We start from the raw sequence: 115343 nt of genomic DNA, 5'->3' as shown, positions 1-115343 counted from the left end.
ATAAATTGTAAAGTAAGCAGAAACAATTGACAAGGTTGAGTTTTCCTCGACCTTGGCTTTCAAAAAATCGCCCACAGTTCCGCGGTGGCGGTTGTCTCTAATTGCCGACTTTGGGAAAGAAGCATCATCCTGTGACATAGCCTACCTTTATGCGGTTGTTGCACTAGGCTACATTCTACATCTTCCACCATTCTCAAGAACAGGCAAGATGCCTGTTCCACAACATATACCGATATTGTACAATCAACTCCGCAAACGACCGGATCGCAGAATGCTAATAATTAACCAAAAACCCAAAAAACTCGCCGCCCCAAACAAACCGTTGCTCAGAAAAGATAGCTGAGCAGTTTGCGCGTTAGAAGAAATAATTGCCGCCCCCACAATCAGCGAACCCACGACAATACTAAAAGAAAGTCGGTTGGCAGAATCCCCCAGAGTGCGGCGCAGCGGATCGAGTTCTTTTAGTGTCAAGTTCCACTTCAAAGTTTCCGAAGTAACCCGGTCTAAAAGCACTTCCACCTGTCGCGGAGATTGCAAAGATAAGCTTTTCAGATCCAAGGCAGTTCTCAGCAGAGCTTGCACCGGGTCATCTCCTAATAACTGACGCCGAAACATATCGGTCATCAGCGGTTTCACCTGCTCTACAATATTAAAGCGGGGATTAAAAGATCGCGCCAGTCCTTCCAAATTCGCTAGAGTTTTTGCATACAAACCGAGATTGCTGGGCAGCCGAATTTTATTTTTGCGGGTGATTTCCAGCACCTCATAAAAAATTTCCGACAAGTTCATTTGCGACAAGCTCACATTGTAATACTTTCGCAGCATTCGAGCCAAATCGTTTTCGAGATTTGCTAAACTTTTCGGCTGAGCAAATTCGGCCATTTCCAAGGTTAATTGAGTGCATCGCTGAGCGTCTAAATCGACAATTGCCAGCAACATCTCTGTCAAATTCTGCTGAGTGCGCGGGTCTAACCTGCCAACCATGCCGCAGTCTAGCAGGGCTATCCGGCCGTCTTTGAGATAAAATAAATTGCCGGGATGCGGGTCTGCGTGAAAGAATCCGTCGATGTACAACTGCTGGAAGAAAACGCGGCAAAGCAGGGTTGTAATTTCTTCGCGTTCGGCATTTATATCTCCTTTGTGGCGAATTCCTTGCAAATCGCCTAACAAAATCGGGACTCCGTTCAGCCACTCCATTACTAAGAGTTTTTTTGTAGTCAACTCCCAGTTAATTTCTGGTAGGACAACTTGTTTGGGGTCAAACCAGCGGCTTTTAGATAAATTGCGGCGCAGTTCGTCTGTGTAGCTGGCTTCTTGAATGAAGTCTAGTTCTGCACGCAGGGCGATCGCAAATTCTTCTGCTAAGGCGACAATATCGTATTGTTGACCGAAGTCTGTGAGCATGACAAGTTCTGCCAAACCTCGGAGCACGGCGATGTCTTGTTCGATGACAATATCAATACCGGGGCGCTGAACTTTGAGGGCGACTTCGCGGCCGTCTTTTAAAGTAGCTTTGTGGGTTTGGGCGATCGAACCTGCGGCGACGGCTTCAGTGTTAAATTTAGCGAAGGTATCTTCGAGAGATTGTGTGAGTTCCTTGCGGACGATTGCTTCTACTTGCGACCACGGTACGGGCGGTACTTCCGCTTGTAGGGTGGAGAGGGTTTCGATGTAGGTGGCGGGTAAAAGGTCGGGACGGGTGCTCAGCAATTGCCCCAATTTGACAAATACTGGGCCTAATTCGACGAGGATGTTGCGGAGAACTGCTGGAGTTGGGAGACTGGGCGCGTCGGTTTTGCGGCCGGTTAGGAGGCTTTTCATGTAGTCCCAACCGTTGCGGAAGACGACCTCTAGAATTTCTCCTTTGCGAGAAGTGTTTTGAACTAGGCTGAACAAGGGGCCTCCGGGTCGATCGGGTTTAAGGGCAATATAACTACTAGGATAGCGCTGTTAACCAAGCTGACCAGTGTCTTGAGGAATAACTTCGAGGGAAGAGAGGGGGATAGGGGAAAAGGGCGATCGGGATGAAGCCATTAATTCTGATGCTACCATAGACTCTATTCAGCCCGCTCGATGATTTAAAATCTAACATCTAAAATCGATTATGATTGCAATCAAATTTCCTCCAACTTCGATCGAATTATCCATAGACTTAACTGACGAGCAATTTTTTCAGCTTTGTCAGAACAACCGCGATTATCAATTTGAACGTACAGTATCAGGGGCGTTAATTATTATGCCACCAACTGGCAGCGAAACTAGCAAGCGCAATATGGATCTATCGTATCAACTTCAAGCCTGGAGCAGGCAAAATAATCTAGGAGTTGCCTTTGACTCTTCTGGAGGTTTCACCCTCCGTAATGGTGCGGATCGCTCTCCCGATGCCTCTTGGGTCAAAAAAGAACGGTGGGATGCTTTAACACCCGAACAAAAAGAAAGTTTTGCTCCTTTATGTCCCGATTTTGTGGTTGAGTTGCGATCGCGCACAGATTCCTTAAAAAAACTGCGAGAAAAAATGCAGGAATACATAGATGATGGTGCTAAATTAGGTTGGTTAATTGACAGGCAAAATCGGCGGGTTGAAATATATCGCCCCGATCGCGAAGTAGAAATAATCCAAAATCCTGCTACACTCTCGGGGGAAGATGTATTGCCTGGTTTTGTATTGGATTTAGCAGAAATTATGTAATATTCCGGGGCGCAAAAACTGAAGAGTAAAACTATTGGTGGTCGTAAGGTGCGCACTGCGCACCTTACAGAATGAGTTACAATAAATCTTTCAACTTCTCATCTTCTCCCAACACCTTGATTACCTGTTTGATCTCCTGCGTCCTATCTTTTTTCACAATTAAAGTCACATTCCCATCTCTGACAACTACCACATCTTCTAAACCTATGGTGACGATGACCTCATTCTCATCGGCTGCATAAAAAATGCCGCCCTTGGTGTCAATTCCGACGTGTTTTGCTAACTCGACATTCGGCTTGTCTCCTTGCAGCAAACGGGCGATCGCATTCCAATCTCCCAAATCGTCCCAACTAAAGCCTACAGGCAAAACACAGGCTTTTTGCGTCTTCTCCATCAGCGCGTAATCGATGCTAATTTTGGGTAATTCCGAGTAAGCCTGCGCGCCTTTTGCTTCTAAAGCTGCCATCATTTCCGGTACATGATTTCGCAATTCTGTCAAGACTGTTCCGACGCGAAATACAAAAATTCCCCCGTTCCAACTAAACTTGCCGCTGGCTACAAATTCCTCGGCCGTGGTACGATCGGGCTTTTCCGTAAACCTAGCCACCCGATAGGCCGGAAAACCGCCAAAATTGCCGATTTCCTCCCCTTGTTCGATGTAGCCGTAACCGGTAGAAGCATAACTCGGCTTGACTCCCAAAGTGGCGATCGCATCCTGATTTCTCGCCAACTCAGCCGCCGCCTCCAAAGTCTTCTCAAACTCCTCCGGTTCCCCAATCCAGTGATCCGCCGGGAAAAAACCAACCACCGCATCCTCACCGTAACGCTTCGCAGTTTCTATAGCAGTCCAGGCCACCGCCGGCGCCGTATCCCGACCCTCCGGTTCCGCCAGCAAATTCTCCGGCGGTAACAGTGGCAACTGTTCGCGGACTCCCGCAGCCAACATTTCCGACGTTACCACCCACAAATCGTCCCAACCGTTACCTAATGTTAATAGTCGATCGGCAGTTGCTTGCAGCAAACTCTTGCCGCTACCGTCGAGACTCAAAAACTGCTTGGGCCGCTGCTTGCGACTCAGCGGCCAGAAACGTTCGCCTTTACCGCCGGCGAGAATTACGGGAATTAAGGTTTTGGTCATGATTTGAAGTTAAACGGTTCTGATCTATTTTGCCTGACACTTGAGGGATTGAAACGATCGTGATATAATCGATCGAACTAATTAATTGTTGGCAGCGTGGCGTTAACGCGCTACGTTTTTTATTTAGTAGGGATTTGAAAAATGCCTAGGAGAGATTTTTGGTCATCTTGTCAATCCAATTAGCATAAAACGATACCCGCGTGTCGCCGGAAATTTCCCCGAAACTGCCATTGTCGTCAATTTTATCAATATCGGCGATGTTTGTTTTGAAAAATCCCCGATCGCTATAACCCCAAGAACTAATCCCCGCAATCTTCCCGCCGACAAACGAAGGTCCGCCGGAATCTCCGCTAGCCGTAGCTATCTCATTTTTCCCCAAACCTCGATCGCGCAACTTCGGAAAATGCCTCCCCAAAGTATCGCGTTCCGCACTTCCATCGTCAAAATCAAAGATTAATTGACTTCCCAAAACCAAATCGGACATATCTGATTCTGTAGAATCTTTCAAAACATCAATTAAGGCATCATAGCGATTCTGTCCGCTATATCTTTTTGCCTCAGAATTAGAATTTTCATCTTGTCCCTTTGCACCTAAACCTATATATCCGTATCCCACCTTTGTCAATACTTTGCCGACTTCATTCTTGTTTCTATTTATATCGTACTGTTGAATACTTTTTGGTGCGACCCTTTTCAGTTTTAAAATAGCAATATCGTTGCCAACTTCTGACTCATAACCATTCCAACTCGGATGAATATAATAATTGCTAACAGAGATCCTAACTTCACCGCTAGGCAATTTAAAATTTGCTTTGATTGCCGTTTCTGCAGGAACCTTGACTCCGCCTCCGTTCAGACAGTGGGCGGCCGTGAGAACGTACAATCCTCCTGTTAGCAGCGAACCCGTACATTGAGTTGGTTCGAGATAGGCGACGCCTGTATATTGATTGAAAGCTAAAGGTTTGCGGGAACTGCTGTTAGCAAAAGCACTAATTATTGCTCGCCCGATTTCTGCTGTTTCTAAAACTAACAGTACAGTCAAAACTATCATTAATAAAACTTTGATTGCTGACTTCATTTTTGATGTTGAACTGATTGAATAACTGTTATATCAAATTCGGTACTATTGGAATTAATGTTACCCGCAATCAGGAGACTGCAGCGCAGTTTTTATACAATTAATCCGGTTAGGAACACGGCACTGCCGTGTCCTCTTATTTGCAATATTTTACTTCGACAATTCGACGTTAAGTTCGTTCACGACACGGCGTTTGCGTGGGAGTGATTTTTCTCTGGGCAGCAAGTCAAATACTTTCCGAAAAGCATCATCTACCTGTTCAAAGGGTATTTGTCCTTTCTCGTTAAAAACTACTTTTCCCGATTTGTCGAGAATGACAGTTTGAGGTACGAAACCTTCGTAATAATGGCTCGGTTCGGTGAGTTTCGGTGACGGTTGCGGAGGCAAAGAGTCAACTGTTATAGGCATAAAATCGGCTTCGCGGCCGTAAAATTCTTGGAGTTGAGAGACGACGATCGCGTATTGCTTGGAGTCGCTGCTGTCGTCAGTGTAAAACACTAACAATACTGGTTTATTGCGTTTGAAAGAATCGGTTAGCTTGACTTTAGGAGGAACTAGGGAACCGTTGCCGGCGTAGAGGGCAAAGATTGTACCGTCATAGCGATCGTCGGTGAGAGTTGCGAAGGCTGGTGGCGTGCCGGTTAGCAGTATCAAGCTAAGTGCGATCGCCACCGTTAAAAGACTGGCTGACAAGATTCGCCGCCACAAGCGTCCGCCTGAAGCAGCAGCAGTAATAATGGAATTTCGGTACTCAGAAAATATCATAGGTTGTTGGCAGTTGCTGTAAGGAAAGCGAAAAAGCGTGCAAAAACTTTCCTAAGTTTATCAGCAAAATGTATGCAAATGTTGTTGAGTAGGTTAAAGTAGTCTCGGATCGATTATGATAATTTGCTTTTAGCGGCGATCGACAGTAAGCACTATGGGTAGGGACACGGCAGTGCCGTGTCCCTACAGATATCCCGTACAATCCACCGGATTTGATATCAACCGATCGCTGGTGACTGACAGCTAGAAACTGACAACTAGGAACTGACAACAAATGATATTTTTGCTTGACGGACTCCTCGCCCAAACGCCCGCTGCTGATGTTTCCGGGCCCGCTCAAATCAATCTGGTGCAGGCGATTGTTTTAGGAATTGTACAAGGATTAACAGAGTTTTTGCCCATCAGCAGCAGCGCTCATTTGAAGGTAGTGCCGATCGCCCTGGGATGGGGCGATCCGGGGGTTGCCTATACTGCTGTAATTCAGTTGGGCAGTATTGTGGCAGTGCTTTGGTATTTCTGGAAAGACTTGACAACTATAACTTTTGGTGCTGTAGATGCCGTGGTGCGGCGCGACTACGAATCGCAAGAGTTTCAAATAGCGCTGGGAATTGTTTTGGGAACAATACCTATAGTCTTTTTTGGGCTGCTAATCAAGGCATTGGTTCCAGATTTTGACAAGTCGCCGCTGAGAAGTTTGGGTGCGATCGCCATTGCTTCGATCGTCATGTCGCTGCTGTTAGCAATAGCAGAAAAAATTGGCAAGCGCAATCGCACTTATGAAAAGTTAACTGTTCAAGACGGTATTTTGATGGGATTAGCTCAAGCAATTGCATTGATTCCGGGGTGTTCGCGATCGGGTTCTACCCTAACAGCAGGATTGTTTATGGGATTGGAAAGACCCGCCGCCGCGCGGTTTTCTTTTTTATTGGGAATTCCGGCAATTACTCTGGCTGGATTAGTGGAATTAAAGGGTGCTTTGGGAGAAGGAATGGGCGAGGGTGGAGTGGCAGCTTTGATAGTGGGAACGATTTCGGCATTTGTGTTTTCTTATTTGTCGATCGCGTGGCTGATGAAGTTCCTGCAAACTCAAAATACGTGGGTGTTTGTGTGGTATCGGCTGGCTTTTGGCGTGGCGATTTTAACTGCTCTCGCAGGTGGGGCAATGAAAAATGCGTAGGTTGTTCTAATTACAAGAACAGGCTCTCCGGCCTGTTCCACAAAACAAGAACAGGCTCTCCGGCCTGTTCCACAAAGAGTAAATTTTATTGTGGGACGGGCCGGAGAACCCGTTCATAAAATGCTTATTAAGAGTTAACAAAATGTTAGCTTGTAACTCAAAGTGAGTGAAGTAATATCAATTCCGGCTGCGCCGGAATGATAAGCGAGGACACGGCAGTAGGGAAACGGCACTGCCGTGTCCTGATTTCGGGTAATATTAATTCCGATGCAACCGGAATTGATATAAAATGCTCGAAGATAGCGATCGCCAAAATGCACTATTAGCGCTAATTATGCTGGTTCCTGCTGCTAGCATTGGTGTAGCAATTTCCTTATTTATCGCCCCGGAATTGTGGGAACAATAGTATCAGATTTAAAACTGGTTATCCGTTCAGAATCCCAGTGCTAATATATGGAAGAGTATCGCAAAAAAAGCGATTATTTCCCGCACGGCTGGGTTGACAAAAGAGCGCTGTTGTGCAGGCAGAAACAACTAACCTTGTCAGGAGCCCAGTCAAAATTTTGAGTTTCATAAATACATATTTTTGATACATCCTCTCACAGCCAAGCTAAATTCACAACCCAGAACTTATCCTGATTCTAAAGGCGATCGAGCTTAGCAAACTATGTCAATACCGAAAAAAGGAACAAGAAAAATAATAGTTGATGGGCAGCCTTTCATCTGGCTAATCCGAAGACAAGCTACTTATACGCAATCATGCTACACTGGCGGAAATATTCATGTTGGTGTCGAACACGCTGAAAAACAGGGTTCGGTGTTAGTTATCCTCACCGATCGACCTCATCCTCAATGTTTGGCGGATATTAACGAAGGGAAACCAGTAACACCCTCTGATGTAGCACAATGGATACGGCAAGCGGTGCAACTTGGATGGCAGCCTCAGCTACCCGGAATAACTTTTGAGGTGCGGATTGCAGGACTGTTTATGGAAAAAATATAATGCTGTTTATTCAGTAACCACACAAGTCAATTCTGTTAAAGACAATTCACTCGCCTAGGATGAATTTAGCGATCGCCCGATCGCCAAATTCATCCTAGACAAGTTAAACTGTAAACATTCTCCGCTAGCCACATCCTAAACTATGACCGCACATCAGGAATCCATCATCGACCAGTTCACTCGTCAGGCAATTCCATTCTCTAAATTGTACGCTCACACAAATCAAGAGTCTATGTACCTGCTCATAGAAATGGCGAGTGTTTCTGACAAAGACACAGTTCTAGATGTTGCTTGCGGCCCGGGTATTGTTGCTTGTGCTTTTGCTGCGGTTTCCAGTCGCGTTACTGGCATTGATTTAACACCAGCAATGATCGCACAAGCCCAGATTTTGGCACAGCAAAAAAACTTGACTAATCTCTCATGGCAGGAAGGCGATATCGAGATGCTACCATTTGCCGATGATAGTTTTTCCATTGTTCTGAGTCGTTACGCTTTCCATCATTTTTTGCGGCCAGATGTTGTGTTGTCGGAGATGGTTCGCGTATGTCGTCCGGGCGGTCGAATTCTGATTGCTGATGTTGCGATGCCGCCGGACAAAGTTGATGCTTATGACCGGATTGAGAAGTTGCGCGATCCATCTCATACTCGCGCCTTGACTCTGGAAGAGTTGCCCCAATTAGTCGCGGATGCCAATCTTCAAAATATCAAGTTGGCATTTTACAAGGTAGAATTAGAGCTTGAACAGCAGTTAGCTGCTTCTTTCCCAAATCCCGGCGATGACAATAAGGTGCGACAAATTTTTAGAGAGGATATTGGTGTTGACAATCTGGGGGTTGGCGCACATGAACGAGGAAATGAAATTCATTATGCGGTTCCGATCGCTGTGATTGTTGGCGAGAAAGCAAAGCTATAGTTAGCTGGAAATAGGAATTAGGTAATGCCGATCGCAATTCAAGTGCTGCTCCTAATTCCTACAATGTGCGTCAAGCCAAGCTCCCGATCGCGATCGGCGGCTAAAGTTTCCTTCATTCTTATGGCAAGTTAAAAGTGTATAATTAACTCTACTATGACAGGGAACTGCCATGACTATTCTTAAACCCCGTTATAAGCTGTTCAGCATTTAAATTAAGTTCGCAAAATAATCAAAAGTGAGTAACAATTAAAAATCGAAAATTTTAAATGGAGGATTCACTATGACTGCACAAATTCAACAAGCTATCGATATTGGGCGTTGCTTAATCAGGGTATGAAAAAAATAACTTGAAAATCCCGAAATTTTGTGGATACTGGTTTCTCTGACTTGCATATTTAGCCCTTCATACCTTAAATCAGCAACGCCGACATTTACTCAAAATCCGATCGCGAAGAGATTGAGATAGACGAGATTCGTCAAATTATGAAAGGGTTTAGCAAAACTTCTCAATAAACAAATGCTTGAGTCTTTTCGTTATAATCCCATGATTAGGCTGGGTTAAAGCAAACTATGTCAATACCGAAAAAAGGAACAAGAAAAATAATTGTTGATGGGCAGCCTTTCATCTGGCTAATCCGAAGACAAGCTACCAATACTCAAGCAGACTACGGTTGGGGAAATCTTCATGTTGCTGTCGAACACGCTGAAAAAGCGGGCTCGGTATTAGTTATCCTCACCGATCGACCTCATCCTCAAGGTTTTACTCCAACTAACGCAGTGAAACCAGTAACAACCTCTGATGTAGCACAATGGATACGGCAAGCAGTGCAACTCGGATGGCAGCCTCAGCGATCGGGAATCACTTTTAATGTGCAGATTGCAGGAGGACGTGCAGAAAAAATATGTTATAGCGGGGAGTGTCGATCGGCTATGCTGAAGACAGAAAATTAACACCGCACTCAAACTCAAAATGCTAGTCGTTCCCAGCAGTTAATATTGATGTAGCACAAAAATATATATCCTACACCAACTACCACGATTCGGCTTTCGCCGACGCTAAGCGATGTCTACCGAAACATTAGTTAACTGGCTTGCAAAAAGTACCGAATTAGGCATATTATCCCGCGAGATTTTACAGGCGATCGCGGATGAAATGGAGATGACAACTTTTCCCCCTGGATTTCGAGTGGTAATAGAAGATACGCCCGTCACTAATCTCTATATTTTAGAACGGGGACAAGCCGATCGATACCGCCGCAAACAACCGGGTTTAATGTGGGGGAGTAGTTTATTACCGGGGGCGATCGTCAATTTATCGGCCCTTCAACGATCGCAACCTGCCGATAGTCGAATTATTGCTCGGACAGAGTGTCAATTTTGGGTAATTAGTGCCGATCGCTGGCGTGGTTTGCTAGAAAGATATCCACGGATCGCCGAAGCCTACGCTCAACGTTTGGCGGCGAAATTAGAGCAGCTAGAAGCAGAAATTGCCTACGAACGAGAGCGTCAAAATGCCCTCCGCAGCTATCTAGTACCTAGGGCGAAACGAGGAGTCATTGGCAATAGTCGTTATGCAGTGAAATTGCGCCAACAAATTCGCACGGCATCGAGTGACAGCCGATCGGTATTAATCTCTGGCGAACCTGGTTTAGAAAAAGATAATTTAGCTGCTTTAATTCATTTCGGTTCCCATCGCCGCAACGAGCCAATTATTCAGATTAAAAGTGCTTTACTTCAGAGCAATGGAGCGGAATTATTCGGGCGGTTGGGCGGCAAACCGGGGCTGTTGGAATGGTTGGGAGAAGGGACGTTAATTTTAAATGACGTGCAAGAATTACCCGCTCAATTATGCCCCCAAATTCAGCAATTATTAACCGAGGGAACCTATACGCCAGTTGTCAAAGAAGGACAAATACCGCGACCACCGCGTCCTAGTAAGGCCCGGATAATTTTAATCTCAGAAATTGTGCAGCCCAAGCTAGATAAGCTGACACAACACAAGATTAAAGTCCCATCCTTGCGGGTGCGAAAAACAGATTTAGAGGCACAAGTCAACTATTATCTCAATATCATTGGTCGCCAAAAGAAATTAGTCAAGCCCCAAGTTACACCGGAAGCAATTCGCCGCTTACAAGCCTACGATTTTCCAGGTAATTTGCAGGAATTGCAGGGAATGGTCGATCGCGCCTTAGTTCAAGCACAGGGGAGTAAGGTATTAACGGAAGAAGTGTTTTGGGCCCAGGCAGCGAAGAAACAAAAGTTTCGGGTGAATTTATTAAATATTTATCCAAAATTTCGGCAATTTTTACGGAGCGATTGGTATCCCGATCGCGTGAATTATTGGTTTACCACCTGGGTGTTTGCATTGGTGGTAATTATCCTGTTTGTTGCTCCCCAAGATCGACAACATAATTTTGCCCTAAATATCTTTTGGGCGTGGTGGTGGCCGTTAATTTTATTATTATTCCCCATCATCGGGCGATTGTGGTGTGCTTTTTGCCCTTTTATGATTTATGGGGAAATCGTCCAAAAACTATCGCTAAAAATTTTCCCTCGAACTCTCAATAAATGGCCGCGCCAACAAGCCGAAAAATGGGGTGGCTGGCTTCTATTTGGACTATTTACTCTGATATTTCTGTGGGAAGAGTTGTGGAATTTAGAAAATACCGCCTATTTATCCAGTTGTTTGTTGTTGCTCATCACCGCCGGAGCGGTAATTTTTTCCCTAATCTTCGAGAGGCGATTTTGGTGTCGTTATTTATGCCCGATCGGGGGAATGAATGGATTATTTGCTAAACTCTCAATTATCGAACTGCGCGCCCAACAAGGAACCTGCGCGGCGGAATGCAGCACCTACCAATGTTACAAAGGCGGCCCCGGTTTGGGGGAAGGATTAACTACTAATGGCTGTCCGATTTATTCCCATCCCGCCCAATTAACCGATAATAAAGATTGCGTATTGTGCATGACTTGCTTGAAAGCTTGTCCGCATCGATCGGTAGAATTAAATCTGCGCCCTCCCGGCATCGAATTATGGACGACCCACGTTCCTCACAGTTATGAAGTTGCCCTGTTATTTCTATTATTAGGCGGTATTTATCTGCATCGCTTGCCGGAGATAAATAGTTGGTTGGGGCTGGGCATCAATTTAGAGCAATTTTTACCTCATTTAGGACTGTCGATCGCAGTGTTAATTATCCCGCCGATGATTCCCCTAATTGCCTACGCAATCATGCAGGCAATTTATCGATTGGGACAAGCAGAAACCATGCCATTTACAACCTACAAACCCCTCTCATTTGTCTCTCTCGCCTACGGTTATTTACCCTTAGTCTGGGGCGGTAGTTTGGCTCACTATTGGCGATTGGGTTTGCAGGAAGGCGGTCGAGTGATTCCTGTAGCTTTTGCCACTTTCGGACAAATTAGAGACGATTTACCGAGTTTTATTGGCGATCCAGCGGTGATTAGTTTCTTGCAAGGTTTAACTTTGATTGTATCATTATTAGTTACAATATTTGTGACTCAAAAAATTGCCAAGCGCTCAATTAAATCTTTGATTCCACAACATTTAGCGAGTTTGTGCCTGATGCTGAGTTTGTGGTATGCGATCGTAGGAACCTGAGAGTGAGTAGGCGCGATATATTATTATTCCCGTGCAAAGCAGGACGATAATCAGCACAGATAGAGGACACGGCAGTGCCGTGTCCCTACCTCGCTCCATCATTCTTAGGGTGTACTTCATCAACATGGAATCTGCTGTATGTTACGCTCCTCTACTTTTAGTTTTGAGTTTTTTCTGACAATTTAAGATCGGACTTCGTGCTGACAGGTACAGGAAAACACCATTACAAAGATGCCAGAGGAAATGAGTACCAGTTGAAAAGAAAGGGCAAATTGCCCGATCGAGAGTACGGAATGCAAGGGCTAATAGGAATAAACCTGTTGCTGCTAATAGAATGAATGGTTCGCGCTTTTGCTGTGGATAGTGATACAGTCCTAGTCCGAGCAAAACCAAAAATGCAGGCGCATACTAAAGAGAACTATTGAGAAGATTTGTAAATTGCTTGCTAAAATCGCTAACAAAAAAGAATGCTGCAAGTAATACTCCTGCATATCCTTAATTCATGCTAACTACCCGATGATTGTAAAGCCAGATAAAACAAAGCTGAAAGAGCAGAATAGGAATCACCTCTAGTAAATTTGCCCCTCGCGTTGCAAATGTATGAAACAGGAAACTTGCGATACCAATACTGGTGGCTAAAGCAATCAGTATCCAAATACCAGGCGATCTTTTGTGGTGTGGCCGAGCTAATTGCCAAATAGCCCATGCTGCAATAATGAAAAACACATTGGAAATAGCATTCAGTGGCTCGTTCCATAAACCAGGAACGAGCCGCTCACAGTAAAGGTCGATATAATCATTCATAGCTCTACCATTTATTTTTTCAAGCTAACTTATAATTGTGTCGCAGATGCTGTACAATACACTATCTAATCTAGAATACCGCAAGTCGCTGATGTATGTAAACCCCTTCTTACTCGCATTCAGCTTTTTAAACTAAACTAAACCTGTATAATTGAGACAGGTGAATGGAAGATAGTACGAGGGTTATATTTACACATTAAAACCTCAAAAAACTCTGTAACAAACTCAATTTAACCCAATAATTAATCCCGAACTTATGAGCGACTTATCAATCCGGCCCGCCCTGATCACCAAAGTTATCCCCGACAGCATCTGCGCCGAAATGGGATTTGAACCCGGAGACTCAATCGTCGCCGTCAACGGTCAAAAACCCCGCGATTTAATTGACTATCAATTCCTGTGCGCCGATGAATTTCTCGAACTAGAAGTTTTAGATGCCAAAGGCAAAAGTCACAAGCTAGAAATAGAAAAAGATTATGACGAAGACTTGGGAGTGGAATTTGAAACTGCTCTTTTTGACGGACTAATTCAGTGCAACAATCGCTGCCCTTTTTGCTTCATTGACCAACAACCACCGGGAAAGCGCGAAACTTTGTATCTCAAAGATGATGACTACCGCCTCAGCTTTCTTTATGGCAGCTATCTCACTCTCACAAATTTGACTCAAAAAGAGTGGGAGAGAATTGAACAAATGCGGCTTTCTCCTCTCTATGTTTCCGTGCACGCTACCGAACCGGAAGTGCGAATTAGGCTGTTAAAAAATCTCCGCGCTGGCAAGATTTTAGAACAAATCAAATGGTTTCAAGAACGCCGCTTGCAAATTCACGCTCAAGTAGTTGTTTGTCCCGGTATTAATGATGGCGAACATTTAGAACGCACTTTGTTAGATTTGGCAAAGTTTCATACCGGAAATCTTCCCGCTGTAGCATCGGTGGCTGTAGTGCCGGTGGGTTTAACTCGCTTTCGCCCAGCCGAAGATGAATTAATTGCAGTAACTGCGGAAAAAGCGCGAGAAGTAATCGAGCAAGTGCAGAAAATTCAAGTGCTTTTGAGTAAAGGAAAGGGCGGCCCAAAGGCGAAAAAGCAGAATTCAAAATCGCGCTGTATTTGGCTGGCTGACGAGTGGTTTTTAATAGCTGGTTTAGATTTGCCGTCGGCTGCTGATTACGAAGATTATCCCCAAATTGGTAACGGTGTGGGTTCTATCCGCCAGTTTATCCAGCAGTTTGAAACGGCTTTTGAGAAGCTGCAACCGATGCCAGTTAATCCGCCGCGAAAGTTGGTTTGGGTGGTGGGGAATGCTGTAGAAAAAGCTTTTGAGCCGATCGTACAACAACTAAACCAAATTCCCGGCTTGTCCGTCAACATGGCAGCACTGTGCAGCCGCTACTGGGGACAAACTATCACTGTCACTGGTTTGCTCACCGGGCAAGATTTGCTCGAAGCTTTGCAGGGGCGAGACTTGGGAGATGGCATCCTGCTGCCGTCGGTGATGCTAAAACAGGGGGAACCGCGTTTTCTCGACGACATGACCCTCGAACAGCTCGCCAGCTCGCTGAAAACCCGGATTTTGCCGGTTAGCGGAGTAGAGGAACTAATCTTAGGGGCGATCGGTCGAGCAACTGCTGAAGTTGAATTGTAAATTTTGAATGCAACATTGAAAAGTAACATGAGTACGGTAATTCTGACTTGTAACTGGCGAGTTCAGGCTACAAACTAGAAACTTGATCCCAAATCTTGCTCTAAAATGATCTCTAGAATTGCAGATTAATTAAAAAATTATGCGTGTTTTTCGTCAAATCGCGATCGTCGGAGTGGGCGCTGCAATTACTTTCAGCAACCCCGGACAGAGTGCTTCAGCACAGCCTCCGGCTCAGTCCCAGGACAGCTTGGCCCCTAGCAATCAGCTTCAATTAGGGCAGAATGTTCGATCGACCTCGAACACAGCGCCAGAATCAGCCTCAGAGCCCGAACAGCCGATCGCCCCGGGCCCGCCAACCTCCGAGTCTCAGCAGCAAGGGGAAGCGAAGATCGCATCAACTCCCCCAACCGGGCCCGAGCAAGCATCAAAGCCTCAACAGGCTGCTCCGGCTTCCCCATCAACTCTGTCTCAGGGCGGTTCAACGCCTCTAAGAGGTTTGGGACCGACAGGCGCCGGGCAGCAACCTTCCCCGATCCGCCCCAACAATGGTCCTGTGCCGAGTTCCCCGGTGCCGAGTTCCCCGGTGCCGATTTCCCCGATACCAATTATCCAGGGCACTCCGAACGAAAGTTTCCCCCCTCTCACCCCGAGGGGCATTTTAGACACTAAGCCTCCGGCTTCCCTGGAACCCAACCCGAATCCGCTGCTGTTTCCGACCTCGCCCGAGGATGTGAGGATCGAGCAAACAGAGGCAATTACTTTGCAGCAGGCGATCGACCTCGCCCGCCGCAACAGCCAAACTTTGCAAATCGCCGGACAGCAAGTGGAACAAAGCAGATCCGCTGTGCGCGAACAGCAAGCTGCTCTTTATCCCGACCTGACTTTTCAAATGGACGCCAGCCGTTCTGTGAGTGCCGGCGGAGAACTCGGAATCCGGGCTGGGCAGCGCCGCCTCAACGCTCTGGCTAACCGAACCGGGCAGCCCGCCCAGCAAGCCGGCACAAATTTCGGCAGTAACAGTCTCAACAGCACTTTGCAGTTGAGCTACAACATCGATTTGTTCGGAGGCCGGCGCGCTAACATCCGCGTGGCTGAGGAACAGTTGCGGATTCGGGAACTGGATGTAGAACGCCAAGCCGAGCAACTGCGCTTCGACACTGCTGAGGCTTACTACAACTTGCAAAACTCGGACGGACAAGTTGCCATCCGCCAAGCTTCGGTGAGAAATGCCCAGCAAAGTTTGCGGGATGCCGAAGCCTTGGAACGGGCAGGGGTGGGAACCCGGTTTGCTGTGTTGCAGGCTCAGTCAAATTTGGCTAACGAACAGCAGCAACTGTCAGTGGCCCGTCGCGACCAGCGAGTTGCCCAGCGGCGGCTGGCTGAGATTTTGAATATCAGCCAGTCGGCGAACTTGACGGCGGCTGACCCGGTAGAGCAAGCGGGCTCCTGGAGGCTGTCTTTGGAAGAGAGTATCGTCCAAGCTTTTAAGAATCGCCCCGAGTTGGAACAGCAGTTGGTGCAGAGGGATGTCAGCAAGCAGCAGAGGCGATCGATTCAGGCGGGGCGTTTGCCTCAACTGAGCGTTGGGGGTAGTTACAACGTACTGGGACAAGACCCTGATAACCCCGATCCGTATGCTACTCGCGGCTGGGCCGACGGGTATTCGATCCGGGCGAGTCTGACTTGGAGTATCTTCGACGGGGGCGCGGCGAACGCGAGGGTGAGACAGCGGAATGCTGATATTGCGATCGCCGAAACTCGATTCGACCAACTCCGCAATCAGGTGCGCCGGGAAGTGGAACAAGCTTATTTTGGCTTGGAGTCGAGTTTTGAGAATATCGAAACTTCTGAAGCGGGGGTTTTGCAGTCGAGGGAAGCTCTGCGTTTGGCGAGACTGCGGTTTCAAGCTGGCGTGGGTACTCAGACGGATGTGATTCAGGCGGAAACTGATTTGACTAGGGCTGAGAGAAACCGATTGTCGGCAATTGTCACCTACAACCTCGGGCTTTCGTCTCTCCAGCGGGCTGTGAGCAATCTTCCGACTAATAACCTCTCGGATGCTCCTTGAGATTGGGTTGGGACGATTCACGCTCGGGATAGCTACGCACGCGCGTCCTTTCACCGCCAGCGGCATTGGGCATCGGGTATGGGGCAACTCAAATACGACTGAGACTCAGAAACCCGGTTTTTGGGCCAAATATTGGTTTGGCGACCAGAAATCTAGGAATCTACCGGGTTTCTGACCGAAAGTAATTAGGTCCGGGGCCCCCGGATTCATCCGTGGGGTCGATTCTAAAATCTAAAATCTAAAATCTAAAATCGATTGACCCCGCGCGCCCGGAGCGTCCTGTCAAAATCACAAATTCAAAAATCAGGAATGCCATTTTTGTATTTTGAGTTGCCCCGCGACCAATTTCCACTTTCTGCCCCGTAAATATTTTTAATAACCGAAACATTAGTTAATATTTTTTAATAAAGACTCGTGTTTACCGCCCTAGGGAATCAGCAATGGCTAATATCATGTTTGTGAAGGAAAATCGGGAAGTCATCGCAGCAGACGGAGCCAATTTGAGGCTTAAAGCTCTAGAAAACCGCATCGACTTGTACACATTTTCGGGAAAGATGATGAATTGCGGGGGCATCGGTCAATGCGGCACCTGCATTGTGGAAATTGTCGAGGGAAGTGAAAATCTCTCGCCCCGCACTGACTTTGAGAACCGCAAGCTCAAAAAAAAGCCCGAAAATTATCGGTTGGCTTGTCAAGCTACGGTCAACGGCCCGGTGAGTGTGAAGACTAAGCCGTGACTCTCAGAAGGTATGCGGCAGAAGGCTAGAGATGCTCTCTTATGCAGAAGGAAAGAAAAATTCAGAATGCAAGAATTTTGTTTTTTTTTCCTATTTCACTGTATAATTACGCCTCTTGCCGACCTAGGAAAAGAAAGTTGGTTTCTACGACAAATAAGAGGTTGGGCTGCGAGGCATCCACGCAGAAACTGGGTTTCGACGCTTGTCCGCAAGTCCTTCTTCTGTCTTCGAGTTTGCCTTTTGCCTTTGAGTGATATCCTAGTTGTGTGTGTTTTCCTATTTTCCGATAGAGGCGGGCGTCTTCATGGAAGTTAACGAATTAGGGTTTGTGGCAACCATTCTGTTTGTATTGGTTCCCAGCGTTTTTCTAATCATTTTGTACATTCAAACCGCTAGCCGTCAAGGCAGAAAAGATTAGCAACTGCTGCTATTTCTGTCTGGCGCAAGCTGGTTGCAAAAAAAAGCGCCAACAGATTTTTGCTGAGGCGCTTTTTTTGTTACGTGCTGAGTGTTGGCGGCTAACTGTTAACGTTGAGAGTTTAGCCGATCGTCCGGGCTAACAATACGGGACAATTGGCATAGACTCGCACGTAGTCTGATAGGGAATTTCCCAGGAGTCGATCGAGATCCACAAAGTTTTTGGCAACGTTGGGCCGCCGATCGGGGGAACCGATTACCAACAAGTCGGCATTCAGGTCGTCTGCAATCTTACAAATTGCTTCCCCTGGCTTGCCTGTGGCACTCACGCAGCGGTAGCTAACTCCCATTTGTTTCGCGAGTGCTACTGCGGGGGCTAATACGGGGTCTTTTTCAGCATTTGCTGTTAAATCTTCGGTGGATTTTCCAGTCAAATCTTTGGTGACGTGTACTAGAATTATCTCTCCGCCGCTGACTTCTTTGACAAAAGATAGGGCGAGTTCTAAGGATTGTTTGGCGGATTCGGATTTATCGAGGGCCACCATGACGCGCTTGATTCTTTTGACGTAAATGTCGTCTTTTACTAACAGCATCGGTCGGGATGTTAGCTGGAAAACGTACTGGCTGACTGAGTTTTCCAAAATCGATTGCAGCCGTCCGAGTCCCCGAGAACCCATAATTACTAAGTCGGATTGTTCTTCTTCTGCGACTTGGCAAACTGTTGTTTTCGGGTCTCCCTGTTTGAGCCGGGGATTGACTTTGCTGGGATCTATTTTTAAAGACTGGACTGCTTGTGCTAAAATCTTGCCTCCTTCTTCCAACTTGGCGGCCATGCCATCGGAGGTTACTTGGGGTGGCACGACGTGCAAGACGGTGACAGAGGTTTGTTGCAAGGAAGGGATGTCCATCAACATATTAAACATCTCTTCGCACAAGCCGCGACCGGCGACGGCTACTAAAATTTTTTCTATCATGGTTTTGGGCGTAAAAACAGTTGAGTTTTCTTGTGCGGCGTTAAACTAGGGCGTTGGTACTCTAGTTGCTTACTGTCAAGCATAAGCCTGAAGTTTGTCTTATGATTTGTAGAAATGTAGCGTTTTGGAACAATTTGTAAAGTGTTAGAGAACGATCGAACTCAACCAAAACTGACATCGGCTGGCGCCATTCAAAACCGGCCCGGGATGGACTCTGAGGGCTGGTTTGAATATTTGGTGCGAGTGTACCCCCACCATACTGACTACAGCGGTGCGGTTTGGCACGGTACTTATATGGCTTGGATGGAGGAAGCGCGGGTGGAAAGTTTGCGCTCTCTTGGCATTGAGTATGCTGATTGGGTGGCTCAGGGTTTGGAATTGCCCGTGGTGGAACTTTCGCTGCGCTACCACCGGGCTGTACAGATGGGGCAAGCTGTGGCAGTCAGAACGCGGATGACTGCTGGTGATGGTGTGCGGCTGGTTTGGGATTACGAAATTCGATCGCCCGATGCTCAAGAGTTATATGTGACGGCGCAGGTGACTTTGGTTGGTGTCGATCGGGAAAAGGGCAAGATTATCCGCCAATTGCCGCCGGCGCTGAAGGAGGCTTTGACCAGGCTTTCTGTTAAACCCTCAACCTAAGCTGCTGTTAACTAAAAAAAATAGTTTGTGCAGCGACAGTCAGGAGAGTTCGTAACTTTTGGTATCAATTCCAGTTATATCGGAATTAATATTACCCGAAATCAGGACACGGCTTTTGGAGTGTCCCTACAATCGATCGCGGTAGGGAAACGGCACTGCCGTGTCCTCATAATTCCGGCGCAGCCGGAATTGATATGAATCAATCCATTCGCCGCCCAAATTTTCTTTCGTCACGTACCCAACAAAACTGCATTCAGCCTTCGCGGGAACTTTTAATAATGTCAAAAAACCTGGGATTGCCCGATCAAAATATTGAAATACAGCGCAATATTTGGCAAAATAATGAGTTAAACTCTGCCTTGACAACTGAAGAGAAAACTATTGTTTCGGGAAACCCGGACAGTTTAAAAAACGGTGAATTAGCTGACAGTCAAGGTAAAATTTGGGCGATCGTATCGCTGTCGGCGGCGCTGCTAGCGGTGTCGCTGGCTGCGATTTTTATTCGGTTGAGCGAACGGGAAATCGGCCCGAATGCTACTGTTTTCAACCGTTTGTGGATAGCAACTGCAGTATTTGGACTGTGGAATGGTGCGGATGCTGTGCGCCGCCGAATGTCTGGGGATGAAGTTGAAGAGCGATCGAGCTACACTCTGCGCGATTTGATACTGTTAACAGCGGTAGGCGTCGTTTCTTCTGCTTCTTTGGGTTTCTGGGCTTGGTCGCTGACTCAGACTAATGTCGCTAATTCTACGGTACTGCGAAACTTAACTCCTTTATTTACTACTTTGGGGGGATGGCTGCTGTTGGGGCGGCGTTTTGACAGCAGGTTTTTGCTGGGACTGGCGGTAGCTTTGTCCGGCGCAATTGCGATCGGAATGGACGATTTGCAAGCTGCGAGAGAAAACTTTTCCGGCGACATTGCTGCTCTTTTATCGGCGATGTTTTATGCAGGAAATCTGCTAATTGCAGAACATTTGCGAACCAAGTTTCCGGCGACAACAATATTGATGTGGCGCTGTTTTATTGGCAGTATATTGATTTTACCGCTCGTGCTGCTTGCGGGCGATCGAGTTTTCCCGTATTCTTGGCAGGGATGGCTGGCTGTAATTGCTTTGGCCGTGATTTGCCAAGCTTTCGGTCAGGGACTTCTCATCCACAGTCTCGGTCGTTTGTCATCGGGCTTTGTAGCTCTTTTCCTGCTGCTCGAACCCGCGATCGCCGCTATTATTGCCTGGGTGCTGTTTTCGGAAAGTTTGAGCTTGTTTAATTGGTTGGCTTTCTCCGTGGTTTTGGCTGGAATATATTTGGCAAAATCTAGCATTTCTGCCGATAAAAAATGAAACCCAAAGGAAAAAAATAAATGGTTGCAAAATCAATTGGCATGAATTCCTGGCATTACGAGTTTAGTTTGCTGCCTCAATATTTAGAGGTGCTATTTGCTAAATTGCGGATTGCTGTCGTGTTCGGTGGCGACTGCGATCGCCCAGAATCTGTGATTTACAAAACTCACAATCCCCGCTCTTGGAAGAGTTACGAAGTCGTCGCCCGCGAGATTGCTAAAGCATTAGCAGAAATTGGCTTTAAGCACGTCTTTGTCATGCCTGACGACATGAACTTACCAGAACAACTCAAACAAAAAAACATCCATTTAGTGTGGCTGAATACTGGCGGAGTCCAGGGCTACAATCCTGTTTGTCACACTCCCGCTTTGTTGGAAATGTTGGGAATGCCTTATGTCGGTCACAATCCTTTAAACAGTTCAACTTTAGATAACAAACACGCTTTTAAACGGGAACTGCAATCCGTCGGAATAAAAACCGCTCCTTTTATGACTTGGCATCCTTCTCAAGGGATTTTGCAGCCTAATTTGCACGAGCGTTTTGCAATTGCTTTCGGCGAGTATCAAGGGCCTTTTGTTGTTAAACCAGTATCCGGCCGCGCTTCGCTGCACGTTCATTTTGTAGACAAGATTGAAGGCTTGTCTCAGGCAGTTTTGGAAGTTCACCGAGCAACTCACAATACTGCTTTAATTGAAAAGTATTTGCCTGGTCGAGAATTTTGTGTAGCGGTTTGTGGGTATATTACTTATGCTAAAGGCGGTTTTTATAAAAATCCGAAACCCTTTGCTTTTTCGACGATTGAACGAGTTCTGGAGTCGGAGGAGCGCATCTTTACTTCAATGGATAAAAAGGCGATTACAGCCGATCGAGGACGGTTGATAGGCGCTGAGGAACCTGAACTAAAACAAAAGTTAATTGAGTTAGCTCGGAAAATTTATTGGGAGTTTAGTTTGAACAGTTTGGTGCGAATTGATGTCCGAAGTGATGCTGATGGCTCGCTTTATGTTTTGGAAGCAAATCCGAAACCGGATCTGAAACATCCAGGGGAAAATGTGACGAGTTTGGTGGCTTTAGGTTTGGCGGAATACGGGATGAGTTATAACGATTTAATTTTTAGTTTACTGGCGGATAGGTTGGATTATTTGCTGACTCAGCATATCGAGATTATTCCTCATATTGTGGATTTGCTTCGCTAATCGGACTTGCCCAGAATATCTGAATGTAGAGTGGGCAGTGCGCACCTTACCTATGCGATTTTTGTAAACAAATATAAATTGTCGAGCCAAGTGAACACAGGCGCGCAACTTGTGATAGCTTTGAGTAACATAGCGATTTCTGGATCTCCCTTTTTTGGGACAAGCATCAAGGTAACTTAATTTATATCAATTAGATAAAACAAATGGAAGCATTACTTTTATTAATAGGATTTGGAGGCGGGGCATTAGTCTGCTGGCTAATTTTGAATAAGCGAAACTCTCGCAATTTGGTGCGGATGCAGGGTTCGCATGAGGCTATATCAAAATTGGCGTCGCAGTTGGATGCCAGAAATTCGGAATTGCGGCAAAAGGTTCAGAGTGAAAATCACCTAAATTCTGAACTGTCCCAGTTGCAAAGTCGGTTGGCAAATGTGACTGACGAGCAAGCTTTTTTAAATAATCAAGTGTCGGAATTGGAAGAAATATTGGCAGGAATTGCCCAGGAGCGATCGCAAGTTAATTCTCTGATTGCTGATTTGCAGTTTCAGCTAGAAAATGCTCAACAAGCTGAGTCGCAGTTAGCGAAAGTGGCAGAACTTCAATCTCAGTTGGAAGTTGCGGATCGGGAGCGATCGCAACTTAACGCTCAAATACTGGAAATGCAAGCAGAGTTAGAGACATTTGATGCAGAACGTTCTCAATTTCACGATCTGCTGTCTGAATTTGACAGTCAGTTGGAAACTGTCAGTCAAAGCAGATTGCAGGTACAGTACCAGTTGTCGGAAATTCAAATTAAGTTCGATCGCTCGATAATTGAGCGGGAGCAGCTTCAGTCTCAACTTTCTGGTTTGCAAGCTCAACTGGAATTAGTCGAAGGAGAGCGATCGCAATTTACCGATCGATTGTCGCAGTCCCAAACTAAAATTGAAAATGCCAATGCAGAACGAGAACTGCTCAACTCTCAATTGCAAACCGCTCGCGAACAACTAGAGCAACCTCAACCTGAATTATTAGAACTGGAAAGACAGTTAGAAGCTGCTAATCGGGAGAAAATGCAGTTACACTCTCAATTTTCGGAGCTGCAAAGTCAATCAGAAATGGTTGTTCGAGAGCGAGAACAACTGCTGTCTCAGTTGTCTGAATTGCAGGCTCAGATAAATCGCAGCGAGGGAGAGAGATCGCTGCTTCAGTCTCAGTTATCGGAACTGCAAGCTCAATTAGCAACTGCTAACACAGAACGATCGCAGCTTTATGCTCAACTCTCGGAATTCCCTGCTCAAATCGAAACAGCTAATCAAAATCAAACTCAACTTCAATCTCAAGTATCCGAATTAGAAAAACAGTTAGAAAGTGTAGGTCAAACTCGCTCCGAATTAGAATCTCAGCTAGAAACTGCTAACACAGAACGATCGCACCTTTACTCTCAAGTGTCAGAAATTCAAAGTCAAACCGAGACAGCAACTCAAAATCAAGCTCAACTTCAATCTCAAATATGCGAGTTAGAACATCAGCTAGAAACTGTGCGTCAAAGTCGCTCTGAATTGGAATTTCAGCTCACTTCTCAACTCTCGGAATTCCAAGCTCAAATCGAGACAGCCAATCAAAATCAAAATCAACTTCAATCTCAAGTATCCGACTTAGAAAATCAGCTAGAAAGTGTAGGTCAAACTCGCTCCGAATTAGAATTTCAGCTCACTTCTCAACTGTCGGAATTCCAGACTCAAACCGAGACAGCAAACCAGAATCAAAATCAACTTCAATCTCAAATATCCGAATTAGAAAATCAGTTAGAAAGTGTGCGTCAAAGTCGCTCACAATTGGAATCTCAGCTAGAAACTGCTAACACAGAACGATCGCACCTTTACTCTCAAGTGTCAGAACTTCAAAGTCAAACCGAGACAGCAAATCAAAATCAAGCTCAACTTCAATCTCAAGTATCCGAATTAGAAAATCAGTTAGAAAGTGTGCGTCAAAGTCGCTCTGAATTGGAATCTCAGCTAGAAACTGCTAACATAGAACGATCGCACCTTCATTCTGAGCTCTCGGAAACTCAAAGTCAAATCGAGACAGCCAACCAGAATCAAGCTCAACTTCAATCTCAAATATCCGAGTTAGAACATCAGCTAGAAACTGTGGGTCAAACTAATTCACAATTGGAATCTCAGCTCACTTCTCAACTTTCGGAATTCCAAAGTCAAATCGAGACCGCAAACCAGAATAAAGCTCAACTTCAATCTCAAGTATCCGACTTAGAAAATCAGTTAGAAACTGTAGGTCAAACTCGCTCAGAATTAGAATTTCAGCTCACTTCTCAACTGTCGGAAATTCAATGTCAAATCGAGGCAGCAAACCAGAATCAAAATCAACTTGAATCTCAAATATCCGAATTAGAAAATCAGTTAGAAAGTGTGCGTCAAAGTCGCTCACAATTGGAATCTCAGCTAGAAACTGCTAACACAGAACGATCGCACCTTTATGCTCAACTCTCGGAAATTCAATGTCAAATCGAGGCAGCCAACCAGAATCAAACTCAACTGCAATCTCAAGTATCCGAGTTAGAACATCAGCTAGAAACAGTTTATCAAGAACGCTTGCAGCTAACATCGCAACTTGTCGAAACGGGCGATCGACAATCTGAGCATTTTGACTCGGAATCAGGGCAAATTGAAGCATCTACATCAGATACCCAAGTTTTGAATAGTAAAAAATTTGTTGTTTCTCAGCAGGGTCAAGGCGATTATACTACTATTAGCGAAGCGGTGACAAATGCAGCACCTGGCACGCGTATTTACGTGCATCCAGGCGTTTATCGCGAAAGTCTCATTCTCGACAAAGCGGTAGAAATTATCGGCTGCGGAGAGGTCGATCGCATTGTTGTTGAAAGTATCAACTCAAACTGCATTAAAATGCAAACAGACAGTGCTTTAGTGCGGGGTTTAATGCTGAGGGCGACGGGGAAATATTACGCTGTAGATATTCGCAAAGGTGAGTTGATAGTAGAAGACAGCGATATCACTTCTGCGGACTATTCTGTTATAGGAATTTGCGGCCATGATGCAAATTCTACCATCCGCCGCAGTCAAATTCATGATGGGGTATGGAACGGAATTTTTCTATCGGATAATGGGAAAGCAACGGTGGAAGATTGCAGTATTTTTGACAACGGCTGTTTGGGAATAGGTGTCGGATTGGGAGGAAAATTGATCGTGCGCCGGTGTCGGATTAAGGGTAATGAAGGTGAGGCGATCGCCGTTTACAGAGATGGCATCGCTACCGTGGAAGATTGCGATTTAACAGGGAATTCTGGGGGTGCTTGGCGCATTGCAGATAACGGATACGTGCGCGGCCAAGGCAATCGAGAATAGAAGAAGTTCGGCAACGGATTCTGTAACGGATTTAAGTAATATCAATTCCGGCGCAGCCGGAATGATATAGAGGACACGGCAGTGCCGTTTCCCTACGCCAGATTTATTGTAGGGACACGGCACTGCCGTGTCCTGATTTCGGGTGATATTAATTCCGGTGCAGCCGGAATTGATATTACTTCGGAATTCCTAATAATCTAGCCGGATTTTCTTTGGTCATTAAATCAATTTCCGGCTGAGAAATGCCTTCATTCATCAATTTTTTGACAAATAACTCGTAACCTTCGGCTGGTAAAGGATCGGGTTTTCTGCCCAAATCTGTACTCAGAACAAAATGCTCGGCTCCTATTAATTTGATAGCAGCCGCCATGCGCTCCATCGAAACATGATGCCAGTTTCTATGTCCTTCGTCAGCAGCATTTTCTCCCATCAAATCGTTGACAAATGCTAATTCTAGAAAAGCTCCCATTGCGGCGGCTGTTTGCATATTTTTTAAAGACAAACCGGGTACATCGGCCATTGCGTGGGTGATCAGGATGTTTTTAATGTTGAGAAGGTTGGCTTGTCGGACAACGGCCATAACTTCTTCTGAGGAAATATGCCCGGTTTCCAGCACCAAATTTTCTCTAGCTACCATCTTGAGTACCGCTTCAGTTTCCGGTAGAATCTTGCCATTTTCCGCGACTTTAATCCCAATTCCCGACTTGTGAAAAACCTTTAAATGATGCTCGGAATCAACTGTTGGCAGCCACACTACTTTACCGTATTTGCCGCCGATGCGGTGCATTGCTTCTACAGCGTCGGGATTAAGACCGCCTACAGAATGATTGAGAACAATTCCTCCGAAAACTTCGATTTCTGGTACTATTTTATTAACTAGAACTGCCCGTGCTGCTGTACTCGCAAAGTGATTTTTTAAGACAACAGCCTTCATGTGCGATCGCGCCGCTGACTTAGCTACCTCAAAATCATCCAACCTGCGGGGAATTACATCAGGAGAAGAATGGATGTGAAAGTCGATCGCACCTTCAATAATACTCTCTTGTGAGTTAGCAAACGGTGGCTCTCCCAAAGCATACACTGGTAAAGAAAAGGAAGAGAAAACTAGCCAAAATACCGCTGTTATTCTGATGATGTAAACCGCCGAATAGTAAATTGCCGAATAGTAAGCCGCCGAATAGAATTCGGGGCTACACAAACAAAGTCCGCCTGCGCGGACTGGAGAAGTGGAAATTTTAAGCAATTTATAAAAAAGATTTAACCGCATTTGCTAAAGCTTCTGCATTCTCTTCGTGCATACCCAATGAACCAGGAATAACTCGCGATTCAACACCCGGTAATTCCGTTAATGCTTCCATTTCAGCCTTTGATTTTGGCGGCGCATTTTCAGCAATTACAACCATCACCGGTACTGCTAGTTGTTGGAATTTTGCTACAAATTCTTCTCGCGTTTTTGCCGGATCTAAACCACCAGTCACAAAAGCCGCCGAACCGTACCTCGCCCCTGCTTTTTGCGTAACTTGCCATTTGCTTTGGATGAAATCGGGCGTGACTTTTGCAGCATCGGCGTAGACGTGGCGACGGTACATCAAACTGAGGAATGACGGCACAGTATTCAGTTTGTAAAGGAATTGACCTAAAAAGGGCGATCGCACTAATTCTCTCACCATTCCGTGCCACCCGCTTTGCTGTTTGCTCATCGTCGGCAAAGGCCCGCGCCAAGTCGGCGCAGCTAACACAATCTTTGACCAAACATTGGGCTTTGACTGCGCTAATTGCATCGCATAACCCGCCGCGTGACCGGCCGCAACTACAGCAACAGGACTATTAAAAATTGACTCAACAAAATCCTTGAGAAATTGATGGTATAATTGCGGTTGGTAGTCGGTGCGCGGGCGATCCGATTCGCCGAAACCCGGCCAATCTAAGCTCACAACTTGAAATTGGGGAGCTAACAATTCTGCTAAAGGACGCATTTCTTCTCGCGTGGAAACCGTACTGAATGCCGGCAGCAGCAATACAGAATTTCCCTGTCCTCTGGTTTCGTAAATAACTTTGATTTGCGTGGCTTTCCAGTTCCAGAGATATTCCTGAACTGCGGCGGGATAGTTGCTAGAATTGGTTTTTGTTAAATCTGTAGTTTGAGTCACGGCTGGTTATCCTGTTAATTTGCTTCGGCTTGCTCGCTCAATTCGCAAGCAAGTGCCTTGTTTCTCATCATTTGAAAGATGTTGTAAAATCCGTTAGCGCGGGAGGGTGTCAGGCTCACATTCAATCCCGTATCTTGAATGAAATCTGGGGTGACGCTAACAATTTCGGCTGGCGTCAATCCGCTCAAACCTTCCACGAGCAAGCCAACTAATCCTTTGACTAACTGAGCGTCTGAATCGCCTTGAAACGAAACTTTTCCGTCGGCTAAATTGGCAGTAATATAAACTTGCGACACGCAGCCCGAAACTTTGTTTTCCGGCAATTTATCGCTTTCGGGAAATGCTGGGAGTCGCTTAGCGTACCACAGCAGTTGTTCGTAGCGCTGTTTCGGGTCGGAGTGTCGCTGAAAGCGCTGGACGATTTTAGCTAGGGCTGCGGGTAGCGCGGTGTTTGCGGACATGATTTCGAGTAGCGGTTTACTTCGTTAATATTATACATTTAATTTTGCCGGCGGGTGCGATCGACTGCTCATCTGTTGGGAGTGAAGCCGTCTTAAGGTTAATAGGTTATTGTGGTAAACAAGTGCGATCGTTCCGCAAAAAAGGAGAATATATGGTATTTAGTGCTATTAACGAAGATTGGTGTCGAGTCGTAATGAACCGCGAAACGCGCAGAATCGTTAAAAGCTTGCAGCCCAGTCAATTGAAAGCCTTAGAAATCTCTGGCGACAGTTGGGGGAATTGGGAGTCTTTCAAAAGCTATAAATCGCTGAAATATCCAGATTTTGATATTTGCGAGTATTGCCTCGACGAAACCTTTGATTTGATAATTGCAGAGCAGATATTTGAACACCTGCTTTGGCCTTACCGCGCTGGAAAAAATATATATAAAATGCTGGATAGCGACGGTTATTTTTTAATAACCACACCATTTTTAATTCGCATTCACAATTATCCTACAGACTGCTCTCGCTGGACAGAAACTGGCATCAAATACTTGCTTGCTGAATGCGGTTTTAATTTGGAACGCATTCAAACAGGAGCGTGGGGAAACCGAGCTTGTGTAATGGCAAACTTTGCAAGGTGGGAGATTTACAGCCCCTCGATTCATTCGCTAGCAAACGAGCCGGATTTTCCCTTGGTAGTTTGGGCGATCGCGCAAAAATAGCTCCGGGCGATCGCGTTTAACTCGCTAGCGGCGGCAAACCGCGCAACTGTCGCAGGGAATTGATACACAACGGGCAGTCGCAGCCAAACAACGCCACGGCAGCATCGCTTTCTTCTTCCGAAAAATCCAGCATCGCCACCGGCTGGCCATCCGGCGACTGCCAACTGATTCTCGGTTTAGAATTAGCAGCGGCAGCTTTGGCAGGAAGCCGAACGCAAGTCAGACGCTGAGTGTGGGGCGATCGCACGCAGTTGGGCGAATCAGCCGGTTGGCCTGGTGTTTCGCCAATTTGAGCGGGATTTGCGATCGCGCTCAAAGACATCACAGATCCAAACAGCGTCGGACTTACCAGTAGTGTGAGGAGCAATTTATTCATTTGTCCTCCTTAAAAACTTCAACGTATACAGTAGCGGATTATCTGTGGAAATTCCACAAAGTTTTCGTCCCACCTCAGTACGATTTGCCGTTATATCAATTCCGGCTGCACCGGAATGATATAGAGGACACGGCAGTGCCGTGTCCCTACAATAGATCGTGGTAGGGACACGGCACTGCCGCGTCCTCCGTTTATATCATTCCGATGCTAACGGAATTGATATTATTAAGGCTTAAAAGCCGAATATTTGCCACCCAAACATCGAATAATTGTCCGCGTATTAGCAACCAGCATTTTCTGATAAGTATCGCCTTCGCTCGCCAGTTTAAGATTTGTTGCAATTTTAGTAAATTTAGCTCGCGAGTGATAACAAATTCATCCAATGCGGGTAAACTGATTTCAGCAAGGGCAACTCGAAGCAGCGAACAAGTTTACCTCAGAAACCAGGTGGGGAGTGATGAGTACAGTTTTAGTGGTGGAAGATTCCCGCAGCCAGCGGGAGTGCATTTCACATCAGTTGAGATGCAGCGGATTGAATGTAATTCAGGCATCTGACGGTGTGGAAGCACTGGCTAAAATTGAGAAAAATTACCCGGATTTAGTATTATTAGATATCATAATGCCCCGTCTAGACGGCTACGGTGTTTGCCGTTTAATTAAAGCTAATCCCCAAACTCGAAATATACCAGTCGTATTTTTAACAGGAAAGGGACAGCAGTTAGGTTTATTGTCTAGGGCGATCGATCGCGCTGAGGCTTATGTTAGCAAACCTTGGCAGCCAAGGGAACTCTTAACAACGATCCAAAAAGTTTTGCTCAATGCCAATATTAAGTTCGATCGAGCTTCCGCCGACGCTTGGACAGAATACGGTATCTTAAACTTAAGTACAGTCGAACTGTATCAAAGCCGTGCCGATGCTTGGACAAAATACAGCGCCCAAATTATTAAATTATACGATTCCAGCTTAGCAGCTTTCAAGCAAGCTTTGGCAATTGAACCGAGTCACTCCAATGCAAACAAGTACCGAAACCGAGTCGAGACAATCCGGGCAATTTTGATGAAAAAATTAGAGCAAACTCAACCTTGCAAAGTCTGCGATTATTATTACGGCAAGGACGGCATCAATTGTGCGGTGCATCCGGCTGGCCGCCCTCAAGAACTGTGTCGCGATTGGGAATTTAATTAAACTAAAATGAAAACAAATAACCGCGCTTACTTGGAAAAGTTGCTGCAAGAAAGAAACGAACATCCCGAAAGAATGGCGGAAATTGATGAGAAGATAGATGCAACTTTTCGCCAAAATTACGCAATTTTAGTAATGGATATGTCGGGATTTTCGCGCACGACTCTCCGCTACGGAATCATTCATTTTTTGGCAATGATTCACCGGATGCACGGAATTGTCAAACCGATAATTTCAGAATGCGGCGGCACTTTAGTTAAGGAAGAAGCAGACAATATTTTTGCAGTTTTTCCAGATGTTAAATCAACTGTGGAAGCTGCGATCGACTCTTTGAAGCAAACGGCGGCTGTCAACACGACACTGCCGCCGGAAATGGATATTCACCTCTGTATTGGTATTGGCTGCGGCGATGTTTTGATGCTGGAAGGAGAGGATATGTACGGATCGGAATTTAATCTGGCATCCAAGCTGGGAGAAGATTTGGCGGAACGGGGAGAAATTTTGCTCACCTCAGCAGCATTTGAAAAGTTGGAAGGTGACAAGCAAGATTGGAAAAAAGTGGAACTTTCGATTTCAGGTTTGGAATTGGTGGCGTACAAGCGGCTGTAATCAACTTAATTTCTCTAGTTATATCTTTAGCCATTGGCGATTGAAATCTCTACTACACAAACGAAGTCCACTCCTAGCGCGGACTAAGAAATAAGCCGGATTTGGTATCACATGATTGACGATTACAAAAATTGGCAAGCTATTAATCTCGGCGCAATTGGGCAGCGGCTTGCTTGGCTGCAACAACAGCCGGATGGAATCATTTTTTGCAAAGATTCGGGAGTTCACTATGTTGCAGTCAAAAAAGACAAACACCAAATTAAGCTATCTTTAGTAGAAAAAGTTAATTTGCATACAGATTTACTGCAATCTGTTTGCGATTTCAAAAATCCTTTACATCTAGTGTCTGAATATACTCAGGCAATGATGTTAGGTTTAGTGTGGCAAAGCCAACCTCAAAGAATCTACATTGCTGGTTTTGGCGGCGGCAGAATTCCCTTAGTTTTGCACCACTATTTGCCGGAAACTGTTATAGAATGTGCGGATGTCGATCCGATCGCGATCGAAGCAGCTACACAGTGTTTTGGAGTGTTGTTCGACGGCAGAATCACAGTTGCAATCCAAGATGGGAGAGAATATCTAGAACAGCAAAATCCCGATATTAAGTACGATATCATCATGACGGACGTATTTTTTGGCAACGGCTACTTTCCCCACCGGTTGGCCACCAAAGAATTTTATGAAATTTGTGAAAAACGCTTGTCAAGCGAGGGAGTTGTGCTTGTGAATCTGCTGCAAAGAGATGAGTTTTATGCGGAAAAAATCAAGACTTTTCAAAGCGTGTTTTCTCAGGTTTGCCTGTGTCCGTGGAAGGACATTAACAGCGTTTTGATTGGTAGCAACAGCGCTATTTTAGATAAAAATGAGATTGTTTCCAGAGCAAAATATTTGCAAGATGGCCATCAATTTTCATTTCCCTTAACAGACATATCGCAGGAAGTAAAATTAGGTACAGAATTGGCGGAAGCTATACCTAATTTAGAAAAAGCTCAAATTTTGCATGACGATTCGCCGCCCGCTGGTTATTTTGATTGCTGGTTATTCTGATATTGATAACAAGTCCGGTTTTACTCTTTGTGGAACAGGCCGGAAAGCCTGTTGGTGATGCGGCTTTCACGAAGTTGAGATCCCGGCGATTGGAAAGAGACTGTTAGCGAATTAAAAAAGGGTGAAACCAAACATCCCATAATCAGGACAAAAGAACTATGATGAGCCAGAGATAAAAAGAGCAGAAAAACTAGAGACACGACTCAAGCCAATCGGAATGTTGCGCCCTCTTGCCCGCATTCTCGACAGATTCATCGCCGCAGCAGTCACAATATGTTGTAGGCGAGTTTTGGCAAGATTCATGTAACGAGTGTAACGCAAACCAAAAACACGAGTTCTTTGAGAAAGCTAGGTTTCAACACTAGCCCGTAGAGAATAACGCTGCTTAAACTCATGGCGGATTTTATCTGGGGCAACTTTGCGGAGTTTCAATCTCTGATAGGGATTTAGGTTAATTGCGGCTGCGGCTAGACTTTAATACCGCAGCCCATATGCAATGAGCTTGTTTCAATCCCTGATAGGGATTTAGGTTAATTGCGGCAAAAGATGTAGATGACCTAATGAAAGATTATAGAGAAGCTCAGTTTCAATCCCTGATAGGGATTTAGGTTAATTGCGGCGACGGTGGTAAAGCAGGGCACATATAAATGGTTTGTTTCAATCCCTGATAGGGATTTAGGTTAATTGCGGCGGCGGGGTGCGACCGCCGGGCCCGCGAACCAACTACGGTTTCAATCCCTGATAGGGATTTAGGTTAATTGCGGCTGGGTACTTGAAAGTGTGCGACATCACTGTAGAAGTTTCAATCCCTGATAGGGATTTAGGTTAATTGCGGCGCAAGGCTGACCCGATGTTCCTGATTCATCAGGAGAATCTATGTTTGTTTCAATCCCTGATAGGGATTTAGGTTAATTGCGGCGTCTTTTCATATTAATCAATAAATCGTTTACACAAGTTTCAATCCCTGATAGGGATTTAGGTTAATTGCGGCCCTATCCCCATTGAGGATGAGCTTGACGAGCCGGGCCCCGGGGAGCATAACAGTTATGCGATCAGTATAAATACTGATGATAATTTAAGCTGCTGCTTTGAGATTGACACCAATCATTCCATTTAAGTAAGCTACTCGATGAGCCAAGACTTGCGGGACATTTTGCTCATTCCATTGTGCACCAGAAATTTTTATGCGACGACCAATCTGTTTGATTGCTGATTCCACAGCACCCGAGCCAATCGAACAAATCTTATTTGACTGATAATAGTGGTAATTAACGATGCGTGTTCGGTGTTTGTTGAGATATACGCAGAAATTCTGTGCGGCTTTTTTTGTCAGATTTGCAAAAAGTTGTTTCGCTTTTTCTACCTGTCCCATCCATAAATAAGCTTGGGCTTCATTGATTCTTCGTTGTGAACCGCCAACCTTATTCAGATTTTCAATCAGATGATACCAGTCAAGGATTTCTCGCCGCTGTCCATTGGGGGCGACTAAAGCGATAATATTCCAAATTCCATCATGTCCATCTCCCAGACAGGTTACAATCTTAGCGATGGGTTGACTGTTGACCCAATTAATCAGCCCAATGTTATCTTGATAAACCGCGATTAATCCGCTGTTGGTGTGCATTGCTTTATAGTCTTTGTAGATACATTCTAGTCCCTGTGCAGTTCTTAATCTAACTTTTCCTCCATCTACACATAATTCTTCAATTAGTTCTGTGACTATCGGCAACTGAAACTCTTGCCGATGGACTAATCGGGCGTTGTGACATGGCATTGGTTTGGACACCGGTGATGTATTCTAAATCTACTGCCGTTTGCTCGTATGACATATTGGCACTTAATCTCAGACAACATTGTTCCAAATGTGGACTGATTCTTGTGCAGGGCTTAACTCCGAGTATTTTAGCTTGTTTTTCACTGATTTTGAGTATTCCTAATGTACTGGTAAGTTTTCTAGTTCTACCGGCAGTTGTTCCTGTTGATTGCTTAAAAAAAAAGCAGCAATTTCGGGACTCACATACTGCTGAAGCTGTGTCTGAATAGTTTTTTCTATACTTTCGAGCGTGAACTGTTGTTCAGATTCAGCTTCTGTATATAAAATCTCCGCAATTGCTCTGGTATATTCTTGCAGCTTTCTTTGTTTCTCTGGATTCATAATTTTTCGAGAGTGGTAAACATATTTAATTATGGACTAATGAGGGGCATGGTCTTTCTGAGTATTTGTACTCATCGCATAAGTGTTATGCTCCCCGGGCCCCGTTTCAATCCCTGATAGGGATTTAGGTTAATTGCGGCTGCTTTAAGATAAGCCTCGGATTGCCTATGATGCGTTTCAATCCCTGATAGGGATTTAGGTTAATTGCGGCTGGAGAGAATAGCTCACCATGACTGCATTAGAGTGCAGTTTCAATCCCTGATAGGGATTTAGGTTAATTGCGGCGATTTCGCATAAGCACCCTTGATGTCGATTTCTGTTTCAATCCCTGATAGGGATTTAGGTTAATTGCGGCGCTACGATTATCGCCACAACCTGCAATACGGCCAGAATGTTTCAATCCCTGATAGGGATTTAGGTTAATTGCGGCTTGGTCTATTTTCGGGTAGGGATTTATTTCAGGATTGTTTCAATCCCTGATAGGGATTTAGGTTAATTGCGGCTGATGTTCATTGTTTTTGCTCTTTGTTGTTTCCGTGTTTCAATCCCTGATAGGGATTTAGGTTAATTGCGGCAATTGGAGGGCGGGTATGTTATGTATTGTACTGAGTTTCAATCCCTGATAGGGATTTAGGTTAATTGCGGCAGGGCTTTCTCAATCGCGTCTTTCTCATCCTGCTGGTTTCAATCCCTGATAGGGATTTAGGTTAATTGCGGCATTGTTTTGACTAGGGCAAAGCGAGCGGAATTAGAGTTTCAATCCCTGATAGGGATTTAGGTTAATTGCGGCATGCCTATATTGGCGATAAAAAGCCTACTGAGATGTTTCAATCCCTGATAGGGATTTAGGTTAATTGCGGCGTGAACCTTTATTCGTTTACGTTGCATATGTGAAAGACGGTTTCAATCCCTGATAGGGATTTAGGTTAATTGCGGCAATCTTTTTATACAAGAGATATTCGCGCTGAAGATAAGGTTTCAATCCCTGATAGGGATTTAGGTTAATTGCGGCTGTTGGGTGTAGGTATGATCCCGATATTGACTTGTTTCAATCCCTGATAGGGATTTAGGTTAATTGCGGCCGCAATCTTAAGCCCTCAAAGCTGCTTCGGCCTCGTTTCAATCCCTGATAGGGATTTAGGTTAATTGCGGCTGTAGGTACTCATTTAATTAAATCCTTGAAAATGGTGTTTCAATCCCTGATAGGGATTTAGGTTAATTGCGGCCACACTGCGAGAGATGCTCTATGGCCCCTATATCGGAGGTTTCAATCCCTGATAGGGATTTAGGTTAATTGCGGCTCTTCATTAGGAATCGGAACGCGGTTGGCATATAAGTTTCAATCCCTGATAGGGATTTAGGTTAATTGCGGCAAGCATCAAGGATTGCCAGTTTTTCGTCAGTGGAGGTTTCAATCCCTGATAGGGATTTAGGTTAATTGCGGCTTTGGTAATATTCCGAAAGGTTCCGATCGCAGGATTGGTTTCAATCCCTGATAGGGATTTAGGTTAATTGCGGCACATCACCCCCAACCCGATCGTCGCTGCGGCAAGTTTCAATCCCTGATAGGGATTTAGGTTAATTGCGGCCCAGTTGAGAATTTCTCTCGCAATATCCCGCCACGTTTCAATCCCTGATAGGGATTTAGGTTAATTGCGGCTAGTGATCCTGATTGGAAAAACTTTGCTGCGTAAAGGTTGCGTTTCAATCCCTGATAGGGATTTAGGTTAATTGCGGCTTTTTAAGAAGAAAGTACCAAGCAAATCAGCCTTGTTTCAATCCCTGATAGGGATTTAGGTTAATTGCGGCCAGCGCGACAGATCCGCACCCCGTGTATTTAACCCAGTTTCAATCCCTGATAGGGATTTAGGTTAATTGCGGCTTTTTCTCGCCCCATGCGAGTTTGAATCCTCAAGTTTCAATCCCTGATAGGGATTTAGGTTAATTGCGGCTAAATCCGCCACGATTCTATTAATCTTTTCGTCTATCTCGTTTCAATCCCTGATAGGGATTTAGGTTAATTGCGGCTGAAGGTTTCACCGGAACCTCGACTTAAGCCAATTGGTTTCAATCCCTGATAGGGATTTAGGTTAATTGCGGCTCTGTTCTGCCTTCCAATAACCTTTATCCCAACCTGAGTTTCAATCCCTGATAGGGATTTAGGTTAATTGCGGCCGGCCCGATCGTCCGTGGAAATTCAAACCAGAAGTTTCAATCCCTGATAGGGATTTAGGTTAATTGCGGCGCTAGCATCTGTCGGGGCGCTCAGCTTTTCGTTCTGTTTCAATCCCTGATAGGGATTTAGGTTAATTGCGGCTCAAGCGTGGTGCGGTTTGTTCGACCACTTATAAGTTTCAATCCCTGATAGGGATTTAGGTTAATTGCGGCTACAGATGGTTCCAGGCCGATGATGACCCGATTATCGTTTCAATCCCTGATAGGGATTTAGGTTAATTGCGGCGGATGAAATCTATCCAGAATTCTAGGTCGCACTCTAGTTTCAATCCCTGATAGGGATTTAGGTTAATTGCGGCCCACACAATTAGCCCCGCGAGATGCGGGAAGAATCATGTTTCAATCCCTGATAGGGATTTAGGTTAATTGCGGCGCCGTTGAAAGACTCCAACAAGTTCTCGGAGATCCCGCGTTTCAATCCCTGATAGGGATTTAGGTTAATTGCGGCCTTGGTTGCTTTATAGTCGATGCCCTCAGCAAGCAACAACGGCAACCGGTTTCAATCCCTGATAGGGATTTAGGTTAATTGCGGCATTGGCTGGCGGACGAGCTTGCGGAGGATTACTTGAGTTTCAATCCCTGATAGGGATTTAGGTTAATTGCGGCTTGTTCGGCACACTCTGTTCCGATGTAACGAACTCGAAGTTTCAATCCCTGATAGGGATTTAGGTTAATTGCGGCTCTGCATCCTCCTGATTTCCTCCAAAGTCATCAGTCTCGTTTCAATCCCTGATAGGGATTTAGGTTAATTGCGGCATTCCAGAATAACGAATTACATCGCTAGTTACAGTTTCAATCCCTGATAGGGATTTAGGTTAATTGCGGCGTACAGTTGCATTTTAAATACCTACTAGGGATTGAGTTTCAATCCCTGATAGGGATTTAGGTTAATTGCGGCACATTAATCGATCGTTGCGTAATTTATCACACCAGTTTCAATCCCTGATAGGGATTTAGGTTAATTGCGGCGCGAATCGAATCAGGAGAACTTGGCATTAAATCTAAGTTTCAATCCCTGATAGGGATTTAGGTTAATTGCGGCAGGATACTCGGGCAACCGAGCAACAGATTTATAAAAAATGTTTCAATCCCTGATAGGGATTTAGGTTAATTGCGGCGGGGGGGGGGTGATAAGATATTCAAATATATGAAGTTTCAATCCCTGATAGGGATTTAGGTTAATTGCGGCCTATTATAAATACTAGCAGAAGTACATATTTCAGTTTCAATCCCTGATAGGGATTTAGGTTAATTGCGGCATTGGTCGATAGGCATTGCCTCAGTAGTGGGGAATCTGCGTTTCAATCCCTGATAGGGATTTAGGTTAATTGCGGCTTGATTGGAAGTGGATTCGGAATCCCCCGGAGCGCTGTTTCAATCCCTGATAGGGATTTAGGTTAATTGCGGCACCCGTATTCAATTCTTGGGTTTTCTTCATATGGCGTTTCAATCCCTGATAGGGATTTAGGTTAATTGCGGCCGGCAAAGGCTCAGACCTTGGATCGACTTGTGCCAGCTGTTTCAATCCCTGATAGGGATTTAGGTTAATTGCGGCCGGCCGGACACTCAAGGTTGTCTGAAACTTTCAGCTCAGTTTCAATCCCTGATAGGGATTTAGGTTAATTGCGGCCGGCTCAATCCAAATTTCTTAGAGGGCGCTTTTCTGAGTTTCAATCCCTGATAGGGATTTAGGTTAATTGCGGCCGGCCGCCCGTGTCAGAAGCCTTACTGTATTTAGTTTTCAAGGTACTGTTCCGTGAACCATTTATAAAATATCATTTCAGCCACCGACCTGTCAAGAGGCAAAATTTTCAACAACTATCAAAGCTATACACAGCAATGATTTCAGCGTTTCCGCGAACCGATTTTTTCAGCAGAGAGGCTCAAACCCTTGCCACACCAGCCATACAGCCGAAAGATTTGACCCCCTCAAAAAAACACCTACCCATTCACGGAAATTCCACGAACCGGTAAGCGATTAAACACTCGCGACTGCTAACAGTTCCTCAGCCTCTTTCTCGTTCATCTCGTCGAGTTTTTGCCAAACTTGCTGCATCAATTCATCCAACCCAACTCGACTCACAGCCGAAATCAACAAAATTGGAGCGCCACTGATTTCTCTGAGTCGGCTGGTTAAATTACCGATTTCTTCGCTTTCGAGGTCGATCGCATCTACCTTATTAAAAGCCAAAATCTGCGGTTTATCGGCTAAACCACGCCTGTAAGCCTTCAATTCTTCCTGAATTGTGACGTAATTGGCGATCGGATCTTCATCCGTAACATCGATCAAATGCAGCAGCAACCGAGTTCGTTCGATGTGCCGCAAAAACTCGTAACCCAAACCAGCGCCTTCGTGAGCCCCCTCAATCAATCCCGGAATATCAGCAAAAACAGTACCGTCGCCGCTCGGTTTTCTGACTACGCCCAAATTCGGGATTAAGGTTGTAAACGGATAATCTGCTATCTTGGGACGAGCAGCAGATAAAGCTGAAATTAACGTCGATTTGCCCGCATTCGGCAACCCAATAATTCCCACTTCAGCTAACAGCTTCAATTCCAGCCGCAAAAATTTGTGTTCTCCTTCTTTTCCCGGCATGGCATAATCTGGAGCGCGGTTGGAATTGGTCAGAAAACACTTATTTCCCAAACCGCCTTTACCGCCTTTGGCAACGCAAAAAGTCTGTCCGGGCGTCACCAAATCTGCTAAGATTGCCTGAGTTTCCGCGTCGTAAACTACTGTGCCGCAGGGAACTTCGATCGTGCGATCTTCCCCGGAAGCCCCCGTCATATTCTTCGGCGCGCCGCGCTTCCCGTCTTCGCCTTTAAAAATCCGGTTGTACTGAAAATCTAGCAGTGTTTGCAGGCTTTCCACCGCCACCATAAACACAGAACCGCCCCGCCCGCCGGTGCCGCCGCTCGGCCCGCCCGCCGGTACATACTTTTCTCTGCGAAAAGCTACCATGCCGTCGCCGCCTTTGCCTGCTGCGACTTGAATATCTGCTCGATCGATAAATTGCATAATTTAGTCAGTAGTCAATAGTCAGAAGTCATTAGTCATTAGTCAGTAGTCATTAGCTATGATACCAGATCCAAGTACAATATTCCTCTTTTCCTTGAGTGTGCAGAGGCGGACTCCAAGCAAGTGCAGTCGCGACTTATAGTCGCCGGAAAAATATAGTTATACCAATTCTGAAAAGTAGTGCATACCGAGAGATTTTACCCGAGCATCTGTAGGGAAACGGCACTGCCGTGTCCGGCTCTTGGGTCTGCGACTTTTAATAATTTGTATAAGATTGAGGATTGTAGCAAAACTTTTTTTGAATTGGTATTATCAAAGCGGATTTAATATTAGCAGGACTTACCAACAAAAACTGAATAGGGAGCATCCCATTTTTGCTTTCAGATCGTGGACGGTTGCATCAGAATAATATATTTGGATCGTATTGAGTGCGAGCGTCCATAGCGAACGATCCCTACCGTTCGCTATGGACGCTCGCACTCCTAAAAAACGCTTTTTACTAAATTGGGATGCTTCCAACTGAATAAACCTGGTTTTTCTACTGGGGCGGAGCGCTGTAACGATGTTTTTTTGTAGAAAAACCAGGTTTTTGCGTGTTGGACTAATTAGTAGTCATTGGTTAATAGTTACAGTCATTAATCCAAGATTTCACAAGAATGGCTAATGACTAATGACTAATGACTACTGACTACTGACTGCTAACAATATGACGATACATCTTCCTTACATTCATCTGCCAAATAGCAGAGAGCTCGAAAGCGCATCCCCACCAACTGTTCGTAAAGCGGGTTAATTTTGCACATCGCCGGAATGTGCACGATTTTGCGTCCGAATAACATGACATCTCGCTCAAACGGACACTGCGGCGGAATCATTTTGCAGACAAAGTGTGCCACTCTGGGGTCGTGAACTTCCCAGCCGTCAAGCCAGTCTTTGACTGGTTGCAGGACATTTTTGTGGTGAGGTTTAGGTAGCCGAGATGAAAGGGGTGTTCCGGCGACGGGGGCGACATTCGCATCAAAGACTATTTGGGTGCTGGGCCCCTGCGGATCGCACTTGCTGTCTTCGATGGTGTGTCGCAGAGATTCGATCGCATCGACCTTGTGACCCAAAGCTGTGCAAAACTTGTACAGTACCTCGTCTTCCGATAGCGAGTAGGTACCGTCTGCCAAGGCTACCATTACTGCTGTCCTCAAAAAATTCTCTCCGTTGGCAGTGCCTTTCCCTAACACAGCGGCTAGTTCCTCTGGGGCAATGGGTTCAAAACTGGTTTCAAAAGATACTGGATGTAGTTCATCTTGAGTTAGATTCGCAATCATTTTTTGCTCGTTTTCGTCAAAGTTGCCGTCTGCCCAAGCAATTGTCAGCAATCCGCGCAGCCAAGCGGTAATCTCTTCATTGGTGCAGGAAGATTTCGCGTTACTCATTAGCATTTCCAGTTGGATATACCAGTCAATTTGTTCGTTTACAGCGGGATAAATATTCCCCTCCCAATAATTTTTACTGCTTTTTTGTTCGATCGATGTATTTGTGGAAGGTTTGTGCTCGAAGATTGCTCCAAACGCTTGTAGTGGACGTGTTAAAAGCATATTTTTGTTTCAGGAGCGTCGCTGATTAGCGAGCTAATTTATTGGAGCATCCGATTCCTCTACAATGTCATCTGTCTGGAGGAATAGGTTTGTCTGATTCATCTTAACTCTAGTTGCACCGATCGAGATGGCGATCGAATTTTACTCAGACCCGATTGCCGTGAGCAAACCAATTTTTCGCAAGAAATAAAAGGTTTGCAAGCGTTGGATCTAATCAGACACGGGGTTTCTCACCCAGGGGCGATCGAACTTCGCTATGTTTATATCTTAATATATATTTTTGTAAATTTTTGTGTGCAGGCTGGGCAATATTAACAGCGAGCCGGCTTTAAGCTGTTGAAATAAAAATATCTGAGGAAACTATTACTGACTGTTAACGATTGTGATTGCTGTGTCCGTATCGAAAAAACTGATTTTTTTTTAACTGCGGCGGCACAAAATCCAGCGCAATTCCATTGGCGGGCGTCCGTTTGCCATAGGGAAGACATCTCGACCGGTTGCCCAACTGGGAAACCAGGGCGTCGGCGGCCAGGCTCCTTCCGGCAGGTGATGGCGTTCGTACTCAAACACCAATTCGTCGGATATTTGGACTAAGGGCAACCCTTCCATTGCAGTGGCGAGTTCTTGGGGGGTAAATAAAGTAGACCAGGAGAGTTGGGCAACTTGTCGCACGAGGGCATCTGGCTGGTAGTCGCCGACTGTTAAAAAGGTGCTGAACAGCAACAAACCTCCGGGACAGAGGGAATCGCACATTTTAGCTAAGAAAAGCCGTACTTGATCGCTGTCTCGAAAATGTGAGATGACTTCGGCGGCAACTGCCAACTGGTAGCGCGCCGGTTTCATCCGCATTAAGGGGTCGAGGACATCGCCTTCGGTAACTGTCACGGGAAGGTTTTCGGCTGTTGCAGCAGTTTTCAATTGTTCTGCAAAAGCTGGGGTTAGCTCGATCGCATCTACAGAATAGCCCAATCTCGCCAGCGGCAAGGTATTGCGGCCGGTACCAGCCCCCACGTCCAAAATCCGCACTCGATCGGGTGTGCCCAATTTAGCAGCCGTTGCCATCAATTTTGCGTCTGGATGAGAGCCGAAAAGCGGAGGTTCTCTGGTGTCTACCCAGCTTTTGTACTGTTCTCCCATTGTTGAGGTAGTAACAATCACTTTGCAGGCTAAACCGGTTTGCGGCGGCTGTACTGATTCGTATTGCAGGATCAGCATCGATGCTGTGGAGGTGCGGTAGCCTTGTTCTAACTTGGTGGCTAAAAGCTTGCTGAGTTCGTCTCTGCGTTCTTCTGGCAGGGGTCTGTCGAGAGTGCTAAATAGCTGTTCTATCGCCTTGAGATAGTGGCTTAGCATTCCCGGGACGCAGGGGAAAACTAATTCTCCGCGAGCGATTACGCGAGTATTAATTTTGTAGAGGATAGCTTGCTGGAGAATGTCGGGATTTACTACCAGCGGTAGCTGTTCGGTTTGGTCGATCGTACTTTCGGCGCCCATAGATTCCGCGAAGAGGTGATTAGTTGTTAGTTGTTAGTTGTTAGCTGTTAGTTGTTAGTTGTTAGTTGTTAGTTATTTGTTATTTGTTATTTGTTATTTGTTATAACTCACATCTTGCACCCTTTTCAAGAACAGGCAAGATGCCTGTTCCACAAAGAGGGAATTTTCTTGTGGAACAGGCATCTTGCCTGTTCATAAAAAGCTATAAGCAGCGCGTCAAACCACTTTTCGCGTAAGTATTAATTATCAAAAAAAAGCCGATTTTATAGATTTATTTTCGATAAGCCTCAAATCGACTAAGCCCAAAACCCGAGTCTGTCTAAAAATCGGAGTTCGTATTTCGATAAGCTGTAGCACATTTAAATTGTATGTTTCGCGGCGAGGTGGAAAAAGCGTCAAATCCTCTCGCCTTCTCCCCCTCTCTCCTTCCCCCCGTCAGCCATAACAGGCAATTTATATGGGTAGCAACTTAAAGCTGGGCTTAGTTGCTGCCGGTAAAAGTCACTTCGGGGAACTTTGACTGAGCTTCAGTCATCGGGCGCCGTCTGCCTTCCTCTTGCCAGTAGTTGATTACTTCTGTAGCTTGGTTGAGGACTTCGACGCGATCGTTGTCAGCAATCCAGTGTTTGGCTTCGAGTTCGTTTTTGAGTTCTTCCCACGCATCCTTGCGGGGCCAGAAAAAATAAGCTGTCAGCGGGCTAGTTCCTTTACCGACAACTTGGTCAACGGCGAGGGCAACATTCTCTTCTAGCCAGAGAACTTTTAAGATGAACTTGGACAAGCAAACCTCCAGGGTTCCGATCGAACTTGTTAAAAATTTCTACAATCGCTAAGCGTAGCACATTCTGTTCAATAATGAGTCATCAGTGATTAAAAGTTTTGTCGCGCGGCTGGGTTTCGCGCCAGAAATTGGCTTGAAATCGATAAAATTGGGGTGCTAACCGGCCCTAGCTACAAGGATGGTTAAGTTGTGAACAGAGTTATTTTAGTCTTCGACATTGACGGCGTGGTGCGGGATGTCTCCGGTTCCTACAGGCGGGCGATCGCGGATGCGGTGGAGCATTTCACGGCGGGTGCTTTTCGCCCGAATTCTCTCGATATCGACTCTCTGAAGTCTGAGGGAGTGTGGAATAATGACTGGCAAGCGTCTTTCGAGTTAGTTTGCCGTTATTTTGAGGGGATTGGGCGATCGAGAAACCAACTGGCGATCGACTATGACGAATTAGTAGCTTTTTTCCAAAGTCGCTATCGCGGGCCCGACGAGCAAAATTGGACTGGTTACATTTGTGACGAACCGCTGCTGTTAAGTCCGGCTTACCTGGAAAATTTAACAGTTGGAGGGATTGTGTGGGGCTTTTTTAGCGGCGCGATGCGGGATGAAGCTGCTTATGTTTTGTCAGGGAAACTGAGTTTAAATTCCCCCGTGTTAGTGGCGATGGAAGATGCACCGGGAAAACCCGATCCGACTGGACTTTTCTCCGCAATTGAACAGTTAGAAAACCTGCACGGTTTAGAAAAGAATTTGCCTGTAATTTACGCGGGAGATACTGTTGCCGATATTTACACGGTTGTGAAGGCGCGGGAAGTGCAACCAAACCGGATTTGGCTGGGGATGGGAATTTTGCCGCCTCACGTTTTGGATGATGCTGTGCGCTGCGAGGCTTATGCTGCGGCGCTGAAAACTGCCGGTGCTGTATGTGTTTTGAGGAATGTGGAAGAGTTGACTCCTGTACGGATTTGGGAATTAAGTAATATCAAGCCCGATTAATTGTAGCAAGGTCGGACACGGCAATGCCGTTTCCCTACCCCAAAATAATCGATCGGACTCGATGAGAGATGCAACCATCGCCCTATTAATTGTAGGGACACTCCAAAAGCCCATTGGTGTCAACTTAACGTCAAATGTAGTCAGAGACTGTTGTTTAACTATTAAATCTAGATCCCCCCTAGCCCCCCTTAAGAAGGGGGGGACAAGAGTATTTCTCAAAGTCCCCCTTCTTAAGGGGGATTTAGGGGGATATGGACTCGAATAAAAGCGATATTTCTCAAGGATTTCAGGCTTAAGTTGACACCGATGGACACTGCCGTATCCTGACTCTGGGTAATATCTTAATTATTTCAAGTTCAAGAATTTGTCTAATGCGCTGACTACAATTGGTGGCCAGCGGCGAGTTTTCGCCACCCAATCGAGGTCTTTGTAGCGGGAATCGAGGCCGACTGCGGCTACCCAATTGCTCTCAGCTTCACCGCGATTTCCGGCTTCCCAAAGACAGGCGGTGAGGGCGGCTCTCATGTCGGCAAATTGAGGGTATCTGCGGACGATGTTTTTCATGTTGCGAATTGCTTCTTTGGTTTGCCCGTTTTGATAAAGTGCGAGGGCGTGATTGGCGCGGGCAAAGGCGTATTCCGGCGCTAATTCAAAGGCTTTGCTGTAGTCGGCGATCGCTTGTTCCCATTTTCCTAAACCGGCTTTGGCGTTGCCTCGGTTGTTGTAGGCGGCTGGATCTTTGGGGTCTAATTCTAGCACGTGATTGTAGTCGGCGATCGCTTCTTCCCAGCGTCCTAAACCTTCTAATGCTGTGCCGCGATTCAAGTAGGGATCGGGGGCGATGGGAGCTAGTTCGATCGCCTTTTCGTAGTCAGCAATTGCTGGTTGTAGCTTGTTTTGGCTGACTCTAGAATTGCCTCGGTTGCTCCAAGCGGCGGCTTGTGAGGGAAATTTGTCAATGATTTGAGTCCAAAAAGTTTCAGCGGCGGGAAATTTGCCTTCGTTTGTAGCTTCAAAAGCTTTTTGAACGAGTTCTCCTAATTCCTGCTGCGGATCGGCGATATCTGTTGGTTGTACTTGTGCAGCAGCGGGCGCGATATTCCCCAACCAAACTAACCCCGTTACCATTAATACTGTAAAAAATGTGAAAAATGAGCGCATCATTGTTGTTGGCAGTTTAAACTTTACTAAACATATTATTAACCGAAATTGCGGGTGTTGGTTAGATAGTACCAGTTTCAAAAAAGGATGTGACTGCAGGCCACCTCCAAACCCTTATTTCATAAGTCATTTACTAATCTAAAATCTAAAATCTAAAATCTAAAATGGTATAAGTTAGGGGTAATTTGATGAAAAAACGCTTGCTAATTTTGGGCGGAACTGGGGATGCTGCTGAACTGGCAGCGAGAGCGTCTCAAATCGCTGAGATAGAGGTCGTATCTTCGCTAGCAGGACGCACTCAACAGCCTTTTACCCCAAAAACGGGTACGGTGCGAATAGGAGGGTTTGGTGGGGCGGCTGGGCTGGCGGCGTTTTTGCTCGATCGCCCGATCGACTTGTTAATTGATGCTACTCATCCGTTTGCGGCTCAGATTTCAGCCAATGCTGCTGTTGCTGCTGCTGAATGCAATGTGCCCTATTTGATGCTGGTGCGTCCAGCTTGGGAGATGGTGGAGGGCGATCGCTGGATTGAAGTTGCCAGCCACTCGGAGGCTGCAAGGGCTTTATTAGGGCAGTCTCAGCGGGTGTTTCTCACCATTGGCAGGCAGGAATTGGCTGCGTTTGCGGGTTTGGATGCTATTTGGTTTTTGATGCGGGCGATCGATCCTCCTGCACTAAATACTCCTGTTCCTAACGGCAAATTGTTATTAGCAAGGGGGCCTTTTACATTGGAAGACGAGCGGCAATTGCTGTTAGAATATCAGATTGATACAATTGTTAGTAAAAACAGCGGGGGCGGTGCTACTTATGCTAAAATTGCTGCCGCTAGGGAACTGGGAATTTTGGTCGTGATGGTGCAGCGGCCGCCGATTCCCGATGTCGATCGGGTTGCTGATGTGGAAGGGGCTATTTTTTGGTTGATTAAGCAGTTGAATTGAATTGAACCGCGAAGACGCGAAGGACGCGAAGGAAGAGGGAGAAGAAGATAGGTAGATAAACGCTATTTGCATGGGAATCATATTTTTCTTCGTGCAGTGCGAGCCGGACGCTCGCGAGAGATTATAATTAAGGTGCGCACTGCGCACCTTACTGAATTACTTGGATTTTTGCTGAGCATTCAAATAATTGAGATGCTTGTTCATCTGTTGTAATTGTGCTTCTAAAACAGGATACTGCGAATTGGCCAACAGCGAGTCTTTTTTATTGTTTACTGTTTGTTCTAATGGCAAAACCCGATATTTCACTTGATTGTTCAGAGTATAGCGGTGCACCCAAGTCGGAATGGTTTTGATGCTGGTAATTTCTGTAGTTTTTACTGGAAATTTCTTGCGAATATTTACTTGCAAAATTACGCCTAAGTTTGTATAATCTTTAGTCTGACCGGAAATGAAGTTTCCCATAGAATAAATTGCTACTGCTTTTCGGGTTTTTCCATGTTTCCCAGGAAACTTAAATATTTTGTAAGGTTGGACGACGTGGGGATGGCTGCCAAGAATGATGTCTGCACCCGCTTTTAATAGGTTTTCCACTAATTGTTTTTGTTGGGTGTTTGGCTGTCGCTGATATTCATCGCCAAAATGCAGGGAAATTGCGATAATATCTGCTCCTTGTTTTCTGGCTTTGGCAATATCTTTGATTATCTTTTTTTCGTTGATTAGGGAAACTAAGTAATCTTTGCCTTTGGGTATGGGAATGCCGTTTGTGCCGTAGGTGTAGGCTAGCATGGCTAGGGAAATGTTGTTTTTGGTGCTGATTAAAGTGCGTGAAGCCTCCGCGGTAGATGTGGCTGTTCCTGTGGAGGCAATTTTACGATCGCGCAAATTGGCGATCGTTCTAATTACCCCTTTTTCTCCACGGTCTAAAGCATGATTGTTCGCGGTTGTCAAGATATTAAATCCGGCTTTTTTAGCCGCATCCGCTAATTGAGCCGGTGCGTTAAATAGCGGATATCCCGTATATCCGCCCGCATCGGAGCCCGCTAAAGGTGTTTCGAGATTTCCGATGACCCAATCGCCTGTTGACAGGATACTTTTAACTGGTGCGAAGAAACTGTCAAAATTGTATGTTTTCTTTTTTGCGTCGTAGCCCGATCGCTTTTGGGTACTGTGCATCATGATGTCGCCAACAGCAATTAGTTTTGCTTCTTCGATCTCAGACTTTGGTTTGGCGGGAACAGGGGTTGCAATTGGCGATCGACTTTCTGTAGGCTGTGTGTTGGTTTGTGGCGTTTGGATGTTGCAGCCTGCGATCGAAAGCATGGCAATTACCGAAAGCAACCGACTAAAATTCATGATTTTTGAGAGTAATTTTTCGGCTTATATGGTATCATAACTAAATTAGTTACGGCTAAATAGATGAAAAAAAACTATCTAATTATTGCCTTTATTGTTTTTGTATTAATTACAAGTTTTGGTGTTTTAACTTACGCTCAAACTTCTGGCGATCGGGCTTTTGAATTTGCCTTGATTGGCGATTTGCCCTACAGTGCGGAACAGGAAGCAAAATTTCCAAGTTTGATTGCAGATATCAATAGATCGCCCGCAGCGTTTGTCGTCCACGACGGCGACATTAAAAACGGTTCCAGTGTCTGCGATGATGCAACTTTTCTCAGCCGCAAGCAGTTATTTGACAATTTTGAGATACCGTTTATTCTAGTTTATGGTGACAATGAATGGACGGATTGCCACCGTTCAAATAACGGCAGTTACGATCCAGTAGAAAGACTTGCTAAACTGCGAGAAATCTTCAGCCCGGGTAATCAAAGTTTGGGAAAGCGCACCTTAACTCTCACCCGTCAAAGCGAAAACCCGCAGTTTGCTAAATACCGCGAAAATGTCCGCTGGATTTATCATGGCATTGTATTTTTTGCGATTAATATGCCGGGAAGCAACAACAATTTGGGCCGCACTCCCGAAGCAGATGCAGAATATGCCGATCGCAATTCAGCTAACTTAGCCTGGATCGAAGAATGTTTTGCTTTAGCCAAACGCAGCAACAGCAAAGGAATTGTGTTAGTTGCACAGGCAAATCCGGGATTTGAACTCGATCCGACCGACAAAAGAAGAAGTGGCTACAACGATTTTATCGCAACTCTGGAAACAGAAACAGGCAATTTCCCAGGGCAGGTTGTATTCGTCCACGGCGATACTCACTATTTCCGCATCGATAAACCTTTACCCTATTTTACCGATGAAACTCAATTACCGAGAATGAAAAATTTTACTAGAGTTGAAACTTTTGGTTCTCCCAACGTGCATTGGTTGCGGGCTTTTTATGACCCTAAAAATCCTAATTTGTTTGAATTTAAACAGCAAATAGTTCCGCAAAATTAGGCGAGGCAACACAAATTTTATGCAAAATAGATATTTTTTGCATTACACTGAAGATAGGTAGAATTGAGGAATTTATTTATGACAATCGCAACTGAGCGCATGACCCTTGAAGAATTTCTGAAACTGCCAGAAACCAAACCTGCCAGCGAATACATTGAGGGGGAGATTATCCAAAAACCTATGCCGAAAACAAAGCACAGCCTATTGCAATTAAGAACCTGCAACGAAATTAATCAGGTGACGCAAACTCCCAAGATAGCTTATGCTTTTCCAGAGTTGCGGTGTACCTTTGGCGGTCGATCGATTGTTCCAGATATTGCGGTACTATTGTGGGAACAAATTGAATTTGATGAGAGCGGTGAACCGTTGGATGATGTGCTAATTGCACCGTATTGGGCGATCGAAATTCTCTCGCCACAACAAAGCTCAAATCGCGTAACTAAAAAAATCATTCACTGTCTGCAACATAATTGTCAGTTGGGGTGGCTAATCGATCCAGACGATCGATCAATTTTAGCGTTTTTGCCCAACCAACAACCGCAATTCTGCGAAGGTAGCGATGTCCTTCCAGTTCCCGAAATGATTCCTCTGAATATCACCGCCGAACAGGTGTTTAGCTGGTTGAGAATGCAACAATGAATCAGGGCGATCGTCTTTTTTTACATCACATCCGGTTTTAAATCTCCTTTTTTTTAAAGTCTCGCGTTGCGCGAACGCAAGGCAAGTGTAGTTGCGGTTTCAACCGCCGAACGATCGTAGGGGCGGGTTTCACCGATAATAATTGTCAATAATCGACAATATAGTAAACCCGCCCCCACCCAACGGTAAATCCCCATATAGGTTTTTCTCCTGCGATCGAAATCAAGGTTCATGTAGGTTATTGGTGGTGTGGGGGCGGGTTTATATAGATTGTTTGTACTCGTTATATATTGTCTGTAAAACCCGCCCCTACGAAATTCCCTATTGCCGCCACCTGTCAAATTGGTCTTCGGAACAGCCATTAATAAATTGATTGTTCACCCAACCGTCAAGGATTGTAAAAGTTTCATTAGGAGGATTACCCGAAAATCTGGCCGCAATTTTCACCCAATTACCTTGTCTGCTGACAGCCCTAACTCCGTCTCCCCTTTTCAATTTAGCAACAACCGGGTACTTATTGCCTGGGCCTTTGCGAATGTTAACAGCGCCGCCTTCACCTGTAATAAACGAGCATTGAGTTTGCTTTTTTAAAGCTTCTGCTTTTGCGGGAGCAAGGCTTTGCTGCTTGCCGAAAACAGGAAAGCTGTAAAGTGAGAAGCTAAAACTTGCAACGACGGCTGCAATAAAAAAGGCTTTTGATTGAGTAAAAATTAGCATTATTTCATTTCCTGGGATTGACCGAACTGAAGTCCTGACTAGGATTTTTTTGAGAAGGACTTCAGCCCTTACTACTAACTGTTATTTCACAGAGGCGAACCATTCGGTAACACCTTGGGCGATCGCCTCGGCTAATTTCTTCTGTTCTGTCGGATTCACAATCCATTCAATCTCTTCGGGATTGATCAGAAATCCCAATTCCATTAAAACAGATGGAGCAACGGCAGGACGGGTCATGGCTAAGTTGTTCCAGAATACACCATAGCTCGGACGGTTCAACTTGGCAACTAAATAATTGTGCAAAAACATTGCCAAACTGTGCGCTTGCGGGTGAAACCAGAAAGCGCCGACACCTTTAGTCTTAATGGCATCGCCGTTATCCGGCAAAGCATTGTAGTGAATTGAAATTGCGATCGCAGGTTCTTCTTTTTGAATCATTTCCACCCTCGGCGGCAAATCCAAATCGACATCTTCTACTCGCGTCATTACCACATTCGCGCCCCGATTTACCAATTCCTGTTGCACCAATTTCGACACTGTTAAAGCTACTGTTTTTTCCCTAATTCCCACTGGACTCACCGCACCTCCATCCTCCGGCCCGCCGTGTCCCGGATCGATGAGAATCTTAATTCCCGATAAGGGTTTTGCTTGCGAATTCGGCATCATGCTTGTATTCGCCGGCGGGTGTTTTAAAGACAGCACTAAAGTTGTGCCGTCGTATCTCAGCTTATAGCCCCACTGCTGGGCAGATTTGAGATTAAAAGTGTATTGTACTTGCAGCGGCGAGATTTGTTGCCATACCAAACGTGAAATTACAGGGTCATCAGAGACGCGAATAATGTCAGTTTGAGCGGTAGTATTGTACAGCGTTAAAGTGAAGGTGCGTTCTCCTTCTTGCACGGTGACTGGGACGGGTGTTTCTAAGGGGAATAAGACCTCTGTCCAGCCGGAAACTTGACGCGAGCTGGCGCTGCGAATAATCGATCGCGGAGGCACTGAATCCTGGACAATTCGGACTTCCGAGGCTTTAATCCAAGCACCGTAATCGAGTCTGAGCCATTCTCCCTCGCGCCCGATAATTGTTGCTCGCGTTCCCTTGGGCAGCGGTGTCATTCGAGAAAAATCTGTACTCGCCCCGGTTCTGGCTACACCAGGATCTGCTGTTACTTCGGCTATTTCTAAGTCGGCAGGAGAAAGAATAGAAATCTTGCCAGTACCTTGTTGGCTGATAGTTTGATCGTTCATTGTTAGCTCAAATACAGGCACTCCTAAATCAACTTTTTCAGCCTTCGGTAGGGAAGAGTTAGACTCATTGCTCCCCCTTGCCAAGGGAGCATTAGACTCATTGCCCCCCCTTAGCAAGGGGGGGTTGGGGGGGGTTTTACCGCAGCCTTGATACTGTTCGCTGCCGCCTTTTTTAATCGGGGAGTTTTCACCTAACAGTACAGATTTGTTGTCGGGTAGTTCGACTTGCGATCGCGCTTTTAAAGGAATAGTAATGCCCGCCAATTTTACCGAAACTTGAGCATTCGCAGGTGCGATCGCCCCAAAGCAAATATATTCCCCCGGCAAACTCGCCACATCGACTTTCGGCGTCAGGGAATCTTTAGCAAAAACCAATCCTACAGGGGCTTCCGGCTGATTCGACTCGCGCGTCACCTTAATTTTGACTTCCTGATTTTCGTAACGCAAGGTAAAGAGATTTTCGCCGAGTTGCAGCGGAAAAGTCGGGGCGAAATGCCCGGATGCGGTGCGCGAAATTTGGTTGCCATTTACTAACACTTGTCCCGGTGCGGGCGCTGTACCGATTAAAAAGATGCGATCTGATGTAGTTTTGTGGTTGGCGGGAGGATAAGCGAGAAACAAAGGTTGAGCGGCGACAGCTACAGAGGCGATCGCCATTATCAGCCCAAACACAACTAATCCTAAAAATTTTCTCATTCTAAATCGCAACTAATTGAGAGTCTGTTGATTATTTATACTAGAACTTACCCTAAGAAACCGGATTTCTGAGGATTAGTCGTAAGTCTTATTTACTAGACAGAGCCCATTTTATCAGGTTTGTAGTTGCAATTGAGCGATCGGCCATATAAATTCCCGCGTAAAACCATTAAGTTTTAATTAATTCAGAGGGCGTTCTCCACAGTTGCTCCAAGCGATTCGCCGGCATCGTCAAATACAAAACATCCCCCGTACTCAAAGAAAAATTCAGTAAATCCCAGCCGTGAATAGTTTGACAATTAGTTTCCACATACAGAGGCACAAAATCAGCAGACTTAGCAGCATCTTGAATGCGGTGGCCGCAGAAAGGATGTTTTGGCGTAATCAAAGTGCCCAAGCAAACCCATAGACTGTCAGCAGTCATTCCGTTGCCCAAAATTCTGCCTCCAATCGCCGCCGCCGCGAAAGCAGGAGCCGCCAATTCCGTCGGGTTCAAAACTCCTTCAAACTCAAAAACTTGCTGCACCATCAAAGCAAAATGTGGGTCTTGATTGCGGACAATAACTGATAGTTTGGGCGCTAATCCTTTAGCGCTCAAGGCAATTTCGACATTAGACATATCGCTGCTAGTTACCGCCAAAAGTGCTGCCGCTTGCTTAACATTAGCAGCTTCCAAAGTTGCGGGCAAACTGGCACTTCCCTGAATTACCGGAATTTTCATTGAGCGAGCCGTGCTCAGAAACCGGCAGTTCGGGTCTTGCTCGATCGCCACAATATCGTAACCGTTAGTGTGCAGTTCTTTAGCAATTTGGATACCGATTCCTCCGAGCCCGCAAATAATGTAATGATTGCGCTGCGGAACTCGCGCCACATCCCAATATTCGGTAAAGCGAGTTCCCAATACATAATCGTTGAGCAGTGCGTAGCAGATGCCGATGATGCCTGCTCCAACTAACATCATGACAATTGTAAATAGTTTAATGCTTTCGGGAGCTTGTTCGGCAACTTTTTCATGGCCTCCGGCTCCGGTAATCATCCCTACTGAAAAATAGAGAGAATCGACAATTGAGATATTATCGTCAACACAAATATAGGTAGCAGTAGCAACTACAATCATTGACAGCAGCGTCAGTACAACAATTACTGCTGCTTGGCTGTGCTGCTGAAATCGGCGCAGGTTAGTTAAGGTTTTGAGCAGTTTTTGAGTTAAAGTTTTTTGGGGGCTACGCACAGTTGGCTGAGTGGCAACAATTAGCCGATCGCCCTGCTGACACTGCCGATCGGCAAGCACCGCCGATACTAAATCAGTTTTGTTAGCAGCCGGGAGATAATAAATCAACATTCGCGATCGATCCTCCCACAAATCGCTCAGTTTGCGATTTTTCCAAGGATGTGTTTCATCGATATATTCTTCGTGAATCGGCCAAGTGCGATCGAACAAACGCAACTGTCCGATCGCCTGATTTCCGAGAGCCGCAAAGGCAAAAACCGGAGCCGCCAATGATGAAACGCTCATGGAAGTGTGATCGGGCAAAGTGTGGTCAATTCTGTCGCCCAAGCTAGTATTGAACAATCTGTTGATGATGCGAATCTGAGGATTGAGAATCCTCGCTTGCATCAAAATTGCCAAATTCACAGCATCATCGTCTGCTGCAATTACTAAAGTGTGAGCGTTTTGAATGCCAGCCGCCAACAAGGTAGAAGCTGCTTGCAAATTGCCGACAACCACATCAGAGGTTTCGCCGCGAATTGGGCGATCGCTAATACCAACAACAATAGCTCCTTGCTGTCTCAACAAACAAAAAATCTTGTGTCCCGTGTGCCCCAACCCGCAAACAATGATTCGAGGTTTCATAAAAAGTTATTTGCCAGCCAATTTCGGAGCTGTCCTTGTAGTTTTACTTACCATTGTTGACTCTCCTGGCTTTGCAGAATGTAGCTAAAAAGACTATCTAGGAAACTTGTGCCGCCGTGGCCTCGAAGTTTTGGAACAAGGAAAGGACAGTGCCGTGTCTCTACAGCCGCGTTCCCAAGTTTTGAAACAAGGACACAGCAGTGCGCTGTACCTACAGATATGAGGTGCAAGAACCTAATATTAATCTTTGAAAAATATCCGGGTGCGACAGCCAACCAGCAGAATCTGAATAGGTAGGGACACGACACTGCCCTGTCCCTACAACTATGACCTCCTAGATAAATTTAGCTGCCTTAGCGGCAGGAGTTATTATGAAATTGAGTGTACCCTTATTAGCATCCGCTTTAGTTTTCGCCGGTACTGTCGCCTTTGCAAGCCAAGTGCAAGCAGCTCCAGCCAACAACTCTTTGAATAACACTAAAACAACATTTCAGTGCGTTACTTCCGGTCGCAATTTTGTCACAATTGCGCGGCGCGGAAATGTCACGACAGACCCGATGATTCTGTGGAAATCTACCGAGTTCGGCCGCGAATATACACCTTGGCAGCGCTGTCAAATTGTTTCCAATAGATTGACCAAAGCTGTTGCCGAGAGTGGCGGAAGATTGAGCAACTTGCAGTTAACAACAGGAATTGTTAATAACTTGCCCGTAGTTTGTTACGTGAACGGACGGGGGCGCTGCAACTCTCAAAATCTGCTGTTCACCCTAGACAAGCGAAATGCTAAAAATCCCGGTGAAGCTTTAACGAGATTGATTAATTTTGCCCAAGACGGCAGCGGGCCAGTTACAACGTTCAGAACAGGAACTCAATCATCTGCACCGCAGTTTGTTCCCTTTGGAGATATGGTCGATCGAGCTTTTAATTCTCCAAACAATAAACCGTCAGTTCCTGTAGCAAAACCGCAGGGCGATCGGGGTATTTAATAGTCGCGCCTCTAATATCGTTCCCGGTTGCATTCAGATATAGAGGACACGGCAGTGCCGTGTCCCTACCGCGATTAATGGTAGGGACACGGCAGTGCCGTGTCCTGGCTGTGGGTAATATTAATTCCAATGCTTGCACCTGACAAATTTTGAAACTATTGTGGGGAGTAGGGGTTGGGCTTCTAGCCCGCCCCTAAATATTTATATTAAAAACACTACACTGTCACCCCTTCAATCTTCTCATCTGTTAGCTCGTACAACTCGCGCAACTGCTGCAACTTATCCGCATCCGGCAGCCAAAAACCACGCCCGTTAGCCTCCAACATTCGCCCTACAATATTGCGAAAAGCTTCAGGATTTGCCTCCCGCAACTTCTGCGCCATCTCTTCATCCAAAGCATAAGTATCAGCGGCCTGATCGTAAACCCAACCATCAGTAAAATCAGCCGTTCCGCCCCAACCAATTAACGCCGTCATCCGCTGCGAAATTTCATAAGCCCCGCCCGAACCTTGATTTGCCATCGCGTTAGCCCACTTAGGATTTAGCAACTTAGTTCGATATTCCAAGCGCAGCAAATCTTCTAAATTGCGCGGAGTTGTATCCTGAGAAAAACTTTCTACAAAACTCGTGTTAACCTTTTTGCCGCGCTGCTTTTCTGCGGCTTTCTTCAAACCGCCAGTATTCGCATAATACTCTTGAATATCAGTCAAACCGTATTCAACAGAATCAATTTCTTGAATTATGCGATCGCACCCTTGCAACAACTGAGTCAAAACCTCCGGCCTCGCCTCCCCCTTATCCTTTCTCCCGTAACTAAAAACATTGCGGCTTTCCCAAGTTTTCCCCAACTCATCCCCCGATTCCCAACTGCCATCAACAACCCTATCGTTAACCAAAGAACCAAAATCCCCAGCCGGATTAGAAAACAACCTTGCCGAATAATTCTGCACACCTTTTGCCTGCAAAATTAAAGCGTGTTTGCGAATAAAATTATCCGATTCCGGTTCATCAGCATCCGCCGCCCGCACGAACAAATCATCCAACAATTCAATAATATTCACAAAGCTATCTCGAAAAATCCCCGAAAGATTTCCCAACACATCAATCCGGGGATGACCGACATCAGCTAACGGTTTTAATTCATAGCGAACAATGCGGCCAGTCCCTTCTTTAAGAGGTTCAGCCCCCACCAATTCGAGAAGAATTCCAATAGATTCACCGCGAGTCTTAATCGCATCCAAACCCCACAGCATCACCGCCACAGTCTCAGGATAATTCCCATGTTCCTCAACGTGCTTCTCAATAATTTTCCGAGCAATTTCGCGCCCCCTTTCATAAGCAGCGGGAGAAGGCATCCGATAAGGATCTAAAGCGTGAATATTCCTGCCAGTTGGCAACACCCCAGCCCCATCCCGCAACAAATCGCCACCCGGTGCAGGCAGAATATATTCCCCATTCAAACCCCGCAAAAGATTAGTCAACTCATCCGTCGTTTGCAACAACAAATCCCGCACCAACAAACCCTCCTCAAAAACTCCACCAAACCCCTCTTTCTCTTCCTCTCTGCGCCCTCTGTGCCTCTGCGGTTCATTTTCTTCAAAAACCAGTTCTTGCACCTGTTTCTGTGATAACCTATCCCCAAAATAAGCCTCAAGATAAGAGGTCATTTCCTCAGAACTAGGCGGTTCCCCGAGAACGTGCAAACCCGAAGAAAACAAGCGACATTCCACCACCTGCAAATACTCATAAAGCTTCACCAGATAGCGATTAAAAGCATCAGGACTGAACATTCCCACAGTTTCAAAACTAAAAGCCATACCCAACTTGCGAGCCTCATCAAACGGACAATCCGCCTCCAAACCGCTATCTAAAACTTTCTTGCAAATAGCCTCTTTCAGCACATAATTTTTTGCAGTATCTTCTCGATATTCCGCAATCAAATCCCGCAAAGCCATCAATTCCTTGTACAAGCCAGCGCGGCCGTAGGGTGGCACGTTGTGAGAAATCAAAACACCGTAACCGCGCCGTTTTGCCAACATCGATTCCGAGGGATTATTGGCAGCATAGATATAAAGATTCGGCAAACTTCCCAACAGAATATCCGACCAAGAATAGCCAGTATTTCCCAGAGGAGATCCCGGCAACCATTCCACAGTGCCGTGCATTCCGAAGTGAACCACAGCATCAGCTTGATAATCATTTTGCAGCCACTTGTAAAAAGCAGCGTATTGAGGGTGAGGTGTCAAATCGCGATCGAACATTAAGCGCATCGGATCGCCAGAAATTCCCAGCGGCGGCTGCAAACCTATCCAAACATTCCCCAGTTGAATGCCACCGATTTGGAACTCGTCGCCGTCTGTCTTAATGCCCGTACCAGTTAAAGATTTCCACTGTTTTTCTATCCGACTTGTTAACAGATAGCCCAGCCATTTTTCTAAAGTTTTGACATTAACAGTCTCTTTTGTGGTACGGGCATCTTGCCCGTCAAAAGCAGTTTCATCCGCCTCTTTCACCATGCGAATTAACTCCTCACCGTCAGCCGGAATTTCTCCAAGTGTATAACCTGCTGCTTGAAGTTTGTGCAGGAAATTTAGCAGCGATTTCGGTACATTTAATAAAGCAGCCGTACCAGCCGCACCGTAACCGGGAGGAAACCCGTAGAGAATAATCGCAATTTTCCTTTCAGATGGCGGAGTTTGCCGCAGTTTCACCCAATTGTTAATTCTACTTGTCAGGCGTTTCGCGCGATCGGGCACCAGATAAATATCCTCACCCACCAAACCGCCCAGGGGAACAGGATCGATCGCGCCATCCAACTCAGGCAAAGCATACAATACCACACTTTGCAAACCCCCAATCCCCTGACGAGTCCAAGAATGGATATCCTGAATCAGCAGAGGTGCGGACACAAAATAAGGTACATTTTTAGCAGTTAAAATGCGCTTAGCAACTTCCACCTGCCTTCCACCCTCCATCGAACCAGCAGGCCCGCCAACCAAAGGAAAGCCAATAGTAGAAACAATCGCATCAACTTCCACAGCATCTTTAGAAAGCGAAAGAGTTTCAATATTGCCTTGTTTTCGCCGCGCAGTTTCATCAGCAGTCGTCATCCAATCCCGCACCGCTACATGGCCCTCAACACCATTGATAAAAATCGGCAAAGGGACAATTCCCGCAGCTTCAAAATAGCGAATTAATTGAGGAATATAAGGCTGCTTGGTGATAACGTGTTTGCGGTAAAGCAAAATTCCCACAACGGGTTTTTTATCATTTTGTCTGGAGATTCTCTGGTGCGTCGCTGGGAGATTTTCGAGTTGATTCGCAGATTCTTCATAGCGACGCACCCTACGAGATATATTTGTTGGATGACTTAAATACCAATCCCAATATTGCCGAGGCGATTCAAAATAACCGTTATAATCTGGATGCAACAAACCCATATTAGGAGTTTCCACAGGCGGCGGAATTTCTGCAACTTTCAGACCCAAATACTTTTCGGCAATAATCCAAAACATCGAGACAACATTATCCGCACCGCCCGCATTCCAGTAACCGTAAATAATCAGCCAGTTGCGTAAATCTTGCACTTTTTGCACCGGCACGTATTTCAATAACTTCGGCCCAACCTTCAAAAAACTGATATAACCAGCCAGCTTATCTTCTTCTCGCCCGTTGCTGAACTTATCCAGAATAAACTTAACAGGTTTCGGCATTCCCTTCGGCTTGTCGCCAATTTTAAAAGCGCCGATTTGAGTAAGACTCATCAATTCCAAAGCCGACTCAAAAACCAGGCGAATCGGGATATGTTGCACCCTTTCTCGCAGCCACATTACCGCATCGTAATCAAACAGCAAACTCCCGAAAAACACATCAGCATTCGAGAGGGCGGCTGCTACGGCATCGGGCTCATCTACAAGGGCGCGATCGCTAAAAACCCGCACTTCCAATCCCTGACAGCCAGAAACAGCCAACTCAGCCGCTTTGCGGTACAACTCAGCATTGAAAGATTCAAACCCTGCAATTAAGACAATGCGTTTCACAGCCCAACCTCGAAATATTTGCTTCTTTTAATGATAGACTAATTGCAGAAAATCACAGGCAAGATGCCTGTGGCACTTACAGACAGAACAAAAAAGATAATTTTCTGCTTTCTCTTACTTCGCGCCTTCGCGGTTCATTAAATATGTCTTATTAAAGTAAGAACCGATTAAAACAATCAAACCAATCCAAACACAGCAATATTTACAACAGTGAATCGAATTCCTCCCGCAATAGTTATCTTAGGTCAAAACAGCCTGCCGATCGCCAAAAAAATCTCCGCACATTTCCCCGGTTCCCAGATTTACGGTTTAATCGATCGCACTTTCGACACAGACATCAACTTTAGCAACTTCGGCGAAACATTGCGGGAATTATTTGCAACAGAAACCCCAATTATCGCCATCTGCGCCGCCGGAATAATCATCCGCACCCTCGCCCCGCTGCTGTCAAACAAACGCGCCGAACCGCCAGTTTTAGCCGTCGCAGAAGACGGAAGCGCCGTCGTACCGCTGCTGGGCGGTTTGCACGGCGTTAATGATTTGGCCAGAGAGATTGCAGCAGCCCTGGGCGTACAACCTGCAATTACCACAACCGGAGATATTCGGTTTCGCACCGCGTTGCTGAGTCCTCCCCAAGGCTATTATTTGGCGAATCCAGAGGACGCGAAAACTTTTATTTCAAATTTGCTCGCCGGGGCAAAAGTACGCCTAGAAGGTGCTGCAAGCTGGCTTTCCGAGAGCAATTTGCCGTTAGCGCAGCCCTCGGAGAGGATCGCCCCCGATGCAAAATTGACTATCCGCGTCACCGAAAAAGCAATTGTGCCAACGCCCGATTGTTTAGTTTACCATCCGCAAATTGTGGCAGTTGCACTCACAAAGCTATCGAATATTGAGCCAGAAATAGCCCTGTCTTGCGTGCAGGAATTACTGGCAAACACAAATTTAGCTGCCGCTGCAATTGCTGGATTTTTTGCCTTAAAAGATGAGATGGGAAACCCGGCAATTGAAGCAGTTTCACAATATTTTAAAGTCCCCGTCCGTTTTTTCAATCAATCGGAACTTGTCGAATTTAACTCTATTGAATTCATCGAAAATCAGGCCGCACAAATTGCCCTGACAGCAGCCGGTGCAAACAGTCAGTTAATCGAATACGATCGCCCAAACGCACTGAATTGCGCGATCGCCCTAGCCGCCGAACCTATAGATGCTAGCGCGATCGGAGTTAGCCGCGGCAAACTGGCGATCGTCGGTACCGGCCCAGGCGGCGCGTCCTGGATGTCGCCGGAAGTTAAAGAAATCCTGCGCGAAGCCACGGATTGGGTGGGTTACAAGTTCTATCTCGACTTAGCCGGAACCCTGCGGGAAGGACAACAGCGGCACGATTCCGACAACCGCGAAGAGATCGATCGCGCCCGTTTTGCCCTAGATTTAGCAGCATCCGGCAAATCTGTCGCCGTGGTTTCGTCAGGAGATCCGGGGATTTTTGCGATGGCGGCGGCGGTGTTTGAGGCGATCGACTTTGATGCCAAACCCGAATGGCAGGGCATAGATATTCGGGTAGCACCGGGCATTTCAGCCATGCAGGCAGCCGCTGCTGCGATCGGAGCACCCCTCGGACACGATTTTTGCGCGATTTCGCTTTCGGATATTCTCAAGCCTTGGGAGGTCATAGAACAGCGGATTTCCGCCGCTGCGATCGCAGATTTTGCGATCGCATTTTACAATCCAGTATCCACACAACGGAAGTGGCAATTGGGAAGGGCGATCGAGATTTTGTTGCAAAGTCGCGATGCTAAAACCCCCGTCGTACTGGGGCGAAACCTCGGCCGGCCAGGCCAATCCGTGCGCGTTTGCACCCTCGGCGAATTCCAGCCGCAAGATGCCGACATGAGAACTTTAGTGATTGTCGGTTCGAGTCAAACTCGGATTATTCCCCGCAAATATGGAGATGTTTGGGTTTACACGCCGCGCAGGTACGAAAAATAAGTAAAGCAGCAAAAACTTAGGAAACAAGATATAAACGGAGGACACGGCAGTGCCGTGTCCCTACCACGATCAATTGTAGGGACACGGCAGTGCCGTGTCCTCTATATCATTCCGGTGCAGCCGGAATTGATATGACTAATTGACTTTGACAATAAAATATTTTGAGATCTCGGCTTCCTGAAGCCGAGATTTTCTTGCTGATATCGATCGAATTTAGATATCGATTCAACCGTACTAAGGATTTCAGCTTCATTTTTGGAGATATCTAATTTACATCTCAGAAAACAAACTAAATTTATATAGCAAGAGTAAAGTCAAGGGCGATCGATGTCGGCTAAATTCCTTAATCTTGCAGTAACCTTACGGTAAAAAAAAGAGCGCCTTCACCAGGATGAGTCTTCTCTATCTGTAGATATACCGAAAAAAGATTTTTTTTGATAGCATACCTTTAAATCAAGGTTAAGGGAAGGGTTAAGAGAAGATGAAATTCCAAATTCCTCTAACTCCAGGAGCTGTAACCCAGTTTCTGCTGCGAGTGGTGACCTGTCTAGCTGTACTCTCTTTCTTAAGTCAGATGAGTCTGTACTTCTTGCCGGATTACCCGTCTAGAGACTACTTTGCAAAGGCATTCAACGTTGATGCCGAGCGGAACATTCCAACCTTATACTCATTTTTGGCATTGCTGTTTAGTTCTCTCTTGCTCGGTGCGATCGCTTATGCGAAAAATTTGGATAGTTGTCGCTACAAGCAGCACTGGAAAATTTTATCATTCATATTTTTATATCTATCTTTAGACGAAATTGGTCAATTGCACGAAAAGTTTATTGACCCGATGCGAAGCCTGCTAAATGCCACAGGATTTCTTTACTTTACTTGGATTGTGCCCTTCGGTTTTCTAGTAGCGATATTTCTATTATCCTACAGTAAGTTTCTGTTGCACCTTCCTGTATCTACAAGAAAATTGTTTGTTGCAGCAAGCGCTCTTTATATTGGAGGAGCAATCGGGATGGAAATTCCAGGGGGATACCTCGCTTCTACAACGGGGAAGGAGAATGCATCCTACGCGATCGTAACGACGATTGAAGAGTTGTTAGAAATGCTGGGTATCGTTGTATTTATCCACGCCTTGATGTCATATGTCAAGACATATTTAGGCGGGATAAGTTGGAATATTTACATACAAGGAAAAAATACACAGCCTACCGAGTATCAAAATACCGGCATAGCTGCCATTAGCGAACCAGCAAACAGAAAGCTATGAAGGTAAATCACTTGAAACCGGGTTTGATGGACGATAAAAATACTGCACTTAGGTCTTTAATCGCAATAAAAAACCCGGTTTATGTGGTTCTGCACTCTTCGGCGCACCCAATGACTAATATGTAGGCTGCTTGCTGCACTAAACGATTAATTAGGCGTGGAACAGCTTAGTTCACAGATGACATTCTCACCTTTACCAGAAAATCGCTAAGAACAACCTTTGCATTAGGATTTGATGGCAAATGACTTGTAAAACTTGCCTCTTCTAATATATTAATTAGCCGATCACGCTCTTGCTGATAAAATTCTATATCTGTATCTTCCAGCACAGATTTTTCCTCCCCAGCCAGCTTGCGATCGATCAAATCAGGAATATAAGACAATTGGAATTTCTCGTTAAGTTTCACCAAATTCGCCTCGACTTCCCCCGTTTGCATCAAGTGAATCCCAGCCAGCAACACCCGGTAAACGTACAGCAGCGGCTTAACCCGACGCGGGCGTTCTTTCTCAAACAGTTTCCATTGAGTTTTAGCAAAACCGAGATAGTGGTGGCTGTGGTGCTTGGTAATGCAGTGAGAGGCGATATTTTTTAATTCGTCGTGTTCCTTTGTAGTGTAAACTATGAGCGGCGAATACAGTTGTTCTAGCACGTAGCCGTTGCGTTTCAACAGCAACTCAAAAAATTTCTTGATGTCGTGAGTTACTAAATCTAGTTCCATTCCCTCCCGAACTTCAGAAACTTCGATTGTTTCTTCTCCAGAAATCAGTCCAATTACTTTCGGTAGCGGCAAAATGTGTACTCCCCGCAAGTCAAAGTCAGAATCTGCGGAAGGAAACCCGTATAAGTGCGAACCGCTGACAGTCGCAAACAGCAGCGGATAAGGTCGAACGGAGATAATTTGGGCTAAATCGGAAATGTATTCTGTCATTTATTCTAGTCCGTGCAGGCGGGCTTTGTTTGTATAGAAGCGATTTCAAGATCCGATTTCGATCGCACCTCTACGCGCTTCAATCAAAAACAGGTTCGCTTTCTCGTAATTAGGACGTTCTGGCAATTTAGTTGCAGCAAAAGCCCGATCGAACTCACCGTGCAAACTCAACCGCCAGCGATTCACCTCATCCCAGGATATTTCTTGGTTGCGGATAGATAAAAGTTGCGATCGATAATCCTGCACGCGAACGGGTACAAACCCCTCCTTGAGCACCGTAATTCCTGACAGCAGCAAGCGAATTAAGTGCATCGCGTGCTTCCAACGAATTTCCCCGGTATTGCGGAGGTCTTGCTCCATTTTTTTAAATTGAGACAAAACGTAGCTATTGTAAGTTTGATAAACCAATTGAGAAAGAAAGATTTCCCGAATTTCCAGCAATTCTTGTGCTACAGGAGAAACAGTTTCTACTAAAGGCGTGTACAAACATTCTAGCACATTTGGATTAGCTTTTAGTGCCAAAACTAGAAACTTTTGCAGTTCCCAATAGCATTCCTGATTTTCCTTGTTTTCCAATTGTTCTGGAATGCCGTAAAGCGACCAATGAAGTATTGCGGGCGGCAGGTAAATCCCGCGTCTGTCTGTATCAGATTGCTCGTTATCAAGACCATAAGCTCTCGAACCAACAATGCAGCGATAAATTATAGAATCATAGAGGTTATATTCTGCAAGAAAATCTCCTCCTGACTGCAATCCTTCGCTCTGAAACTGCTTGCGGATACTGAGTTCGTGCCGCCGCAGACTAACTTGTGTTCCGTCTGGGAATTTGACTAAATATGCGTGGGAATTGTCCGTAGGCGATTGAACGATGACACCTACTAATCCCGGTTTCCAAGATTGGTCGCCTGCGGGGTTTTTGACCTCTATTTTGGTGACAATTTGGGTTCCTGCGGGGATGATTAAGTTGAAATTTTGAGGAAGATTGGCATTTGCCATGAGGGAACCTCCTGCGGGGGCACGAGCTACAATGCTAGTGTAGCATATGTGTAGTATAAAAGGGGTTTTGGGCGATCGCGGATTTGGCCTTGTTGAAAATTGTCTAATTATCAAGGAGGAACACCGCCAGCGGGTTGAGGCGAAGGTGTTGGAAATTGTCGAGACTCACCCGACAATTGCAGCAATTCGCAACGGGGAAGCGGTGACGGACTTGCAACTGGTGGTGTTATAGCGTAGACTGAGGCAAGAGTTGGGTGGGTGGAACGTACAGTTAGTTGTCGGAGTTGAATATTCGCAAGGCGTTTAATTTGAAGGTAAATAGTTTATTATCGTTTCTGCGAGAGTTGTTCGAGATTGAGGCATTGCCGGATTATCAAGATGTGGTAAGGCGGAATTTTGAGGATTTTATTGCCCAACGGCAGTTTAACTCCACTCTGATTCAGTTTTTAAGGGCCGTGCAGAATGTGTTTTTGAAGAAGCGACGGTTGGAAGTTCCGGATTTGTATGAGGCACCGTTAGACAGGTTTGGGGAGGATGCTGTGGAAAGGTGGTTTACTCATAAGTGGATGAGCTGATTGAATTTGCTGAACACCTTGTGGCTTAGAAGTATAAATATCAACACCTAATTTTATAGATTGATAAGGAAAAACAGCGTTATTAATTATGGAAATGAAGGCTTTATTCCCAGGATATTACCGTTTAAGCAAAGATGAGTTTGCTGAACTTTGGCAAAAATGTGTATTTATTCTAGATACGAATTCTATTTTAAATTTATATCGTTATAATGAGGAAACTCGCACAGATTTTATTAATCTTCTCCGTAAGATAGAGAGTCGCTTGTGGATTCCTCATCAAGTTGCTCTTGAGTTCCAAGAAAATCGCACCACAGTAATCAATGAACAAAAGAATAAATTGGAAACTATAAAAACACTATTAACTAAAGAAGAATCTCAGATTAAAGGAGAACTTCGTAGATTCTCTGTAAAACATGAAGATTTTCTTTTAAAGTTAAATAAATTGTTTGATGAATTTTTAGAGGAAACCAGACTCCTTGAGAGTCAAGAATTTAAGTTAGAGGAACAAGATTATATCAGAGATATTATTGACAACCTTTTTAAAGACAAGATTGGTGAACCTCCGACTGAACAAGAGTTGAAATATATATATATAGAGGGAGAAAAAAGATACCCAATTAAATATCCTCCTGGATTCCAAGACTTAAGCAATAAGAAAAAGGAAACTGCTTATCTTTGTAATGGAATGTCTTTTAAGAGAGAATATGGGGACTTGATTCTCTGGAAAGAAATTCTCAAGGAGGTAAAGACTCGCAATTGGACACACGTTATCTTTATCACTGATGATGCGAAAGAAGACTGGTGGCGTGAGGAAAAAGGAAAAACCGTTGGTGCGCGTCCTGAATTAGTTGAAGAAATTTGTAAAGCTGGAGCATCTATCTTCTATATGTATACTCCAGATCGTTTTCTAAATTTTGCTAAAGAATATCTTGAAGTAGATATTAAAGAAGAGTCCATAAGTCAAGTTAAAAATATATCTGAATCTAAGGAAGCAGAAGAAGTAGAAAAACCATCTAATCTCACAACAGGCTCCTCGATTTTTTATCTATGCCCTAGTTGTGGCAAACAAGCTTCTTTGTTAATAACGTCTGAAAATATTGGAGGAAAATTTGCTAGTGTCTATAGGTTGAACTGTTCAAACTGTGGATATAAAAGCTTTACAGCACAACATCAATAGTCGAGAAGGAATAGCATAGTACAATTATGCTCACTGACCCAGAACTCCGATCGCCAGTTGACCCAATTTGGGATAGATTACGATCGTCTGGACTCTGGAACCCAAAGCAGGATGAGGTTTTTGATCGGCGGCGCAGGTTACAAGGGAGAGATTGCTGAAGTTAGAGCATATTAGGGGAATAAAAGTGCGGGAGTTGATGAGTTTTATAGATAAAAAATGAAAGTTATAGAAGTTATTAAAATGTTAGAAGATGATGGTTGGTCTTTAGCTAGAACAAAGGGCAGTCATCGTTAATTTAAACACCCCGAAAAGCCTGGAAGTTTCACGGTGTCAGGTAATTTAGGCGTTGAGATGCCAAGTGGTACGCTTAAAAGTGTTTGGCGACAATCTCAACTAGAGGAGGAAGATTAATGCGTTATGCTGTTGTAATTGAAAAAGGTGAAACTAGCTACGGTGCTTATGTTCCAGATTTACCGGGATGTGTAGCTGTGGCTGAAAGTTTAGAAGAGGTGAGAAATTTAATTAAAGAGGCGATCGCATTTCATATTGAAGGACTACAAGAGGATGCTTTTCCTATTCCCGAACCAGTCTCTATTTGCGAATATGTTGAAGCTTAAGAAGCTGAGGGCGGTTGAAACCGCGGCTACACAAAATTTCGTCCCAGCAGAGGGGGACTAAGAAATAAGAGGAATCAGAAAATAATTTAGATGGGCAATACTGGATTTGAACCAGTGACCCCTTCCGTGTGAAGGAAGTGCGCTACCACTGTGCTAATTGCCCGCAGATAATTAATATACCATACTAACTTCAGATTCGCAACTAAATTTTTCCTAAAAATTCAGCATCTTGTTTCCGAGTTAAACTCGACACAATGCCCATAAGACAGGCATTTGTCGAGCCTGACATCAATCAACCACCCACCAACCCGCCGAGGGGCCGACAAATCGCACTACAATCCACCAAGCCACCAAAAGGCTAATCCCCATCCAGCTTCCGCGACTTGTCCACTTCACAAAATCTTGGCTTTGGGTTTTCGTGATTGGCAGCCAGGGAAGGATGCGTTCTTCTTTACCGTATTCGTCGCCGATCGACTCTTTGCGACGCTTAGCTTCACCCATAATCTTTGTCTGCTAAATTAGATTTCAACTCAATACCTAACCAAATTATAGGCCAACAGGTGATCTCAAGCCTGCGTCAACCAAGTCGTATCCAAATAATCAATCCTCGCAAAAGGACTCAAAGCCGCTAAAACCTGCTGTCCGTAACTGCGGTGAATCACCCTGCTGTCGAAAATCGCCACTACCCCTTGACGTTCTCGCACCGGCGCGATCGCCCGCTGCAACTCATTCAGCGCCGCCGGCAGCAAATACAACCGAAACCAATCCCTGCGCTGCTCCTTATAATAAGCCACACGCGCCGTCACCAAAGGATTTTCCAAAGAAGGCAATGGCAAAGTTGCGATCGCCAGCAAGTGAGGTGCCCTCAATTCCCCCTGATGTTCCCGCCAAAACTCCCACCCAGTCACCAAAATCGCATTCTCGCCCACATCGGTTTTTTCTACCCGCACCCGAGAACCGAACTCAGAAGCCAAAATCGCCGCCAGCCGAGCCTTCAGCGGTACATCACCAACTATCAGCACCGTTAAACCCGCCACCGACGCGCTCATCAACAGCAAAGTCCGAATTTCTTCAATTAAAACACCCTGAAATTCCGGCGTATTTGGCAGCGGCAGCCAGTTGGGAATGTACAGTTGAATTAATTCGCTTTGTCGATCGGGCGAAAACTTAACGCTCGTCAACTCTGGCAGTCCCATCATTTGCCGGAAGAGCGGAGCCTTCGGTTCCACATCCACCGCCCCCCCAATCAACACCACAGGCTGACAATCCCAAATTTTGCTCAAAACCTCAGCCACCTGCACCGGCGCGCAGAACAGAGAAAATGAGCCAGCCTCCCGATTAATTTGCGCCCACCGCAGTCTGCCGTTTGCTTCCCACCGCTGCCAAAAATTCCTCCAAGCAGCCGGAATCAGCGAGTTTGGCTCGATCCTTTCAAACAGCCCCTTCAAAATATTTTGCTCTGCGGTTTCCAGCAAATAGCACTCGTCAGGCTTAGCCGGATGCTGAAAGAAAGCCCGCGTTAGCATTACCCGCCCTTGGAGGATTGCATCGGCTTCCAAAGGCTGAGATTGCATTAAATCATTCCAGTCAGCCGGTTGCAAACCCGCCGTCAATTGCTGGCGCGTCCAAACTTCCAAGTCATCCACACCGTCGATAATTGTCGGAATATTGCCCTGAAGTGGCGAATCCACCGCCAAGCGAGCCGCCAGCCAAGACTGCGGATCTGCTAGCATCAATCCTCGTCCCGTGGCACGATCGGAATAACTCTCGATCGGCCGATCAGTTTGCAGCCACTCTTGCAAGCGCGGAATTTCCACCGCCTGCAAATGTTCTAGCAGCGGTGCCGGCGCCACTACAATCACAGGCTCCGGCCACATCAAAATCGGCATCAAATAGCTGACTCGATACCGCTGTCGGTAAGCTCCAGCGGGAAGCCCCGTTTGGATCAGAGCGCTGCGCCCCAAGCGCAAAGCCCGCGCCACGAGCCGCGCCATCGTTAAATGGTGGGGCCAGTGCGGCTCGGAGTTCGATCGCAGGAAACGGAGCAGCGAATTGTGGACTTCTACCTCAATCAATCGATTGTACTGTTGACATTCCTCAATCAACATAATCAAAACTGGCGATAAAATCAACTACTTTTTGACCTACAGGCAAACTGAATTTACTCTCCTGATTATTTGCACCTCGCTTACCAAACTTCGGGTGAGACTGCACGGTCAAAATCTCCTGCCCCGAACTAATTAAAATAGTTTGGGTAGGTGACTGAAAAAACTGTGTTTGCCGATCGGCATTTAGTGCTGTTTGCAGCTTTTTTTTCACCTCATTTAAATTATCCATCGCTGCATTCAATGCTTTATACAACTGCACTATCCGTTTTTTTTCCAAATCTTGACTTTCGATAATTTTGCTGACCGTCACAATATTTTTCTGAGTTTCTAAGGCGTCATTAAAAGGAAGAATCCCTAAAAAAGCTGCTGGCAATAAATGCTCGTCGCTATCAAATCTAAAAGTGAGAGTTGTTCGGCGGTAGCCGACTTCAATATTGGGAGGACAGCTCATTGCCCCGTAATGCCGAGCTATTTCGCTGTAAGCTGTTGCTAAAGTGCTGTTTGCTGAGTAATCTAAAAGTGCGTCAACCACAATTCGCACCAACCCGGGCGTGTGATTTAAAAATCTTCTCGCTTCTGAAGGCGAATTAAATTGTTGAATCTGAGTGCCATCGCCTGCGCGGCTGATGTCAACCCACTGGCAAGTAATATCATCTGCGATGATGCCAAACCGGGGAACCAAATACAGTTTTGCCCCTGTTAAAGTTGCCCCCTTCAAATCAGCGCCCACCCAATCTGCGTTAATCAAATTGGTTTCTGTCAAATCAGCGTGAACCAAACTAGCATTTGCTAAATTAGTATTTCTTAAATCTGCTCCGTTGAGGTTAGCTCCGCTGAATTTAGCATCGCTCAGATCGGCGCCGTTGAGGTTAGCTCCGCTTAAATCGGCCCATTTGAGGTTAGCTCCGCTCAAATCTGCACCGCACAGATTTACTTGCTGCAAAGAAGCTTGTCTCATATCGGCATTGCTCAAATTGACGCCGTTAAGTTCTGCTTTCGTCAAATCCGCGCCGTGCAAGTTAGCTTCAGTAAAGTTAGCTGATGAAGCCGAAGCACCTCTGAGATTTGCACCGGAAAGATTAGCACCGCACAGGTTAGCTTGCGTCAGTTTTACCTCTCTTAAATCTGCTTCAGTCAGGTTAGCGCCGCTGAAGTTAGTTTTACTGAGTTCGCAGCGGACTAATTCGCTTCTAATCAGGGATGCTCCGATTAATTGAGCTGCACTTAAGTCGGCTCTCACTAAGTTTGCTACGTTGAGAGTAGCCCCGTTTAAGATTGCCCCCGAGAGATTGGTGCTGCTGAGTCTAGCCACATTCAGGTTAGCTTCGCTGAGGTCAGCTTCGCTCAAGTTAGCGCCGCTGATGTTGGTGATAAATAAGCTAGCCCCCCTTAAAATTGATTGGCTGAGGTTGATGCGGCTGAGATTAGCTTCATTCAGGTTGATTCCTGTGAAATTTCTGTCGCCTTCTGTGTATCTTTTGACGAGGGCAAATCGTTTGAGAAGTTCTTCAGCTTCCATTGTTTTTACCTGAATGACAGGGCTCGCGGCTAACTTTTCTGTGGCATGAATAGAAATTATCTCAAATTAATTTATAGTATTTACTCACCGAGCTGATAAAAGCTTTTGACAAACTCAACTACCGTATTTAGCGGCGGGGTTGTGAATCTTTGGGCTTTAATTGCCGGCCCGATCGAGGTTTTGTTGACTTCCGGCAAATTTGTCAAGTTTCTGCCAAAGTCGGGGTGATAGTGAACCATCAAACTTTCGGTGCTGGAGTTAGCCAGTACAGTTTGGGTAGGCGATTGGAAAAAACTCGATACCGGTTCGCGATCGAGGCGAATTGGCTGAATTTTCATTTCCCCTATTTTTCTAATTGTTTTGGTCAGGGTCACGTTCAATTGCACTACCAGATTTGAGACTCGGACGCCCAGGTTATTGCCGCTTTGTGGTTGAATCATCTTGATCAGAGTAATGAGATTTTTCTGAGTAAATGCCGCGTCGCTAAAGGGAATAATGGCAACGAAAGCTGTGAGAAATAGTTGCTCGTCCTGGTCTATTCTAAATGAAATGATTGTGCGGCGCGAATTAACTTCTATGCTGGGAGGATTGCTCAAACCCGAGTATTGACGGGCAATTTGGCGGTAGGTAGCCGCGAGGACAAAGTTAGCGTCGGGGTCTAGGGGTCGATCGACAATAATTTGAACTGTCGGCGGTGTAGCATTAAAAAACCGTTGAGATTCTTCTGGGGTAAAGCGCTGAATGTGGCTGCGATCGCCGTTGGGACTCATGTCAACCCAATCGCAGGTAATATCATCTGCTTTCAGACCGAACCTGGACACCGCGTAAATTTTTGCCCCCGTCAGGGCCGCCCCCGTCAAATCTGCGCCTACCCAATCAGCATGAATCAAATTCGCTTGAGTCAAATCCGCGTGTACCAGAGTAGCGTTCAACAAATTGACATTGCTCAAATTTGCCCCGTACAAGTTGGCCCCGCTCAATCTCGCTTCGTCGAGGTCAGCGCCTGTCAGGTTCGCCCCGCTGAGGTCAGCCCACCGGAGATTAGCGCCTCGCAAGTCAGCGCCGCTGAGGTTGGCCTGAGACAGATTAGCTTGTCTGAGTTCGGCATTGCAGAGGTTGACTCCTCGCAAGTCTGCCCTGCTGAGGTCGGCTCTGTGCAAGTTTGCCCGTTCCAAGTTGGCCGCTGTCAGGGAAGCGCCTCGGAGGTGAGCCCCGCTGAGGTCGGCTTGCTCTAGATTGGCTTCTCTGAGGGTTGCTTCTCTCAAATCTGCTTCGCTGAGGTTTGCACCGCTTAAGTTTGCACCGCTGAGGTCGGCTCGGATCAGTTCGGATCTGATCAGTGTGGCTTCGACGAGTTGGGCTTCGCTGAGGTCGGCTCGAATCAAGTTAGCGACGTTGAGGATAGCGCCGCTGAGGTTGGCTTTGTTGAGATTGGCACCGCTGAGTCTAGCAACATTGAGTTTGGCTTTTCTCATGTTGGCGTTAGACAGATTGGTGCCGCTCATGTTGGTGAGGCTCAAAATTGCCTCGCTAAAATTAGCCCCGCTGAGATCGATCCTGCTGAGATTTGCCTCGCAAAGCAGGATGGCAGTAAAATCTCTTTCTCCTGCTGCGTATTTGGCGATGAGTTCTTCGGCGTCCATGCTTTTCATTTTCCCTGATGTGTTAGCTAAAACAAAGCTTTGTTGTGCCAACCTTTAAAATAGAATAAGCATTTTTTGTAACTTGATGCAATATGCCTAGACATCTATATTGTGGAAGCCTTTTATAAAATCCAAAATGGTAGTGATATTAGCTTGACCCAATTTTGTGCTTTCGACTAACTTGCCGGAGGTTGAGTTGTTCGGGTCGTATTTTTTAATCAGCCGCTTGCCGAAGGCTGGATGGTGATATACACTGAGTCTTTGGTCGCGGGAATTAATTAAGATCATCTGTGTAGGAATTTGAAAGAAATTGATGCTTTCGCCGATTTTTGGAAAAGAACTTGAAATTTTGATTTGGTCTACTTTGCTAATAGCTTGATTGAGAGCTTTGCTGCATAATTGGACGTGTTTGGATTCTTTGACGTTAAGTTTGCCTGCATCGTGAGATTGAATCATTTTCATCAAAGCGATCAGGTTTTTTTGAGTTGTGGCGGCGTCGTTAAAAGGAATGATGGCAACGTAAGCGGTGGCAAATAATTTATCGTCGCTGTCCATTTTAAAGGCGAGTACGGTGCGCCTGGAGCTGACTTCGATCGTGGGCGGCTGACTTAAACTCGGGTATTGTTGGGCAATTTGGTAATAAGTTGCAGCTAGGGCAAAATGAGCGCCTTGGTCTAAGGGCGAGTCAATCACAATCCTAACTGTGGGCAAGGACGAGTGAAAAAATTCTTGGGTTCCTCCAGAGTTTAACCAGTAAATTTGGCTGTGGTCGCCGTTGGGGCTGAGGTCAACCCACTTGCACGTCATGCCTTCGGTTTTGATTCCGAGCCGCGAAACTGCGTGGAGTTTTGCTCCGGTTAAGGTGGCTCCGGTTAAGTCGGCTCCAATCCAGTCGGCGCGAATGAGATAGGCATTTGACAGGTCGGCGTGAACTAAACTGGCATTGAGCAAGTTGGCGTGGCAGAGGTCGGCTCGGCTGAGGTCGGCGCCGCTCAATTTGGCTTCGCTGAGGTCTGCCCAGCGCAGGTTGCAGCCGCTGAGGATGGCCCAGCGCAAATTGACGCCGCTGAGGTCGGCTCCGCTGAGTATGGCTTGAGTGAGGTTGGCTTGTCGGAGTTCTGTGCCTCGCAAGTCTGCGCCGCTGAGGTCGGCTCGGCTGAGGTCGGCGCCTTGCAGGTTGGCTTGTTCGAGGTTGGCTTCTGTCAAGGACGCGCCGCTGAGGTGAGCGCCTCGAAGGTTGGCTTGAGCAAGGTTGGCTCCTCGGAGGGTGGCTTCGGTGAGGGTTGCTCCGCTGAGGTTTGCTCCGCTGAGGTTTGCTCCGCTGAGCTCGGCTCTAATTAGCTCGGCTCTGATCAGTTTTGCTCCTGTGAGTGTGGCTCTTTTGAGGTCAACTCGCACTAGGTAGGCGACGTTGAGGTCGGCGTCGGTGAGGTCGGCGCCGCCGAGATGGGCGCCGCTAAGTCTGGCGATGTTGAGTTTGGCACCGGTGAGGTTGGCACCGGTGAGGTTGGCTCCGCTCAGGTTTGCTACACTCAGATTCGCACCCTTGAGGTTGGCTCCGCTCAAGTTGACGCCGCTGAGGTTGGCCTCAGTCAGGTTGATTCCGGCAAAGTTTCTTTCTCCGGCGGCATATTTTTTCAGGAGTTCCTCGACTGTCATGGGGGCGGCACCGTATCAAATATCCCCATTTTATTGCTATGAATATCGGTATTGTAGGACTTGGTTTAATTGGCGGCTCGATCGGGCTGGATTTGCGATCGCGCGGGTTTGATGTTTTTGGGGTTTCGAGTCGGCAGGAGACTTGCGATCGGGCGCAAGCTCGCGGTGTTGTCGCTGAAGCCAGCATACACCTTTCTCTGATGGCAGCAGCCGATGTGGTTTTTATTTGCACGCCGCTTAAGTCGATCGAGCCGATCGTCCGAGATTTGGTGCCCTATCTTTCCCCTGATACTATTGTAACGGATGTCGGTTCCGTAAAAACACCCATAGTGCAGGCGGTGTCTTCTCTGTGGCCGAATTTTGTGGGGGGACACCCGATGGCGGGGACTGCTGAGAGCGGGATTGAGGCGGCGGTAAGGGATTTGTTTGTGGGCCGGCCTTATGTGGTGACGCCGCAGGCTCAAACGCCGGCGGCTGCGGTGGATAAGGTTGAGGAAATTGCACGATCGCTGGGTGCTAAAGTTTACCGATGCGGGCCGGAAGAGCACGATCGAGCTGTGGCTTGGATTTCTCATTTGCCGCTCATGGCGAGCGCGACGCTGGTTGCTGCCTGCGATCTTGAGGGCGATCGGGATATTGTTAATTTAGCTCAACATTTGGCGAGTTCGGGTTTTCGGGACACGAGCCGCGTTGGCGGCGGCAATCCCGAGCTGGGAGTGATGGTGGCAAAGTACAATCGAGAGGAATTGTTGCGATCGCTCTCTATTTACCGCGACAGTCTCGACGAGTTCATCAGCGATATCGAAGCCGAAAATTGGCAAGGTCTCGAACACAAGCTGAAGCTGACTCAAGAAGCGAGACAGAATTACAACTTGTAAGCCAAAAATTGCTTAAAACTGTCCCCGTCTCGATTATGATTTGTGGACGCCTATATATTGAGTTTCAATGTACACTTATTCTCGACTCAAGCGAGTTTTACTGGGTGAATCTCTCCCCACTAGCGCATCTATTCACGAACGGCTGAGCAACGCTACAGGACTAGCTGTTCTTGCTTCCGATGCGCTTTCGTCTGTTGCCTACGCTACTCAAGAAACTCTGCTGGTACTGTTACTAGCGGGGAGTAGCAGTTTGAGTTTATCGCTGCCTATTTCTGGAATTATTATTTTACTGTTGGCGATCGTGGCGCTGTCTTACCGACAGACAATTAAAGCGTATCCCAACGGTGGCGGCGCTTACATTGTGGCGCGAGAAAATTTGGGTATTTATCCGGGTTTGATCGCGGCAGCTTCGCTGATGATTGACTATATCCTCACGGTAACTGTGAGTATTTCTGCTGGCGTTGCGGCCTTGACTTCCGCAGTTCCCTCGCTGCTGCCCTATACCGTTGAACTGTGCTTAGTTTGTATTGTCCTGATCATGTTTGCCAATCTCAGGGGACTGCGGGAATCTGGCAAGATATTTATGGTTCCCACCTATGCGTTTATCGTGGGCATTTTTATCTTGATTGGCTGCGGTTTGTACCAACAGGCAACAGGTCAAATTTTGCCGGCATTAGAAAATATTCCAGCTAAGGAACCTTTGGGATTGTTTCTGATCGCGCGCGCCTTTGCGGCGGGCTGTACTGCCCTGACTGGAGTTGAAGCCATATCGGACGGAGTGTTGGCTTTTAAGCCTCCTGAATGGAAGAATGCGCGCCTAACTTTAACTTATTTGGGAGTAATTCTGGGATTTATGTTTTTGGGCATTAGTTACTTAGCCCATATTTATCAGGTGATTCCTAGAGAAAACGAAACGCTCCTTTCTGTGTTAGGAAAAGATATTTTTGGAGTCGGAATATTTTATTACTATTTGCAGGCAGCAACTCTGTTGATTTTGCTGTTGGCTGCGAATACGAGTTACGCGGATTTTCCGCGACTTTGTTATTTTTTGGCGCGGGACGGGTTTTTGCCTAGGCAGTTGTCGCTGTTGGGCGATCGACTGGTTTATTCTAATGGCATTAATCTGCTCAGCCTCTGCGCTGCTCTTTTAATTATCATCTTCCGAGGTGATACGACCGCAGTAATTCCGCTGTATGCGGTTGGGGTTTTCACTTCTTTTACTCTCTCCCAATCGGGAATGGTAATTCACTGGTTCAAAGAGCGAGGTAAAGGTTGGCAAGCTAGTGCTGCGATGAACGGTATCGGTGCAGTGGCAACCACGCTAGTTTTGAGTGTAATTGTCGCCACAAAATTCCTTTTGGGAGCTTGGGTTGTCGTAGTCACTATTCCGATCGTAGTCAGTCTGTTTTTAGCCATTAACCGGCACTATCGGTATGTAGCGGCTCGCTTGAGCATTCAAGGAATAGCACCTATATCTTATCCTCTCAGACCTAAAGTTAAGGTGGTGAAACATCCGGTAGTGGTGTTAGTCGGGCAGTTACACCGGGGAACTTTTGATGCCCTCGATTACGCTCGTTTAATTGCTGATGAAGTTGTAGCAGTTCACGTCGATATTGGTTTGACCGATAGAGCAAAATTACAAGCGGCTTGGCAAGATTTGCAATCTGACATTCCTTTGGAAATTCTGGAATCGCCTTACCGTTCAGTCGGTGAGGCTTTGACTCACTTTTTGGCTTTGTTTGAAGAGCAGCGGCCTGGAGTATTTTTAACGCTGATAATTCCGGCTTTTGTGACGCGAAATTGGTGGGAGGGACTGCTGCACAATCAAACTGCTTTCTTTTTGAAGGCGGCTTTACTGGCTAAAAAAAGTCGGGTTGTGACAACAGTTAGATATTATCTGTAAACTATGAAAACAGGAATTATTTAGGAGACGCTGGGCAAAGAAACCGGGTTTCTGACCAAAATTTTTGCTTGGCTGCGAAGTATTTAGGCAGAAACCCGGTTTCTAATACTCGCTGGCGGTTGACAGATCAAAAATGATGTGCCAGGATCGACATAGGTAGAAAAGTTGCCTTCAACTTGTCTCTGAAAAGATTGCGGCTGCTGAACCAAAGTCTTTTAACAACTACAAAATCTCTTCAATTTGTGGGGGTTGCACTGCAACCCGCAACAGACTACTTATGCAGCAGCCAAAAAACTTGAACAGGCTTTTGCGAGCTTTGTCTCGGCAAGGTCTTGATGTGAGTTACAACAACAAAGTTTACTCGATTTGTCTCAATAGTTCTCTGAAAGAACACTGGCAAGATGCCAATTCTACAACAGAAAACAGTGAAAATGTTTTTGCTACAAGAGAAAACTGGCAAGATCCTAGTTTCACAACAGCAGAAGTTTTGCTCCCAGAGGGTTTTCCTGTGGAAGCAAAGGCGCTTAAACAGTTGGCAAATTTGGCGAATGTTCGGCATCCTCAAGGCGGTTGCGTTTGTCGCGCCTGCGCTACTCCTGACTTCCATCCGGGGGATTCGGGGGTGGCGATCGGCTCGATCGTCCAAACAGCAGGAATGGTGATTCCGGCGGCTACCGGTTCCGATATCAACTGCGGGATGCGGTTGCACGTTGCGGATTTGTCGATCGAACAATTCCTCAGTCAGCGCGATCGCTTTGTAGAATTACTCAAAGGCGATTTTTTCTTCGGTACTCGCGATGTCAGCATGACTGCAAAAACTGCTCGCGCGATGTTCCAACACGGGATTCCCGGATGGCTGGATGCAATGCTGGATAAGGCAACTGGGAGTGTGGCAAATTCGGATTTCGAGCAGTTGGCGACAGAGTGCGATCGTACTTTTCTCGGCGGTTCCATGAATGGCGATGTCAAATGGGCTCCCGAAGAATTAGTCCCAAACGACGGCTTAGTCAGGGATGGCGGCTTAGCTACCATCGGCGGCGGCAATCACTTTGTCGAAATTCAAGTGGTTGAGGAAGTTGTCGATCGAGCTACGGCTTATGCTTGGGGAGTTCGATCGGGACAAATCGCTTTCATGGTTCACTCGGGTTCGCGGAATGTCGGCAAATACATCGGCGGAATGTGGCGCGATCGAACCCGCGAAGCCTGGCCGAAAACCCTGAAACATCCTGAATCCGGGCTTTTTCCGCTGTCTGTCGCAGCAAATCCCGAACTTGTGAACAGCTACCTGCAAGCGGAAGCAACCGCCGCTAACTACGGTTTTATCAACCGTTTGCTGCTAGCAGAACTTCTGCGCTGGCGTTTGCGGCAAGTTTTCGGCGATGTCGAAGCTCCCTTGGTATACGATGTGCCTCACAATATTACCTTAGCTGAAGGTGCCGGCTGGGTGACTCGCAAAGGCGCTTGTCCCGCACATTCCGGTCAGCCTGTAATTGTACCGGGTTCGATGGGCGCGCCGTCTTATTTGCTGGTTGGGAAGGGCAACGATCGATTTTTGCGATCGGCTTCTCACGGTGCAGGAAGGGCGCGATCGCGCTTCGATATGAGTCGCAAAGGTGTTGACAAAACTGACTCCGCTTTGGGATTAACCGGCGTAGATTGCATTACCTGGCGCGAAGAACGCAGAATCGAAGAAGCACCTGCCGCTTACAAGCCAATTCAACCAGTAATTGACGTTCAGGTTGAGGCGCAAATAGTTGGTGTAGTCGCTAAAATGAATCCAGTGTTAACGTTTAAAGCGTAGCCTGGGGCTATTTCTCCGTTTTCAATAACTGGTGTCTAAACCAGGCGGAAAGCCCGTTCTCAAAGACAATTTCTTAGTTGTGGAACGGGCATCTTGCCCGTTCGGAACAGGCGAAAAGCCCGTTCTCAAAGACAATTTCTTAGTTGTGGAACGGGCATCTTGCCCGTTTCTAAAGCTGTGAGAATAAGTGCAAAATCTAAAAATTGCCCAATTACCCCCAATCCTCAATTGTCACCACATCAATCAAAACCTGTCCATCCCCTAAAGCGGCTGCTGAAGTACGGCCGCCGCTACCGCCTGAAAGCTTGGCTGGCAAGTATCTGTTCGCTGCTGAATAAATTCTTCGATTTAGCACCACCAGCATTAATCGGTATTGCCGTTGATGTGGTGGTGAAACAGCAAGATTCTATCCTCGCTCAGTGGGGCATCAAAGATGTTTTTTGGCAACTGGCAATTATCACTCTTTTGAGCGCGATTGTTTGGACGTTGGAATCTGTTTTTGAATATGCCTATGATTATTTGTGGCGCAATTTGGCTCAGGATATCGAACACGATTTGCGTCTGGAAGCTTACAGCCATTTGCAGGAATTAGAATTAGCTTATTTTGAAGAACGCAGCACGGGCGGTTTGATTTCTATTCTCAACGATGATATCAATCAACTCGAACGTTTTTTGGACGACGGCGCTAATGAGGTGATTCAGGTAATTACAACGGTTATTGTGATTGGCGCGGCTTTTTTTGCCGCATCTCCTGGTGTTGCTGGGCTGTCAATGCTGCCGATACCTTTTATTATTTGGGGCTCGATCGCCTTTCAAAATCGCCTCGCTCCTCGCTATGCTGACGTGCGGGAAAAGGTGAGTTTTCTGAACGGGCAACTGTCGAATAATTTGATGGGAATTACTACTATTAAAAGTTTTACTTCCGAAGATCATGAAATTCAGCGCATCGAAACACAAAGCCAAGCTTACCGCCAAAGCAACCGACGGGCGATCGCACTTTCGGCTGCTTTTATTCCGCTGATTCGGGTTGTGATTTTCTTGGGTTTTATTGCAACACTATTTCTGGGCGGTTTGGAGGTAGTGGCGGGCCGGTTGTCTGTGGGAACTTACAGCGTTTTGGTATTTTTGACCCAGCGGTTGCTGTGGCCGCTGACTCGCCTGGGAGATACTCTGGATCAATACCAGCGCGCAATGGCTTCTACTAATCGGGTGATGAATTTGTTGGATACTCCGATCGCAATTCGCACGGGTGATATTCGGCGGCCGGTTAGTTCTATTAAGGGTGAGCTAGAATTTAAAAATGTTACCTTTTCTTACAATCAAAGAAAACCCATATTGCAGTATTTTTCCCTGACTCTGCCGGCTGGAAAAACTACTGCGATTGTTGGCGCTACTGGTTCGGGAAAAAGTACGCTGGTGAAACTCATCTTGAGGCTGTACGAGGTACAGTACGGCAATATTTATCTCGACGGAATAGAATTAAATAACCTGAATTTAAAAGATTTACGGAGAGCGATCGGATTGGTGAGTCAAGATGTGTTTTTGTTTCACGGTACGGTGGCAGAAAATATTGCTTACGGCAGTTTTGAGGCAAGCAATCGAGAGATAGTAAATGCTGCTAAAATTGCGGAGGCTCACGAGTTTATTTCGCAATTGCCCGACGGTTACAACACTATTGTAGGGGAACGCGGTCAAAAATTGTCGGGGGGACAGCGGCAGCGAATTGCAATTGCGAGGGCTGTTTTGAAGAATCCGCCGATTTTGATCCTTGACGAAGCTACTTCAGCGGTGGATAACGAGACGGAGGCGGCAATTCAGCGATCGCTCGAACGAATTACCAAGAATCGCACTACAATTGCGATCGCCCACCGTCTTTCTACTGTCCGCAATGCCGATTGCATTTGTGTGATGGATGAGGGGATAGTGGTAGAATCGGGGCAGCACGAACAACTTATCGAACAGGACGGAGTTTATGCGGCGCTCTGGCGCGTGCAATCTGGTATAAGATAGAAACGCAGCGGTTTTGGGTAATTGGGAATTGGTAATTAGTAATTGCTAATATCATGTCTGGTCGCATCATAACTATATCGGTGGGGCGGGTTTATGAGATAATTAGTTTGACACGTAGATTGTTGGTAAAACCCGCCCTTACGAGATCGAAAATTATCCGATCGCGAATCAACCAGACACGATATAGTTGGTAATTTGACTCCTAACTAATGACAACTGCCAACGGACAACTGACTGCTGACTGTAAAATATTAGTTTATACAAACAAGAAGAGAAAATGTTTCTATTTGATAGCCCTGAGTCCAAACGCAACGAAAATAGCTGGAGCCGCAAGTTAGATAAATTTGTGAAAGCTAATCAACATGAATTGGCCGCTTTGGCTTGGGGACTATTTCTGGAAAGGGGAGAGGAAAGCGAGGAGATTTTAGCAATTGATATTGCAGAAACAGCGCGTTTTGTGTATTGTAAGAAAGAGGCGGTTGAAGAGTTGAACCGTCAAGTAAAAAGCCATATTCAGGAAGTTGTAGGTGTGTTGAACGCTCACAAACCTGAGAAAGAAGTGGCGATTTTGGCGATCGGCGAAGGTCAAATCAAGTTGATTCTTTTTGAACCTAAGCCTGAACCTCCTGTTTGTTTTGAGGAAGCTGCGACGGATGTTGATACATTGCTGGCTAGGCTGGAACAGCAGATGGCCGAATACATGAAAGGATAAGTTTATGGGCGGGGTGGGTTTACGAGATAGTTAGTTTTCAACAATTATGGTTGGGAACACCCGCTCCGCAGAGCGCGCAAATTATACAATAATTAATCAAAGCGAACAAATTATCTGCTAGGTCGTTTTCAACAATTTCCCCTAAACTTTCCGGCGACCCAAAATCACTTTGTAATAACTACAAGAACCTGCTATCGGCTCCAAAATAAACCCCATTAACAGACCAGCAATCGAGTTTCTGACTAAATATTTGGGCAGTAAAAAAGCGATGACCTTAGCTCGCCAATAGGAGTGTAGGAAATTGAGAGATAGTTTTTTTAACCTCCCAAGGGTTGGTAGAATAGCAAAAGATAAATCTTCGCTTTTTTCTACATTAAAACCTGCGGAATTTGCGAGAGCGAGCCAATTCTCGATTTCAGCAAAGCCATGCTGCACTGCCATGCTAGCTTCTGTTAAACAGGTAGCCATTTGCAAGTCTCTATCAAATGTTGCGAGTGGGGCTTTGCGATAACCATCAAACACAATCAGTTGACCGCCCGGACGCAAGATTCGGAAAATTTCTGCTAGAGGTTTTTGGGGTTGTTTGGCATGGCACAAGCACTCGAAAGCAAACACAATATCAAATGATTCATCGGGAAAATCTAGTTTGTTAAAATCCCCGATTTTAAAGGATAAATTATTAATTTTAGTGTTTTTTTGCGTGGCAATTTTAATATGCAATGGGGTCAAATCTACTCCAGTAAATTTAACGTTTGGATATTGTTCTGCCAAAAATTGACTGTTAAATCCTTTACCGCAGCCAATTTCTAAAACATCTTTAGCAAAAAGCCGATCGATTTGTGCGCCGACTATTTGAGGTTGGACGTAGTAACCATCTGCTTTAAATACACCATCAAAGTTTAAAGCCATGTGTATGGCGTCTCGCTCGGAATGATAGAAACGATAGCCCAACTCGCTTTGAGTGTAGTAAGGTACTGTAATATTGGTGTCGAATTCTTTCAGGATGCGATCGCAACCAAATAATCTGTCAATTTGAGCTAGCGCTTCTGATAAAGTTAATTGATAATTCAGGGTAGAATTATCTTGGTTAAAACTTCTTTTCAAGAGTTTAATAATAGTCTGTTGCAAATAATGCCTCCAATCGTTAATGATTTGCAAATTTACATTATCGCACTTTTGTTTACAGTCTTGCGATCCAGGATAATACAGCATATTCCATGTATAGCCTTTCTCAGTAACATGAGGTGCTCTCGCGGGCAGAGGGCAGAGGGCAGAGGGCAGAGGGCAGAGGGCAGAGGGCAGAGGGCATAGGGCATAGGGCATACCTCACTTTTTTGAGAACCGCTATATATGTAGTACACACAATCTTGAGATCGCCCGTGTAAGGTGCGTCGCCATCTGTCAAGGAGCAAGTTTTATCCAATATCTCGCAGCGACGCACCCGGAAGATTAACACCACACAATATAGCTGCTGCTGTACTTAATGAACCTGGAATATTCTGTACAAACAGTCCTGGATGCAGTCCGAACCCTAGAAACCAGGTTTTTTACCGAATCTACTTAACTCTTTGCACAGTTGTTCAAAATTGAGATAACTGGCGAATTGGCCCATTGTAATCAACTCTCACCCTTCCATCTTGAGAAACCGTAACAACCGTTTCTACAGTATAGACAGACGTACCGGGTTTGTACCCTTGAAAAGTAAAAGTCCAAGTCCCATTGCCATTGTCAACAAACGGCGATTCCTTAGAAGTACCGTGCATAGAAGCTTCAGCTCGATACTGGCCTAAACCCCCGTTGGCAGCTTCTGCTGCTTGACGTGCCAAATTTTTTGCCCGATTCAGTTCGATATTATTGTTAATCACTGTCACGCCGTCGGTTTCATATTGAGGAGCAGGATTAGCATTAGTCAAGGTGGGGGAGACTCCAACACCTAAAGTTGAGAGCGCTATTAGACAAGTAAGTCGGATGTTGAGTTTCATAAAACAAACAGATTTATAGTTTGATAACGTCTACGAGACTTGCCCGAAAAAACCCGGTTGAATTTTCAATTTTTAATTTTCAATTTTGAATCCGCTGGCGTTTCCCCGTCGTTCAAATAGCGGTAACTCATCCGAGAAATATCCCGAATCAATGTTTGAGCTGGCTTCTCGGTTTCCGGCGGATGTTTCACCATCACCGCCACTAAATAACGCTTGCCGTTCGGCAAATCCACCATCCCCGCATCCGCTAGCATTGTATTAATATTGCCCGTTTTGTGAGCAATAACTGAACCTTCGCCCAAACCTTTCGGCAGCAAAGAATCGTTTTGAGTTTGGCGCATGATTTGCAAAATACGATCGCGCGACTTGACCGATACCAAATTTCCGCGATCGATCTGGGCTATGATATTAATCAAATCCTTCGGACTGGTAGTATTAGTTCCCTCCAAATCCGGCAACTTATTGCGAAGAACCGTGGTACTCAAACCCCAGGTTGCAAAATGCTGATTCAAAACCTCAGCACCTCCCAACAACTCAATCATCATATTTGTCGCCGTATTGTCGCTGACGACAATCATCTTTTTAGCAACTTCCAAAGCCGAATACTTCTTGCCCGGAGCGTCGTCTTGCATCTCCCCAGAACCGCCCGCAATGTGTTCGGGCTTCAGCGTCAGCGTCTGATCTAACTGCACTTTGCCTTCATCTACTGCTTGGAAAAAAGCTACTAAAATTGGCAGTTTAATCGTGCTAGCTGAAGCAAAAGCAGTATCGCCGTTAAAATTTAGGTAGCTTCCAGTATCTAAATCGACTAGAAATATTCCGGCTGTCAAAGTAGGATTTTCTGTGGCTAAAACCTGAACTTGCGTTTTCAAAGCTCCTAATTCTTGATTCAGTTGCAATGCTTCTGGGGCTGCGGGTGCCGCAGATGCGCTATCGGCTGGGTTTTGCTGCCCTGGGGTGGTTTGTTCTTCTGCCGCTACAGTCGATCGACTCACAGCATTCACCACAGACAGCAGCGTCCCGCAAATCACCGCAATCCCAACTCCCAAAATCAGCAAGCGAGTAGCGTACACCAATGGCGGCACGCTCCGAGGTGCAGAGCGTTTGCCCGGTCTCTGGCTCGCTTGCGGGCGCGGTTTAGGCACGGGGGCTTTTTTGGCATTTGGGGGCATTCCCGTGTCTGGAATGCGCGCTGGGGGCGAAATGGGGCGACTTCCACGGGTTGCAGGGGGAGTGGCAGTTGGGAGCTGGCTGGTGGGATTGCTGGCGATCGAACTGACAGTTTCCAGATTCGGGTCAGGAAAATCGAACATATCGACAGCAGCGAGACCCTTTTTGCGGGGTTGGCGACTCTTCGACTGGGGAGTTTTGCTGGTGGTTCTGGGTTTTCTGGGGTTAATTGCCGATCTGGGATCGGATAAAAAGTCTTGTGTATTAAATTCTTCCGAAGGTGCGGGAGAATTGGCTTTAATTCTGCTGCCGCGGCTTGGTTGCGGTGGCAAAGTCGAAGGTTCTGGCGATCGAATTTCCGGGTTGCCGTTTTGCGGTTGGGGAGGGCGGCGGCGGCCGGAGTTGCCAGACTGACTTGCTTTGCCGGACTTAGGCTGCTTTGAGCCGGAGTTGGGAGAGGATATCGAGGATATCACCGATAATATCGATCCTTTGGGAAACCGCTCTGCCACGTCTTACTCCTTCATCACTACTGTAAAGTTCAAGTTTAAGATTTTTCAGCTTGCCAGCCAATCGATTTGGGATTTGGGATTTGGGATTTATATCAAATCCCGTAGCATCGGAATTAATATATTACCCACAACCAGGACACGGCAGTGCCGTGTCCCTACAATTAATCGCGGTAGGGAAACGGCACTGCCGTGTCCTCTATATCATTCCGGTGCAACCGGAATTGATATTACCCGAAATCTGAGTCAGAAGTGCGTGTTTGGGATGCCGATCGCACTTTTGGCAACAGTAGCAATAAATCTGCCGATTTGTACCCAAAAAATCTCCGATCGGCAATCTCAAATCTCAAATTGCTAGCATTCTGGCTTAATGTCGCCCGGATTTTCCGGCAACGCCCCATCCAGAGTATCAGAAACTGGCGATCGCGGGTAACTTTTTATTGCCCATTCTGTTTGGCGCAGCACCCCCCGAAGCATAGCGACTTCATCTACTGTCGGATATGCCCTGTTGTACAAACGCCGAAATTTTTCCATCCGACTTGCTGCTGTGTGCGGCTGCAAATATCCCATTTTTAGTAACAGCGTTTCTAGTTGCTGGTAATATCCCTCTAAATTTTCCAAGGGAGCCGATTCCTCCTGGCTGCTGACAACTGACAACTGACAACTGACAACTGACTTGTATAGTTCGTAACAGCAGATAGCGACGGCTTGGGCGAGATTTAGGGAAGTATAGGCATCGCTGCTGGGAATGCGGATCAGGCGCTGAGCGCGGTTTAATTCGGCATTGGTCAAGCCGCAGTCTTCTCGGCCGAAAACTAGGGCGCTGGGGGCTTCTAGGAGCCAAGGCAAGGCATCTGCGGGATCTTCTAGTTGTGTTGGCAACGATCGACTATCATCCCCTGTAGTTGCGATCGATCTGACACACCCAACCAAAGCGGACGACAAACTCTCGACTACTTTGGCAGTTTCCAGTATGTCGGCGGCGCGAACAGCCATCAGTCGGGCCTCTTCCCCTAAATAATCGCAGTGGGGATTTACCAAAATTAATTGGTGCAAACCCATATTTTTCATGACGCGGGCAACAGAACCGACATTCAATGGGCCTGCTGGTTCGACTAAGACTATTCGGATGTTGGCGGCGGCCGTTGAGAGCATTTAATTTGGGGAGATTTTTAGCTGAAATTGGTTGGTTTCGTTTCCTCAGCAACAGGCAAGATGCCTGTTCCACAAGAATTGAATTTTGTTGTGGAACAGGCATCTTGCCTGTTCATAAAAATGGTACAAGATGTGAATTAGTTAATGTAATGTCAAAATTAGCATGGCCAAGCAGCGAGCGAAATCCGATTTACCGACAAAAATGTGCCCGGTGTGCGATCGACCTTTTACTTGGCGCAAAAAATGGGCGGACTGCTGGGATGAGGTCAAATACTGCTCCGAACGTTGTCGCCGCGGCCGTTCGGGCGATCGAGATTAAGAATTTAGGGTAATTTGCTCGATCGAGGCTAAGATTGCAAAGGAAAAATTTTAGGTTATTAGGTTATAAAGTATGGCATCGCAACAAGTGCAACCAAAGCTAGTTATTCACGGCGGTGCCGGTAGTTCTCTACACAGTAAAGGCGGAATTGAGGCGGTGCGGAAATCGCTTTACGATGTTTTGGAGGAAGTTTATCCGCTGCTGAAAGACGGTGCAAGTGCCGTAGATGCAGTGGTGCGGGGCTGCCAATTGCTGGAAGATGACCCGCGATTCAATGCCGGGACGGGTTCTGTGGTGCAGTCGGACGGTCAAATTCGGATGAGTGCTTCGCTGATGGACGGTTTGGTGCAGCGTTTCAGCGGGGCGATTAATGTTTCTCGCGTTCAACATCCGATCGAACTTGCTAAATTTTTGCAGAATTCGGACGATCGGGTACTCTCTGATTTTGGTTCGGCGGAATTGCTGCGAGAACTTCAATTGCCGATTTACGATCCGATGACGGATTTGCGCTTGCACGAGTGGATGCAGGAACGCCAAGGCAATTTTAGCAAAGCAATGGCTGACGTGGTGGCGGAACCGGCGGGTATGGGTACGATCGGAGTCGTGGCTTTGGATGTTCGCGGACGCTTGGCTGCTGGAACTTCGACTGGCGGCAAGGGTTTTGAGCGCATCGGGCGGGTTAGCGACTCAGCGATGCCGGCGGGAAATTACGCGACTGGAAGTGCGGCGGTAAGCTGTACGGGGATTGGCGAGCACATTATGGACGAGTGTTTGGCGGCGCGGATTGTGATTCGGGTAACAGACGGTTTCAGTTTGAAAGCTGCTTTTGAGCGTTCTTTTGCTGAAGCTGACGATCGCAAACGGGATTTTGGGGCAATTGGAATTGATGCTAGCGGTGCGATCGCGATCGGCAAAACTAGCGAGGTGATTTTGGGTGCTTTTCACAACGGTATCCAAATGGGCGATACTTTGGAAATGAGCAAGGGAACGCTGATTTTTATTGCTTAAAAAAGAGCTGTGAATTTCGGCTACAAACATCGGCTACAAACATCAGGACACAGCAGTGCTGTGTCCCTACGGAATAAGGGATATGTGCTTTTTTTCAGAGTATGCAAATTTAGTTAATCTGTAGGGTGCGTCGCTGCGAGATATTGGATAGAAGTTGCAGATTATAGATGGCGACGCACCGATGCTTGCCATTCGATTATGCGTACCACATATACATGGAATACGCTGTATCATGTCCGGTAGCGTCGTTCCGATTCGCACTTGATATTAAGACGAACGGTACCTATCCCGTAACGAGCCAAAAACTTCACCCCAAAGTCAGGATTCCCGCCGCCAAATCTACCACTAACCGTTTAGTTTTCAGCCATTCCATCCCGATGATAATTTCTGGTATCTCATCTCCTGCTACCACAGGAACATTAAATTCTTGACCGTCAATTTGCACAGTGCCGATATAAATACTAAAATTACCTTCTCCTCGTGCAGTCTTCATGGGGTATTCATCATCTACAAGCTGCCAATTAAAATCTAAATCTTGGCTGTTTATCGCCAACCAACCGGTGAATCCCGTATCTAGAAGCGCATCCGCAAATATGACTTCCCCATCAGCCGCGACCAAACTTATTTCAAAAAATAGTTGATTTGTCTCTTCATCAAACCTTCCTTGAATCATAAAATACTGCCACAAACTCCGGTCTCATTCAATCGCCGAACAATCATTAGTTTTTGGGGAGGATTTGTTAGCAGCCTCTCAAAAGCGACGAGTTGATCTTTTTCAACAAAATATTCACCCGTATCAGGATCGATAACAATGTACCAATTGTAGTGAGTAGCCATGAGTTCGTCGCGGACTCGTTCAAAAATCGGGCGGCAGCGCTGCCACCGCACTTGGCTTTCAGCTTTTTGTTTTGCTTTCTCTTCTGGAGAAATTGGAGTTTTTTTGTATTTGTCAGAGATGCGGCGGGGTTTCCATCCGGCAGGTGCTGCGATCATAGTTTTTTGTATTAGCTCTGAATCTATTTTAGCAAATATCGCCGACTCATTCCTTATCCAAACTCAGAAATTGAGCGAATCTTTTCCTGCAATCTAGCAAAAACTACTTCACCATCAGTCACTTGTCCCTGAGCAATTTGCTCGGTACCGCTAGCAATTTTTTGTCTGAGTTCTGCGAGACGCTGCTGTTTCAATGCGCGATTTCTTTCTTCTAGCAGTTGCAATGCTTCGCTAATTAGTTCTTGAACGCTGTCATAGTTGCCACCTTGTAATTGCGATCGCACGTAATTTTCCTGTTCTGGTGTTAGGGTAACATTCATTGTCTGGGCCCCTCTAAAAAACCTTAAATCAATTATACTGCAATAATTTAATCATCGCCCCTAACCTCTCTAATCTTAAATCTGCAGTTGCCAAAGTTTAACAGTACCGTTCTCCCCGCCACTGACCAGAGTTTCCTATCCCCAGCGTGAATCGCCCAAATCAATAACTAACGATAATTACAGAGGCGCAAATAAACTTTACAATGTAACAGAATGTAAACCTGTTATTACCTTTGCGATTACTTTCCTTCGGATCGCGAAAGCTAACGTTTCACTCGCAATAACATAATTAATATATTTTTAAAATACATCTACTTTAAATCACGGAAAGCTATCTCAAACGCCGCCGCAAGTAAACTTGCGACATTTGTTGTCGGCAAGACATCAAGAGTGCTAATCTATTAGCAAAATAAAAAAAGTCATGGCAGCGGACGACTTCAAATAATATATAAGTTAACAATTCGGTGGAGCGGGGTCAGGAAGTCGATCTGTAGCATCATTTTTGGAATCAAAGGGTGAAGTAAATGAAAATAATCAAGCATACCCCAACTGAACTAATAATTCAGACTCACAGCATATTTGATTTTTGGCTCCCTAGTTGTTTCTTCATGGTATTTGGACTGGTTTGGCTGACTTTTGACTATCATACAGCAACCCTGAGCTGCCAGCGATTGCGCGCAAAACAAGGAAGTTGCCAGTTGGTGCGATCGAATTTACTGGGGTCGAACATCCAAGAAATTCAGCTTGCTGCTTTGCGGGGAGCTAAAGTGGAAAGATGCGTCTATAGAAGCAGAGTTGTACTTTTGACTTCTGCTGGCAATGTTCCTCTCACTGCTAACTCCACTAACTGGGGGAACAAAGACGCTGTTGCTTCTGATATCAATTATTTTGTTAAAAATGCAAAACATCGATTGCTGCGCTTAAGCCAAGACGATCGCTGGTGGGGATGGACAGGAGGCATATTTTTGCTCGCAGCAGTCGGAGCGATCGTGTTGGGAAATGATGAAACCTACAGATTCGATGGAACTTTAAACACCTTGACTGTTAAACAGCGGGGTTTGTTGGCACGTAAAGTAATTCAATACTCTCTGTGCGAGATTTATGGGGTGGAAGTCGATCGAAAAAAAGACCGGGATAATGACACTTGGTACGAAGTCAGATTGTTAGTTTGTGGAGGATCTCGCATATCCCTGCCCCACACTATGAGCCCCTACGAGCAAGAAAAAATCGCCAAAGCGATTAACAACTATCTGAACGCGCGATCGAGCTGAAGTTGTGTTTACACGACTTACGCAAACAGTGGTTTAACACGCTATTTTAACGCGGTAGGGTGCGCAATTCGCACCTGATATCAAATCCGGTAGCATCGGAATTAATATAACCCGAAATCAGGACACGGCACTGCCGTTTCCCTACCATTAATCGGGGTAGGGAAACGGCATTTCCGTGTCCTCTATATCATTCCGGCGCAGCGGGATTTGATATTACAGAATAAAGTAATATCAAATCCCGTAGCATCGGAATTAATATAACCCGAAATCAGGACACGGCAGTGCCGTTTCCCTACCATTAATCGGGGTAGGGAAACGGCACGTGCAGTGTCCGACCTATCATGTCGCTCGTGCAACCGAAATTGATATAACTCATCATCTAAAAAGTGAACGATTCTTCACTTTTTGGGTTCTTTCAACTTCCAACCTGATTTGACAACTTGCCGGGAACGGGCAATTACTAAACAGTCATCCGCCACATCTTCCGTCACTACAGAACCCGCCGCTACAGTAACATCTTCCCCTAAAGTTATCGGTGCAACCAGCACGCTGTTAGAACCGGTTTTAGTCCGATCGCCTATTTGAGTTTTGTGCTTCTTCACTCCGTCATAATTGGCGGTAATTGTCCCCGCACCGATGTTGACTTTTTCTCCCAAAGTCGCGTCGCCTAAATAAGACAAGTGAGCGACATTAGTTCGATCGCCTATTTGAGTATTTTTCAATTCTACAAAATTGCCGACGCGGCAGTTCGCCCCAATTTCTGCGTGTCCCCGCAAGTGTGCGTAAGGGCCAATTCGCGAATTTTCAGCGACAATACTGTCAGAAACCACCGAATAAAGCACAGTCACATTTTCCCCAATTTGACTGTTTTCGATCAAACTGCCGGGGCCGATGCGACTCCCAGAGGCGATCGAAGTTTTTCCCCGCAGATGCGTTTGCGGTTCAATTACCACATCCGGCTGCAACTCTACGGTATCGTCGATCGTAATGCTGTTGGGATCTATCAGCGTCACTCCCGCCGTCATCCACTTGTCCTTTACCCGCGTTTGCAAAATATCGGAAGCGGAGGCTAAATGTTTGCGATCGTTAATCCCCAAAATCTCTTGATAATCTTCAACATCCACGGCCATCACGGGAGAAAGAAAATTTACCGTATCAGTTAGGTAATATTCTTTTTGGTCGTTGTCTGCCTTCAATTCTGGCAAAATCTTCTCTAAAGAGGGCCAGTGAAAGCAGTAAACACCTGCATTAATTCGGTGGTTTTGCTTTTGAGCTTGTGTGCAGTCGCGGTCTTCAACAATTTGCTGGACTAAGTTTTGACTGTCGGTAAACACTCGCCCGTATCCTTGAGGATTCGGCAAATTAGCTGTCAATATAGTAGCAGAGTTTTGGTGCTGTTTGTGAATGGCCATCAATTGTTTGAGAGTTTCGGCTCTCAGCAAAGGCACATCCCCATTTAGCACCAGCAAATCTCCTTGAAACCCCTGTAAGTGAGGCAGCAATTTCTGGATGGCGTGACCGGTTCCCAATTGTTCGGTTTGTTCGACAAATTCTAGGGGAGGAGATTGAGGATTGTCCCCCGGTATTTCTTGACCTCGAATCAGGGATTCTTTAACGAGTTCGCCTCGATAACCGACGATGACAATTCGCCTGGAAATTTGAATTTCTTGACAACTTTGGAGGACTCGCTCGACTAGCGATCGACCGCCCAATTCGTGTAGAACTTTGGGCAAGTCAGATTTCATGCGCGTGCCGCGTCCAGCCGCTAAAATTGCTATTGCTACCATTGTGCGATCGAGTTTTTTGCTATAAAAACTTAAATATTGACTAACTGATGATATCACTTGCTGTCCGTCGATGGCACTGCGATCGCACAATTTTTTAATCTCAAATCTCAAATCTCGAATCCGGGCGATCGAGGTTTTTTCCAGCCGGATGTCGGTTTGATGGCGATGCTTGCGGTTCCACTCTTAGTATCCTAGCGATATCTGGCCGCTGAACGAGAGGACTTGCATTCCTCACTACAAACTTGAGTTCGGTTCGTAGTGAGGAATGCAAGTCCTTCCCCAAGGGATTCGAGGAGGAGCGAGAATGATAATTTGCACAACTCAGCTTGAATTTACCGAGATATATTATACTATTCGTTGAATTTCAGTTAGGGTGTTTTCAACTTAAAAAAACTATTTCTGACTTTTTCATCCCTTCTACCTTCTAGATTCTGCATTATCAGGTGTCCAGCGATGACAGAGCTTAATTTTCAGGAACTTGCCAAGCAGGGAAATCTCGCCACTGCGATCGCATCTTGGCTCAACAGCCAGTTGCAATCTGAAGGGATCGCAGCCTCCGCGAATCTCGACGGCGACTGTTTGGATATAATTCTTGAGGCCGAGCAAGTACCGAGAGAAGATACATTAGTTGATTTTGTGCGGAGCAAACTGACGAATTTGCAGTCGGATTCGATTCGCAAAGTGAAGGTTGAAGGCCGAGAAAGCGGTCAGATTGCTGCTGCTTGGAGTCAGGAGTTTACTTTGGAGAGCAGCACTTTGGAACCACAGAGCTTTGCGGGAGAATCTGTGCCAAATACTGCGGTTGCTAATATCGACGATCGCGCTGAAATGGAGAGCAATATTGAGGAGGAGAAATCGCCGGAATTTGCTGCATTTGAGAAGCGGCTGCGATCGACTTTCATTGTAGTCGGGCTGGTAACGGGTATGTTGGCGATCGCCGCGGTGGCGTTTGTCGGTAAAATTTTGAACGAGCCGGCAGCAACTGCGGGGAATAATCCAGATGAAACAGCGACTCCCGCAACTGCACCGGATACTTTTCGAGAGGCGGTTAACAGCGCAGTTAAAGCAGCCGAATTAGGGCGATCGGCAAAAACTAAGGAAGATTGGACGACAGTTGCCGATCGCTGGCAAGAAGCGGTATCGTTGATGAGAAGAGTACCCGTGTCTAGCCCCAACCATCAACTAGCTCAGACAAAAGTTAGCGAGTATCAGAAATATCTGCTTTACGCTCAAGAAGCAGCAGTAAATCCCCCACCGCCAAGTCCAACTCCCGCAACAGCACAAAAAGCAGAACCCGAAAAAGCAACTCGTAAAAAATCTAATTCCGAAAAAGAAACTTCGGAAAAAGCAACTCGTAAAAAATCTAATTCCGAAAAAGCAGAACCAGAAAAAGCCACTCCTTCTCGATAGATTAGTTCGCGGACGCACGGGTGGTTAGAAACCGGGTTTTTTACGAAAATTCTTCGTTACAGCCCCAGAAACCCTAAAAAACCCGGTTTCTTTGGTCTTTATGCGTCCAGGACTGTAGATGTTAAAGTACAGATTTAAAGAGTTATGAATGACAGCAATTTAATCGTTTCTCCTGAATGGTTGGCCGGCAATACCGAAAATCCGCAAGTTATAATTATTGACTGTCGGTTTTCCCTCGCCGACCCAGAATTGGGACAAAAACAATATCAAGAAAGTCACGTTCCCGGAGCTTTCTATTTAGATTTAAACCGCGATCTCGCGAGTGCTGTTGGCAAACACGGCGGCAGACATCCGCTGCCCAATATTGGAGAATTAGCTGATAAATTGAGCGCGATAGGCATTAATTCACCCGAAACTTTAGTCGTGGCTTATGACGATTCGCGGCTGGCTTTTTCGGCTCGTTTGTGGTGGCTGCTGCGATATATGGGACACAGCAAAGTTGCTTTGTTAGACGGCGGTTTCAGCGCATGGAAAGCGGCCGGATATCCGGTAACAAATACTTTGCCAGAACCCAGCGAGGGTAAATTTGTGACCGAATTGCAACGGGATTTGGCGGTAGATATTGAGGCTGTAAAAGAGCGCAAAGACTTGCCGGGAAAGGTTTTGGTTGATTCGCGGGAGAGCGAGAGATACGCAGGTTTGCGGGAGCCGCTCGACCCCATTGCAGGCCACATTCCGGGTGCGGTAAACTATCCTTGGCAAGAGGTGACGGATGAAACTGGAAAAGTGCGATCGATCTCCGAACAAAAACAGCGCTGGACGGAATTAGAAAAAGCGGAAGAAATTATCGTTTACTGCGGTTCTGGGGTGACAGCTTGCGTCAATTTACTGTCTTTAGAAATCGCTGGGATTCCCAATGCTAAACTTTATGTCGGTAGCTGGAGCGACTGGTGTTCTTATAACAATTCTGAAAATTAGCATCTGTAGGGACACGGCATTGCTGTGTCCCTACTTTTAATAATTGGTATAAGATTGAGGATTGTAGGAAATAAAATAATACCCTAAAAATCAAAATAAATATAAGGCAAACCGCCCTCGGGAGCCAACACCCAAACCGCATACAAACAAAGCGGCACCAACACCAATTTCACAGGCCAATTTAACTCCAACTTCAAACCCCGACTCAACGCATAATTCCCCAGCATCGCCGCAGCCAAAGCCGCCAACATCCAAGTTAAATGCACTCTTTCCAAACCCAAAGCTTCCACATAAACCTTATTAGCAAACTGCACGTCAGCAGTGTGTCCCCACAAATGCGAAATCGCCCATCCAGAATCCTTCAAATCGGGAAGGCGGAAAAATATCCAACTACCAAAAACCATCGCCTGAGTCAACAGCCAACCGATCGCAATACCGATCGGATTTTCCCACAAAAACTCCATCCGCAATCGCTTAAACACCACATCAGTCAGCCGGTGAACCGCCAAAGCCAAACCGTGCAAACCCCCCCACACAATAAATCCCCAAGCCGCCCCGTGCCAAATTCCCGCAATTAACATGACGATCGACAAATTCAGACAAGTGCGCCACAAACCGACTCGCGAACCCCCCAAAGGAAAATACAAATAATTGCGCAGCCAATCCCCCAAAGTCATGTGCCAGCGCCGCCAAAAATCAGCTATGCTAGCACTAAAATAAGGGAAATCAAAATTTGGCGGCAAATACCAACCCAGCAGCAAAGCAGTACCGCGCGCCATGTCAACATAGCCGCTAAAATCGAGATAAAGTTGCAGCCCGTAAGCAAAAATTGCCAGCCACAAATCCTCGCTACCCGCCCGCTGCAAATTGGTAAAGCTTAAATCGACATAAATTCCCAAGTTATCAGCGAAAAGACCTTTTTTTACTGCACCGAAGGCGATCGTCCAAAGTGCCTCAGAAATGCGATCGGGCGTTGGAAATTGCTGGGATTTCAGTTGATAGATCAAGTTGTGATACCGAGTAATCGGGCCGGAAATCAGTTTCGGAAAAAACAACTTGTAAGCAGCAAAGTTTAGCAGGGAAGTAGCAGCCGGCGCGCCTCGGTACACGTCAATCAAATAAGCAATGCACTCAAAGCAAAAGAAACTCAATCCCAGGGGTGCAACTACGTGAGTTTTCACCCAGTTAGCGCCGTCTAAAGCCAAGGGCAAATTTAACAAAGTGCCGATCGAACTCAAGAAAAAAGGAACATACTTAAAACCCAGAAGCAGCAACACATTCAGCCCAATTCCTATCCACAGCAGCAACAAACGGCGGCGGTTCCAAGATTCATTAGCAATCCGCCAATCCAGAGGTTCCCCAATCGCCATCGCCAATAAGTAATTAAACAGAACACCAACTAACAGCAGAGGAATGTACCAAATTTGCAGCGAAGCGTAAAAAATCAGACTAGCCGCCAGCATGATAAAAAGCCGCCACCACCTGAACGGAACCAACCAGTAAGCCGCGAACAAAACTAACAGAAACAGGGCATATTGAAGGGAGATGAAAGTCATACCATTTTAGATTTTAGAACAGATTTTAGCCGATCGCTGACACGAAAAAAGGCACTCGGTAAGTCCCTACTGCACTGTCAGCCACGGAGAACTGCTATATATTACAGCACCCATGTTAAATGCTGTGGCAAATTAAATAAATATTGCCTGCTATCAAATAATATCAATTCCGGTTGCACGAGCGACATGATAGGTCGGACACGGCGCCGTGCCCTTGGACTACCCCGATTAATTGTAGGGACACGGGCACGGCGCGGTGTCCTGACTGCGGGTAATACTAATTTTAAAAAAGAATGCAATAATTGATATCTCCCCTAGCCCCCCTTAAAAAGGGGGGGACAAGAGTTAATCAAAGTCCCCCTTTTTAAGGGGGATTTAGGGGGATCTCCATACTGTTGCATAATTTTGGAGAAATGGTATAACATTAATTCCGATGCTACCGGATTTGATATAACCCTCTCCGGCGAAGCAATCGTAATTACGTTTGTAATGAGGACTTTAGTCCTCAAAAGCTGCAAGGCCTGACAGAAACTAAAATTATAGCAATTCTTATAAATTAACTCCCGCCTTAATCAGAGCAGATTTGATTTTGCTAAGCGCCTGCTGGCGGGAGCTATTCGTCTTAGAAAGCACCGCAACTGTATCGGCAGACAAATCCTCAAATTCCCACGTTTCTAAATGTTTTGAGGTCATCATGATAGCAGGTATTTTACAAGTAGCCGGATCTGATTTCAACTCTTCCAAAACTTCAAATCCTGTCATGTCCGGCATCATAATGTCGAGAAAAATTGCTTGCGGTTGCTCTTTGAGAGCCGAGAGCAAACCTTCAGCGCCGTTGGTCGCTTCGATCGCAGTACAATGAATTTCTGCTAGCAAATCTTTCAGCAAATACCGAAAAACTTCTTCATCGTCCACAATCAAAACTTTTGCCGGAGAATCCTGTGAAAGCGATCGATAATGGGGCAGTGCAAGCGGTGTTTCATCTCGCTTAGCTGCGGACATTTCCAAAGGTTTTTCTGTATCTCCGGCATAAACGATCGGCAGTTTGACCAAAAAAGTCGAACCCGTTCCCAGCGAACTTTTTATTTCAATGCTTCCCCCCAGGAATTCTGCCAGTTTTTTGCACAGAGACAATCCCAATCCGGTGCCTTTGACGCGCTTCTGCAAGGGATTTTCGAGTTGGACAAATTCTTCAAAAATCCGCGTTCGATCGGCTGGGGAAATGCCGATACCCGTATCTGTTACGGAAAAAGTAATTGTTCCCCCGTCTCCTATTTCTGCAGCAACTTGAACTTCGCCTGCTTCGGTAAATTTTAGGGCATTAGAAATCAGATTCCGCAAAATCTGAGAAACTTTTCCCTCGTCTGTGGTGAGGGTTGGAAGTTCGAGAGGGGCTTCAAAAATCAGAGCAACATCCGAGTTTTGGGGCAGCAGAGGGCGCATCATGCCCCGCAGCGCGCTGAACAAATCTTCGACTTCAAAATCAGCCACGCGAACAGTTAGTTTTCCGGCTTCCACTTTGGCTAAATCTAACGAGTCGTTGACAAGTTCTGCGAGAGACTCGGCGGATTTGTAAATGTAATTTACTTGCTTGTCCTGTTCGGCTGAAAGTTCTCCGTCGAGGCGATTTAACAATATTTCGGAAAGGCTCATAATTGCCGTTAGCGGAGTGCGAAACTCGTGGCTCATATCGGAGAGAAAGCTGGTTTTGAGTTCGCTGGCGCGCCGGAGAGATTCGGCTTTGTCGTTCAATTCGGCGTAAAGTGCGAGGACTCCGCGATTGGTATCTTCTAGTTGTTGATTTAATTGTACGAGTTCTTCTTGACGCTGGCGGAGTTCGTCTAAAGTGCGCAGTAATTCTTGATTTTGCTGCTGAATTTCGGCATAAGGATCTTCGGGAATTTGGCGCGCTAGTTTGTCAACTAATTTATTTAGTTCGATCGCACTCAGCGCAGGCATCTGTTTGGAAAACTGCTTCACTAATTGTACGGCAGTTCCGCGATCGGGCCCAGACTCGATTTTCACTTCGTCCATCAACCGTTTCGCTGCTGCTAAACCGAGTCCCGCGCCGGTTTGCGATCGAAAATTGGGGCCCAACACCGTCGCTAAATCCGCAATTCCCGGCCCGGTGTCAGAAATCCGAGTCCGAAAAATTTGGGGCGATTCCCCTTCCACAATGAATTCTACTTTGCCGCCGCCTGCATATTTGAAAGCATTGCGGGCAATTTCGGAAACTGCTGTGGCGATGCGGGTTTGTACTTGGGAATCGAATCCCAGCCATGCGGCAATTTGGCGAGCTCTTTGGCGTACAAGTACGATGTCTTGTTCAAAGCGGACTTCCGTCGTCAGGATTGGGTAACTCACGCTGCTTCTCTCACCTTGGCTACTATAACTGTCATGTCATCGCGAGTGCGTTTGAAGTCCCGGTAGAGCACGGCTGCGATTAAAGCAGGATGTCTGGCGGCTAAACCCGGGTAGCGGTTTAAATTCCACTGCGCCGCCAAACCGTCTGAGTGCATGATGAGTAGGGACTGCTGCGACCAAGGATAGACAAATTCTGCTACTTTTCGCATCATATGTCCAACTGTGCCGTTGTAGGAAACCATGGTGCGGGTTTGGTTATCTGTGACCACTACACCGCTGATGTTGCCAATTCCGGCAAAACAAATTGTTTGTTGAGTACGATCGATTTGGGCGATCGCCGCAGCCGCTCCTCTGGTATTTTTTAAAGCAGCGTGCGCCTTCTCTAAAATTGCTTTCGGCCCGAGTTTAGCGTTTTCCTCAAATACGCGCGCTGCTTCCTGAGACGCTTCCTGGGCCAAATCCCCGTAGCCGAGCCCGTCTGCAACTAAAATCAGGTTTTTGTCAAGGTGATTTTCCGCAGCCCAGGAATCCCCGCAAATTTCCTCTCCTGCTTTGGGCAAGTGGACGACCCCAAATTCCAAGTAATTGCTGTTTTGGGAGGCTTCCCGGCTATTTTGGGTCGGGGAGAGCCGCATTAATAAGGCTGTCCCCAGTTTCGGTACAGAATGAATATCAAAAAAACTAGAGATGCGTTTAATTGCGCCGAGTCCCGTTCCCGGGCTTCCCGCTGTAGAAAAACCGTCCCGCAGACACTGCCCGACATTTGCCATTCCCGGCCCCCGGTCTAGCGCTACTATTTCAATGCTATATCCTGCCGCTGTTTTTAATGTTCGCAGCAAAAGTTCTCCTTCGCGGGCGTGCTTGACCGCGTTTTTTGCGGCTTCCGTGGTAACAATTGCCACTTTACCGCGATCGGTCTCGTTAAATCCTAGTTCGGCCGCGAGGGCGACTGCGATTCGCCGCGCTTCTCCGACTTGACTTTCTTCTGTTACGGGCAGGGCTACGGCATCTATCATTTTTTATCAGCTCTTTAATACCCATTAAAAAAATAATACAACTATAGCTGGTAAAAGTATAGTCATTTATAGGCATGGGAGGCTTCAAGCCCCTCCCCCTTCACTTTTACTTTGAGCGGATTGACCCGCCTCGGCTGAACTACGCAGCTCCCTATCCCATTGCTGAACGCATTTGGGATTGCTTTTCTGAGGATGTTGTACGAACCGTTGACATCAGAATTAATTAATTGACCAACTGATGTTTTGTACAAACCTCTTTTGATTCGCTTGCCAGTAAAAACAGGGTCTTTATCGGTTTTCCCGTAAACAGGAATTGGATCTAAACCCAAGAAGTTGGCTCGCGAACTATAGGACTCTTCTTGTACAATTACTTCGATCCCAACTAATCGAGCCTTGTATTCCAACATCTCAATTAATCGAGCGTGAGGAATGCTGACAAAGTTTTGGTTAGTTTGCTTCCCTAAATCGATCTCGGTTTTCCACTGTGCGTTTTTACCGATTACTAGCGTCCCAATTTGCTTGGCACTCAAAAGGTCAACAACTAGGCGACTGGCATGATGCAAGTAATTATCAACTTTTTGGTTGCGACAGCGAGTTAAGTGTCGAATGCGAGATGAGGTTTGGCGATTCCCTTTCAACTGGGATTGCAACTTGGCTTTGCGCTTGTTGTAGAACTGGTTGATAGATTTCAACGGTCGCCCGTTAACCAACAAAGGAACAAATCCCGGTTGATTTGAAGTTAGCGCCGCTAAATTATCCAGTCCTAAATCAATGCTAGCTACAAAGTTATTGTTGCTGACGGTAGACTCCGGTTTATCGTAAATTACCTCAATTACATAGCAATCGCATTTGGGAACTAATCTGACTTGGCTAATTCGATCGGGATCGACTTTAGTTTTAATTGAAAGTTCAGTACCGGAAAGTTTAATGATTCCCTTTTTTAACTGCTTGCTGCTAATCGCTTGAATTGTGTAGACGAGAATGTTTCGCCCTTTAGTCTTATCCTTGTATTTCGGCAATTTCGGGCGACCAGTTAATTTAGAGTCATCTGTTTTGTAAGCTTTAACTGCTTCAAAGAATGATTTCCAATTCTTGTCAAACACCATTAATATTTGTTGGCTAACCTTTGCTGGCAAAGCTTTGTATGCTTCACAAGACTTCATTAAACGGTTCATTTCGTTGTAGCCGACATAGCCCCATCCATAAATAAAATGCTGACGAATGACGTAGTTGGCCGCGTTGTAGAGATTCTTGGATTTAAAAGCTAATTCATCAATTTCAGCGAAACGATGTTCCGTAGATTTAATGATATGTCGCTCTGTTAGCTGCATTTAAGGCTTTCATTTTTTAGATTGCGTGTATTCCACTCGACCGCTATGATAATAGCATACTACTATTGCTTATAAGTGCTTACAAACTCAACGAAGTTTTACAATACGCAAACTCCAAACCCCGATCGTCATCAGTCATTCCCAATTCTTTAATCTAAAATCTCAACTCTCAAATCGTATTGTTAAAGATTACTTCCTCACCGCCAGCGGACGATCGCAATTTTAGTCCCCTTACCCACTTTGGAAACAATCTCAAATTCGTGCATCAACCGTTTAGAACCACTGAGCCCCAAACCCAAACCGCGATCGGAAGTATAACCGTCAGTCATTGCCAATTCGATGTCGGGAATTCCCGGGCCCTTGTCTTCAAATACCAGCCGCAGCCCTTTGCGGGTGCCTAATTGGAGCGTTTCGAGAGTTACAGTTCCCCCTTTGCCGTAGTCTACAGTATTGCGGGCGAGTTCGCTGGCTGCGGTAACGATTTTCGTTTGGTCTACTAAACCGAATCCCATTGCTACAGCCCAAATTCGCACTTGCTGTCGGACGTGGACTATATCGGATGACGATCGGATTTCTAATGTCTCACGTTTTGACATGGCGGCTACTGTACCAAAATAGAACTTCTCCACAAAACATAGGCCTTACGCTCATCAACTTAGTTTCTCCTCAGAAATCTTGAGTTTGTCAACAAGGTATCTACAAACAAACCAGGTTTATTTACTGCCTGTGCCTAAATCATGGGACAATTTCTCGACTGCTTAAGCTTCCGCATCAGTAGCCAAACCCAAGGATTTTCGCAACAGATTCATGCCCTTTTCAACGCTTAAAGCTGTGCGAACTCCTGTCAGGGAAAGCCCCAACTCAACGAGCGTGATCGCAACCGCTGGCTGCATCCCGACAACAACCGTTTCAGCATCTAAAATTCGCGACATACTAGCGATATTGTTGAGAATGCGACCTATAAAAGAATCTACAATTTCCAGGGAAGAGATTTCTATCAAGACACCTTTAACGCCTGTTTTCACGATGCGGTTTGTCAGGTCATCTTGCAGCGTCATTGCTAAGCGATCGTGCATATCTACTTGAATTGTTACTAGCAAAAATTCTCCCATTTGCAGGATCGGTATCCGTTCCATAAATTCACCTCTCTTTGAGTTATCACTTTATTTTTACTGCCAGACAACAATAGTTTTTATCTTTCCTCTTTAATATTTTTTATAGTTAAACCTTGGCGCTGTAAAGCGACTTTAAAAGCATCGGCCAAAGTCGCTTTTGTCAGAATATCCTGCAAGTCAACTCCCAAATGAACTATGGTTTGAGCTATTTGGGGTCGAATGCCGCTGATGATGCACTCAGTACCCATTAAACGGGCGGCGGCGACTGTTTTCAATAAATGTTGAGCCACTAAAGTGTCAACAGTCGGCACGCCTGTAATGTCTAAAATTGCAAATTCTGAGCCGGTTTCCATGATTTCCTGCAACAAAGTTTCCATGACTATTTGAGTGCGGGCGCTGTCGAGAGTCCCGATCATGGGCAAAGCGACAATGCCTTGCCAAAGTTTGATTACGGGAGTTGACAATTCGAGCATTTCTTGCTGCTGGCGTTCGATGACTTCTTCGCGAGCTTTGAGAAAGATTTCTGTCACCCAAAGGCCTAGCTGGTCTAATAAGCTGGTGGAAAGCCAAAGTTGTTCGACAAGTGCGTCGCGGTTTTGTGTCAGTTCGTGACAAAGCCGATCGAACAATGGCTTTTTGAAGCATAAAATGAAACTCGCTATCTCTGAAGGAGTAAAGCCTCTCTGAACGCGCGATCGCGAAACTTCTGCTAGCAGCAACCGCATATTTTCCCATTCGGGCGTCTGGATGTCGCTAAAGTTACCGTGCCCGACCGCAATTTGGAGCAATTGCAGGAACTCTTGACACTCGGAGCGCAATTCTTTGGCTCTCATCAAGTCGTCCCGCCGCAGCCCGGTATTTTGCAGTTCTTTGAGCCAGTCTGCTAGTAACTCTGCTTTGTGTCTTTGTAGGATTTCCGCGATCGTGTTATTGCTTGTGAGTTCCATTGAAATTATCTCCTGCATAGCAATTGGGATGAAATTGTACGAGCGATTCCCTACGGGATAGCTTCGCTTCACGCACGCTTGAGTATTTTTTGATGGAGCAACTTCTGAGTTTAGCTCACTGTTTGCTGTTTCCGATCGAGGGTTAAGTACCTAATTGTAAAATGCGTTTGACGATCGCACTGGTAGAACTCGGAACTTCTATTTCGATCAAGGAAATCTTGCCGCCTCCGGCGATAACTTCCGGTGCTTCCGGCAGAGTTTCGAGTTGATAGTCGCCTCCTTTAACGTATATATCTGGCTTCACGATACTTATCAGTTTAGTTGCTGTAAGCTCGGGAAAAATTACTACGGCGTCTACTGGTTTGAGGGCTGCTAATACTTCGGCTCGCTGATTTTCCGGTACGATCGGGCGGGGCGGCAATCCCGGCTGCTGCGGTTTGATAGCTTGCACGCTGGCGTCGCTATTCAAGCCCACCACGAGCGATCGCCCCAAAGTTTTTGCCGCCTGCAAATAGCGGACGTGGCCAGCGTGTAGGATATCGAAGCAGCCGTTAGTAAACACGATCGGACGCCACTTGTCCGGATCGGATGCGATCGCTTCTTCAAGTTCTCTCAACGTGTAAACACCAGAAATCATTGCAGTCACCACCAGCAAATTTGAATAGCGATGAATCATCCTACCAAAAAATGTGAGACAATAGCACCTTCGCCATTAAAAAATAAATCACTCAAGCTGCGAATAACAGTAGTGGGCAATTACTAATTGACAATTAGTAATTGGTCACTCTTAAGCAAGAAGGAAGAAGCAATAATGCTATAGCGGGGAAGCTTAGCTTCACAGAAGGAAAAAGCAAAAAACAGCTATCGTGTATCTGTGACTGCCGTGTCGTGAATCAAGCTAAGTGGAGGTTAAAAAGGTTGAGAAACAATTATTTATTCCAGCCCTCTCTTATATCAATTACTATAAGACAGGGGATTTTGTGCCACTGCCTCTGGCTGGCGATCGGGTAGTAAGAGTCCTAGGGGGTGAAACCCAGCGAAACGCCATCCTCCTGTGTCTGTTATTTCTGACACCGCCACGAGCGAAAGCTAGTTAAAAGAAGGAACCCAAGCGTGCAGAACTCATCTGTACCCTGGATTCGTCAGACTCAGGCGAAGCCAGCATTTGCTTGGTGCAGTTTCTGGGCGCTATCTTGACCAAGCTTTACAGCCACCCCAGAAGCGCGTCGCCTCCTGTACCAAACTCTGCATACCCGTGCAGAAACTCGACCCTTTGGGATCGCAACCGCAGCCTGTGAAAACCCAGGGGAAAGTCGAGGTAAGTATCCGAACGAGCTATTTTGGTGGAAAATAACTTAACTCGTTCAACAAAATCCAGTCAACTACCCCCTTGAATCTAACGGTGTAGAATTATCTCACAGGAATTATGAAAGCAACTAACAGCCGTCAATTTTCTTCAGTAGCTGCTCGAACTCTCAAAGTAGTCGGGATTATCTTGATTCTCTCTGCTTTGCTGGACTGCATTGTTCTGTCGCTACCGGGAGAAACCTCCGACATAGTTAATCGAGGCTGGCAGTTGGCCGCAGCAACTCAGATAGTTGACCGGGGCATTATTCCTTTGATGGGTATAGCCATGCTGATGACTGGCTTTTGGGTGGACAGCAGCAGTGGAGTCTCTATTGAGAGGCGCAATGTTTGGGTTGACTTGCGATTCTGGGCGCTGTTGATTTCCAGCTTGTTAGGGCTAATTTACCTGTTGCTGGTTCCCGTTCACCTCAACAATACTCGTTTGGAACTCAAGGACACTCTGGCTCAAGTCGATAAAGAAGCGGGACAAGCGGAAGGTCAACTAGAGGTGCAAATTAAAAGCGAGCAGTTTAAAGCTCAGGTGGAACAGCTAAAAAGCCAGCGCCGCAGCCAGATAGGCGCGCTGCTGCAAGACGACGGGAAGCTGCAACAAGCACTCAAGAGTCCAGATGTTCCCAAGGAATTGAAAGCTGTGCTTCAGGAGTCGAAAAATGACCCGAAAGCCCTCGACAAGTTCCTGGAACAGCAAGCCCAAGAACTGCCAAATCAAGCTCGCAACGAGATTCGCACCCGCAAGCAACAAAAAGAGAAAGAGTTGAGAACTCGATCGAGAAATTCGAGTTTGCAGACGGGAATCAGCAGTTTGCTGTTAGCGATCGGCTACATTACTGTTGGTTGGACTGGATTGAGAAGTATGGGAATTCTGCGGTTCGGCCGTCGCAAAATGTGATCGGTGCTGGCAGGGATCGCGCAAGTCGAGACATCCCTGAGAAATAAATACTTGATTTGCCTGATAGTTTGCCCTTACTGAAAGCTGGGAATGTTCTCAATTTATATTCTGACTTACAACGAAGAGATTGATATCGCCGCTTGCATTGAATCGGCACTGGTTTGTGACGATATCATTGTAGTTGATTCTTTCAGCAGCGATCGCACCCTTGAGATTGTTCAGAACTATCCCGTGCAAATATTGCAGCACCGCTTTGAAACTCACGGACGCCAGCGGACTTGGATGCTCCAAGAAGTCCCGTGCAAGTACGAATGGGTTTACATCCTCGAAGCGGACGAGCGGATGACGCCTGCACTATTTGCCGAATGCTTAAAGGCGATCGAAAGTCCAGAATATATCGGCTATTACGTAGCTGAAAAAGTAATATTTATGGAGCGCTGGATTCGCCGCAGCACTCAATATCCCCGCTATCAAATGCGCCTGTTTCGCAAAGACCGAGTGTGGTTTACTGACTACGGTCACACAGAACGGGAAGTCTGCAACGGGCCTACTCATTTTTTGAAGGAAACCTACCCTCACTATACTTGCAGCAAAGGTCTTTCCCGCTGGATTGAAAAGCACAACCGCTACTCGACTGACGAGGCGGCTGAAACCCTCCGCCAATTAGAAGCGGGTCAAGTAAATTGGTGGGATTTATTGTTTGGCGCGTCGGAGGTGGAAAGGCGCCGCGCTTTGAAGGATTTTTCTTTGCGCTTGCCTTTGCGGCCTGTCGTGCGCTTTTTCTATATGTATATTTTACTCGGCGGATTTCTTGACGGTCAAGCGGGATTGGCTTGGTGCACGCTGCAAGCTTTTTATGAATATCTAATTTTGCTGAAAGTTTGGGAAATGAAGCATATGCCACTGCCAAATTTAGACGCAGTGGAGGAACACTCTATTTCGGAAGTAGTAACAGTTGAGCAGTCTAAAGTTTCTTATAACCTTGGCGCTTCCGATACTCGAAATTAAAAATTGGTAATCGGTAATCGGTAATCGGTAATTGGTAATATCGTTTCCGGTGGCACGAGCGACATGATATAGAGGACACGGCAGTGCCCTTGGACTACCGCGATAATTGTAGGGACACGGCACTGCCGTCTCGAAAGCTGTGGGTAATATTAATTCCGATGCTAGCGGATTCGATATAATTGGTAATTGGTAATTGGTATAGCAACCGCCCTGACGGTTAGGACGTTCTTAATTGCACTTTCCCCATGCGGTCGATTGCTTCTTCACATCAATTGGGCTCTTCATCGGAATGATATAAACGGAGGACACGGCAGTGCCCTTGGACTACCGCGATCGATTGTAGGGAAACGGCACTGCCGTGTCCTCTATATCATTCCGGTGCAGCCGGAATTGATATCACATCGATCTTCTTCTTTCTTTCCCCACCACCACAACAAAACAGAAAAAAACCCGGTTTTTCCAAGAAACCGGGTTTCTGAATACCCTCAAAGTTTTACGATTAAGAAAGTTTTGATTGTTAAGTCAAAACTCTCGCCACTCAAAACTCAAAACTATTGAGAATTACGCAGCGCTGTTTTTTCGCGATCGATCTTTAAAATCAACACCCCCAAAGGCGGCAAACACAAGTCGATAGAATAAGAACTGTTGTGGAACCACCACTCATCAGTCCACTTGCCCCCCAAATTCCCCATATTGCTGCCGCCGTACTCCCGCGCGTCGCTGTTAAACAACTCCGTATAGAAACCCGGTTCCGGCACTCCTACCCGATAGTGAGAGTGCGGCTGCGGCGTAAAATTGCACACCGTCACCACAAACTCGTCGCCATCCTTCTCTCGGCGCACAAAGGCTACCACGCTGTGCCGGTTGTCGGTGCAATCAATCCACTCAAACCCATCCTCAGCAAAATCTTGACTGTAAAGTGCCGTTTCGCTGCGGTACAAATTGTTCAAATCCTTAAAAAACAGCTTCAACTTTTGGTGCGGCTCAAATTGCAGCAACTGCCACTGCAAATCCCCCCAAACGTTCCACTCGTGCCACTGGCCGAACTCCATCCCCATAAATATCGTTTTCTTTCCGGGATGAGCAAACATAAAAGTAAACAAACACCGCACGTTTGCAAACTTTTGCCATTCGTCCCCTGGCATTTTCCCGATGATGTGAGCCTTGCCGTGTACTACCTCATCGTGGGACAAAGCCAGCATAAAATTCTCGCTGTGGTTGTACCACATACTGAAAGTTATGTTGTTCTGGTGGAACTGGCGGAACCACGGGTCCATGTGGAAATAGTCGAGCATATCGTGCATCCAACCCATGTTCCACTTTAGGTTGAAGCCCAAGCCGCCTACATAGGTCGGCCAAGATACCATCGGCCAAGAGGTAGATTCTTCGGCGATCGACAGCGCACCTGGGAAATAGCTAAAAATGACGTGATTCGCCTGTCGCAGAAAATCTGCCGCCTCGATATTTTCCCGGCCGCCGTACTGGTTGGTCAACCATTCTCCGGGTTCGCGGCAGTAATCCAAGTACAGCATCGAAGCTACGGCATCTACGCGAATCCCGTCGATGTGGTATTTGTCAAACCAGAACAGAGCGTTTGATACTAGGAAATTCCGCACTTCGTTGCGGCCGTAGTTAAATACTAGGGTTCCCCACTCTTTGTGCTCGCCCTTGCGGGGGTCGGCGTGTTCGTACAAGTGAGTTCCGTCAAAGAAAGCCAAACCGTGTCCGTCTTTGGGGAAATGCCCGGGCACCCAGTCCACCAATACGCCAATGCCGTTGGCGTGGCACTGGTCAACAAAATACATGAAATCTTCAGGTTTGCCGTAGCGGGAAGTTGGGGCGAAATAACCGGTGACTTGATAGCCCCAAGAACCGTCGAAAGGATGTTCTGCCACTGGCAGTATTTCGATGTGAGTGAATCCCAAATCTTTGACGTAGGGAATCAGCCGATCGGCCAATTCCCGGTAAGTCAGAAAGCGCGCACCGGGATTCAGTTCCGAAACTTGTACTGCTGGTTCTATTTCCCCATTTGGTAGCACGGCGGGTTCGTCAGTAGCAGCGTGCAGCCAAGAACCGATGTGGCATTCGTAAACCGAAACCGGCTGCGTCAGTTGGTCTGTGTGCCGCCGCTGTTCGATCCAAGCGCTGTCGTTCCAAGTGTAGGTATTTAAGTCGGTGACAATTGATGCTGTTTTCGGTCGCACTTCTTGCTGGAAACCGTAAGGATCGGACTTTTCGTAGGGATGTCCGTCTTGGTTTTTCACTTCGTATTTGTAGTGAGTTCCCACGAGTAGTCCCGGAATAAATAATTCCCAGATCCCGTTTTGAGATTTCCGCATTTGATGTTTGCGGCCGTCCCAATAGTTGAAATCGCCTAAAACAGAGACGTTGCGGGCATTCGGGGCCCAAACGGCAAAATATACTCCTGTGATGCCGTCTACTTCGGTGAAGTGCGCCCCCAGTTTTTCGTAAATCCGGTGGTGGTTGCCTTCTGAGAATAAGTGAAGGTCAAATTCTGTGAGTTTGGGCGATCGAAAGGCGTAGGGGTCGTAAATAAAGCGTTCGTGTTCTCCTTCTTTGACCCGCAGTTGATAGTTTGCTAGTTCTGGGATTTCGATCGTACATTCAAAAAAATGAGGGTGATGCTCTGATTTCATCGGGTATTCGGCCCTGGCCTCCGGCACAACTACCGATACCGCATCCGCATTCGGCAGATAAGCTCGGACGGCCCAGACTTTTTTGCCATTTTCTTCGATCGCGTGGGGGCCAAGCACTTCAAATGGATCGTGGTGCTGATTCCACACAATCCGGTCAATCTGTTCAAAGGGGACGGTCACGGGCATAGAACTACCTACCTGAATCTTTTAACTTAATCATTTTCAAAACCAAAACCTGAGACAGCGCGACACTTCACATTTTTTTACATTTTTTTTGCTAATCCTATCACTTATTAACATGAATTTGGCTGCCTCGGCTGCTGCGCCCACTTTGACTCAGACAGCAGGCAAAAGATTTCCCAGCTCGGCGGCCGAGCTGGGATTTTATATCAATTCCGGTACAGCCGGAATTGATATAGAGGACACGGCACTGCCGTGTCCCTACAATTGATCGTGGTAGGGACACGGCAGTGCCGTGTCCTCCGTTTATATCATTCCGATGCTAACGGAATTGATATTACGGCTAACATCTAACTATAGAAACAGTTAAAACAAATTAAAAAATTTATATTTTCCCAAAATTATCCTTGACTTTTTCTAGAATGTGTGATAAGAACGACTTTTTTCAAGCTCTTGTCGATTCCTTAACCCAGGGGCGTCAAAGAGCGTGAGTTTTGGAAAGAACTTAATTATCGTTAATAGCTGGAATTTTCAGGTAGGGACGATCGCCCGACGGGTGCGGTTTGAAATCCAGGAGGCAGCCAAGGATACTAAATGGGGTATTGAGCGAATCAAAGCTAAATGACTCAGCCGCGCAGCAGCAATATCTGCATACCTGCCATCAGGTTAGTGTGGGATGAAGAGGCGGGTCAACGCAGGTACGGAGTTGACCAATTAATTTTCGCAGTCACAGATCAATTTATCAACAAATTCTCGGAGACGTTCAGGCCAGTCGGGAACAGCCTTAAGTTTCTCTTTTTGTCCTTCGTAACCTTTGAATCCGATCGTTTCCTTGTCTAGAGGGCGTTTGAACCGTTTCTTCGCGCCGAATGTATTATTTTTTTGGAATGGCATTGACACGCTAAGTTGATAGTAAGTTAACTTACATATACCATGAACCACAAGGTTCTTGTAACCTAGCGAATCAGCGGGCGCAAGCGGCAGTAAGGGGACGTACTGAACTTTAGTAAAAGCATCAGACAACTAACACCCAACTTGAGGCCTAGACCGATGCGAGTGAAAAATGCGAGGAGCAAACCATTTTTCACTCGCAGGCTAGGCTCGTTGGGCACAGACTCCGCGATCGCCCTAGTTAGGGAGACGTTTTAGGAGAAGGGGAAGCAGATCCACCAGCCCCAGGAGTAGTCTTTGGAGAGGGATTCGGTGTTGGAGAAGAAACAGGAGGAGTAGTAGTAGTAGTGCCGCCCGGAGAGGGGCTGCTGGGGCTGGTGGTCTCACCGCCGCAAGCACCGAGGGCTGCTGCCAAGCTCAGTACCAAAGTCAAACGAATTAATCCCTTGTTCATAAACACTCCTTAACATTGAAAACCCATCGCAAGGAAGGGAATAGTGTACTTGAGAAACAATGCTGGCACGAATAGATCAACGATTCGCTCGTTGATTACAATACTGCATTTATTAATAAATTTCACATAGATTCTGGCGAACGGGCAAAGATTTCCTTTTTTTTGCTCATCCTGAAGTCAAAGAGACGGGTGGTAGGATGGGTTGGTTGGTTTGTGAGGTATCTTTGGTAAGGATAATCGATCGAGCCGGTGATTGCCAGAATTGGCGATCGGCAACGCCGAAAAAACTTCTAACCTCAATCAAGCTGAAGCTGCCCCACTTTACTTATTGGTGAACTCTATGACCGCTGCTATCAGATCCCCGGATTCTCGCCGCTCCCGATCGACCCGCAAGCCCGCTGCAGGTCCAGGCAGCAGCAAAGTTACTTCTATTGCCCGAGCTAGGCGGGCGAAGACAGGGCCAGTATTGCCCAACTACTCGGCAGCCGACGACGAACAGGCGATTGCTCGCGCGCAAGCATCGGTGCTGAAAGTGATGCCCGATCGTCAGTCGCAGCCGGTGTGGCTGCGATCGCTCCTGCGGGTGCAGCGCGCCTCCTCAGCGGCAGTAGTTCTGCTTTTGGGCGGTGCTCTGACTCTCTACGGCTTGACTGCTTACAGCGAGCAGCGCTGGAATCAAGAGTATCAAAAGCTGGAAACTCTGCGCCGGGGGGAACAGCAGTTGAGTGCTGCTAGCGAAGTTTTGAAACACCAACTTGCTAAAGAAGCCCAAAATCCAGAAACCGGTTTGGCTCCGCAGAAGCCTGCGGACACGATTTTCTTGTCGCCGCCCCCCCCAAGTCGATCGCACGTTGCGGTGGCATCAAACTCAGAAGAACCCGCTCTTAAGCATCGAGCGGGTGTGGAAACGCCGCTGGGCTATTGAGGGGTCAGCGCCGATAGGGCCTTTCGGGGCAGAGTGTCCGAGGGCCCGAGAATTTGAGGGCGGTTGCTATAAAATCTAAAATCTAAAATCTAAAATCTAAAATGATTTAACTTAATTTTTAATTTTATGAGCTACGATCCCCGCTTTGACCGCTACAGATCGCCGAATTTTAAACGCCCAAAACCGTCGGGCGATCGCACTTTGTGGGGAAAACCAGCTAAACCAAGAGTGGACGCTACCGCTAGCAGACAGCCTCGGCGACCGCTGGAGCGTTTAAAACGCAGCAAGTTTCGCTTGTGGGCGGTTTGGGCGGTGTTGATGCTGGGGGGGCTGGGGCTGGCTGTCAATTTGTTCTATTTGCAGGTGACGCGAGCTCCGGCGCTGCGCAAACAGGCCGAGCAGCAGCAAACTCTCAAAACGAAGCCTTTTGTGCCGAGACGCCCGATTGTTGACCGCGCGGGGAATGTTTTGGCGATCGACAGACAGGTGTACACGCTCTACGCTCACCCGAAGTTGTTCAAGCACTCGAAGGCGGAAATTGCCGCTAAATTGGCTCCGATGCTGCCGATCGAACTGAGCCCGGGCAATACGGCGGAAACTGAATTGCTGCGAAGGTTTAATCTTGCTGAAAGCGGTATTACAATTGCGGATTCTCTGGCCCAAGAGGTTGCCGATCGCGTCGGCCGGATGCAAATTAAAGATAGTCCGGTGGATGGGCTGGAGTTGGTGCAGCAGCAGCAGCGTTTTTACCCGCAACAGGAATTGGCGGCGGATATCCTCGGTTATGTGGACGGGGAACGCAAGGGACAAGCTGGGGTGGAATACAGCCAGCAGAATTTGCTGGAACGATCGATGCCGTCGATTCAATTTAGCAGGTCGAGCGATGGGAATTGGGTTCCCGATCGGCTGACGGCGGGTTTTGTGCAGCTTGATGATTTGAAATTGCAACTGACGATCGACAGTCGCTTGCAGCGGGCGGCCCGGATTGCTCTCAAGGAACAAATGAATAAATACGGGGCGAAGCGGGGCACGGTGATTGTGATGGATGTCCGCAACGGGGAGTTGCTGTCAGTGGTAGCGGAACCTTCTTATGACCCGAATCAATATTTTAATTTCGATTTGTCGCGCTATAAAAATTGGGCTGTGACTGATGTTTATGAGCCTGGTTCGACTTTTAAAGCGATTAATGTGGCGATCGCTCTGGAAGCGGGTGCGGTCAAACCTAACACTGTGTTTAACGATGAAGGTCGGATTTACATGAATCCCTGGACTATCCAAAATTCCGATTACCAACAAGCAGGCGCGCGCGGCCCTTCTACTGTTACTGAGATTTTGAAACATTCTAGCAATGTGGGGATGGTGCACGTAATGAGAAGCATGAAAGCTTCTCTTTACTATCAAGCTTTAGAAAAACTCGGACTCGGACAAACTGCGGGAACTGATTTGCCTTTTGAAGTAACCAGTCAGCTTAAAAATCGAGAGCAATTTATTAATTCTCCGGTGGAAGTTGCTACTACGGCTTTTGGGCAGGGTTTTTCGATTACTCCGATGCAGTTGGTGCAGCTTAACGGGGCTTTGGCTAACGGGGGCAAGTTGGTAACTCCTCACGTGGTGCGGGGACTTTTCGATCGGGATGGTCAAGCTTATTGGAAGCTTCCGAGGGCTGTTCCGAAACAGGTTTTTTCGCCGTCCACTACTAAGCAAGTTTTAGACATGATGGAAACTGTGGTTGATGGTGGTACGGGGAAAGCTGCACAGATTCCTGGGTATCGGATTGCTGGGAAAACGGGGACGGCTCAAAAAGCTAATGGTGGTGGGGGTTATTCTAACAAGGCGATTATTACTAGCTTTGTGGGGATAATGCCTGTGGAGGCTCCTCGGTATGTGGTGCTGGCGGTGATTGATGAGCCGAAGGGTGGTACGGGGGGAAGTGTGGCGGCGCCGATTGTGGAGTCGGTGATGGAGGCGCTGATTTCGATTGAGAAGATTGCGCCCAGCAAGTAGGGAAACGGCCAGGCGCGGTGTCCTGATTTCGGGTAACGGGTAAAATCGCACCGGATCGGATTCGGATGTAACGATCGCCCGGTGGGGCGATGGAGGACACGGCAATGCCGTTTCCCTACGGCAAAATTATCGCTGGGGCGATCGGATGTAACGATCGCCCGGTGGGGCGATGGAGGACACGGCAATGCCGTTTCCCTACGGCAAAATTATCGCTGGGGCGATCGAATGTAACCATCGCCCGATCGTGCGATGGAGGACACGGCAATGCCGTTTCCCTACGCCAAAATTATCGTCAGGGCGATCGAATATAACCATCGCCCGATCGTGCGATGGAGGACACGGCAATGCCGTTTCCCTACCACAAAACGATCGATCGCCCGATCGGATATAACCATCGCCCGATCGTGCGATGGAGGACACGGCATTGCCGTTTCCCTACAAACCGTATTTTTACCAATGTTTAAAAACGCAAATCTAGCAAAATAGGGTGATTTTTCTGATGTTCTAGTTTCTGAGGATTGTCGCCCCAACGCTGAGGATTGTTGATGATGTATTGCCTTTTACAATTCAAAATTTCTTCATCGCGGATTATTGATTCGTGAAAACCATCTTGCCAGACAGGAACTTCTGTTGTTTTGCAGAATTTATGAATGAATCTGGTAACAGCACCTTTATACGAACGGATCGCGGTAGGAATAGAACCGCGAACGGGTTGACCTAATTGTTCGGGGGTAGGGACACGAGTTTGCTGTTTCCTTACCGGGGTATTGTCAACGATCGTCAAAAGTCCATGTATATGATCGGGCATAATCACAAAGGTATCTAATTGAAAGCGGGAAAAATGATTGGGAATGTCTAACCAACAAATGTGGGCAAGATAACCTAAAAAATTTAATTGCATTTTACCGTCAATCACTTCGCCAAATATACATTGTCGTTCCTTGGTGCAAATTGTAATGCAATAAACACCCGGTTGAGTATAATCGTATCCTTTAAGACGAACAGAATGGCGGTGGTGTTTTTGGGGGTCGTAAGGCATAGTATGAAAATAGAATAGTAGGAATATAAAAATAGTAGGGACACGGCACTGCCGTCTCCTAATTTCGGGTAATGGGTGAAATTAACCGGATTGGACGATCGAATTGCCCGATCGCCCGATCATCGAATATAACCATCGCCCGGTGGGGCGATGGAGGACACGGCAGTGCCGTTTCCCTACGCCAAAATTATCGATCTCGGGTGTAACGATCGCCCGATGTGGCGGTGGAGGAGACGGCAATGCCGTTTCCCTACGCCAAAATTATCGATCGGGCGATCGGATGTAACCATCACCCGATTTGTAGGGACACGGCACTGCCGTCTCCTAATTTTGGGTAATGCGTAAAATCGATCGGGCGATCGGATATAACCATCGCCCGGTGGGGCGATGGAGGACACGGCAGTGCCGTTTCCGTACCACAAAATGATCGATCGCGCGATCGGATATAACCATCGCCCGATGGGGCCATGGAGGACACGGCAGTGCCGTTTCCCTACGCCAAAATTATCGGTCAGGGCGATCGGGGATCTAACCATCGCGCGATTTGTAGGGAAACGGCACTGCCGTCTCCTGATTTTGGGTAATGCGTAAAATCGATCGGGCGATCGGATATAACCATCGCCCGGTGGGGCGATGGAGGACACGGCAGTGCCGTTTCCCTACCACAAAATGATCGATCGCCCGATCGGATATAACCATCGCCCGATCGTGCGATGGAGGACACGGCAATGCCGTTTCCCTACCACAAAATGATCGATCGCCCGATTTGTAGGGACACGGCACTGCCGTCTCCTAATTTCGGGTAACGGGTAAAATCGCACCGGAATCGAATATAACCATCGCCCGATGGGGCGATGGAGGACACGGCAGTGCCGTTTCCCTACCACAAAATGATCGATCGCCCCATTTGTAGGGACACGGCAGTGCCGTGTCCTGATTCCTGACTGCCGTGTCCTGATTCCTGACGCACCGTACATCTCAGTAACAGTATCGATTTTTGTCATTGTCTGGATTGGGTTTGCTTTGTCTTTTGGAGGTGCGTTGATGTCCTAAAAGTGTAGAGATGATAACGCAGCGATCGCCATTTTTGAGATTAGGATGAGATAGTGTGAGGTTTCCTTTTGCTAGAATGCTTGTTAGGCCGCACTCGTCACTGCTGTTATATACTGGGCAACCTCGGTAATTGAACATGGCTCGCCAGACTGTTCCATTTTCTTTTACTAGATTTGTGTTTTCATTGACCTTACGCAATGTTGTGTCATTTGTATTTATCTGAATTTGATGTTCTAGGTTTTTCCATTGGTTGGCTGGTACTTGGGCTGGGGAAATATCGGATTTGTGAATTGCTACCTGTACATTTTGTCCTACTTGTTTGAAGCTGGCTTGCCATGAGGTTTTGTCGCGTTTGGCGTTGCTTTGGGCTAGTTCCATTGCCCAATAAGCTCGATCGAGCGATAGCTTTAAACGGTGGTTGTTGATGAACATCAGCCAACTGGGGGCGGCGATCGCACTAAATATCCCTAGGATTAAAATAATTATTAAGAGCTCGATCGTTGTAAAACCTGCGGCAGGTGTAGTGGCTCTGCCTTTGAGCGTTTTATTTATTGACACGTAGATGCACTCCTTGATATTTAGCTTGAAAAAAAAAATAGCTCGGAGCAGCTATTTTTGCTTGGGTTTATTTTAAGTGTTGAGTTTGGTTTTTGTGTAGATCGGTATTTACTGAAAAATTATATTTATTTAATAAAGCTGCGGGTAATATCAATTGGGCTCTTCATCGGAATGATATAAACGGAGGACACGGCACTGCCGTGTCCCTACCACGATCAATTGTAGGGACTTAGGCACTCGCGGTGTCCTCTATATCATTCCGGTGCAGCCGGAATTGAT

Annotated in this window: 100 protein-coding genes, 1 tRNA gene, 1 pseudogene and 2 CRISPR repeat arrays (1 of these 104 running past the window's edge); of the genes and pseudogenes, 48 read left to right on the top strand and 54 right to left on the bottom strand. The window is 46.4% G+C overall.

All coding sequences use genetic code 11. The features are described from left to right. Positions 1-138: the start of a DEAD/DEAH box helicase family protein gene (locus QUA02_RS03125; RefSeq protein ID WP_333025234.1), read on the bottom strand. Its footprint begins 3174 nt before the window's first position; only the first 138 of its 3312 coding nucleotides appear in the window; its start codon is at positions 136-138; the stop codon falls past the left edge of the window. Between the two features lie 105 nt (positions 139-243). Further along, complete coding sequence (locus QUA02_RS03120) at positions 244-1896, bottom strand: ABC1 kinase family protein (protein ID WP_333025233.1); 1653 nt, start codon at positions 1894-1896, stop codon at positions 244-246. Between the two features lie 208 nt (positions 1897-2104). On the opposite strand from QUA02_RS03120, the gene QUA02_RS03115 reads away from it, so the two are divergent. Further along, positions 2105-2689: a Uma2 family endonuclease gene (locus QUA02_RS03115; RefSeq protein WP_333025232.1), complete on the top strand. Its 585-nt coding sequence runs from the start codon at positions 2105-2107 to the stop codon at positions 2687-2689. A gap of 76 nt (positions 2690-2765) precedes the next feature. Here QUA02_RS03115 and QUA02_RS03110 read toward each other — a convergent pair whose 3' ends face one another. The 3 genes from QUA02_RS03110 to QUA02_RS03100 form a co-directional block, all read right to left on the bottom strand. Beyond that, the gene (locus QUA02_RS03110) at positions 2766-3827 is read right to left on the bottom strand and encodes a mannose-1-phosphate guanylyltransferase (protein WP_333025231.1); all 1062 of its coding nucleotides are present in this window, start codon (positions 3825-3827) and stop codon (positions 2766-2768) included. Positions 3828-3972: 145 nt separating this feature from the next. Beyond that, entirely contained in the window at positions 3973-4905 is a 933-nt protein-coding gene (locus QUA02_RS03105) for a trypsin-like serine protease (protein ID WP_333025230.1), read from the bottom strand. Positions 4906-5055: 150 nt separating this feature from the next. Then, positions 5056-5670, bottom strand: a complete 615-nt coding sequence (locus QUA02_RS03100) for a thylakoid membrane photosystem I accumulation factor (RefSeq protein WP_333025229.1) — start codon at positions 5668-5670, stop codon at positions 5056-5058. A 274-nt stretch (positions 5671-5944) separates the two neighbouring features. Here QUA02_RS03100 and QUA02_RS03095 point away from each other — a divergent pair, with 274 nt between their 5' ends. The 5 genes from QUA02_RS03095 (at position 5945) to QUA02_RS03075 (ending at position 12385) form a co-directional block, all read left to right on the top strand. Beyond that, positions 5945-6847, top strand: a complete 903-nt coding sequence (locus QUA02_RS03095; RefSeq protein ID WP_333025228.1) for an undecaprenyl-diphosphate phosphatase — start codon at positions 5945-5947, stop codon at positions 6845-6847. A gap of 667 nt (positions 6848-7514) precedes the next feature. Further along, entirely contained in the window at positions 7515-7850 is a 336-nt protein-coding gene (locus QUA02_RS03090; protein WP_333025226.1) for a hypothetical protein, read from the top strand. Between the two features lie 142 nt (positions 7851-7992). Continuing rightward, complete coding sequence (locus tag QUA02_RS03085) at positions 7993-8763, top strand: class I SAM-dependent methyltransferase (protein ID WP_333025224.1); 771 nt, start codon at positions 7993-7995, stop codon at positions 8761-8763. 570 nt (positions 8764-9333) lie between these two features. After that, complete coding sequence (locus QUA02_RS03080; RefSeq protein WP_333025223.1) at positions 9334-9714, top strand: hypothetical protein; 381 nt, start codon at positions 9334-9336, stop codon at positions 9712-9714. Between the two features lie 112 nt (positions 9715-9826). After that, positions 9827-12385: a sigma 54-interacting transcriptional regulator gene (locus QUA02_RS03075; RefSeq protein WP_333025221.1), complete on the top strand. Its 2559-nt coding sequence runs from the start codon at positions 9827-9829 to the stop codon at positions 12383-12385. A gap of 495 nt (positions 12386-12880) precedes the next feature. Here the strand turns inward: QUA02_RS03075 and QUA02_RS03070 are convergent, their stop codons facing one another. Beyond that, the gene (locus QUA02_RS03070) at positions 12881-13189 is read right to left on the bottom strand and encodes a hypothetical protein (RefSeq protein WP_333025220.1); all 309 of its coding nucleotides are present in this window, start codon (positions 13187-13189) and stop codon (positions 12881-12883) included. A gap of 256 nt (positions 13190-13445) precedes the next feature. Between QUA02_RS03070 and QUA02_RS03065 the strand changes: the two genes are divergently transcribed. The 4 genes from QUA02_RS03065 to psbM all read left to right on the top strand — a co-directional run bounded on the left by QUA02_RS03065 (position 13446) and on the right by psbM (position 18054). Then, positions 13446-14831, top strand: a complete 1386-nt coding sequence (locus QUA02_RS03065; RefSeq protein WP_333025218.1) for a TIGR03279 family radical SAM protein — start codon at positions 13446-13448, stop codon at positions 14829-14831. Positions 14832-14970: 139 nt separating this feature from the next. Further along, positions 14971-16899, top strand: coding sequence for a TolC family protein (locus QUA02_RS03060; protein WP_333025217.1), 1929 nt, complete (start codon positions 14971-14973; stop codon positions 16897-16899). Between the two features lie 440 nt (positions 16900-17339). Further along, positions 17340-17636: a 2Fe-2S iron-sulfur cluster-binding protein gene (locus QUA02_RS03055; RefSeq protein ID WP_333025215.1), complete on the top strand. Its 297-nt coding sequence runs from the start codon at positions 17340-17342 to the stop codon at positions 17634-17636. A gap of 304 nt (positions 17637-17940) precedes the next feature. Next, positions 17941-18054 (top strand): photosystem II reaction center protein PsbM, encoded by a 114-nt coding sequence (psbM, locus tag QUA02_RS03050; protein WP_332985421.1) that lies wholly within the window; start codon positions 17941-17943, stop codon positions 18052-18054. Between the two features lie 121 nt (positions 18055-18175). Here psbM and QUA02_RS03045 read toward each other — a convergent pair whose 3' ends face one another. Then, complete coding sequence (locus QUA02_RS03045) at positions 18176-19027, bottom strand: universal stress protein (RefSeq protein WP_333025214.1); 852 nt, start codon at positions 19025-19027, stop codon at positions 18176-18178. Between the two features lie 141 nt (positions 19028-19168). Between QUA02_RS03045 and QUA02_RS03040 the strand changes: the two genes are divergently transcribed. Beyond that, positions 19169-19669, top strand: a complete 501-nt coding sequence (locus tag QUA02_RS03040) for an acyl-CoA thioesterase (protein WP_333025213.1) — start codon at positions 19169-19171, stop codon at positions 19667-19669. A gap of 126 nt (positions 19670-19795) precedes the next feature. Here QUA02_RS03040 and QUA02_RS03035 read toward each other — a convergent pair whose 3' ends face one another. Further along, the gene (locus QUA02_RS03035; RefSeq protein WP_333025211.1) at positions 19796-19954 is read right to left on the bottom strand and encodes a hypothetical protein; all 159 of its coding nucleotides are present in this window, start codon (positions 19952-19954) and stop codon (positions 19796-19798) included. On the opposite strand from QUA02_RS03035, the gene QUA02_RS03030 reads away from it, so the two are divergent. The 3 genes from QUA02_RS03030 (at position 19948) to QUA02_RS03020 (ending at position 25570) form a co-directional block, all read left to right on the top strand. After that, entirely contained in the window at positions 19948-21009 is a 1062-nt protein-coding gene (locus QUA02_RS03030) for a DMT family transporter (protein ID WP_333025210.1), read from the top strand. The two genes, QUA02_RS03035 and QUA02_RS03030, sit on opposite strands and share 7 nt — an antisense overlap. A 20-nt stretch (positions 21010-21029) precedes the next feature. Beyond that, positions 21030-22205 (top strand): D-alanine--D-alanine ligase family protein, encoded by a 1176-nt coding sequence (locus QUA02_RS03025; protein ID WP_333025208.1) that lies wholly within the window; start codon positions 21030-21032, stop codon positions 22203-22205. Between the two features lie 203 nt (positions 22206-22408). After that, positions 22409-25570, top strand: coding sequence for a right-handed parallel beta-helix repeat-containing protein (locus tag QUA02_RS03020; RefSeq protein ID WP_333025207.1), 3162 nt, complete (start codon positions 22409-22411; stop codon positions 25568-25570). A gap of 175 nt (positions 25571-25745) precedes the next feature. On the opposite strand, the gene QUA02_RS03015 is transcribed toward QUA02_RS03020, so the two are convergent. Genes QUA02_RS03015 through QUA02_RS03005 form a run of 3 tightly spaced genes read right to left on the bottom strand, consistent with a single transcriptional unit; the run spans position 25746 to position 28181 of the window. Beyond that, complete coding sequence (locus QUA02_RS03015; RefSeq protein WP_333025206.1) at positions 25746-26813, bottom strand: DUF6282 family protein; 1068 nt, start codon at positions 26811-26813, stop codon at positions 25746-25748. A 1-nt stretch (position 26814) separates the two neighbouring features. Next, positions 26815-27720 carry an alpha/beta fold hydrolase gene (locus QUA02_RS03010; protein ID WP_333025205.1) on the bottom strand — a complete coding sequence of 302 codons (906 nt, stop codon included), beginning with the start codon at positions 27718-27720 and terminating at the stop codon, positions 26815-26817. 14 nt (positions 27721-27734) lie between these two features. Then, complete coding sequence (locus tag QUA02_RS03005) at positions 27735-28181, bottom strand: SufE family protein (RefSeq protein ID WP_332977995.1); 447 nt, start codon at positions 28179-28181, stop codon at positions 27735-27737. Between the two features lie 152 nt (positions 28182-28333). Here QUA02_RS03005 and QUA02_RS03000 point away from each other — a divergent pair, with 152 nt between their 5' ends. Continuing rightward, a complete protein-coding gene (locus QUA02_RS03000; protein ID WP_333025204.1) occupies positions 28334-28888 on the top strand; it encodes a methyltransferase domain-containing protein in 555 nt (184 codons plus the stop codon). Positions 28889-28904: 16 nt separating this feature from the next. On the opposite strand, the gene QUA02_RS02995 is transcribed toward QUA02_RS03000, so the two are convergent. Beyond that, a complete protein-coding gene (locus QUA02_RS02995) occupies positions 28905-29264 on the bottom strand; it encodes a hypothetical protein (protein WP_333025203.1) in 360 nt (119 codons plus the stop codon). A gap of 457 nt (positions 29265-29721) precedes the next feature. Between QUA02_RS02995 and QUA02_RS02990 the strand changes: the two genes are divergently transcribed. The 3 genes from QUA02_RS02990 (at position 29722) to QUA02_RS02980 (ending at position 32103) form a co-directional block, all read left to right on the top strand. Beyond that, the gene (locus tag QUA02_RS02990; protein ID WP_333025202.1) at positions 29722-30450 is read left to right on the top strand and encodes a response regulator; all 729 of its coding nucleotides are present in this window, start codon (positions 29722-29724) and stop codon (positions 30448-30450) included. Between the two features lie 6 nt (positions 30451-30456). After that, positions 30457-31056, top strand: a complete 600-nt coding sequence (locus tag QUA02_RS02985) for an adenylate/guanylate cyclase domain-containing protein (RefSeq protein WP_333025201.1) — start codon at positions 30457-30459, stop codon at positions 31054-31056. Positions 31057-31167: 111 nt separating this feature from the next. After that, positions 31168-32103, top strand: a complete 936-nt coding sequence (locus QUA02_RS02980; RefSeq protein WP_333025200.1) for a spermidine synthase — start codon at positions 31168-31170, stop codon at positions 32101-32103. Between the two features lie 425 nt (positions 32104-32528). After that, positions 32529-33094: direct repeats of the CRISPR family, unit length 37 nt; unit sequence GTTTCAATCCCTGATAGGGATTTAGGTTAATTGCGGC. 84 nt (positions 33095-33178) lie between these two features. Here the strand turns inward: QUA02_RS02980 and QUA02_RS02975 are convergent. The 5 genes and pseudogenes from QUA02_RS02975 to QUA02_RS02955 form a co-directional block, all read right to left on the bottom strand. After that, positions 33179-34258 (bottom strand): annotated as a pseudogene (locus QUA02_RS02975) (ISKra4 family transposase). A gap of 102 nt (positions 34259-34360) precedes the next feature. Continuing rightward, positions 34361-38197: a CRISPR direct-repeat array (repeat unit 37 nt; unit sequence GTTTCAATCCCTGATAGGGATTTAGGTTAATTGCGGC). A 274-nt stretch (positions 38198-38471) separates the two neighbouring features. Then, positions 38472-39512: a GTPase ObgE gene (gene obgE, locus QUA02_RS02970; protein WP_333025198.1), complete on the bottom strand. Its 1041-nt coding sequence runs from the start codon at positions 39510-39512 to the stop codon at positions 38472-38474. Positions 39513-40210: 698 nt separating this feature from the next. After that, entirely contained in the window at positions 40211-41101 is an 891-nt protein-coding gene (locus tag QUA02_RS02965; protein ID WP_333025197.1) for a Mo-dependent nitrogenase C-terminal domain-containing protein, read from the bottom strand. Between the two features lie 420 nt (positions 41102-41521). Next, entirely contained in the window at positions 41522-42595 is a 1074-nt protein-coding gene (locus QUA02_RS02960) for a class I SAM-dependent methyltransferase (RefSeq protein WP_333025195.1), read from the bottom strand. 481 nt (positions 42596-43076) lie between these two features. Then, a complete protein-coding gene (locus QUA02_RS02955; RefSeq protein ID WP_293181450.1) occupies positions 43077-43388 on the bottom strand; it encodes a 30S ribosomal protein PSRP-3 in 312 nt (103 codons plus the stop codon). A gap of 177 nt (positions 43389-43565) precedes the next feature. Between QUA02_RS02955 and QUA02_RS02950 the strand changes: the two genes are divergently transcribed. Next, positions 43566-44363, top strand: coding sequence for a TIGR01548 family HAD-type hydrolase (locus QUA02_RS02950; RefSeq protein WP_333025194.1), 798 nt, complete (start codon positions 43566-43568; stop codon positions 44361-44363). 345 nt (positions 44364-44708) lie between these two features. On the opposite strand, the gene QUA02_RS02945 is transcribed toward QUA02_RS02950, so the two are convergent. Beyond that, positions 44709-45527: a tetratricopeptide repeat protein gene (locus tag QUA02_RS02945; protein ID WP_333025193.1), complete on the bottom strand. Its 819-nt coding sequence runs from the start codon at positions 45525-45527 to the stop codon at positions 44709-44711. Positions 45528-45712: 185 nt separating this feature from the next. Between QUA02_RS02945 and QUA02_RS02940 the strand changes: the two genes are divergently transcribed. After that, a complete protein-coding gene (locus QUA02_RS02940; protein WP_333025192.1) occupies positions 45713-46462 on the top strand; it encodes a cobalt-precorrin-6A reductase in 750 nt (249 codons plus the stop codon). Positions 46463-46618: 156 nt separating this feature from the next. Here QUA02_RS02940 and QUA02_RS02935 read toward each other — a convergent pair whose 3' ends face one another. Then, positions 46619-47815 carry a CapA family protein gene (locus QUA02_RS02935; RefSeq protein WP_333025190.1) on the bottom strand — a complete coding sequence of 399 codons (1197 nt, stop codon included), beginning with the start codon at positions 47813-47815 and terminating at the stop codon, positions 46619-46621. 63 nt (positions 47816-47878) lie between these two features. Here QUA02_RS02935 and QUA02_RS02930 point away from each other — a divergent pair, with 63 nt between their 5' ends. Both QUA02_RS02930 and QUA02_RS02925 read left to right on the top strand, forming a co-directional pair. Beyond that, complete coding sequence (locus tag QUA02_RS02930; protein WP_333025189.1) at positions 47879-48856, top strand: hypothetical protein; 978 nt, start codon at positions 47879-47881, stop codon at positions 48854-48856. Between the two features lie 78 nt (positions 48857-48934). Further along, positions 48935-49495, top strand: coding sequence for a Uma2 family endonuclease (locus QUA02_RS02925; protein WP_333025187.1), 561 nt, complete (start codon positions 48935-48937; stop codon positions 49493-49495). A gap of 321 nt (positions 49496-49816) precedes the next feature. Here the strand turns inward: QUA02_RS02925 and QUA02_RS02920 are convergent, their stop codons facing one another. The 3 genes from QUA02_RS02920 to QUA02_RS02910 form a co-directional block, all read right to left on the bottom strand. After that, positions 49817-50212, bottom strand: coding sequence for an SH3 domain-containing protein (locus QUA02_RS02920; protein WP_190739334.1), 396 nt, complete (start codon positions 50210-50212; stop codon positions 49817-49819). Positions 50213-50293: 81 nt separating this feature from the next. Further along, a complete protein-coding gene (locus tag QUA02_RS02915) occupies positions 50294-52153 on the bottom strand; it encodes an N-acetylmuramoyl-L-alanine amidase family protein (RefSeq protein ID WP_333025186.1) in 1860 nt (619 codons plus the stop codon). Positions 52154-52322: 169 nt separating this feature from the next. Then, positions 52323-54008 carry a potassium channel family protein gene (locus QUA02_RS02910; RefSeq protein ID WP_333025184.1) on the bottom strand — a complete coding sequence of 562 codons (1686 nt, stop codon included), beginning with the start codon at positions 54006-54008 and terminating at the stop codon, positions 52323-52325. A gap of 371 nt (positions 54009-54379) precedes the next feature. Between QUA02_RS02910 and QUA02_RS02905 the strand changes: the two genes are divergently transcribed. Further along, the gene (locus tag QUA02_RS02905) at positions 54380-54994 is read left to right on the top strand and encodes a COP23 domain-containing protein (protein WP_333025183.1); all 615 of its coding nucleotides are present in this window, start codon (positions 54380-54382) and stop codon (positions 54992-54994) included. 215 nt (positions 54995-55209) lie between these two features. Here QUA02_RS02905 and bchH read toward each other — a convergent pair whose 3' ends face one another. Continuing rightward, a complete protein-coding gene (gene bchH, locus QUA02_RS02900) occupies positions 55210-59034 on the bottom strand; it encodes a magnesium chelatase subunit H (protein WP_333025181.1) in 3825 nt (1274 codons plus the stop codon). 210 nt (positions 59035-59244) lie between these two features. Between bchH and cobJ the strand changes: the two genes are divergently transcribed. After that, on the top strand, positions 59245-61020 hold the full coding sequence (gene cobJ / locus QUA02_RS02895) for a precorrin-3B C(17)-methyltransferase (RefSeq protein WP_333025179.1): 1776 nt from the start codon (positions 59245-59247) through the stop codon (positions 61018-61020). A 481-nt stretch (positions 61021-61501) separates the two neighbouring features. After that, entirely contained in the window at positions 61502-62281 is a 780-nt protein-coding gene (locus tag QUA02_RS02890; RefSeq protein ID WP_333025178.1) for a DUF8692 domain-containing protein, read from the top strand. Positions 62282-62447: 166 nt separating this feature from the next. Here the strand turns inward: QUA02_RS02890 and QUA02_RS02885 are convergent, their stop codons facing one another. Continuing rightward, positions 62448-63209, bottom strand: coding sequence for a nucleotidyltransferase domain-containing protein (locus QUA02_RS02885; RefSeq protein WP_333025177.1), 762 nt, complete (start codon positions 63207-63209; stop codon positions 62448-62450). A gap of 45 nt (positions 63210-63254) precedes the next feature. Continuing rightward, positions 63255-64205: a nucleotidyltransferase domain-containing protein gene (locus QUA02_RS02880; RefSeq protein WP_333025175.1), complete on the bottom strand. Its 951-nt coding sequence runs from the start codon at positions 64203-64205 to the stop codon at positions 63255-63257. A 46-nt stretch (positions 64206-64251) separates the two neighbouring features. Here QUA02_RS02880 and QUA02_RS02875 point away from each other — a divergent pair, with 46 nt between their 5' ends. The 4 genes from QUA02_RS02875 (at position 64252) to QUA02_RS02860 (ending at position 66574) form a co-directional block, all read left to right on the top strand. Next, positions 64252-64437 carry a hypothetical protein gene (locus QUA02_RS02875; protein WP_333025174.1) on the top strand — a complete coding sequence of 62 codons (186 nt, stop codon included), beginning with the start codon at positions 64252-64254 and terminating at the stop codon, positions 64435-64437. Positions 64438-64489: 52 nt separating this feature from the next. Next, positions 64490-64780 (top strand): type I restriction-modification enzyme R subunit C-terminal domain-containing protein, encoded by a 291-nt coding sequence (locus tag QUA02_RS02870; RefSeq protein WP_333025173.1) that lies wholly within the window; start codon positions 64490-64492, stop codon positions 64778-64780. Positions 64781-64868: 88 nt separating this feature from the next. Continuing rightward, positions 64869-65957 carry a PIN-like domain-containing protein gene (locus QUA02_RS02865; protein ID WP_333025172.1) on the top strand — a complete coding sequence of 363 codons (1089 nt, stop codon included), beginning with the start codon at positions 64869-64871 and terminating at the stop codon, positions 65955-65957. Positions 65958-66367: 410 nt separating this feature from the next. Then, positions 66368-66574, top strand: a complete 207-nt coding sequence (locus QUA02_RS02860) for a type II toxin-antitoxin system HicB family antitoxin (protein ID WP_236506884.1) — start codon at positions 66368-66370, stop codon at positions 66572-66574. 91 nt (positions 66575-66665) lie between these two features. On the opposite strand, the gene QUA02_RS02855 is transcribed toward QUA02_RS02860, so the two are convergent. The 6 genes from QUA02_RS02855 to QUA02_RS02830 form a co-directional block, all read right to left on the bottom strand. Then, positions 66666-66737: transfer RNA gene (locus QUA02_RS02855), tRNA-Val, on the bottom strand. A 125-nt stretch (positions 66738-66862) separates the two neighbouring features. Then, positions 66863-67075, bottom strand: a complete 213-nt coding sequence (locus QUA02_RS02850; RefSeq protein ID WP_333025171.1) for a DUF2839 domain-containing protein — start codon at positions 67073-67075, stop codon at positions 66863-66865. A gap of 65 nt (positions 67076-67140) precedes the next feature. Next, a complete protein-coding gene (locus QUA02_RS02845; RefSeq protein ID WP_333025310.1) occupies positions 67141-68649 on the bottom strand; it encodes a helicase C-terminal domain-containing protein in 1509 nt (502 codons plus the stop codon). A 22-nt stretch (positions 68650-68671) separates the two neighbouring features. Continuing rightward, the gene (locus QUA02_RS02840) at positions 68672-70201 is read right to left on the bottom strand and encodes a pentapeptide repeat-containing protein (protein WP_333025170.1); all 1530 of its coding nucleotides are present in this window, start codon (positions 70199-70201) and stop codon (positions 68672-68674) included. A gap of 80 nt (positions 70202-70281) precedes the next feature. Next, positions 70282-71844: a pentapeptide repeat-containing protein gene (locus QUA02_RS02835; protein ID WP_333025168.1), complete on the bottom strand. Its 1563-nt coding sequence runs from the start codon at positions 71842-71844 to the stop codon at positions 70282-70284. A gap of 96 nt (positions 71845-71940) precedes the next feature. Then, entirely contained in the window at positions 71941-73503 is a 1563-nt protein-coding gene (locus tag QUA02_RS02830) for a pentapeptide repeat-containing protein (protein ID WP_333025167.1), read from the bottom strand. A 38-nt stretch (positions 73504-73541) separates the two neighbouring features. Here QUA02_RS02830 and QUA02_RS02825 point away from each other — a divergent pair, with 38 nt between their 5' ends. From QUA02_RS02825 to ccmS, 6 genes are all read left to right on the top strand, one after another. Further along, positions 73542-74381 (top strand): prephenate/arogenate dehydrogenase, encoded by an 840-nt coding sequence (locus QUA02_RS02825; RefSeq protein ID WP_333025166.1) that lies wholly within the window; start codon positions 73542-73544, stop codon positions 74379-74381. Positions 74382-74448: 67 nt separating this feature from the next. Beyond that, entirely contained in the window at positions 74449-76284 is a 1836-nt protein-coding gene (locus tag QUA02_RS02820; RefSeq protein ID WP_333025164.1) for an APC family permease, read from the top strand. A 277-nt stretch (positions 76285-76561) separates the two neighbouring features. Next, entirely contained in the window at positions 76562-78085 is a 1524-nt protein-coding gene (locus tag QUA02_RS02815) for an RtcB family protein (RefSeq protein WP_333025163.1), read from the top strand. 31 nt (positions 78086-78116) lie between these two features. Further along, entirely contained in the window at positions 78117-78266 is a 150-nt protein-coding gene (locus QUA02_RS02810) for a hypothetical protein (RefSeq protein WP_333025161.1), read from the top strand. 29 nt (positions 78267-78295) lie between these two features. Continuing rightward, the gene (locus tag QUA02_RS02805) at positions 78296-80095 is read left to right on the top strand and encodes an ABC transporter ATP-binding protein (protein WP_445305117.1); all 1800 of its coding nucleotides are present in this window, start codon (positions 78296-78298) and stop codon (positions 80093-80095) included. 277 nt (positions 80096-80372) lie between these two features. Continuing rightward, positions 80373-80807 (top strand): beta-carboxysome assembly chaperone CcmS, encoded by a 435-nt coding sequence (gene ccmS / locus QUA02_RS02800; protein ID WP_332979639.1) that lies wholly within the window; start codon positions 80373-80375, stop codon positions 80805-80807. A 141-nt stretch (positions 80808-80948) separates the two neighbouring features. Here the strand turns inward: ccmS and QUA02_RS02795 are convergent, their stop codons facing one another. The 3 genes from QUA02_RS02795 to QUA02_RS02785 form a co-directional block, all read right to left on the bottom strand. Continuing rightward, positions 80949-81935 carry a class I SAM-dependent methyltransferase gene (locus QUA02_RS02795; RefSeq protein WP_333025158.1) on the bottom strand — a complete coding sequence of 329 codons (987 nt, stop codon included), beginning with the start codon at positions 81933-81935 and terminating at the stop codon, positions 80949-80951. A 452-nt stretch (positions 81936-82387) separates the two neighbouring features. Next, positions 82388-82789 carry a hypothetical protein gene (locus QUA02_RS02790; protein ID WP_333025156.1) on the bottom strand — a complete coding sequence of 134 codons (402 nt, stop codon included), beginning with the start codon at positions 82787-82789 and terminating at the stop codon, positions 82388-82390. A 65-nt stretch (positions 82790-82854) separates the two neighbouring features. Further along, positions 82855-84435 carry a serine hydrolase gene (locus tag QUA02_RS02785; protein WP_333025154.1) on the bottom strand — a complete coding sequence of 527 codons (1581 nt, stop codon included), beginning with the start codon at positions 84433-84435 and terminating at the stop codon, positions 82855-82857. Here QUA02_RS02785 and QUA02_RS02780 point away from each other — a divergent pair. After that, positions 84410-84826 (top strand): hypothetical protein, encoded by a 417-nt coding sequence (locus QUA02_RS02780; protein WP_333025152.1) that lies wholly within the window; start codon positions 84410-84412, stop codon positions 84824-84826. The two genes, QUA02_RS02785 and QUA02_RS02780, sit on opposite strands and share 26 nt — an antisense overlap. On the opposite strand, the gene QUA02_RS02775 is transcribed toward QUA02_RS02780, so the two are convergent. Beyond that, positions 84823-85623 (bottom strand): RNA methyltransferase, encoded by an 801-nt coding sequence (locus QUA02_RS02775; protein WP_333025150.1) that lies wholly within the window; start codon positions 85621-85623, stop codon positions 84823-84825. The genes QUA02_RS02780 and QUA02_RS02775 overlap by 4 nt on opposite strands. A 163-nt stretch (positions 85624-85786) precedes the next feature. Between QUA02_RS02775 and QUA02_RS02770 the strand changes: the two genes are divergently transcribed. Beyond that, complete coding sequence (locus QUA02_RS02770) at positions 85787-85942, top strand: DUF2256 domain-containing protein (protein ID WP_333025149.1); 156 nt, start codon at positions 85787-85789, stop codon at positions 85940-85942. A gap of 72 nt (positions 85943-86014) precedes the next feature. Continuing rightward, positions 86015-86950: an isoaspartyl peptidase/L-asparaginase gene (locus tag QUA02_RS02765; protein WP_333025147.1), complete on the top strand. Its 936-nt coding sequence runs from the start codon at positions 86015-86017 to the stop codon at positions 86948-86950. A 307-nt stretch (positions 86951-87257) separates the two neighbouring features. Here the strand turns inward: QUA02_RS02765 and QUA02_RS02760 are convergent, their stop codons facing one another. The 3 genes from QUA02_RS02760 to QUA02_RS02750 are packed head-to-tail and all read right to left on the bottom strand — an operon-like array spanning position 87258 to position 88263. Further along, on the bottom strand, positions 87258-87623 hold the full coding sequence (locus tag QUA02_RS02760; RefSeq protein WP_333025146.1) for an aspartyl protease: 366 nt from the start codon (positions 87621-87623) through the stop codon (positions 87258-87260). After that, positions 87620-87943 carry a hypothetical protein gene (locus QUA02_RS02755; RefSeq protein WP_333025145.1) on the bottom strand — a complete coding sequence of 108 codons (324 nt, stop codon included), beginning with the start codon at positions 87941-87943 and terminating at the stop codon, positions 87620-87622. The genes QUA02_RS02760 and QUA02_RS02755 overlap by 4 nt, the downstream gene beginning before the upstream one ends. Positions 87944-87996: 53 nt before the next feature. Then, positions 87997-88263, bottom strand: a complete 267-nt coding sequence (locus tag QUA02_RS02750; RefSeq protein WP_333025144.1) for a type II toxin-antitoxin system ParD family antitoxin — start codon at positions 88261-88263, stop codon at positions 87997-87999. Between the two features lie 524 nt (positions 88264-88787). On the opposite strand from QUA02_RS02750, the gene QUA02_RS02745 reads away from it, so the two are divergent. Next, positions 88788-89534: a hypothetical protein gene (locus QUA02_RS02745; protein ID WP_333025143.1), complete on the top strand. Its 747-nt coding sequence runs from the start codon at positions 88788-88790 to the stop codon at positions 89532-89534. Positions 89535-89932: 398 nt separating this feature from the next. Here the strand turns inward: QUA02_RS02745 and glmU are convergent, their stop codons facing one another. After that, positions 89933-91321, bottom strand: coding sequence for a bifunctional UDP-N-acetylglucosamine diphosphorylase/glucosamine-1-phosphate N-acetyltransferase GlmU (gene glmU / locus QUA02_RS02740; protein ID WP_333025309.1), 1389 nt, complete (start codon positions 91319-91321; stop codon positions 89933-89935). A 453-nt stretch (positions 91322-91774) separates the two neighbouring features. Here glmU and QUA02_RS02735 point away from each other — a divergent pair, with 453 nt between their 5' ends. Continuing rightward, the gene (locus QUA02_RS02735; RefSeq protein WP_333025141.1) at positions 91775-92731 is read left to right on the top strand and encodes a hypothetical protein; all 957 of its coding nucleotides are present in this window, start codon (positions 91775-91777) and stop codon (positions 92729-92731) included. A 144-nt stretch (positions 92732-92875) separates the two neighbouring features. Beyond that, positions 92876-93709 carry a sulfurtransferase gene (locus QUA02_RS02730; RefSeq protein WP_333025140.1) on the top strand — a complete coding sequence of 278 codons (834 nt, stop codon included), beginning with the start codon at positions 92876-92878 and terminating at the stop codon, positions 93707-93709. A gap of 83 nt (positions 93710-93792) precedes the next feature. Here QUA02_RS02730 and QUA02_RS02725 read toward each other — a convergent pair whose 3' ends face one another. The 8 genes from QUA02_RS02725 to rfaE2 all read right to left on the bottom strand — a co-directional run bounded on the left by QUA02_RS02725 (position 93793) and on the right by rfaE2 (position 102675). Beyond that, positions 93793-95265 (bottom strand): MBOAT family O-acyltransferase, encoded by a 1473-nt coding sequence (locus QUA02_RS02725; protein ID WP_333025139.1) that lies wholly within the window; start codon positions 95263-95265, stop codon positions 93793-93795. A gap of 549 nt (positions 95266-95814) precedes the next feature. Beyond that, positions 95815-97629: an ATP-binding protein gene (locus QUA02_RS02720; RefSeq protein ID WP_333025138.1), complete on the bottom strand. Its 1815-nt coding sequence runs from the start codon at positions 97627-97629 to the stop codon at positions 95815-95817. Then, positions 97626-98645 carry an ATP-binding SpoIIE family protein phosphatase gene (locus tag QUA02_RS02715; protein WP_333025137.1) on the bottom strand — a complete coding sequence of 340 codons (1020 nt, stop codon included), beginning with the start codon at positions 98643-98645 and terminating at the stop codon, positions 97626-97628. The genes QUA02_RS02720 and QUA02_RS02715 overlap by 4 nt, the downstream gene beginning before the upstream one ends. Before the next feature lie 62 nt (positions 98646-98707). Further along, the gene (locus QUA02_RS02710) at positions 98708-99976 is read right to left on the bottom strand and encodes an RNA-guided endonuclease InsQ/TnpB family protein (protein WP_333025135.1); all 1269 of its coding nucleotides are present in this window, start codon (positions 99974-99976) and stop codon (positions 98708-98710) included. Between the two features lie 197 nt (positions 99977-100173). Next, complete coding sequence (locus tag QUA02_RS02705; RefSeq protein WP_333025134.1) at positions 100174-100572, bottom strand: anti-sigma regulatory factor; 399 nt, start codon at positions 100570-100572, stop codon at positions 100174-100176. A 162-nt stretch (positions 100573-100734) separates the two neighbouring features. Then, a complete protein-coding gene (locus tag QUA02_RS02700; RefSeq protein WP_333025133.1) occupies positions 100735-101112 on the bottom strand; it encodes an STAS domain-containing protein in 378 nt (125 codons plus the stop codon). A 56-nt stretch (positions 101113-101168) separates the two neighbouring features. Then, on the bottom strand, positions 101169-102038 hold the full coding sequence (locus QUA02_RS02695; RefSeq protein ID WP_333025132.1) for an STAS domain-containing protein: 870 nt from the start codon (positions 102036-102038) through the stop codon (positions 101169-101171). A gap of 142 nt (positions 102039-102180) precedes the next feature. Beyond that, positions 102181-102675 carry a D-glycero-beta-D-manno-heptose 1-phosphate adenylyltransferase gene (rfaE2, locus tag QUA02_RS02690; RefSeq protein ID WP_333025308.1) on the bottom strand — a complete coding sequence of 165 codons (495 nt, stop codon included), beginning with the start codon at positions 102673-102675 and terminating at the stop codon, positions 102181-102183. A 789-nt stretch (positions 102676-103464) separates the two neighbouring features. On the opposite strand from rfaE2, the gene hpsJ-B reads away from it, so the two are divergent. Together hpsJ-B and QUA02_RS02680 are read left to right on the top strand one after the other, a co-directional pair. Further along, positions 103465-104295, top strand: a complete 831-nt coding sequence (gene hpsJ-B, locus QUA02_RS02685) for a hormogonium polysaccharide biosynthesis protein HpsJ (RefSeq protein WP_333025131.1) — start codon at positions 103465-103467, stop codon at positions 104293-104295. A 90-nt stretch (positions 104296-104385) separates the two neighbouring features. Further along, on the top strand, positions 104386-105303 hold the full coding sequence (locus QUA02_RS02680; protein WP_333025130.1) for a glycosyltransferase family 2 protein: 918 nt from the start codon (positions 104386-104388) through the stop codon (positions 105301-105303). A 551-nt stretch (positions 105304-105854) separates the two neighbouring features. Here the strand turns inward: QUA02_RS02680 and glgB are convergent. Continuing rightward, positions 105855-108146: a 1,4-alpha-glucan branching enzyme gene (gene glgB, locus QUA02_RS02675; protein WP_333025128.1), complete on the bottom strand. Its 2292-nt coding sequence runs from the start codon at positions 108144-108146 to the stop codon at positions 105855-105857. 112 nt (positions 108147-108258) lie between these two features. Between glgB and QUA02_RS02670 the strand changes: the two genes are divergently transcribed. Both QUA02_RS02670 and QUA02_RS02665 read left to right on the top strand, forming a co-directional pair. Beyond that, positions 108259-108411 carry a hypothetical protein gene (locus QUA02_RS02670; protein ID WP_333025127.1) on the top strand — a complete coding sequence of 51 codons (153 nt, stop codon included), beginning with the start codon at positions 108259-108261 and terminating at the stop codon, positions 108409-108411. Between the two features lie 216 nt (positions 108412-108627). Beyond that, positions 108628-108765, top strand: coding sequence for a hypothetical protein (locus tag QUA02_RS02665; protein WP_333025126.1), 138 nt, complete (start codon positions 108628-108630; stop codon positions 108763-108765). A 507-nt stretch (positions 108766-109272) separates the two neighbouring features. Here QUA02_RS02665 and QUA02_RS02660 read toward each other — a convergent pair. After that, the gene (locus QUA02_RS02660) at positions 109273-109485 is read right to left on the bottom strand and encodes a serine protease (RefSeq protein WP_333025124.1); all 213 of its coding nucleotides are present in this window, start codon (positions 109483-109485) and stop codon (positions 109273-109275) included. A gap of 340 nt (positions 109486-109825) precedes the next feature. Between QUA02_RS02660 and QUA02_RS02655 the strand changes: the two genes are divergently transcribed. The 3 genes from QUA02_RS02655 (at position 109826) to QUA02_RS02645 (ending at position 112725) form a co-directional block, all read left to right on the top strand. Then, positions 109826-110410 (top strand): hypothetical protein, encoded by a 585-nt coding sequence (locus QUA02_RS02655; protein WP_333025123.1) that lies wholly within the window; start codon positions 109826-109828, stop codon positions 110408-110410. Positions 110411-110536: 126 nt separating this feature from the next. Further along, positions 110537-112414: a peptidoglycan D,D-transpeptidase FtsI family protein gene (locus QUA02_RS02650; protein WP_333025122.1), complete on the top strand. Its 1878-nt coding sequence runs from the start codon at positions 110537-110539 to the stop codon at positions 112412-112414. A gap of 104 nt (positions 112415-112518) precedes the next feature. Further along, a complete protein-coding gene (locus tag QUA02_RS02645) occupies positions 112519-112725 on the top strand; it encodes a hypothetical protein (RefSeq protein WP_333025120.1) in 207 nt (68 codons plus the stop codon). Here the strand turns inward: QUA02_RS02645 and QUA02_RS02640 are convergent. The 5 genes from QUA02_RS02640 to QUA02_RS02620 form a co-directional block, all read right to left on the bottom strand. Then, the gene (locus QUA02_RS02640) at positions 112690-112839 is read right to left on the bottom strand and encodes a hypothetical protein (RefSeq protein WP_333025118.1); all 150 of its coding nucleotides are present in this window, start codon (positions 112837-112839) and stop codon (positions 112690-112692) included. The genes QUA02_RS02645 and QUA02_RS02640 overlap by 36 nt on opposite strands. Before the next feature lie 35 nt (positions 112840-112874). Then, positions 112875-113453, bottom strand: coding sequence for a transposase (locus QUA02_RS02635; protein ID WP_333025116.1), 579 nt, complete (start codon positions 113451-113453; stop codon positions 112875-112877). A 176-nt stretch (positions 113454-113629) separates the two neighbouring features. Next, on the bottom strand, positions 113630-113989 hold the full coding sequence (locus QUA02_RS02630; protein ID WP_333025115.1) for a hypothetical protein: 360 nt from the start codon (positions 113987-113989) through the stop codon (positions 113630-113632). Beyond that, a complete protein-coding gene (locus QUA02_RS02625) occupies positions 113982-114236 on the bottom strand; it encodes a hypothetical protein (protein WP_333025114.1) in 255 nt (84 codons plus the stop codon). Before QUA02_RS02625 ends, QUA02_RS02630 begins: the two co-directional genes overlap by 8 nt. Positions 114237-114431: 195 nt before the next feature. Next, positions 114432-115064 (bottom strand): transcriptional regulator, encoded by a 633-nt coding sequence (locus QUA02_RS02620; RefSeq protein WP_333025112.1) that lies wholly within the window; start codon positions 115062-115064, stop codon positions 114432-114434. Positions 115065-115343: the final 279 nt, after the last annotated feature.

Origin of the sequence: Microcoleus pseudofavosus SVA1_A4 (genome assembly GCF_036700565.1) — a bacterium.
Lineage (GTDB): Bacteria > Cyanobacteriota > Cyanobacteriia > Cyanobacteriales > Microcoleaceae > Microcoleus.
Note: the sequence above shows the minus strand (reverse complement) of the source record. Positions and strands in the feature narration are given on the sequence as shown.

What these genes read in the sequence shown, in the direction of transcription:
- QUA02_RS03060 (WP_333025217.1), top strand. Translation starts at nt 14,971, where the DNA reads ATGCGTGTTTTTCGTCAAATCGCGATCGTCGGAGTGGGCGCTGCAATT.
- QUA02_RS02920 (WP_190739334.1), bottom strand. Translation starts at nt 50,212, where the DNA reads ATGCTAATTTTTACTCAATCAAAAGCCTTTTTTATTGCAGCCGTCGTT.
- QUA02_RS02770 (WP_333025149.1), top strand. Translation starts at nt 85,787, where the DNA reads ATGGCCAAGCAGCGAGCGAAATCCGATTTACCGACAAAAATGTGCCCG.
- QUA02_RS03110 (WP_333025231.1), bottom strand. Translation starts at nt 3,827, where the DNA reads ATGACCAAAACCTTAATTCCCGTAATTCTCGCCGGCGGTAAAGGCGAA.
- QUA02_RS02730 (WP_333025140.1), top strand. Translation starts at nt 92,876, where the DNA reads ATGAATGACAGCAATTTAATCGTTTCTCCTGAATGGTTGGCCGGCAAT.
- QUA02_RS02820 (WP_333025164.1), top strand. Translation starts at nt 74,449, where the DNA reads ATGTACACTTATTCTCGACTCAAGCGAGTTTTACTGGGTGAATCTCTC.
- QUA02_RS02850 (WP_333025171.1), bottom strand. Translation starts at nt 67,075, where the DNA reads ATGGGTGAAGCTAAGCGTCGCAAAGAGTCGATCGGCGACGAATACGGT.
- QUA02_RS02750 (WP_333025144.1), bottom strand. Translation starts at nt 88,263, where the DNA reads ATGAATGTTACCCTAACACCAGAACAGGAAAATTACGTGCGATCGCAA.
- QUA02_RS03070 (WP_333025220.1), bottom strand. Translation starts at nt 13,189, where the DNA reads ATGAATGATTATATCGACCTTTACTGTGAGCGGCTCGTTCCTGGTTTA.
- QUA02_RS02790 (WP_333025156.1), bottom strand. Translation starts at nt 82,789, where the DNA reads ATGAAACTCAACATCCGACTTACTTGTCTAATAGCGCTCTCAACTTTA.
- QUA02_RS02775 (WP_333025150.1), bottom strand. Translation starts at nt 85,623, where the DNA reads ATGCTCTCAACGGCCGCCGCCAACATCCGAATAGTCTTAGTCGAACCA.
- QUA02_RS02965 (WP_333025197.1), bottom strand. Translation starts at nt 41,101, where the DNA reads ATGCTTTTAACACGTCCACTACAAGCGTTTGGAGCAATCTTCGAGCAC.
- QUA02_RS03055 (WP_333025215.1), top strand. Translation starts at nt 17,340, where the DNA reads ATGGCTAATATCATGTTTGTGAAGGAAAATCGGGAAGTCATCGCAGCA.
- QUA02_RS02760 (WP_333025146.1), bottom strand. Translation starts at nt 87,623, where the DNA reads ATGATTCAAGGAAGGTTTGATGAAGAGACAAATCAACTATTTTTTGAA.
- QUA02_RS03030 (WP_333025210.1), top strand. Translation starts at nt 19,948, where the DNA reads ATGTCAAAAAACCTGGGATTGCCCGATCAAAATATTGAAATACAGCGC.
- QUA02_RS02910 (WP_333025184.1), bottom strand. Translation starts at nt 54,008, where the DNA reads ATGAAACCTCGAATCATTGTTTGCGGGTTGGGGCACACGGGACACAAG.
- QUA02_RS02830 (WP_333025167.1), bottom strand. Translation starts at nt 73,503, where the DNA reads ATGACAGTCGAGGAACTCCTGAAAAAATATGCCGCCGGAGAAAGAAAC.
- ccmS (WP_332979639.1), top strand. Translation starts at nt 80,373, where the DNA reads ATGTTTCTATTTGATAGCCCTGAGTCCAAACGCAACGAAAATAGCTGG.
- QUA02_RS03020 (WP_333025207.1), top strand. Translation starts at nt 22,409, where the DNA reads ATGGAAGCATTACTTTTATTAATAGGATTTGGAGGCGGGGCATTAGTC.
- QUA02_RS02755 (WP_333025145.1), bottom strand. Translation starts at nt 87,943, where the DNA reads ATGATCGCAGCACCTGCCGGATGGAAACCCCGCCGCATCTCTGACAAA.
- QUA02_RS02635 (WP_333025116.1), bottom strand. Translation starts at nt 113,453, where the DNA reads ATGCCTTACGACCCCCAAAAACACCACCGCCATTCTGTTCGTCTTAAA.
- glmU (WP_333025309.1), bottom strand. Translation starts at nt 91,321, where the DNA reads ATGGTAGCAATAGCAATTTTAGCGGCTGGACGCGGCACGCGCATGAAA.
- QUA02_RS02960 (WP_333025195.1), bottom strand. Translation starts at nt 42,595, where the DNA reads ATGGGCGCCGAAAGTACGATCGACCAAACCGAACAGCTACCGCTGGTA.
- QUA02_RS02745 (WP_333025143.1), top strand. Translation starts at nt 88,788, where the DNA reads ATGAAAATAATCAAGCATACCCCAACTGAACTAATAATTCAGACTCAC.
- QUA02_RS02915 (WP_333025186.1), bottom strand. Translation starts at nt 52,153, where the DNA reads ATGAGAAAATTTTTAGGATTAGTTGTGTTTGGGCTGATAATGGCGATC.
- QUA02_RS03115 (WP_333025232.1), top strand. Translation starts at nt 2,105, where the DNA reads ATGATTGCAATCAAATTTCCTCCAACTTCGATCGAATTATCCATAGAC.
- QUA02_RS03025 (WP_333025208.1), top strand. Translation starts at nt 21,030, where the DNA reads ATGGTTGCAAAATCAATTGGCATGAATTCCTGGCATTACGAGTTTAGT.
- QUA02_RS03075 (WP_333025221.1), top strand. Translation starts at nt 9,827, where the DNA reads ATGTCTACCGAAACATTAGTTAACTGGCTTGCAAAAAGTACCGAATTA.
- QUA02_RS02715 (WP_333025137.1), bottom strand. Translation starts at nt 98,645, where the DNA reads ATGATAGATGCCGTAGCCCTGCCCGTAACAGAAGAAAGTCAAGTCGGA.
- QUA02_RS02875 (WP_333025174.1), top strand. Translation starts at nt 64,252, where the DNA reads ATGTGTAGTATAAAAGGGGTTTTGGGCGATCGCGGATTTGGCCTTGTT.
- QUA02_RS03105 (WP_333025230.1), bottom strand. Translation starts at nt 4,905, where the DNA reads ATGAAGTCAGCAATCAAAGTTTTATTAATGATAGTTTTGACTGTACTG.
- QUA02_RS02725 (WP_333025139.1), bottom strand. Translation starts at nt 95,265, where the DNA reads ATGACTTTCATCTCCCTTCAATATGCCCTGTTTCTGTTAGTTTTGTTC.
- obgE (WP_333025198.1), bottom strand. Translation starts at nt 39,512, where the DNA reads ATGCAATTTATCGATCGAGCAGATATTCAAGTCGCAGCAGGCAAAGGC.
- QUA02_RS02980 (WP_333025200.1), top strand. Translation starts at nt 31,168, where the DNA reads ATGATTGACGATTACAAAAATTGGCAAGCTATTAATCTCGGCGCAATT.
- QUA02_RS03045 (WP_333025214.1), bottom strand. Translation starts at nt 19,027, where the DNA reads ATGATAGAAAAAATTTTAGTAGCCGTCGCCGGTCGCGGCTTGTGCGAA.
- QUA02_RS02645 (WP_333025120.1), top strand. Translation starts at nt 112,519, where the DNA reads ATGCCGTTTCCCTACGGCAAAATTATCGCTGGGGCGATCGGATGTAAC.
- QUA02_RS02985 (WP_333025201.1), top strand. Translation starts at nt 30,457, where the DNA reads ATGAAAACAAATAACCGCGCTTACTTGGAAAAGTTGCTGCAAGAAAGA.
- QUA02_RS03000 (WP_333025204.1), top strand. Translation starts at nt 28,334, where the DNA reads ATGGTATTTAGTGCTATTAACGAAGATTGGTGTCGAGTCGTAATGAAC.
- QUA02_RS03100 (WP_333025229.1), bottom strand. Translation starts at nt 5,670, where the DNA reads ATGATATTTTCTGAGTACCGAAATTCCATTATTACTGCTGCTGCTTCA.
- QUA02_RS03005 (WP_332977995.1), bottom strand. Translation starts at nt 28,181, where the DNA reads ATGTCCGCAAACACCGCGCTACCCGCAGCCCTAGCTAAAATCGTCCAG.
- rfaE2 (WP_333025308.1), bottom strand. Translation starts at nt 102,675, where the DNA reads ATGATTTCTGGTGTTTACACGTTGAGAGAACTTGAAGAAGCGATCGCA.
- QUA02_RS02990 (WP_333025202.1), top strand. Translation starts at nt 29,722, where the DNA reads ATGAGTACAGTTTTAGTGGTGGAAGATTCCCGCAGCCAGCGGGAGTGC.
- QUA02_RS02945 (WP_333025193.1), bottom strand. Translation starts at nt 45,527, where the DNA reads ATGATGCGCTCATTTTTCACATTTTTTACAGTATTAATGGTAACGGGG.
- QUA02_RS02935 (WP_333025190.1), bottom strand. Translation starts at nt 47,815, where the DNA reads ATGAATTTTAGTCGGTTGCTTTCGGTAATTGCCATGCTTTCGATCGCA.
- QUA02_RS02865 (WP_333025172.1), top strand. Translation starts at nt 64,869, where the DNA reads ATGGAAATGAAGGCTTTATTCCCAGGATATTACCGTTTAAGCAAAGAT.
- QUA02_RS03065 (WP_333025218.1), top strand. Translation starts at nt 13,446, where the DNA reads ATGAGCGACTTATCAATCCGGCCCGCCCTGATCACCAAAGTTATCCCC.
- glgB (WP_333025128.1), bottom strand. Translation starts at nt 108,146, where the DNA reads ATGCCCGTGACCGTCCCCTTTGAACAGATTGACCGGATTGTGTGGAAT.
- QUA02_RS02815 (WP_333025163.1), top strand. Translation starts at nt 76,562, where the DNA reads ATGCAGCAGCCAAAAAACTTGAACAGGCTTTTGCGAGCTTTGTCTCGG.
- QUA02_RS02655 (WP_333025123.1), top strand. Translation starts at nt 109,826, where the DNA reads ATGACCGCTGCTATCAGATCCCCGGATTCTCGCCGCTCCCGATCGACC.
- QUA02_RS02765 (WP_333025147.1), top strand. Translation starts at nt 86,015, where the DNA reads ATGGCATCGCAACAAGTGCAACCAAAGCTAGTTATTCACGGCGGTGCC.
- QUA02_RS02710 (WP_333025135.1), bottom strand. Translation starts at nt 99,976, where the DNA reads ATGCAGCTAACAGAGCGACATATCATTAAATCTACGGAACATCGTTTC.
- QUA02_RS02695 (WP_333025132.1), bottom strand. Translation starts at nt 102,038, where the DNA reads ATGGAACTCACAAGCAATAACACGATCGCGGAAATCCTACAAAGACAC.
- QUA02_RS03095 (WP_333025228.1), top strand. Translation starts at nt 5,945, where the DNA reads ATGATATTTTTGCTTGACGGACTCCTCGCCCAAACGCCCGCTGCTGAT.
- QUA02_RS03090 (WP_333025226.1), top strand. Translation starts at nt 7,515, where the DNA reads ATGTCAATACCGAAAAAAGGAACAAGAAAAATAATAGTTGATGGGCAG.
- QUA02_RS02660 (WP_333025124.1), bottom strand. Translation starts at nt 109,485, where the DNA reads ATGAACAAGGGATTAATTCGTTTGACTTTGGTACTGAGCTTGGCAGCA.
- QUA02_RS02925 (WP_333025187.1), top strand. Translation starts at nt 48,935, where the DNA reads ATGACAATCGCAACTGAGCGCATGACCCTTGAAGAATTTCTGAAACTG.
- hpsJ-B (WP_333025131.1), top strand. Translation starts at nt 103,465, where the DNA reads ATGAAAGCAACTAACAGCCGTCAATTTTCTTCAGTAGCTGCTCGAACT.
- QUA02_RS02735 (WP_333025141.1), top strand. Translation starts at nt 91,775, where the DNA reads ATGACAGAGCTTAATTTTCAGGAACTTGCCAAGCAGGGAAATCTCGCC.
- QUA02_RS02835 (WP_333025168.1), bottom strand. Translation starts at nt 71,844, where the DNA reads ATGGACGCCGAAGAACTCATCGCCAAATACGCAGCAGGAGAAAGAGAT.
- QUA02_RS03080 (WP_333025223.1), top strand. Translation starts at nt 9,334, where the DNA reads ATGTCAATACCGAAAAAAGGAACAAGAAAAATAATTGTTGATGGGCAG.
- QUA02_RS02860 (WP_236506884.1), top strand. Translation starts at nt 66,368, where the DNA reads ATGCGTTATGCTGTTGTAATTGAAAAAGGTGAAACTAGCTACGGTGCT.
- QUA02_RS02840 (WP_333025170.1), bottom strand. Translation starts at nt 70,201, where the DNA reads ATGGAAGCTGAAGAACTTCTCAAACGATTTGCCCTCGTCAAAAGATAC.
- QUA02_RS02825 (WP_333025166.1), top strand. Translation starts at nt 73,542, where the DNA reads ATGAATATCGGTATTGTAGGACTTGGTTTAATTGGCGGCTCGATCGGG.
- psbM (WP_332985421.1), top strand. Translation starts at nt 17,941, where the DNA reads ATGGAAGTTAACGAATTAGGGTTTGTGGCAACCATTCTGTTTGTATTG.
- QUA02_RS02670 (WP_333025127.1), top strand. Translation starts at nt 108,259, where the DNA reads ATGAATTTGGCTGCCTCGGCTGCTGCGCCCACTTTGACTCAGACAGCA.
- QUA02_RS02700 (WP_333025133.1), bottom strand. Translation starts at nt 101,112, where the DNA reads ATGGAACGGATACCGATCCTGCAAATGGGAGAATTTTTGCTAGTAACA.
- QUA02_RS02630 (WP_333025115.1), bottom strand. Translation starts at nt 113,989, where the DNA reads ATGGTTAGATCCCCGATCGCCCTGACCGATAATTTTGGCGTAGGGAAA.
- QUA02_RS02650 (WP_333025122.1), top strand. Translation starts at nt 110,537, where the DNA reads ATGAGCTACGATCCCCGCTTTGACCGCTACAGATCGCCGAATTTTAAA.
- QUA02_RS02885 (WP_333025177.1), bottom strand. Translation starts at nt 63,209, where the DNA reads ATGACAGAATACATTTCCGATTTAGCCCAAATTATCTCCGTTCGACCT.
- QUA02_RS02905 (WP_333025183.1), top strand. Translation starts at nt 54,380, where the DNA reads ATGAAATTGAGTGTACCCTTATTAGCATCCGCTTTAGTTTTCGCCGGT.
- QUA02_RS02680 (WP_333025130.1), top strand. Translation starts at nt 104,386, where the DNA reads ATGTTCTCAATTTATATTCTGACTTACAACGAAGAGATTGATATCGCC.
- QUA02_RS02995 (WP_333025203.1), bottom strand. Translation starts at nt 29,264, where the DNA reads ATGAATAAATTGCTCCTCACACTACTGGTAAGTCCGACGCTGTTTGGA.
- QUA02_RS02705 (WP_333025134.1), bottom strand. Translation starts at nt 100,572, where the DNA reads ATGTCAAAACGTGAGACATTAGAAATCCGATCGTCATCCGATATAGTC.
- QUA02_RS02940 (WP_333025192.1), top strand. Translation starts at nt 45,713, where the DNA reads ATGAAAAAACGCTTGCTAATTTTGGGCGGAACTGGGGATGCTGCTGAA.
- QUA02_RS02930 (WP_333025189.1), top strand. Translation starts at nt 47,879, where the DNA reads ATGAAAAAAAACTATCTAATTATTGCCTTTATTGTTTTTGTATTAATT.
- QUA02_RS02890 (WP_333025178.1), top strand. Translation starts at nt 61,502, where the DNA reads ATGAAATTCCAAATTCCTCTAACTCCAGGAGCTGTAACCCAGTTTCTG.
- QUA02_RS03085 (WP_333025224.1), top strand. Translation starts at nt 7,993, where the DNA reads ATGACCGCACATCAGGAATCCATCATCGACCAGTTCACTCGTCAGGCA.
- QUA02_RS02640 (WP_333025118.1), bottom strand. Translation starts at nt 112,839, where the DNA reads ATGCCGTGTCCTCCATCGCACGATCGGGCGATGGTTATATCCGATCGG.
- QUA02_RS02880 (WP_333025175.1), bottom strand. Translation starts at nt 64,205, where the DNA reads ATGGCAAATGCCAATCTTCCTCAAAATTTCAACTTAATCATCCCCGCA.